120 protein-coding genes, 1 tRNA gene, 4 pseudogenes, 2 riboswitches and 1 other annotated feature (2 of these 128 cut by a window edge) are annotated in these 115,343 nt (G+C 40.1%); of the genes and pseudogenes, 90 read left to right on the forward strand and 35 right to left on the reverse strand.

Annotated elements, in window-relative coordinates; translation table 11 throughout:
- The 4 genes from ABD006_RS07005 to ABD006_RS07020 form a co-directional block, all read left to right on the forward strand.
- A protein-coding gene (locus tag ABD006_RS07005) for a ParA family protein (protein WP_343839151.1) crosses the window boundary here: on the forward strand, nt 1-828 show its 3' portion. It extends 114 nt beyond the left edge of the window; 828 of the gene's 942 nt are visible here — the last part of the coding sequence; the start codon falls outside the window, past its left edge; it ends in the stop codon at nt 826-828.
- A gap of 6 nt (nt 829-834) precedes the next feature.
- Entirely contained in the window at nt 835-1,398 is a 564-nt protein-coding gene (locus tag ABD006_RS07010) for a hypothetical protein (protein ID WP_343839153.1), read from the forward strand.
- A 179-nt stretch (nt 1,399-1,577) separates the two neighbouring features.
- Complete coding sequence (locus tag ABD006_RS07015) at nt 1,578-1,880, forward strand: phasin family protein (protein ID WP_343839155.1); 303 nt, start codon at nt 1,578-1,580, stop codon at nt 1,878-1,880.
- Between the two features lie 57 nt (nt 1,881-1,937).
- The gene (locus ABD006_RS07020; RefSeq protein WP_343839157.1) at nt 1,938-3,596 is read left to right on the forward strand and encodes an ABC1 kinase family protein; all 1,659 of its coding nucleotides are present in this window, start codon (nt 1,938-1,940) and stop codon (nt 3,594-3,596) included.
- Between the two features lie 333 nt (nt 3,597-3,929).
- Here the strand turns inward: ABD006_RS07020 and ABD006_RS07025 are convergent, their stop codons facing one another.
- The 8 genes and pseudogenes from ABD006_RS07025 to ABD006_RS07060 all read right to left on the reverse strand — a co-directional run bounded on the left by ABD006_RS07025 (nt 3,930) and on the right by ABD006_RS07060 (nt 11,916).
- Nucleotides 3,930-4,472: an NADPH-dependent FMN reductase gene (locus ABD006_RS07025; protein ID WP_343839159.1), complete on the reverse strand. Its 543-nt coding sequence runs from the start codon at nt 4,470-4,472 to the stop codon at nt 3,930-3,932.
- A gap of 122 nt (nt 4,473-4,594) precedes the next feature.
- The gene (locus tag ABD006_RS07030; protein WP_343839161.1) at nt 4,595-5,023 is read right to left on the reverse strand and encodes a CBO0543 family protein; all 429 of its coding nucleotides are present in this window, start codon (nt 5,021-5,023) and stop codon (nt 4,595-4,597) included.
- A gap of 24 nt (nt 5,024-5,047) precedes the next feature.
- Nucleotides 5,048-5,518: a hypothetical protein gene (locus ABD006_RS07035; RefSeq protein WP_343840249.1), complete on the reverse strand. Its 471-nt coding sequence runs from the start codon at nt 5,516-5,518 to the stop codon at nt 5,048-5,050.
- Between the two features lie 5 nt (nt 5,519-5,523).
- A pseudogene (locus ABD006_RS07040) lies at nt 5,524-6,319 on the reverse strand (hypothetical protein).
- Between the two features lie 616 nt (nt 6,320-6,935).
- On the reverse strand, nt 6,936-8,003 hold the full coding sequence (locus ABD006_RS07045) for a DUF871 domain-containing protein (protein WP_343839164.1): 1,068 nt from the start codon (nt 8,001-8,003) through the stop codon (nt 6,936-6,938).
- A gap of 630 nt (nt 8,004-8,633) precedes the next feature.
- Nucleotides 8,634-10,022: a PTS transporter subunit EIIC gene (locus ABD006_RS07050; protein ID WP_343839166.1), complete on the reverse strand. Its 1,389-nt coding sequence runs from the start codon at nt 10,020-10,022 to the stop codon at nt 8,634-8,636.
- 25 nt (nt 10,023-10,047) lie between these two features.
- Nucleotides 10,048-10,932, reverse strand: coding sequence for an N-acetylmuramic acid 6-phosphate etherase (murQ, locus tag ABD006_RS07055; protein ID WP_343839168.1), 885 nt, complete (start codon nt 10,930-10,932; stop codon nt 10,048-10,050).
- Between the two features lie 135 nt (nt 10,933-11,067).
- Nucleotides 11,068-11,916, reverse strand: coding sequence for a MurR/RpiR family transcriptional regulator (locus ABD006_RS07060; protein WP_343839170.1), 849 nt, complete (start codon nt 11,914-11,916; stop codon nt 11,068-11,070).
- Nucleotides 11,917-12,158: 242 nt separating this feature from the next.
- Here ABD006_RS07060 and ABD006_RS07065 point away from each other — a divergent pair, with 242 nt between their 5' ends.
- From ABD006_RS07065 to ABD006_RS07075, 3 genes are all read left to right on the forward strand, one after another.
- Entirely contained in the window at nt 12,159-13,520 is a 1,362-nt protein-coding gene (locus tag ABD006_RS07065) for an FAD-binding oxidoreductase (RefSeq protein ID WP_343839172.1), read from the forward strand.
- Between the two features lie 75 nt (nt 13,521-13,595).
- Nucleotides 13,596-13,698: riboswitch (SAM riboswitch) on the forward strand.
- A 172-nt stretch (nt 13,699-13,870) separates the two neighbouring features.
- The gene (locus ABD006_RS07070; protein WP_343839174.1) at nt 13,871-14,188 is read left to right on the forward strand and encodes a hypothetical protein; all 318 of its coding nucleotides are present in this window, start codon (nt 13,871-13,873) and stop codon (nt 14,186-14,188) included.
- 99 nt (nt 14,189-14,287) lie between these two features.
- Nucleotides 14,288-15,088 (forward strand): hypothetical protein, encoded by an 801-nt coding sequence (locus ABD006_RS07075; RefSeq protein WP_343839176.1) that lies wholly within the window; start codon nt 14,288-14,290, stop codon nt 15,086-15,088.
- Between the two features lie 13 nt (nt 15,089-15,101).
- On the opposite strand, the gene ABD006_RS07080 is transcribed toward ABD006_RS07075, so the two are convergent.
- Both ABD006_RS07080 and ABD006_RS07085 read right to left on the reverse strand, forming a co-directional pair.
- Nucleotides 15,102-15,488: a serine hydrolase gene (locus ABD006_RS07080; protein WP_343840252.1), complete on the reverse strand. Its 387-nt coding sequence runs from the start codon at nt 15,486-15,488 to the stop codon at nt 15,102-15,104.
- Complete coding sequence (locus ABD006_RS07085; RefSeq protein WP_343839178.1) at nt 15,422-15,766, reverse strand: serine hydrolase; 345 nt, start codon at nt 15,764-15,766, stop codon at nt 15,422-15,424. Before ABD006_RS07085 ends, ABD006_RS07080 begins: the two co-directional genes overlap by 67 nt.
- A 448-nt stretch (nt 15,767-16,214) precedes the next feature.
- Here ABD006_RS07085 and ABD006_RS07090 point away from each other — a divergent pair, with 448 nt between their 5' ends.
- The 3 genes from ABD006_RS07090 (at nt 16,215) to ABD006_RS07100 (ending at nt 19,258) form a co-directional block, all read left to right on the forward strand.
- On the forward strand, nt 16,215-17,006 hold the full coding sequence (locus tag ABD006_RS07090; RefSeq protein WP_343839180.1) for a hypothetical protein: 792 nt from the start codon (nt 16,215-16,217) through the stop codon (nt 17,004-17,006).
- Nucleotides 17,007-17,382: 376 nt separating this feature from the next.
- Nucleotides 17,383-18,492 carry a DUF4145 domain-containing protein gene (locus ABD006_RS07095; protein ID WP_343839182.1) on the forward strand — a complete coding sequence of 370 codons (1,110 nt, stop codon included), beginning with the start codon at nt 17,383-17,385 and terminating at the stop codon, nt 18,490-18,492.
- A gap of 199 nt (nt 18,493-18,691) precedes the next feature.
- Nucleotides 18,692-19,258, forward strand: coding sequence for a DUF2703 domain-containing protein (locus tag ABD006_RS07100; RefSeq protein WP_343839184.1), 567 nt, complete (start codon nt 18,692-18,694; stop codon nt 19,256-19,258).
- A 251-nt stretch (nt 19,259-19,509) separates the two neighbouring features.
- Here ABD006_RS07100 and ABD006_RS07105 read toward each other — a convergent pair whose 3' ends face one another.
- Entirely contained in the window at nt 19,510-19,767 is a 258-nt protein-coding gene (locus ABD006_RS07105) for a peptidase dimerization domain-containing protein (RefSeq protein ID WP_343839186.1), read from the reverse strand.
- A gap of 241 nt (nt 19,768-20,008) precedes the next feature.
- Between ABD006_RS07105 and ABD006_RS07110 the strand changes: the two are divergent.
- The 4 genes and pseudogenes from ABD006_RS07110 to ABD006_RS07125 all read left to right on the forward strand — a co-directional run.
- Nucleotides 20,009-20,128 (forward strand): annotated as a pseudogene (locus ABD006_RS07110) (TetR/AcrR family transcriptional regulator); the annotation flags it as partial.
- Nucleotides 20,129-20,143: 15 nt separating this feature from the next.
- Entirely contained in the window at nt 20,144-20,581 is a 438-nt protein-coding gene (locus ABD006_RS07115; protein ID WP_343839188.1) for a hypothetical protein, read from the forward strand.
- 143 nt (nt 20,582-20,724) lie between these two features.
- Nucleotides 20,725-21,606, forward strand: coding sequence for an ABC transporter ATP-binding protein (locus tag ABD006_RS07120; protein ID WP_343839190.1), 882 nt, complete (start codon nt 20,725-20,727; stop codon nt 21,604-21,606).
- 23 nt (nt 21,607-21,629) lie between these two features.
- Nucleotides 21,630-23,237 (forward strand): ABC transporter permease, encoded by a 1,608-nt coding sequence (locus ABD006_RS07125; protein ID WP_343839192.1) that lies wholly within the window; start codon nt 21,630-21,632, stop codon nt 23,235-23,237.
- 271 nt (nt 23,238-23,508) lie between these two features.
- Here the strand turns inward: ABD006_RS07125 and ABD006_RS07130 are convergent, their stop codons facing one another.
- Both ABD006_RS07130 and ABD006_RS07135 read right to left on the reverse strand, forming a co-directional pair.
- Nucleotides 23,509-23,790: a hypothetical protein gene (locus ABD006_RS07130; protein ID WP_343839194.1), complete on the reverse strand. Its 282-nt coding sequence runs from the start codon at nt 23,788-23,790 to the stop codon at nt 23,509-23,511.
- Nucleotides 23,783-24,016, reverse strand: a complete 234-nt coding sequence (locus ABD006_RS07135; RefSeq protein WP_343839196.1) for a helix-turn-helix transcriptional regulator — start codon at nt 24,014-24,016, stop codon at nt 23,783-23,785. Before ABD006_RS07135 ends, ABD006_RS07130 begins: the two co-directional genes overlap by 8 nt.
- 531 nt (nt 24,017-24,547) lie before the next feature.
- Here ABD006_RS07135 and ABD006_RS07140 point away from each other — a divergent pair.
- The 3 genes from ABD006_RS07140 to ABD006_RS07150 all read left to right on the forward strand — a co-directional run bounded on the left by ABD006_RS07140 (nt 24,548) and on the right by ABD006_RS07150 (nt 28,118).
- Nucleotides 24,548-25,198: a 5-bromo-4-chloroindolyl phosphate hydrolysis family protein gene (locus tag ABD006_RS07140; RefSeq protein WP_343839198.1), complete on the forward strand. Its 651-nt coding sequence runs from the start codon at nt 24,548-24,550 to the stop codon at nt 25,196-25,198.
- The gene (locus tag ABD006_RS07145) at nt 25,182-26,360 is read left to right on the forward strand and encodes a toxic anion resistance protein (RefSeq protein WP_343839200.1); all 1,179 of its coding nucleotides are present in this window, start codon (nt 25,182-25,184) and stop codon (nt 26,358-26,360) included. The genes ABD006_RS07140 and ABD006_RS07145 overlap by 17 nt, the downstream gene beginning before the upstream one ends.
- 486 nt (nt 26,361-26,846) lie before the next feature.
- Nucleotides 26,847-28,118 (forward strand): MFS transporter, encoded by a 1,272-nt coding sequence (locus tag ABD006_RS07150; protein WP_343839202.1) that lies wholly within the window; start codon nt 26,847-26,849, stop codon nt 28,116-28,118.
- A 264-nt stretch (nt 28,119-28,382) separates the two neighbouring features.
- Here ABD006_RS07150 and ABD006_RS07155 read toward each other — a convergent pair whose 3' ends face one another.
- From ABD006_RS07155 to ABD006_RS07170, 4 genes are read right to left on the reverse strand one after another with little or no spacing between them, the layout of a single operon-like run.
- Nucleotides 28,383-29,225: a PhnE/PtxC family ABC transporter permease gene (locus ABD006_RS07155; RefSeq protein WP_343839204.1), complete on the reverse strand. Its 843-nt coding sequence runs from the start codon at nt 29,223-29,225 to the stop codon at nt 28,383-28,385.
- Nucleotides 29,222-29,962, reverse strand: coding sequence for a PhnE/PtxC family ABC transporter permease (locus tag ABD006_RS07160; RefSeq protein WP_343839206.1), 741 nt, complete (start codon nt 29,960-29,962; stop codon nt 29,222-29,224). Before ABD006_RS07160 ends, ABD006_RS07155 begins: the two co-directional genes overlap by 4 nt.
- Before the next feature lie 28 nt (nt 29,963-29,990).
- On the reverse strand, nt 29,991-30,773 hold the full coding sequence (locus ABD006_RS07165; protein ID WP_343839208.1) for a phosphonate ABC transporter ATP-binding protein: 783 nt from the start codon (nt 30,771-30,773) through the stop codon (nt 29,991-29,993).
- Between the two features lie 12 nt (nt 30,774-30,785).
- Nucleotides 30,786-31,682 (reverse strand): putative selenate ABC transporter substrate-binding protein, encoded by an 897-nt coding sequence (locus ABD006_RS07170; protein WP_343839210.1) that lies wholly within the window; start codon nt 31,680-31,682, stop codon nt 30,786-30,788.
- Nucleotides 31,683-31,850: 168 nt separating this feature from the next.
- Here ABD006_RS07170 and ABD006_RS07175 point away from each other — a divergent pair, with 168 nt between their 5' ends.
- Both ABD006_RS07175 and ABD006_RS07180 read left to right on the forward strand, forming a co-directional pair.
- Entirely contained in the window at nt 31,851-32,747 is an 897-nt protein-coding gene (locus ABD006_RS07175; protein ID WP_343839212.1) for a selenium metabolism-associated LysR family transcriptional regulator, read from the forward strand.
- A 58-nt stretch (nt 32,748-32,805) separates the two neighbouring features.
- Entirely contained in the window at nt 32,806-33,993 is a 1,188-nt protein-coding gene (locus ABD006_RS07180; RefSeq protein WP_343839214.1) for an amidohydrolase, read from the forward strand.
- Nucleotides 33,994-34,039: 46 nt separating this feature from the next.
- On the opposite strand, the gene ABD006_RS07185 is transcribed toward ABD006_RS07180, so the two are convergent.
- On the reverse strand, nt 34,040-34,213 hold the full coding sequence (locus ABD006_RS07185; protein WP_343839216.1) for a hypothetical protein: 174 nt from the start codon (nt 34,211-34,213) through the stop codon (nt 34,040-34,042).
- A gap of 89 nt (nt 34,214-34,302) precedes the next feature.
- Complete coding sequence (locus ABD006_RS07190; protein WP_343839218.1) at nt 34,303-35,013, reverse strand: class I SAM-dependent methyltransferase; 711 nt, start codon at nt 35,011-35,013, stop codon at nt 34,303-34,305.
- Between the two features lie 244 nt (nt 35,014-35,257).
- Here ABD006_RS07190 and ABD006_RS07195 point away from each other — a divergent pair, with 244 nt between their 5' ends.
- The 6 genes from ABD006_RS07195 to ABD006_RS07220 all read left to right on the forward strand — a co-directional run bounded on the left by ABD006_RS07195 (nt 35,258) and on the right by ABD006_RS07220 (nt 37,988).
- Nucleotides 35,258-35,794 (forward strand): 2'-5' RNA ligase family protein, encoded by a 537-nt coding sequence (locus ABD006_RS07195; protein WP_343839220.1) that lies wholly within the window; start codon nt 35,258-35,260, stop codon nt 35,792-35,794.
- 44 nt (nt 35,795-35,838) lie between these two features.
- A complete protein-coding gene (locus tag ABD006_RS07200) occupies nt 35,839-36,507 on the forward strand; it encodes a hypothetical protein (protein WP_343839222.1) in 669 nt (222 codons plus the stop codon).
- Nucleotides 36,508-36,593: 86 nt separating this feature from the next.
- On the forward strand, nt 36,594-36,851 hold the full coding sequence (locus tag ABD006_RS07205) for a hypothetical protein (protein WP_343839224.1): 258 nt from the start codon (nt 36,594-36,596) through the stop codon (nt 36,849-36,851).
- A 21-nt stretch (nt 36,852-36,872) separates the two neighbouring features.
- The gene (locus tag ABD006_RS07210) at nt 36,873-37,142 is read left to right on the forward strand and encodes a hypothetical protein (protein WP_343839227.1); all 270 of its coding nucleotides are present in this window, start codon (nt 36,873-36,875) and stop codon (nt 37,140-37,142) included.
- A 27-nt stretch (nt 37,143-37,169) separates the two neighbouring features.
- Nucleotides 37,170-37,625 carry a DinB family protein gene (locus tag ABD006_RS07215; RefSeq protein WP_343839229.1) on the forward strand — a complete coding sequence of 152 codons (456 nt, stop codon included), beginning with the start codon at nt 37,170-37,172 and terminating at the stop codon, nt 37,623-37,625.
- 150 nt (nt 37,626-37,775) lie between these two features.
- Nucleotides 37,776-37,988, forward strand: a complete 213-nt coding sequence (locus ABD006_RS07220; protein WP_343839231.1) for a hypothetical protein — start codon at nt 37,776-37,778, stop codon at nt 37,986-37,988.
- 176 nt (nt 37,989-38,164) lie between these two features.
- Here ABD006_RS07220 and ABD006_RS07225 read toward each other — a convergent pair whose 3' ends face one another.
- The 3 genes from ABD006_RS07225 to ABD006_RS07235 form a co-directional block, all read right to left on the reverse strand.
- On the reverse strand, nt 38,165-38,692 hold the full coding sequence (locus ABD006_RS07225) for a hypothetical protein (protein WP_343839233.1): 528 nt from the start codon (nt 38,690-38,692) through the stop codon (nt 38,165-38,167).
- Nucleotides 38,693-38,756: 64 nt separating this feature from the next.
- Complete coding sequence (locus ABD006_RS07230; protein ID WP_343839235.1) at nt 38,757-39,860, reverse strand: hypothetical protein; 1,104 nt, start codon at nt 39,858-39,860, stop codon at nt 38,757-38,759.
- A complete protein-coding gene (locus tag ABD006_RS07235) occupies nt 39,850-40,410 on the reverse strand; it encodes a sigma-70 family RNA polymerase sigma factor (RefSeq protein ID WP_343839237.1) in 561 nt (186 codons plus the stop codon). The genes ABD006_RS07230 and ABD006_RS07235 overlap by 11 nt, the downstream gene beginning before the upstream one ends.
- A gap of 219 nt (nt 40,411-40,629) precedes the next feature.
- On the opposite strand from ABD006_RS07235, the gene ABD006_RS07240 reads away from it, so the two are divergent.
- From ABD006_RS07240 to ABD006_RS07250, 3 genes are read left to right on the forward strand one after another with little or no spacing between them, the layout of a single operon-like run.
- A complete protein-coding gene (locus ABD006_RS07240; RefSeq protein ID WP_343839239.1) occupies nt 40,630-41,448 on the forward strand; it encodes an alpha/beta fold hydrolase in 819 nt (272 codons plus the stop codon).
- A gap of 43 nt (nt 41,449-41,491) precedes the next feature.
- Nucleotides 41,492-41,731: a YczI family protein gene (locus ABD006_RS07245; protein ID WP_343839242.1), complete on the forward strand. Its 240-nt coding sequence runs from the start codon at nt 41,492-41,494 to the stop codon at nt 41,729-41,731.
- Nucleotides 41,732-41,761: 30 nt separating this feature from the next.
- Nucleotides 41,762-42,073, forward strand: a complete 312-nt coding sequence (locus ABD006_RS07250; protein ID WP_343839245.1) for a DUF3139 domain-containing protein — start codon at nt 41,762-41,764, stop codon at nt 42,071-42,073.
- 102 nt (nt 42,074-42,175) lie between these two features.
- Here ABD006_RS07250 and ABD006_RS07255 read toward each other — a convergent pair whose 3' ends face one another.
- Nucleotides 42,176-43,129 carry an iron-hydroxamate ABC transporter substrate-binding protein gene (locus ABD006_RS07255; RefSeq protein ID WP_343839248.1) on the reverse strand — a complete coding sequence of 318 codons (954 nt, stop codon included), beginning with the start codon at nt 43,127-43,129 and terminating at the stop codon, nt 42,176-42,178.
- A gap of 149 nt (nt 43,130-43,278) precedes the next feature.
- On the opposite strand from ABD006_RS07255, the gene ABD006_RS07260 reads away from it, so the two are divergent.
- The 5 genes from ABD006_RS07260 (at nt 43,279) to ABD006_RS07280 (ending at nt 47,760) form a co-directional block, all read left to right on the forward strand.
- A complete protein-coding gene (locus ABD006_RS07260; RefSeq protein ID WP_343839251.1) occupies nt 43,279-44,298 on the forward strand; it encodes a FecCD family ABC transporter permease in 1,020 nt (339 codons plus the stop codon).
- Nucleotides 44,295-45,311 carry a FecCD family ABC transporter permease gene (locus tag ABD006_RS07265; protein WP_343839254.1) on the forward strand — a complete coding sequence of 339 codons (1,017 nt, stop codon included), beginning with the start codon at nt 44,295-44,297 and terminating at the stop codon, nt 45,309-45,311. The genes ABD006_RS07260 and ABD006_RS07265 overlap by 4 nt, the downstream gene beginning before the upstream one ends.
- 15 nt (nt 45,312-45,326) lie before the next feature.
- Complete coding sequence (locus ABD006_RS07270; protein ID WP_425542200.1) at nt 45,327-46,352, forward strand: NAD(P)/FAD-dependent oxidoreductase; 1,026 nt, start codon at nt 45,327-45,329, stop codon at nt 46,350-46,352.
- Nucleotides 46,353-46,371: 19 nt separating this feature from the next.
- Nucleotides 46,372-47,085 (forward strand): 3-ketoacyl-ACP reductase, encoded by a 714-nt coding sequence (locus tag ABD006_RS07275; protein WP_343839258.1) that lies wholly within the window; start codon nt 46,372-46,374, stop codon nt 47,083-47,085.
- A 294-nt stretch (nt 47,086-47,379) separates the two neighbouring features.
- Nucleotides 47,380-47,760, forward strand: coding sequence for a DoxX family protein (locus ABD006_RS07280; RefSeq protein ID WP_343839260.1), 381 nt, complete (start codon nt 47,380-47,382; stop codon nt 47,758-47,760).
- 107 nt (nt 47,761-47,867) lie between these two features.
- On the opposite strand, the pseudogene ABD006_RS07285 reads toward ABD006_RS07280, so the two are convergent.
- Nucleotides 47,868-48,500: pseudogene (locus ABD006_RS07285) on the reverse strand (DsbA family oxidoreductase); the annotation flags it as partial.
- 204 nt (nt 48,501-48,704) lie between these two features.
- Here ABD006_RS07285 and ABD006_RS07290 point away from each other — a divergent pair.
- The 3 genes from ABD006_RS07290 (at nt 48,705) to ABD006_RS07300 (ending at nt 51,508) form a co-directional block, all read left to right on the forward strand.
- Nucleotides 48,705-49,181: a hypothetical protein gene (locus ABD006_RS07290; RefSeq protein WP_343839262.1), complete on the forward strand. Its 477-nt coding sequence runs from the start codon at nt 48,705-48,707 to the stop codon at nt 49,179-49,181.
- A gap of 272 nt (nt 49,182-49,453) precedes the next feature.
- Nucleotides 49,454-50,392, forward strand: a complete 939-nt coding sequence (ribF, locus tag ABD006_RS07295; RefSeq protein ID WP_343839265.1) for a riboflavin biosynthesis protein RibF — start codon at nt 49,454-49,456, stop codon at nt 50,390-50,392.
- 165 nt (nt 50,393-50,557) lie between these two features.
- Nucleotides 50,558-51,508 carry an aldo/keto reductase gene (locus ABD006_RS07300; RefSeq protein ID WP_343839268.1) on the forward strand — a complete coding sequence of 317 codons (951 nt, stop codon included), beginning with the start codon at nt 50,558-50,560 and terminating at the stop codon, nt 51,506-51,508.
- Nucleotides 51,509-51,575: 67 nt separating this feature from the next.
- On the opposite strand, the gene ABD006_RS07305 is transcribed toward ABD006_RS07300, so the two are convergent.
- Nucleotides 51,576-51,800: a hypothetical protein gene (locus ABD006_RS07305; RefSeq protein ID WP_343839271.1), complete on the reverse strand. Its 225-nt coding sequence runs from the start codon at nt 51,798-51,800 to the stop codon at nt 51,576-51,578.
- 261 nt (nt 51,801-52,061) lie between these two features.
- Here ABD006_RS07305 and ABD006_RS07310 point away from each other — a divergent pair, with 261 nt between their 5' ends.
- The 5 genes from ABD006_RS07310 to ABD006_RS07330 all read left to right on the forward strand — a co-directional run bounded on the left by ABD006_RS07310 (nt 52,062) and on the right by ABD006_RS07330 (nt 54,453).
- Nucleotides 52,062-52,355 (forward strand): hypothetical protein, encoded by a 294-nt coding sequence (locus ABD006_RS07310; RefSeq protein WP_343839273.1) that lies wholly within the window; start codon nt 52,062-52,064, stop codon nt 52,353-52,355.
- Between the two features lie 306 nt (nt 52,356-52,661).
- A complete protein-coding gene (locus ABD006_RS07315; protein WP_343839275.1) occupies nt 52,662-53,153 on the forward strand; it encodes a DUF2975 domain-containing protein in 492 nt (163 codons plus the stop codon).
- A gap of 10 nt (nt 53,154-53,163) precedes the next feature.
- Nucleotides 53,164-53,379: a helix-turn-helix domain-containing protein gene (locus tag ABD006_RS07320; RefSeq protein ID WP_343839277.1), complete on the forward strand. Its 216-nt coding sequence runs from the start codon at nt 53,164-53,166 to the stop codon at nt 53,377-53,379.
- 508 nt (nt 53,380-53,887) lie between these two features.
- Nucleotides 53,888-54,220 carry a hypothetical protein gene (locus ABD006_RS07325; protein WP_343839279.1) on the forward strand — a complete coding sequence of 111 codons (333 nt, stop codon included), beginning with the start codon at nt 53,888-53,890 and terminating at the stop codon, nt 54,218-54,220.
- 17 nt (nt 54,221-54,237) lie between these two features.
- Complete coding sequence (locus tag ABD006_RS07330; protein WP_343839281.1) at nt 54,238-54,453, forward strand: hypothetical protein; 216 nt, start codon at nt 54,238-54,240, stop codon at nt 54,451-54,453.
- A gap of 182 nt (nt 54,454-54,635) precedes the next feature.
- On the opposite strand, the gene ABD006_RS07335 is transcribed toward ABD006_RS07330, so the two are convergent.
- Nucleotides 54,636-55,541: a Gfo/Idh/MocA family oxidoreductase gene (locus tag ABD006_RS07335; RefSeq protein WP_343839284.1), complete on the reverse strand. Its 906-nt coding sequence runs from the start codon at nt 55,539-55,541 to the stop codon at nt 54,636-54,638.
- Between the two features lie 149 nt (nt 55,542-55,690).
- Between ABD006_RS07335 and ABD006_RS07340 the strand changes: the two genes are divergently transcribed.
- From ABD006_RS07340 to ABD006_RS07350, 3 genes are read left to right on the forward strand one after another with little or no spacing between them, the layout of a single operon-like run.
- Complete coding sequence (locus ABD006_RS07340) at nt 55,691-56,617, forward strand: glycosyltransferase (protein WP_343839286.1); 927 nt, start codon at nt 55,691-55,693, stop codon at nt 56,615-56,617.
- A gap of 17 nt (nt 56,618-56,634) precedes the next feature.
- Entirely contained in the window at nt 56,635-57,306 is a 672-nt protein-coding gene (locus ABD006_RS07345) for an acyltransferase (protein ID WP_343839289.1), read from the forward strand.
- A 29-nt stretch (nt 57,307-57,335) separates the two neighbouring features.
- A complete protein-coding gene (locus tag ABD006_RS07350; RefSeq protein ID WP_343839291.1) occupies nt 57,336-58,403 on the forward strand; it encodes a D-glucuronyl C5-epimerase family protein in 1,068 nt (355 codons plus the stop codon).
- A 41-nt stretch (nt 58,404-58,444) separates the two neighbouring features.
- Here the strand turns inward: ABD006_RS07350 and wecB are convergent, their stop codons facing one another.
- Nucleotides 58,445-59,515: a non-hydrolyzing UDP-N-acetylglucosamine 2-epimerase gene (gene wecB / locus ABD006_RS07355; protein WP_343839293.1), complete on the reverse strand. Its 1,071-nt coding sequence runs from the start codon at nt 59,513-59,515 to the stop codon at nt 58,445-58,447.
- Between the two features lie 143 nt (nt 59,516-59,658).
- Here wecB and ABD006_RS07360 point away from each other — a divergent pair, with 143 nt between their 5' ends.
- Nucleotides 59,659-60,894: a glycosyltransferase gene (locus ABD006_RS07360; protein WP_343839295.1), complete on the forward strand. Its 1,236-nt coding sequence runs from the start codon at nt 59,659-59,661 to the stop codon at nt 60,892-60,894.
- An 8-nt stretch (nt 60,895-60,902) separates the two neighbouring features.
- Here ABD006_RS07360 and ABD006_RS07365 read toward each other — a convergent pair whose 3' ends face one another.
- Together ABD006_RS07365 and ABD006_RS07370 are read right to left on the reverse strand one after the other, a co-directional pair.
- Nucleotides 60,903-61,868 (reverse strand): dTDP-glucose 4,6-dehydratase, encoded by a 966-nt coding sequence (locus ABD006_RS07365; RefSeq protein WP_343839298.1) that lies wholly within the window; start codon nt 61,866-61,868, stop codon nt 60,903-60,905.
- Between the two features lie 29 nt (nt 61,869-61,897).
- The gene (locus ABD006_RS07370; RefSeq protein WP_343839300.1) at nt 61,898-62,653 is read right to left on the reverse strand and encodes an SDR family NAD(P)-dependent oxidoreductase; all 756 of its coding nucleotides are present in this window, start codon (nt 62,651-62,653) and stop codon (nt 61,898-61,900) included.
- Nucleotides 62,654-62,834: 181 nt separating this feature from the next.
- On the opposite strand from ABD006_RS07370, the gene ABD006_RS07375 reads away from it, so the two are divergent.
- The 5 genes from ABD006_RS07375 (at nt 62,835) to ABD006_RS07395 (ending at nt 68,878) form a co-directional block, all read left to right on the forward strand.
- A complete protein-coding gene (locus ABD006_RS07375; RefSeq protein WP_343839303.1) occupies nt 62,835-64,028 on the forward strand; it encodes a glycosyltransferase in 1,194 nt (397 codons plus the stop codon).
- A gap of 24 nt (nt 64,029-64,052) precedes the next feature.
- The gene (locus ABD006_RS07380) at nt 64,053-65,315 is read left to right on the forward strand and encodes a glycosyltransferase (protein WP_343839306.1); all 1,263 of its coding nucleotides are present in this window, start codon (nt 64,053-64,055) and stop codon (nt 65,313-65,315) included.
- The gene (locus ABD006_RS07385; protein WP_343839308.1) at nt 65,308-66,318 is read left to right on the forward strand and encodes a glycosyltransferase family 4 protein; all 1,011 of its coding nucleotides are present in this window, start codon (nt 65,308-65,310) and stop codon (nt 66,316-66,318) included. The genes ABD006_RS07380 and ABD006_RS07385 overlap by 8 nt, the downstream gene beginning before the upstream one ends.
- 113 nt (nt 66,319-66,431) lie before the next feature.
- A complete protein-coding gene (locus tag ABD006_RS07390) occupies nt 66,432-67,727 on the forward strand; it encodes a nucleotide sugar dehydrogenase (RefSeq protein WP_343839310.1) in 1,296 nt (431 codons plus the stop codon).
- A gap of 26 nt (nt 67,728-67,753) precedes the next feature.
- Nucleotides 67,754-68,878, forward strand: coding sequence for a DegT/DnrJ/EryC1/StrS family aminotransferase (locus tag ABD006_RS07395; RefSeq protein ID WP_343839312.1), 1,125 nt, complete (start codon nt 67,754-67,756; stop codon nt 68,876-68,878).
- A gap of 101 nt (nt 68,879-68,979) precedes the next feature.
- Here ABD006_RS07395 and ABD006_RS07400 read toward each other — a convergent pair whose 3' ends face one another.
- Entirely contained in the window at nt 68,980-70,254 is a 1,275-nt protein-coding gene (locus ABD006_RS07400; protein WP_343839315.1) for a glycosyltransferase family 2 protein, read from the reverse strand.
- A gap of 467 nt (nt 70,255-70,721) precedes the next feature.
- On the opposite strand from ABD006_RS07400, the gene ABD006_RS07405 reads away from it, so the two are divergent.
- The 3 genes and pseudogenes from ABD006_RS07405 to ABD006_RS07410 all read left to right on the forward strand — a co-directional run bounded on the left by ABD006_RS07405 (nt 70,722) and on the right by ABD006_RS07410 (nt 76,027).
- Nucleotides 70,722-73,826, forward strand: a complete 3,105-nt coding sequence (locus ABD006_RS07405; RefSeq protein ID WP_343839317.1) for a glycoside hydrolase family 97 N-terminal domain-containing protein — start codon at nt 70,722-70,724, stop codon at nt 73,824-73,826.
- Between the two features lie 150 nt (nt 73,827-73,976).
- A pseudogene (locus tag ABD006_RS17990) lies at nt 73,977-74,186 on the forward strand (excinuclease ABC subunit C); the annotation flags it as partial.
- A 311-nt stretch (nt 74,187-74,497) separates the two neighbouring features.
- Nucleotides 74,498-76,027: a DUF5667 domain-containing protein gene (locus ABD006_RS07410; RefSeq protein WP_343839319.1), complete on the forward strand. Its 1,530-nt coding sequence runs from the start codon at nt 74,498-74,500 to the stop codon at nt 76,025-76,027.
- Nucleotides 76,028-76,091: 64 nt separating this feature from the next.
- On the opposite strand, the gene ABD006_RS07415 is transcribed toward ABD006_RS07410, so the two are convergent.
- Complete coding sequence (locus tag ABD006_RS07415; protein WP_343839322.1) at nt 76,092-76,487, reverse strand: hypothetical protein; 396 nt, start codon at nt 76,485-76,487, stop codon at nt 76,092-76,094.
- 357 nt (nt 76,488-76,844) lie between these two features.
- On the opposite strand from ABD006_RS07415, the gene ABD006_RS07420 reads away from it, so the two are divergent.
- The 12 genes from ABD006_RS07420 to ABD006_RS07475 all read left to right on the forward strand — a co-directional run bounded on the left by ABD006_RS07420 (nt 76,845) and on the right by ABD006_RS07475 (nt 85,461).
- The gene (locus ABD006_RS07420) at nt 76,845-77,174 is read left to right on the forward strand and encodes a rhodanese-like domain-containing protein (RefSeq protein WP_343839324.1); all 330 of its coding nucleotides are present in this window, start codon (nt 76,845-76,847) and stop codon (nt 77,172-77,174) included.
- Nucleotides 77,175-77,236: 62 nt separating this feature from the next.
- Complete coding sequence (locus tag ABD006_RS07425; RefSeq protein ID WP_343839326.1) at nt 77,237-77,536, forward strand: rhodanese-like domain-containing protein; 300 nt, start codon at nt 77,237-77,239, stop codon at nt 77,534-77,536.
- A gap of 263 nt (nt 77,537-77,799) precedes the next feature.
- Nucleotides 77,800-78,195, forward strand: a complete 396-nt coding sequence (locus ABD006_RS07430) for a DUF302 domain-containing protein (protein WP_343839328.1) — start codon at nt 77,800-77,802, stop codon at nt 78,193-78,195.
- A 165-nt stretch (nt 78,196-78,360) separates the two neighbouring features.
- A complete protein-coding gene (locus ABD006_RS07435) occupies nt 78,361-78,510 on the forward strand; it encodes a hypothetical protein (RefSeq protein WP_343839330.1) in 150 nt (49 codons plus the stop codon).
- Nucleotides 78,511-78,611: 101 nt separating this feature from the next.
- Nucleotides 78,612-78,986, forward strand: coding sequence for a TlpA disulfide reductase family protein (locus tag ABD006_RS07440; protein WP_343839333.1), 375 nt, complete (start codon nt 78,612-78,614; stop codon nt 78,984-78,986).
- Between the two features lie 36 nt (nt 78,987-79,022).
- Nucleotides 79,023-79,706: a response regulator transcription factor gene (locus ABD006_RS07445; protein ID WP_343839336.1), complete on the forward strand. Its 684-nt coding sequence runs from the start codon at nt 79,023-79,025 to the stop codon at nt 79,704-79,706.
- Nucleotides 79,699-80,151 (forward strand): HAMP domain-containing protein, encoded by a 453-nt coding sequence (locus ABD006_RS07450; protein ID WP_343839340.1) that lies wholly within the window; start codon nt 79,699-79,701, stop codon nt 80,149-80,151. Before ABD006_RS07445 ends, ABD006_RS07450 begins: the two co-directional genes overlap by 8 nt.
- On the forward strand, nt 80,124-80,540 hold the full coding sequence (locus ABD006_RS07455) for a histidine kinase dimerization/phospho-acceptor domain-containing protein (protein ID WP_343839342.1): 417 nt from the start codon (nt 80,124-80,126) through the stop codon (nt 80,538-80,540). Before ABD006_RS07450 ends, ABD006_RS07455 begins: the two co-directional genes overlap by 28 nt.
- 90 nt (nt 80,541-80,630) lie before the next feature.
- The gene (locus ABD006_RS07460) at nt 80,631-80,786 is read left to right on the forward strand and encodes an ATP-binding protein (RefSeq protein WP_343840254.1); all 156 of its coding nucleotides are present in this window, start codon (nt 80,631-80,633) and stop codon (nt 80,784-80,786) included.
- Between the two features lie 141 nt (nt 80,787-80,927).
- Nucleotides 80,928-81,013, forward strand: a riboswitch (cyclic di-GMP riboswitch).
- Between the two features lie 61 nt (nt 81,014-81,074).
- The gene (locus tag ABD006_RS07465) at nt 81,075-82,262 is read left to right on the forward strand and encodes a DUF5667 domain-containing protein (RefSeq protein ID WP_343839344.1); all 1,188 of its coding nucleotides are present in this window, start codon (nt 81,075-81,077) and stop codon (nt 82,260-82,262) included.
- Nucleotides 82,263-82,715: 453 nt separating this feature from the next.
- The gene (asnB, locus tag ABD006_RS07470) at nt 82,716-84,227 is read left to right on the forward strand and encodes an asparagine synthase B (protein WP_343839348.1); all 1,512 of its coding nucleotides are present in this window, start codon (nt 82,716-82,718) and stop codon (nt 84,225-84,227) included.
- A gap of 181 nt (nt 84,228-84,408) precedes the next feature.
- Entirely contained in the window at nt 84,409-85,461 is a 1,053-nt protein-coding gene (locus ABD006_RS07475) for a hypothetical protein (RefSeq protein ID WP_343839350.1), read from the forward strand.
- Between the two features lie 78 nt (nt 85,462-85,539).
- Here the strand turns inward: ABD006_RS07475 and ABD006_RS07480 are convergent, their stop codons facing one another.
- Nucleotides 85,540-87,549: a putative bifunctional diguanylate cyclase/phosphodiesterase gene (locus tag ABD006_RS07480; RefSeq protein WP_343839352.1), complete on the reverse strand. Its 2,010-nt coding sequence runs from the start codon at nt 87,547-87,549 to the stop codon at nt 85,540-85,542.
- 239 nt (nt 87,550-87,788) lie between these two features.
- Between ABD006_RS07480 and ABD006_RS07485 the strand changes: the two genes are divergently transcribed.
- The 10 genes from ABD006_RS07485 (at nt 87,789) to ABD006_RS07530 (ending at nt 97,668) form a co-directional block, all read left to right on the forward strand.
- Nucleotides 87,789-88,754 carry an alpha/beta hydrolase gene (locus tag ABD006_RS07485; RefSeq protein ID WP_343840256.1) on the forward strand — a complete coding sequence of 322 codons (966 nt, stop codon included), beginning with the start codon at nt 87,789-87,791 and terminating at the stop codon, nt 88,752-88,754.
- 192 nt (nt 88,755-88,946) lie between these two features.
- Nucleotides 88,947-90,095: an NAD-dependent epimerase/dehydratase family protein gene (locus tag ABD006_RS07490; RefSeq protein ID WP_343839355.1), complete on the forward strand. Its 1,149-nt coding sequence runs from the start codon at nt 88,947-88,949 to the stop codon at nt 90,093-90,095.
- A 19-nt stretch (nt 90,096-90,114) separates the two neighbouring features.
- Complete coding sequence (locus ABD006_RS07495; protein ID WP_343839357.1) at nt 90,115-91,251, forward strand: glycosyltransferase family 4 protein; 1,137 nt, start codon at nt 90,115-90,117, stop codon at nt 91,249-91,251.
- A gap of 33 nt (nt 91,252-91,284) precedes the next feature.
- Nucleotides 91,285-91,740 (forward strand): GtrA family protein, encoded by a 456-nt coding sequence (locus ABD006_RS07500; protein WP_343839360.1) that lies wholly within the window; start codon nt 91,285-91,287, stop codon nt 91,738-91,740.
- 437 nt (nt 91,741-92,177) lie between these two features.
- Nucleotides 92,178-92,699 carry a DoxX family protein gene (locus ABD006_RS07505; RefSeq protein ID WP_343839362.1) on the forward strand — a complete coding sequence of 174 codons (522 nt, stop codon included), beginning with the start codon at nt 92,178-92,180 and terminating at the stop codon, nt 92,697-92,699.
- 375 nt (nt 92,700-93,074) lie between these two features.
- Complete coding sequence (locus tag ABD006_RS07510; RefSeq protein ID WP_343839364.1) at nt 93,075-93,851, forward strand: SDR family oxidoreductase; 777 nt, start codon at nt 93,075-93,077, stop codon at nt 93,849-93,851.
- Nucleotides 93,852-93,866: 15 nt separating this feature from the next.
- Nucleotides 93,867-95,474 carry a long-chain-fatty-acid--CoA ligase gene (locus ABD006_RS07515; protein WP_343839367.1) on the forward strand — a complete coding sequence of 536 codons (1,608 nt, stop codon included), beginning with the start codon at nt 93,867-93,869 and terminating at the stop codon, nt 95,472-95,474.
- 43 nt (nt 95,475-95,517) lie between these two features.
- The gene (locus tag ABD006_RS07520) at nt 95,518-96,084 is read left to right on the forward strand and encodes a TetR/AcrR family transcriptional regulator (RefSeq protein WP_343839370.1); all 567 of its coding nucleotides are present in this window, start codon (nt 95,518-95,520) and stop codon (nt 96,082-96,084) included.
- Nucleotides 96,085-96,154: 70 nt separating this feature from the next.
- Complete coding sequence (locus ABD006_RS07525; protein ID WP_343839373.1) at nt 96,155-96,574, forward strand: acyl-CoA thioesterase; 420 nt, start codon at nt 96,155-96,157, stop codon at nt 96,572-96,574.
- A gap of 278 nt (nt 96,575-96,852) precedes the next feature.
- Nucleotides 96,853-97,668, forward strand: coding sequence for a histidinol-phosphatase HisJ family protein (locus ABD006_RS07530; protein ID WP_343840259.1), 816 nt, complete (start codon nt 96,853-96,855; stop codon nt 97,666-97,668).
- Nucleotides 97,669-97,801: 133 nt separating this feature from the next.
- On the opposite strand, the gene serA is transcribed toward ABD006_RS07530, so the two are convergent.
- Nucleotides 97,802-99,388 carry a phosphoglycerate dehydrogenase gene (gene serA, locus ABD006_RS07535; RefSeq protein ID WP_343840262.1) on the reverse strand — a complete coding sequence of 529 codons (1,587 nt, stop codon included), beginning with the start codon at nt 99,386-99,388 and terminating at the stop codon, nt 97,802-97,804.
- Nucleotide 99,389: 1 nt separating this feature from the next.
- Nucleotides 99,390-100,553 (reverse strand): pyridoxal-phosphate-dependent aminotransferase family protein, encoded by a 1,164-nt coding sequence (locus ABD006_RS07540; protein ID WP_343839376.1) that lies wholly within the window; start codon nt 100,551-100,553, stop codon nt 99,390-99,392.
- 63 nt (nt 100,554-100,616) lie between these two features.
- Nucleotides 100,617-100,850 (reverse strand) — a binding site (T-box leader).
- 160 nt (nt 100,851-101,010) lie between these two features.
- On the opposite strand from ABD006_RS07540, the gene ABD006_RS07545 reads away from it, so the two are divergent.
- From ABD006_RS07545 to ABD006_RS07560, 4 genes are all read left to right on the forward strand, one after another.
- A complete protein-coding gene (locus ABD006_RS07545) occupies nt 101,011-101,520 on the forward strand; it encodes a sigma-70 family RNA polymerase sigma factor (RefSeq protein ID WP_343839380.1) in 510 nt (169 codons plus the stop codon).
- Nucleotides 101,510-102,655 carry an anti-sigma factor gene (locus ABD006_RS07550; protein ID WP_343839383.1) on the forward strand — a complete coding sequence of 382 codons (1,146 nt, stop codon included), beginning with the start codon at nt 101,510-101,512 and terminating at the stop codon, nt 102,653-102,655. The genes ABD006_RS07545 and ABD006_RS07550 overlap by 11 nt, the downstream gene beginning before the upstream one ends.
- 108 nt (nt 102,656-102,763) lie before the next feature.
- A complete protein-coding gene (locus ABD006_RS07555; protein ID WP_343839386.1) occupies nt 102,764-103,681 on the forward strand; it encodes an ABC transporter ATP-binding protein in 918 nt (305 codons plus the stop codon).
- Entirely contained in the window at nt 103,678-104,682 is a 1,005-nt protein-coding gene (locus tag ABD006_RS07560; RefSeq protein WP_343839389.1) for an ABC transporter permease subunit, read from the forward strand. The genes ABD006_RS07555 and ABD006_RS07560 overlap by 4 nt, the downstream gene beginning before the upstream one ends.
- A gap of 71 nt (nt 104,683-104,753) precedes the next feature.
- Here ABD006_RS07560 and ABD006_RS07565 read toward each other — a convergent pair whose 3' ends face one another.
- On the reverse strand, nt 104,754-104,891 hold the full coding sequence (locus ABD006_RS07565; RefSeq protein ID WP_343840265.1) for a DUF1540 domain-containing protein: 138 nt from the start codon (nt 104,889-104,891) through the stop codon (nt 104,754-104,756).
- Between the two features lie 306 nt (nt 104,892-105,197).
- On the opposite strand from ABD006_RS07565, the gene ABD006_RS07570 reads away from it, so the two are divergent.
- The 11 genes from ABD006_RS07570 to ABD006_RS07620 all read left to right on the forward strand — a co-directional run.
- Nucleotides 105,198-105,271, forward strand: a tRNA-Gly gene (locus ABD006_RS07570).
- 589 nt (nt 105,272-105,860) lie between these two features.
- Nucleotides 105,861-107,579, forward strand: a complete 1,719-nt coding sequence (locus tag ABD006_RS07575; RefSeq protein ID WP_343839391.1) for an ABC-ATPase domain-containing protein — start codon at nt 105,861-105,863, stop codon at nt 107,577-107,579.
- Between the two features lie 20 nt (nt 107,580-107,599).
- Nucleotides 107,600-108,739, forward strand: coding sequence for a tRNA epoxyqueuosine(34) reductase QueG (gene queG, locus ABD006_RS07580; RefSeq protein WP_343839394.1), 1,140 nt, complete (start codon nt 107,600-107,602; stop codon nt 108,737-108,739).
- A gap of 135 nt (nt 108,740-108,874) precedes the next feature.
- Nucleotides 108,875-109,402 carry a methylated-DNA--[protein]-cysteine S-methyltransferase gene (locus tag ABD006_RS07585; protein ID WP_343839397.1) on the forward strand — a complete coding sequence of 176 codons (528 nt, stop codon included), beginning with the start codon at nt 108,875-108,877 and terminating at the stop codon, nt 109,400-109,402.
- 64 nt (nt 109,403-109,466) lie between these two features.
- On the forward strand, nt 109,467-110,318 hold the full coding sequence (locus tag ABD006_RS07590; protein ID WP_343839399.1) for an amidase domain-containing protein: 852 nt from the start codon (nt 109,467-109,469) through the stop codon (nt 110,316-110,318).
- Between the two features lie 49 nt (nt 110,319-110,367).
- Nucleotides 110,368-110,841 (forward strand): tRNA (cytidine(34)-2'-O)-methyltransferase, encoded by a 474-nt coding sequence (locus ABD006_RS07595; protein WP_343839402.1) that lies wholly within the window; start codon nt 110,368-110,370, stop codon nt 110,839-110,841.
- 330 nt (nt 110,842-111,171) lie between these two features.
- On the forward strand, nt 111,172-112,089 hold the full coding sequence (locus tag ABD006_RS07600; RefSeq protein WP_343839405.1) for a ketopantoate reductase family protein: 918 nt from the start codon (nt 111,172-111,174) through the stop codon (nt 112,087-112,089).
- A 308-nt stretch (nt 112,090-112,397) separates the two neighbouring features.
- Nucleotides 112,398-113,336, forward strand: coding sequence for a ring-cleaving dioxygenase (locus ABD006_RS07605; protein WP_343839408.1), 939 nt, complete (start codon nt 112,398-112,400; stop codon nt 113,334-113,336).
- A 19-nt stretch (nt 113,337-113,355) separates the two neighbouring features.
- The gene (locus ABD006_RS07610; RefSeq protein WP_343839411.1) at nt 113,356-113,964 is read left to right on the forward strand and encodes an alpha/beta hydrolase; all 609 of its coding nucleotides are present in this window, start codon (nt 113,356-113,358) and stop codon (nt 113,962-113,964) included.
- Between the two features lie 81 nt (nt 113,965-114,045).
- On the forward strand, nt 114,046-114,711 hold the full coding sequence (wrbA, locus tag ABD006_RS07615; protein ID WP_343839414.1) for an NAD(P)H:quinone oxidoreductase: 666 nt from the start codon (nt 114,046-114,048) through the stop codon (nt 114,709-114,711).
- 289 nt (nt 114,712-115,000) lie between these two features.
- Nucleotides 115,001-115,343, forward strand: the start of a protein-coding gene (locus ABD006_RS07620) for a PrkA family serine protein kinase (RefSeq protein ID WP_343839417.1). 1,553 nt of this gene lie beyond the right edge of the window; only the first 343 of its 1,896 coding nucleotides appear in the window; its start codon is at nt 115,001-115,003; its stop codon lies beyond the right edge, outside the window.

Below are 115,343 nucleotides of genomic sequence, written 5' to 3' on the forward strand. Positions count from 1 at the left end.
GACCCGCAGGCTAATTTAACCCTGTCCTTTGTGAGCATTGAGGAATGGAAGGAGCTTGACCACAATGCACGAACCATTAAACATTGGTACGATCAATACCTGGATTATAATCAGGATATTTCGTTAAAGGAGCTCATCATTTCTCCTTCCAGAGTCAACACCAGAATGAATCAACAGGGTCACGGAGGACAGCTGGATTTAATTTGCTCCCACCTTGAATTGGTTGAGGTGGATATGGAGCTTTCCAGTAAATTGGGCGGTCCCAACCATCGGACAATCCAGAATAATTACATAAATGTGCTATCACGTCTTTGCTGTAAAATCAAAGAACTGAAAAAGGATTATGATATGGTCATCATCGACTGTCCACCGAATTTTAACCTCATCACACAAAATGCTATCGTCTCAAGCGATTTCTATATTGTACCTGCGAAAACAGATTACCTGTCTACTCTGGGCATCCATACACTAAAGAAGCATGTCGATTCTCTCAAACAAAAGTATAATCAAACCCTTCAGGAATTAAGTCGCCGTAACATCTCACCTATATCCCCGCAACCCTTGGGCATTATCTTTACCATGGTAGCCTATCACGGTGGAATTCCCATATCTGCACAACGGGAATATATTTCCCAGCTTAAACGGAGCGAACTGCCCTGCTTTGATCATTTACTAAGAGAAAATAAAACCCTGTTTGCCAGTGCTCCGGAATCAGGTGTCCCAGTTGTATTGAAGAAAACCTACAATACCCAGGGAGAAAAAGTTAAATCCGAGATTCAGGGGATGATTGATGAAATATTATTCTCCATTGGTGAAGAGGAGGGATAGAAGGAAATGGGGAAAAAGGATACGCAGAAAATGATTCAGATTGTATCTGATTTCATCAGTGAATTAAGCGATGAACAGTTTACAAATCTGATAAACGGAAATGCCATTATTGAATATAAGACAAATTATAAGAACAGCTTTGATCAGATAAAGGCGTCTGTACAGCAAGGACAATCTATGAGAGAGGTGGAAAAATGTTTTAAGGGAATGTTAAAAAAAGATATTATGGCATTCTGTAAAGATAGTAGAATCGATTTCAGAAAAAAAGACACAAAGAAGGAGCTCTATCATAAAATTGCCGTTCACTTTGATATAAAAAGGTCAACAAAACCGGACGAGAAGGATTTTAAGGCGTTAATAAAAGAATTTGAGCAGTGCACAGATGTGAAGGAAGCAGTAGAGTTTCTGAGTGAAGCCGGAGAGTTAAGGACCAAGGAGGACCTTATTCGTTTTGCCAACGTTCTTGATGTACATATCAGACCGAAAGAGAAGAAAGCAGATATCATTCATCGGATTGCAGAATCAGTGGTGGGATCCCGGATAAGAGCACAAGTGATAAAGAATGTCTAATGCTTCAAGCAGTGAACCAGCTCAACAGCATGGCTTTTAAAAAAGTGTTAAATTTCAGTGAATCATCTGAAATAGGTGCCCGCATCATTATCCTTGTTTTCCTTAACTTGTTATAATGAACATAGATGATTAACCTGCAGCAGGTGTGAACAGCCTGTTTATAAAAGGAGGAATCAATGATGAAGGATACAGTAAAAAAAGGCTTATCTTTAGGTATTGGTTTAGCTCTCACAAGTAAGGAACATGCAGAAAAAGTCCTGGATGACCTCGTCAAAAAAGGGGAGCTGACGAAACAGGAATCAAAGGAGTTTTTTAATGAAATCCGTGAAAGAGGAGAGGAATCACAGGAAGAGCTGGATGGAAAAATACACGAAAAATTAAATAAGGTACTGAACGATCTGAATGTCGCGACGAAGGAAGATCTAAGTGACCTTGAAAAACGTCTGGAGCAAATCGAACAGCAGCTGGATCGCCAAAACTAAACGTTTGCCATGTCAGGAAAGGAGGGGGTCCTTATTTTTGAAAAACGAGTTCGGCATATGCAGCGCTACAGAGAAATTGTGACGGCATTCTCGCGTAATGGCTTTGGTTTTTTTGTCAGGGAATTAGGACTGGATACCATTCTTTCTCTACCAAAGCGGATGATTATTCGTGATAAAGCGGAGAATGTACATACCAAAACCAGAGGAGAGCGGGTCCGGCTATTTTTAGAGGAACTGGGCCCAACCTTCGTTAAACTGGGACAAGTTGCCAGCACACGGCCTGATTTACTTCCGGAAGACATTATAAAAGAGCTGCAAAAGCTGCAGGATGACGTTCCTCCTTTTCCATATGAGGATGTAAAACCCATTATTGAACGTGAACTAGGTGCAGACGTTGATGAAATTTTCGATGCATTTGAAGAAACCCCTCTGGCAGCCGCTTCCATTGGTCAGGTTCATTATGGTGTCTTGAAGTCCGGGGAAAAGGTAGCGGTTAAAATTCAGCGTCCGGATATTGAGGAACGAATTAAAACCGATTTGGAAATTCTGCTGCAATTAGCTCTCATGGCCGAGCTCCGGCTTGAGTGGGCAGCCCATTATCAGGTCAGAGAGATGGTTGAGGAGTTTTCCAAAGCGATTCTGGATGAACTTGACTATACCAAGGAAGGTAGAAATGCCGATAAAATGGCGAGACAGTTTTATGATACACCGACTGTTCGGATACCGGACATTTATTGGAATTTATCAACGAAAAAGGTTCTCACCATGGAATTTGTGGAAGGTACTAAGCTGAACAATGTGGATCAGCTCAGGGACATGGGCTATGACACCAAGCGATTGGGAGAGCGACTAACGAATGCCGTTTTACATCAAGTATTAATCGAAGGCTTTTTTCATGGCGATCTTCACCCCGGCAATATTTCGGTACAGCCGGGCGAGGTCATCATATTCATGGATTTTGGTCTGGCAGGTCGAATCACAGCGGATATGAAGGATAACTTTGCCTCGTTAGTGATTGCGATGATGCGTCAAAATACGGATGGAGTCATCCGGGCCGTCACCAGAATGGGACTGGTTCCGGACGATGTGGATATGAATATACTGCGTGCTGATGTCGATGAGCTCCGGGAGAAATATTACGATGTATCTCTAAGCCAGATTAGTCTGGGGGATGCGGTTAATGATTTGTTTGACGTGGCGAATCGGCATCGGATTAAACTGCCGTCTGATCTGACTTTATTAGGAAAAACCCTTCTCACTCTGGAAGGAATCGTTGAAAAGCTCGATCCTGAGATTAGCATTATAAAGATTGCTGAGCCGTTTGGTAAGCAACTATTAAAAGAACGTTATCACCCCAAAACAATGGCTGAAAATATGTTTAACCAGTGGAGTGGGTTTCGGGACATTCTTGTTGATGCACCGGGAAGTGTCCGAGAGCTGTCGTCCATGATTAAAAAGGGAAAAATTCCTCTTGAACTGTCTATGCCGAGGCTGGAGCAGTTCTTAAATAAATTGGACAGGATCAGTAATCGGCTGTCCTTCAGTATCGTTTTACTGGCATTCAGTATCATTATGGTCGGTTTAATTGTTGGTTCAGCTATAAGTGGAGAATCCTCACTGGTCTGGGATATACCGGCAGTGGAAATCGGATTTGTCGTTGCTTCCCTGATGTTCCTCTGGCTGTTGTATTCGATATTCAAGTCGGGGAGATTTTGATAATAGCTATATAAAAGTCCTTGCAATCATTGGAAACAAAGGTTGCAGGGACTTTTTTTGTGCATCTCAGATTACCGGAGAATATATCGATAAACTTCAATGGGGTTCAAACTGGGACGAAACTGGGCTGGCGCTTCTGTCAAAATGGCGGCCAATCGACTTCACGGATTTATCGATCTAAATTCCCGCTCAATCAGTCGTACCCTCAGTGAAGCCCGTCGCAACCTCATTCCCAGCGTGCACACAACAAAACAGTGACCCAGAAAAAAGCCACCATATCCGCAAATATGATGGTTTTTACCAAAGTAATGCTTTTCCATTAACTTTTAAACATTATTCTCCAGCATTTAGCCCCTTCTGAAGCGTAATCATCTCATCGGCCAGTTTCTCCATACGGCGAATTACTTTTTCGTCCTCGAGGTCGCCTTCTTCAGCAAATGAAGTATTATGAATAAACACATTATGATTCGGGACGATGCCTTTTAAATATGCAAGGATGGGCTTCAGCTGATATTCTCCGACTAGAGCGTGCTTGCCGGATCCGCCTACTGTAATGAAACCGGTCACTTTTCCTTTAAATGCGTTTTGCGGCATGTAATCGAGTAAATTTTTGAAAGCACCCCCAAATGAGGCCTGGTAAATGGGCGTGGCAAAAACGAGAAAATCGGCTGAAGTAATTTTATGAATCACATCCCATGTATTTTGATCGTAGAAGGAAAGGGATGGTCCATGAAATAATTCGATATCTTCATCTTTTAAATCGATAAGTTCTGTTTTAATATTTGGATCCATGGCCTTCGCTGTATTTAAAAAATGATATACGGATTCAAGGATTTTTGAGCCGACCATTGAGCCTGACACACCTACTAATTTCATGAAATGCCTCCTATATCAAAAGTGTTTCCAGTTATATGGTACCACTTTATGAAATAGGTTGACAGGATAGAGGGTTTAAATAGTGTGGTCCTCCTTTATAGTCAGCGTAAAGGTTTGCTCGTTTATTTAAAACTATTAATCAGTTTCAAGTTCATGATAAGCGATGTAAAAATGGCAGGGTATAATATTGCCGAATACCAAAGCTGCCAGCCATTATAATAAAAAAAGCCTGTTTGCAAAGATAGCCATTCAAAAGAAATAGAAAACCCTGACCATAACAGGATATAAAGTACCTTCTGCCCTGCCCGTTTGTTAAACGGATAGAAATTCAGAAAAAGAAAACTGATGGCAGGAAAATACATAATGATTGCAGTCAATCCAAGCCAGTCAAATCCCTCATTGAAATAACCATATAGATTATAATTCAGGTCTAATATCGTATCTGTTAAAAGGCCATAGGTAAAAGCAAAAAATGAAGTTGCATAGATATCCATCTTATTTAGTCTCTTTGGTACATAAAGTGCAATGATATTTATGATGAAGAAGAACACAAATATAAATCTCCAGATAGTCTCTCATCCTCCTGATTCAGCTATTTTTGCTACCCCTAAAGCGTAATGACTCCAAAGAATCTCTTCTATTAATTCTGCCTGGTTTTCATCACAATCAATTATAAGGATAATCTCTGAGTGCTTCCCCTTAAGTATTCTTCTGTTCGTTTTAAAAACCTTTTCAGTAAAAAGACGTATAACAAATCCGACTACAAAACCTGTAAACGCACCGATAAGTCCCCAATATATCGGTCCCCACGCTAATTCAAAACCGATACTGGCACCAATTACCGAAAAAGCTGTTGCAAGTGCCAGACCAATATCAATAAGGGTAGTGCCATCTGAGCGATGTAGGGTATCAAAGACATTACGTTTTTCCTGACGGTTATCGAGTGGAACAGCGTATATCCTACTTTTGTTAATCCCGTTTTTCTCCAATGTAGAAATCGTTAATTCTAAAAATGAATGACTTTCAAACGTGGAAAACACTTGCACCATAATCACTTCACTTTTTGTCCTTTTAATATTTGAAATTCAGGATTTTGATAATTTTCTTTTAAAAATTTTCTCTGTTCTTTTTCATATAATTTGTTGTTTTCAATCGTTGCAGTATAGGAATCATATGTGGCAAAACCATAAAGTGATGGAAAAAACAACAACCACTCAGGATTCAAAACGGAAGTTGCCTTCTGGATTTCTCCCCAAAATAAAAAAGTAATAGCTTCCAGCGCGTGTGAAAAATAAAAAAAGGCCAATGACCAGATGAGGACAAAAGCTGCAGTCAGGATTCTGTGAATGTAAAGCTGACCTAATCCTGGCATAAATAGGGACCATACAAATGCTAAGAATGGATTTCGTTTATCTAAATAGTTAATTTCGATTGGCGAGATGACAAATGTATTATGTATTAAAACGGTGATTTTCCCGTTCGGCTAAAATGTACACCTTGTTCATGTCTACTGTTGTCCGGTAACTATCCCATATCGCAAACAAATAAACAGGAATATAAATTAACAGCCAGCGGGTATCCAATATATCCTTTGCCAGATCAATTTTTCCCTGGAATGAATAAATCATTCCCAGGTTTAGATTTGATTGGACATTCACGACCACCTCCCAAATAAATAACAGATACCCTCGTATATATTTTGATAGTAATAAATGTCCAAAACCAGGGAAAGCCATACTCCACCAGGCAACAATATAGGGATTCCTTAAATGAATTTGGGTCGTTCCCATAACACTGACAAGAGCTTTATATCTTCTGGCTGTATTATCATTTGTGTAATTTTGCATAAAATCCAACCTTATAACACTCGTTAGTAGTAAGTTTTCCGTTCAAAGTGGAACATATACGGCCGGGGGGACGGAGGGACAGGTTCCTTGTCCCTTTCAGTCAGTCTGGTTTTAAGGCTTATCTCCTTTAATCAGATGACATTAGCTTGGTGAATGCGTCTTTTTTTAATTTTATCAATTGATTTTGGATGAGTATCCATCAATTTATCAGATGAATCAATCAAAATGTAGAAAGTATCCGGCAGATCGAAGGTGATATCCGTTAAATTGTAAAGGATATCAATCAGCAATCTCCATGTTTCCGTCGAATTTCGTCATTTATCTGTCGTTTTACCAATCATATCAATCAAACTGCATTCTATCGGTCAAAAAATCAAATGTATCAATCCATTTCCATCAGGTATCGGTCAAATTCCAGTAAATATCAACCATAATCTTCAATGAATCAATAAATCAATAAACCAATCCATATATCCCCATAATCATCAATAAATCAATCAGCCGCATCCATCTGGCACCGTGCACCGGACAAATCCAACTGCCATAGCTGCCGAAAAGGGAAGATAAATGAAAAGAGGAATTGGCCCTATAAAGCCAATCCCCCTGTCATATTAAGCTATACCCATTCAATTTGAAATGCTGTCCCGCCTTTAATATAAGGCAGCAGGCGTTGATCTTCCGGAATGACCTGCCCAATGACATTAACCCTTTCGTCTGCGGGGAGAGTTCTCTTTGTGATTTGAATTTCTCCCTGATATCTTCCATATTTTTCGTTATCGACTGTAATCGATCCTATCGTTCTTTCTACTGTGTGAGATGGTTTTACTGGAAAATCCCCAATCAGGCCATATTGTCTGGATTCGGCTGAACGAATGACATCTCTTGCAGGGTCGAGACGGTTGGTTTGCTTTTCTAGTAACCGGTTTTTTATGTTCTCGTGGTCCGTATCGCATCTTGCTCTTAAACGAATAATCTGATTACAGTAGTCTGCAAATTGATGCTTGGAAGACTCATTAATTGATGGATCTCCAATTAAAATTTTATCGACCCACTTATTGTCCTGAAAATCCATAAAAGATGAGAAGCTTGAGCGATTCCGATGCGTTTCAATCGTTGGAAGCCCCTCAAAAACAGGACCTCTTTGTTTTCCATCTCCGGGAACAAAGGCCATAACTGTTAATCCTTCACTTTTCAAAAACTGATTTTTTTCATTAAAATCCTCTAAACTCAAGCCGGTTTCCGGGCGGGGATAGTAATTATGCCAGGCTTCAATGGTGGAAAAATCGGCTCCGTGTTTTCGTAAATTTTCCATGTTTCCATGAGTAATGGTACTGGCATTTAAGGCAACGGTCATTTTATTCGATAGCTGTGCAATGGTTTTATCAGAAATTCCGTAATCCACACGTAAGCCTGTCAGTCCCCATTCTTTTAAGCCAACCGCATTTTCCCAGTTAAATCCTAAATAGGATAATGACTTAGGAGAAATATCGGCGAATAATTCCATCCTGTACTTTATGGCAAGTTTCCCTAGGTCAGCGAGGCCCTGTTTATAATCTTCAGGGTTGTCCTCAGGAATGTGCAGGGAAGTAAAAATGCTGTTAAAACCGAGTTCGCTCATTTCTTTGATGTAGGTTTCCTGCTCTTCAAATGTTTGATTTGATAAATAGATTGATATACCGAGCATGATGTTCCCTCCCTTATATAAAAGAGGGAGAAAATGAATTCTCCCTTTATTATTGTCTAGGATTTTTATAAAATTACAGATTTGTTGATAAAAAATTATGAGTGGCCACGTCCGGCTCCAGCGCCCAGCGACTAGCGAGACTTCCTTCACCTCCGTCCGATAAGTCAACATCGACTCAACAAAGTTTCGTCGTGTTTCCTTCTCCGCGTGTTAACTGGCTGTAAGACCCCTTTAAGAAATAAGTGGGGGTCAACAGCCAGTAAACACCCGATTTGTTCAACTAACAATCAGTGGGGGATTACCCCCACTGATTGAAGTTTCACTTTATCTCCTCCGGCTCAGTCCAGTCCGTACGTCGCTAATAAGAAAAGCGGAGGCGACCGTTTAGGCCCGACGGCATAAGCAGAATATCCGGAGTGGCCGCTTTTTGGCCATGTAGGGTATTCTGCTTATGACCGCTTGGGCTTGGGAGCCGCAGCTGGACAGAGAAAAGCGGAGGCGACTGTTCAGGTCATGCGGGATAAGACGAAGACATGGAGTGGCACGGGTTTGGCAACGTAATGGCTTTGGATTATATCCGCCTTGACCTAGGAGCCCTAGCTGGCCAAACGGGCGCTACCGCCTTTGTTCTTAGTTCAAGTTATCGGCCATTTCTTCTTTAAATCCGAAGAAGTACGTAAAGATAAATCCTGCTATATAAGCGATGAGTAGTCCCAGGGCATATAATAGGAACTTGTTATCTACAATTAAAGGAATTAATGGAATACCAGATAGTCCGATTCCTGAAGATGCTGTACCTACAACTGCCTGGAAAGCACCGCCGAATGAAGCACCGAGACAAGCTGTGATAAATGGACGTCCCAGTGGCAGCGTTACACCATAAATTAAAGGTTCACCAATACCTAAGAATCCGGTAGGCAGACCACCTTTAATCACATTACGAAGGCGTTTGTTTCTGGTTTTGACAAAGATCGCAATGGCTGCACCAACCTGACTGGCTCCAGCCATCGCCAGAATTGGTAGTAAAGCAGTGGAACCAAGGGAATTAATGAGCTCCATATGAATCGGTGTAAGTCCATGATGGAGACCAAGCATAACCAATGGAAGGAAAAATCCACTGAGTAAGGCGCCGGCAATGGCACTTCCTAATGCACCGCCGAGACTTAATACAGCATTAATTCCAGCTGTAATACCGGTCGAAAGAATTCCGGCGAAAGGCTGAACAACTACTAAAGTGAGAAAACCAACAACTAAGATTGTCAATAAAGGAGTAAATATAATATCGACTGTATTCGGAACAACTTTTCTAAATTGTTTCTCAAAGAATACCATTAACCAGGCAGCAAACATGGCGCCAATTAAACCACCGTAACCGGGGGCTAAATCGTTTCCAAAAATAGTGATGTCTGCTAATGCTGGGTTCATCGTGATAATACCAGCAATACCACCTAATACAGGTGTTCCTCCAAATTCTTTAGCTGTATTCCAACCGACCATGATGGCTAAGTAGGAGAAAATACTGCCACCTAAAACAATCAGGATTTGCATCCAGGTTAAGGACGTATCTACACCTGAGTTATTTAAAAATCCGGCTGTACCATTGATAATACCAGAACCTACAATACCTGGAATGAGCGGAATGAAAATCCCGCCAATTTTGCGAAGGAGATTCTTAAAGGGTGTATTGTTTTTTTCTTTAATTTCTCCTTTTTTCATACTGGCAAGATCATCCTCGTTTACATCGAGTTCCTCACCCATTTGGATTCCTGTTATTTTCGTGATATGGTCAGAAACTTTGTTAACGGTTCCAGGACCAACGACAATTTGCAGGGTGTCATCCTCAACAACCCCCATAACACCTTCTTTTTCTTTTAATTCGTTAATATTTGCTTTTCCATCGTCTTTTAAATTAAGTCGTACACGGGTCATACAGTGGGTAAAGGATTGAATATTTTCTCCTCCACCAATTTCATCAAGTATCTCCCTGGCTAATCTTTCTTCCTTTCTCTCTTTCGCCATTAGGTTTCCCCCCTAATCATTCATCCTATTTTGTGTAACGTATAAACCCTTTTGAATCAGCTAATTTTTGAACCGCCTGATCATAGGTACAATTTAATAGAATCATAACGATAGCTGCTTTAACATTGTGATGAGCTTTTTCGAAATGCTCATCAGCAGTGTCATAATCAACGTTGGTTGCTTCCATAATGATTCGTTTTGACCTTTCTATTAACTTCTGATTGCTGGGCTGCACATCCACCATTAAGTTTTGATAAACCTTGCCTATCCCAATCATTGCTGTAGTTGTAATCATGTTTAAGACAAGTTTCTGTGCTGTACCCGCCTTTAATCGAGTTGAGCCTGTCACTACTTCGGGACCTGTTACCACTTCAATAGCTACCTTGGCTAATGTTCCAATTTTAGACTTTCTATTATTACTGATGCTGACAGTGTTTGCGCCTATATGATTTGCATATTCCAACCCTCCAGCCACATAAGGTGTTCGGCCACTGGCTGCTATTCCAACGACGGTATCATGTTTTGTTAGTGAAATGGCTTTTAGGTCATCACCTCCTAAATGGTCACTGTCCTCAGCACCTTCAACGGCATCGGTAATCGCTTTCATACCGCCTGCAATTAAACCTTGAACCATTTCATGAGATACACCAAAAGTGGGAGGGCATTCTGAAGCATCAAGTATTCCTAATCTACCGCTTGTTCCAGCTCCGATATAGATTAATCTGCCACCTTGATTAAACGATTGAATGACAAAGTGTACAGCCTTTTCAATTTGAGGAATTTCTTCGGCAATAGCTGCTGGAACCTTATGATCCTCCTGATTAATCGTTTGCAGTATTTCTTTGATCGATTTTGTATCAATATCCATACTGGCAGGGTTCCTGGTTTCTGTTGTTAATTTGTTGAGCATCGTTTAACCCTCCTAGGAAATCGCTTTCATACCCACATTTTATAGGTGGTGAAACTATATGTCAATAAATCTATTAAAATTTATGAAATTAAGTTTCATATAAGTCAAAAAATCATTCCTTGAAGAATCAGATCATTATCTTCTAAGTCGAACAACTTCATTTCTGGCTTCATGATATTGAGGCAGGACATCCTCACCCATTGCCTTGAAAACACTGAGATACAGAGCGTCAATAATCGTCAGCTGGGTCATTCTGGACGGAATACTTCCAATTCTGTAATCATGTTCAACTATGGGGGTGCACAGGCGAATATCAGCTTCTTTATAAAGCGGTGATTTATCCAGGTTCGTGATCGCAATGACCGTTGCCTCTTCTTTTTGGGCAAATCGGGATAATTCCAATACATCTTTCGTTTTACCAGACATACTAATGGCGATTATGATATCGTTTTTCTTTAAATAGGGAATGGAGGATAGCAGAAAGTGAAAATCATGATGAGCTGTACATGGATAGCCTAATTTTGTGAATTTATAAAACCCATCGACAGCTGCCGTTGCTGAACCGCCAACGCCATAGAAAACGAGCCTGTTCGCGTGTTGGATAGTATCAACGGCATTCTCAAACTCCCTGCGATCCAAAGACGTAGAAATGGCCTCAATGGCAGATGTATTAACGTGGGTTACTTTTTGAAAAATGTCATAGGGCTCACTTTTATCCTGCAAAAAATTAAAGTCTGTCAGATTATCCTCACTCATGGCTAATTCTTTGACTAACTCCAGTTTAAACGTTTTGAAGCTGCCAATCCCAATAGATTTGCAGAAACGGACTACACTTGATTCACTCGTTCCTGACTTCTGGGCAAGCTCCTTTGTTGTCATATTTGGAACAAGGTCCGGATTTTCCAATACATATAATCCCATCTTTTTTTCTGCTTCAGAAAGGGAGGGGAGGTTTCCTTTAATTCTGTTCAGTAATGTGCCCATATACAATGTTCCTCTCTTTATATAATAATCAATATTATACAGAATATTTAGCCGAGTTGTACAATCCGTTTAAATTGATTGCTGCAAAGGATGAGCTTTAAAGGCAGAGCGCAGACGAACTTTTCTGTTACTCTTTGAAAAAACTTGAAAAATTATCTACTTGAAAAATAAATTGCAAACGCTTACGATAAAATCGTGAGACAGCTTAGAATTTTTCGAATCTATCAAAAGGAGATTTTTACATGAAATTGCAGACGATTATTCCTGATCATGAACGTCTTTTTCTGGATAAGGATGTTCCCGAAGCCTATAAAACCGATCATTCCTGGAAAGATGTTGCTGCTGTAAAAGCTGTAGCATTACCGGAATTGGAACAGGAAATTATAGATTTAGTCACCTATGCCAACCAGGAGGACCTTACGATTATTGCACGGGGAGCTGGAACAGGTGTAGCCGGATCTCAGGTGCCAACTAAGGGTGGAGAAGTAATCATTGATGTTCACCGGATGAACCGGATTCTTGATCTGGATGAAGAGACGATGACGTTAACGGTAGAACCAGGTGTAAAACTACAGGAAATTCAGGAATTTGTGGAAAGGAAAGGCTATTTTTACCCACCTGACCCTGGCTCAAAAAATTCAACCATAGGCGGTAATATAGCTACAAATGCAGGTGGTATGCGTGCGGTGAAATACGGCACCACGAGGGATTATGTACGTGAGCTTGATGTTGTATTGCCGGATGGTCAAAAAGCCACATTAGGAAGCCTGAATATCAAGGACAGTTCCGGCTATGACTTAAAGGATCTCTTTATCGGCTCAGAAGGAACCCTGGGAATTACAACCAGGATAAAGCTGAAAGTACTTCCGATGCCAAAATATAAGCAGTCTGTGATACTGGCTTTTGATTCGTTAAAAGCGGCTACTAATGGTGTATTATCGATTTTAAAAAATGGGGTGGAACCTGCAGCTTTAGAACTATTTGAACGGGGAACCATTGAATATAGTGAGAAATTTACGGAAAAGAAGCTGCCAAGTCAAAAGGGAGACGCCTACATCTTAATGACGTTGGATAGTAATGAGCAGGAGGACCTTTCACGCAGGGTCAGTTTTACAGAAAATCTATTAAAAGGACAGGCGGCGGAAATCCTTCCGTTATCCACGCCGGAAGAGGAGGAAAAAGCCTGGTTCCTGCGTGATCATATTTTAGTAGCCTTAATGCAATTTACAGAGTTCGAAATGCTGGATGAAGTCGTACCAATTAATCGATTTGCTGAGATGATCAGTTATACGAAGGAATTGCAGGAAAAGCATGGGATAAACGTGATAAACTTCGGCCATGCCGGAGATGGAAATATTCATACGGTCCTAATGAAAGAAGGAATGGATGAAGCTGCCTGGCAGACAAAACGAAAAGCCTATCTGGATGATCTCTACAGCAAAGTTCATGAATTAGGCGGTCTCCCTTCTGCTGAGCATGGCATTGGTGTCATTAAAAAGGGATATTTGGAGAAAATGAGTCAGCCAGTGGAAATCCAATTAATGCGTAAAGTAAAAAGAGCTATTGATCCGGACAATCGCTTGAATCCAGGGAAGGTTTTCTAATGTTTTGATCGTAGTGGTCAACCGTAAAACTCTGTTCAACGGACTAAAAATATGATAGGATTAAAATAATTGAATAGGATATCCAGAGTGACTGAGAGATCTGGCTCGTTGACGTCACAGCAACCTGCTTTACGCAAGGTGCTCCTACCAGCAAAGCCTGTGCTTTGAATGATAGATACGGAGGAGAAGCTTCTTTATGCATTCAGGGCATAAAGAAGCTTTTTTTATACCTGTAAAGGAGTGAGTCAAATGGACGTTTTTATTAAAATGGAAAAGTTATTGAATTATCCGAGGAAGAAGCAAAAGAAATCAGGAAGCAGGGAAAACCGGTTACCGAGATCACAAAGAATATGACACAGGAAGAATTGGAAGCTTTTAAAAAAGAGAGGTATCAGAAGTTTATCAAGCCAGTGATGGAGTACAATCAGGAAAAACTACTAGCCAAGAAAAATACAGAGAGAAAGAAGGATGAAAAGGAAATGGAAAGTAAAAAGACATTAAGCTTTGAATATGGCATACAGAAAACTGGTGATGGATATAAGGTTGTCAAAACTCTCGGAAACTTTAAAAGTCATGAAGAGGCGCAGCAGGTAATGATCGATTTGGTGACAGGAAAAAGAACGGATATGGAAGTTATAAATCAAAACAGTGGAGGCGATGGACGATAAAAAACATTTTTGCGAATTGAAAAAGTACAGCACCTGCCGAGCTTTCGTCTTCAGTTATTCACTATTAATTTGTATAATTAGTTTGACAAAGTGGTGAGAATGGTCAAAGTGAACGGCCGTCTTACGATTGCAGCAGGGGAGCAAACAGGAATGATTATAGGATGCTTTGGTTTTTTTGCATTAATCGGATTAATCATCTGGGCATTTATTATTCATCCCTTGATGGGAGCTGTGGCGCTTTTGGCAGGGGCTGGACTTGTGATATGGAACTGGTCCACTTTAAATGTCATCGGGGGATTGTTCCTCATGGCAGCTACGATTTGGGGATTTCAAGTTCACTGGATCCTTGGGGTCATATTTCTTATCGGCAGTTTCTTTATCCTTGGTGTTGATCAAACAGCGAAAGAGGAAGAAGAGGATAAAGAGCAAGCGATTAAAAATCTGCAGGAACAGAAAAACTTTGAGATATCTCACCAATTTGACGGTGAGAAAAAGCAGGTACTCGCTATTGATGAGGATGCAGAAAAAATCGCATATTTAAATGGCACAGACCACCGCCGTATATATCCAATCAGGGAGATTCTTGATGTACAAATGACTAAAGATGATAAGCAGGTTATTAAATCTTCAACAGGTATCAGTACATCGGGTGCAATTCTTGGTGGAGCAATTGGCGGCGGTGTTGGAGCAGTCATTGGCGGTCGCCGTAAGAAACATCGTGTTGAAGATCGGGTAGAACGTATTTCCTTACACATTGTCGTCAATGACACAAACGAACCGACGATCATTTTTGATTTATATAAGGGTTCATTGAGCCGAAACGACAGCAGCGTAAAGGGAGCCTATCAAAAGGCGGAGCAGCTGTATGATTTGCTGCTGGTTTTGAGAAGACAGAGTTAATGTGAGAAAACATCTAGAGTTCATTCGAGCAAAGCTTTTCTAATATGTTAAACCCAATGTGGTCAAGGGAGTCCTTTTTAGAAAAACTTGGTGCATAATTTGAAAGAATGACAACACCTGACTGTTTTTCTTTGTTAAAGCCTATGAAGCTGGAATATCCACCTGTTCCTCCATTGTGCCAAATGACACCTTTTTCTTTATCAATAATCCAATTCATACCTAGGCATATACCCGTCTTATCTTCAAATTGAACGGAGTGTGTCTGTGCCAAAATATCATGGAATTTATCCCCGGATGTTCCTAGATGACTGGCAAGAAACGATAACTGATCTTTTATGGTAGATCGTAGGGCTCCGGCTCCCGCAAGTGTTTCTTTAAAGACTCGTAGTCTGCCAATGATGGAAGATGTTGATCAATAGGATGATTAGGGTCGAGCTTATTCTCAGCAATTGCCTTCGTTAATAATGAAGCAGTAAATACTTTAGTGATAGATCCTATCTCGTAAATCAAGCTTTCGGGAGCATTGCCCTCAAATCCATTTCGATTTCCTTCACTAAAAATTTCCCTTTCTTCTTCCTTAATGACACCAATATTCAGAACGAGATTGGGCCTTTTCTCCTTGTAGGGTAAACAAATCCTATCAATTTCCTGTTTATATTGATTCCTGTCTATCGTCATTAGTCCACTCTCCAGGTTTTAGAAATTTATAAGGTTTTCCAGAAAATTTCTACATCTTCACTATATCTTAATCTACAAATTGACTCAAAAAATATCCTGTAATTATTCATGAAATATGATTTTTCTATGACGTTTACGATCATTTTTTCATTTTGTGCTAAACACAACAGCTAAAACTCATTTATTTTCAAAAAATAGATTCAAAAATGTAATTATTCCTTTAAATCCCTTTGTTGACGGATTTATGGAAATCATATATCTTATTTGTAACAGAGACAGGTAGTCAAGAACCCATCACCTCCCCAAACCTCCCATGTATCTCCTTCACAATGGCAAAACTTATGAACAACATCCTGATCATCTGACAGATTATTAGAATAGGAGCTGATAAGATGAATGATTACAAAATTCAAAACTGTATAAGCTGTGAAAAGGGATGTGAAAGGATATGGAGGTAAACGCGTTTGTCCATAAGTTTTCACATCCAGAAGAACGAAAGAAATATTTGGAAATGCTCAAAATAGGCTCTGCATTTGATATGCGTCCCCGAGCACTTTTTCACTATTACGGTCCTGATTTAATTGCCTATAAAAAGAGATTTCTCTCCAATCCACAGGTTAATTATTTCCTCCGTCTATTTTCCGCTTATTTAACGACCCACTTAGAAGATGATTGCCCGGAATCCTGGGAAGAATGTGGCCCGGAGTTCTGGGAAGAGCTGATCACCGTCTATTATCCCTACTATATGAAAATCACCATAGAGCAAAACCAAACAGAAATCTTTTTTACACAACTATTAAAGTTTGCCCACTGGCTTGATAAACGTACAGGGTGCTCCTGTTATGAAATCGTTAAGAAATGTACGGAAGAAAACTGGTCTGAATTAACTTCTGTTGAAAGCCTATTAAATGACCTTCTGTTATACACTTTTCCCAACCTGTATGAAGAGGGCTGGAATACGAGAGCAGCCTTAGAAGAAATAACGGAACAATTAAGAATGTGCAGTTCAACGGTAGAAAGCTTATTTGAGGTTCGTCAAGTTACGGAAACCATGATTGTCCTCTACGACATAGCTGGAGATCGGACCTATCAGATAAACAATATCTCAAAACATATGTCTCCGGGCATACTTATATTTGGTGAAATTGGCAGGAAGGCCAGGGAACTTTATTGGATTCTGTTTTTTACACAGACGGTCTATCCACCTAAAGCCAAGCAATATATTGTTGTTGGAGGGTGAAAAGGGGCAAACTATTTTTTGTTCAATACGTCTATTATCGCAACTACAAGGTTAATTAAAGCCACGATGAATATTCCTGTTGTTATTGCGATGGTCATATCTTCCATACGACTCACCCCCGTTCTCCACAGGAGATTAAGCCGCTCCACACGCTAATATGTTGTTGGACAAAATTATACCACACTTTTATTACTATCATTTAAAACTTGAATAACAACGTTCATTGGAATTTATAATACGGTTAGTGTTAGAAAAGGTTTAGTCTAATATTAGTGATATTATAATATCATTGTTCTGGATCATGCCCTTATATCATGGAAATCTATTACATATGTTAAGATAAACCTATCATAATTTTTACCTGGGAGAATTTAAAATGAACAACCAAGCTTATTTTTATGAATTTCTAAAACCAATATCAAAAGAACTAGCCTACGTGGCCCGAGAGCTGGAAAACAGCATTTTCACAAGCCCCCGAATGATGCTGACCCATGCCAGGGTATTCGTGGAAAATATTTTGCAGCAGGTGATGCGTGTTGAAGGTCTGCAGGAAGATAAAAGAATCACTTTAATCGAACGAATCGATATTTTAGATGACAATGGCTATTTAACACCAGAAATTCGGGATGCCCTGCACCACGTTCGTAAAATTGGAAATCAGGCGGCTCATGATACAAGGGTATTCCGTTATTCTGAAGCCCTGCTATCATGGGAAGCGGTATATAAAATCGTGAAATGGTATGTTGAGGTATATGGACCGGTAGATTTTGAAGTTCCGGAGTACCAGGACCCATCACCAAAATCCACAGAATCCTATGAAATTAGTGAAATCGAATCGCGGCTAAAAATGCTTGAAAATGTACTCGTTTCATCTGAAGAGAAGGACGAGACCAGGGAAGCAGAGGAGGAAACAGCGGTTGCCACAGAGGTCATTTACGATCAGGTAGAGCCACCAGGGTATACGACCATTCGCACCCTCACCTTTAGTGATGATCAAGTGGATGTCCCCTATTTTCTAAGGGATGTATTCCTCTTACCGCAACGATTTGATAAATCTGAACGGTTTCTGATCCGGCTTGGTGCCGAACAGCAGGCAAGAATCATGAGTGAACTGCCGAATAATATTGAAGGCCTGTCCTCCCACGTCAAACGGTATAATGAGAAAAACGAAGAACAATTTTTCAATGAACTAAAAGGATTTATTGAAGAAGAAAAGGTACGGAGGCAACTGCTGCTGGAACGGCCAGGTGAGCTATTCATCTTCTATAAAACGGATTATATAGTGATCACGGACGAGCTGTCCAAAATACCACTGACAGCGGAAAACTTCACAGGAATTCCGAACCTCTTAAGACAGCTAAAAGAGGACCAGATTGAAACCGTTGGCCAGCTGCCGAAAGAGATTGTCATTCTGGCTAAGTATGAGCATGTGGGTATCGGGACTGTGGAGAAGTTGTTTGAGCAGGTTAAAGAGAAGCAAGGATAGGCCAAGGGAAGGAATATTTTTTCAACTTTCAATTTAAATATACCATCGAGATGAACACACTAGGTTTTTGGTGTGTTTTTTATTACTCAGTAGGAAATTCCATCTGTGATGAATGTTAATCTAGGAGTGCATCCTTTTTTGAAACCCTTCGTCTTCTTATGTGAAAGGAATATAAGAAGGCAGGAGGTTTTATTTTATCATGGCAAATCATGAAACGAACTTATTAGAAACGCTAACGGAACCTACAGAAGAAAAACACAATAAACTTATCATTGATTTTATGTATATCGATTTGGAGGTTTGCTCTCGTTGTAAAGGAACAGAAGCGAACCTAAATAAAGCCATTAACGAAGTGACGCCTATGCTAAACACAGTAGGCTACGATATACTAGTCAATCGTGTTTTGGTTGGCAGTGAAGAACAAGCTATTTCTTTGCATTTTGACCTTTCTCCTACCATTCGAATTAATGGAACTGATATTCAACCGGCCTCAAAGGAAAGTAACTGTGGCTCTTGTAACACGATTACGGGCATAGATGTTGATTGTCGGGTCTGGGTGTATAAAGGAAAAGAGTATACAGAAGCACCTAAAGGGATAATTATGGACGCTATACTAGCAGAAGTATATGGACAATCCTCAGCATCAAATGAAGGTAAAGGGGAAAATTTTGTGCTGTCTGGAAACTTGAAAAACTTCTTTGATCAAAAGGAGAAACAACGTTCTAAAGACGATAATATGTGTTGTTCCTCGGATCAATGTTGTTAGTATTTTTCCTTAAGATTATGGGTTAGGACTATTCCTCAATCGGGCGCAGTTATTTCACTAACCCTAAAATCAACTCTTTATAGATATCAAAAAATGCAAAGTTGTAATCTTTGTATACATATTCATCTGTTTTGTGTGCCATTTTTGTTTCGCCAGGGCCAAACATCATGACTGGGAAGCTTTCATCTTATCCTTGTAATAAGTTTGATGCATCCGTCACCCTGGCGAACCTTTAACAGAAATCTCTAAGTCTAAGTGTTTTTTACCAAGTCTTCCTTAGCAAGGTCAACCATGTCAGACTGTCCTGAAGTGAAAGCACTTGGTAATGACATGGTCATTTCAACATCAATATTAGAGCCTTCTTTATTGTATTTGTTAGCTGTTGTATTGAATAAGTCAATCACTTTATCGTTATCAAATTCTGGAATAGTCCGTACGTTTATTTCAGCTACTGCTTTTTCAGGAACTGAGTTTATTTGGTTCCCTGCATTAAAAATAGTTGTACTCATAACCAATTGATCCAGCTTATTTGTGTGAACGATCTATATTTGGTAAGTAAAAATGTATGCAATGGCATTGTGTATAACACTGGTCAGTCCTGCTTCCTATTAGTGACAGGCACCTGATTGACCGACATGGTCATCTGTGCTACAGTTATATTGACCACAGCGGTCACATCATTGATGAAAGGAGCTTATAACCATTAACGCGAGTTTTAATAAATTAAAAACGGAGAAGAAAAATCTTATTATTAATGCTGCTATAAAGGAATTTGTCCGAAATGGTTTTGAAAAAGCATCAACAAATGAAATTGTAAAAGAGGCAAAAATATCTAAGGGCTCATTATTTAATTATTTTCATAGCAAGAAAGATCTTTATATATATTTGATCGAATACGGGATTCAAGTTATCGAATATCTATATGAACAAATTGATCTAAATGAAACGGATTTATTTAAAAGAATCGAAAATATTGGACTGCAGAAATTCCATATCCACAGAAAATTTCCTCACGTATTTGACTTCCTCGCTTCTTCTATCAAAGAGGAGTCCGCTGAAGTAAAAGATATAATCAGGAACAAAGTAGATCCAATCTATGAACAGGGAACAGAGATCATCTATAAAAATATTGATTATTCCAAGTTCCGCGAAGATATTGATGTCGAAAAGGCCATTGAAATCCTGAATTGGACCATGTTTGGATTTGGGGAGAAAGCCCTTCAGCAAATCAACAGCTTTGAAGATATTGATGAATTTGGAAATCTGTATTTTAAAGAATGGGAGAGATATTCTGAAATACTGAAGGCTAGTTTTTACAAATGAAGTAAAGCAGGAGTTTCGTGGGAATGAATAGTGGGCGTCAAATTTAGAAAAAGGGTACAATTTGTCAGGAATTTAAAGCATATCTTTTAAATGGAAAATTCCATTAATGAGATACATAGTTTCAAAAGGGGAGTGTCCGTATCATGACTGAAATTGTAAATATTCAAGGTTTACAAAAAAAGTTCGGTAAATTTCAGGCACTTAGTGATGTGAACTTCACGGTAAATGCTGGTGAAGTTGTTGGTTTTATTGGTCCCAATGGGGCGGGTAAATCTACAACGCTTCGAATTCTATTAGGGATTATCCAGCGAGATGCCGGTAGTGCAGAAATATTTGGTAAAGACGTTTGGAAAGACAGCCTTGAAATTCATAAACGCATTTCTTATGTCCCAGGAGATGTCTCGTTGTGGGGAAATCTGACAGGCGGTGAAATTATTGATTTATTCTTGAAATTACATGGTGGGGGAGATAAGCAAAAACGAGATTATTTAATCAAACGCTTTGAATTGGATCCAAAGAAAAAAGCAAAAGGGTATTCGAAAGGAAATCGCCAAAAGGTCGGTTTAATCGCAGCACTAGCCGCTGATTCTGATTTATACATCCTGGATGAACCAACTTCTGGTCTTGATCCTTTAATGGAGGCTATCTTTCAAGAAGAAGTAGAAAAACTTAAGGAAAAAGGAAAATCCATTTTGCTATCCTCTCATATTTTGAGTGAAGTTGAACGATTGGCAGATAAGGTTGTCATTATCCGACAAGGTGAGATTGTGGAAACAGGGACCCTCGATGAACTGCGTCACTTGACACGCTCTACTGTAACTTTAACGACAGAAGGTGATGTGGCTGAAATGGCTGGTATCAATGGTGTATTTGATTTCAAACAAAAAGATAATCAAGCAACATTCTCCGTGGATTCTCAACACCTTGATGATGTTTTAGTCAAAGCAAGTGAATTAGGGGTCAAGAAATTTGAATCCGTGCCACCGACTCTTGAGGATTTATTCATGCGGCATTATGAAGGATAAACGGTTTGAAGGGAGGGTGAAAGATGAAGGAAAAGTTTGCACGCTGGAATACATTGTTCCTGCTCTATTTAAAACGAGACTGGAAAAAAATTATAATTTGGGTATTAGGACTTGGCTTGTTTTCAGCTGCTTATGTTCCGGCCTTTGAAGAAATAGCAAAAGGCCAAGGGTTGCTGGGCATGTACGAAACACTGCAAAATCCTGCTATGACCGCTATGGTAGGTCCTACGCCCATTGAAACAGCAAGTGACTTTACTTTAGGAGCCATGTATGCACATGAGATGTTACTCTTCTGTAGCTTATTTGCGATGATAATTGCTGTTTTACATGTGGTTAGTCATACTCGTAAAGAAGAGGACCTTGGATTGACTGAACTTGTTCGCTCATTTCAGGTAGGCCGCCAAGCAAATTCTCTTGCTGCAATGATAGAGATCGTTTTTATTAACATTTTATTAGCACTTGTTATAAGTGGAGTTATGATTAGCTTTGGTGCTGATACGATTACTGTTGAAGGTTCTCTTTTATTCGGAGCTTCAATCGGAATGGCCGGTATTCTCGGTGCTGTGATTGCTCTGGTTATGGCCCAAATTATGTCTGCTTCATCCGGGGCAACAGGGTCAGCGCTTGGAATGATAGGACTGCTTTATATTATTCGTGCAGGGACAGATGTCTCTAATGTAGATTTATCCATGTTTAATCCTTTAGGCTGGACATATTTAACCTATCCTTTTACAGAAAATAATTGGATTCCACTGCTATTTGCCTTCATTTTTAGTATCATTATGATGGTGATTGCTTTTAGCCTTGAAGGAGCTCGTGATATGGGGGCTGGTTATCTTCCTGAAAGAGAAGGAAGAGATCGTGCAAAGAAATCCTTGCTGTCTATCCGTGGTTTATTTATCAAAATTAACAAAGGCGTGATGATCAGCTGGTTTATTGCTTTTGTTATTATGGGGGCTGCCTATGGTTCCATTTTTGGAGATATGCAGACCTTCCTTGCAAGTAATGACATAATGAAGGAAATGTTTACTCATTCAGGTGTTACCATTGAAGAATCATTTACAGGCACCATTATGATGGTCATGATAGGCTTGGTTTCAATTTTACCGATTGTCATTGTAAATAAACTTTTCTCTGAAGAAAACCAACAGCGCTTAAGTCAGATTTTTGCTACAAAAGTTACCCGCAGTCAACTTTATTGGATCAATTTGGGTTTAGCTATTTTTTCAGGTGTAGCAGGAACTTTATTAGCCGTAGTTGGCCTTGGGGGTACGGCTATTGCGTCCATGGGCGACCAATTAACAATGGATATCTTTGATTTTCTTGCTGCTGGTTTTAACTTGTTCCCATCCGTATTATTCTTTACTGGTTTGGCAGCTTTGGCACTTGGTTGGGCACCGAAACTGGGGAAAGTGGTGTATATATATCTAGCCTATTCCTTTCTATTAAACTACTTTGGTAATATATTAGACTTATCTGAATGGTTTTCCAAAACAGCCATTCAAAGCTGGTTCCCCCGAATTCCAATTGAAGATTTTGATGCAACAGTTTTCATAACCATAACGGTGATTAGCATCGTTTTCTTGATTATTGGTTATTTTGGTTATCATAGACGGGATATGCTTGAATAGGAGAGAAACAACCCCAAATGCAACTGCCAAAAATAAAAGTAACATATTAGAAGGAACAACGATGACGCTAATGATGTCCTTAGGATGTTATTAGCGTTTTTTATTTCTGATACTTTATTAAACATCTAGTTCCATAAAATCCACTTCATCGCTTTATCTATTACTCATTCTTGAATAAGCTTATCCGAATAATAGCGAACGAACAATATCGATTGGTAAGCACTACTCTCAGGGACAGAAGTTCAGCGATAAACTGACCTAAAACGATTGGTTAGTATTTACGGCGATAGAAAAATAAATAAATGAATTGAATGAATGGGACTCCTGCTACCATGATAGCTATAGCGTCTCTAAATTGATCATAGGTTAAGTGGTAGAAACTATTGATGAAATAAATAATTGTCCACCCAATCAAAACATATGTAAAAGTTCTTGAACGAGATTTGTAGAGAATCATCTTACCTCTTTCGTCATGGCCTTCCTTTAACATAAAGCGTTGTTCATATTGATAAAGTATCCACACTAATGTGACAACGGCCAACCATTTAATCATCTAAAAACTCCTCTTCTGAATGATATTGAAATACGTCATTAATATCTTTGTCAAATAAATGAGCAATCTGAAAGGCAAGCATTAAAGATGGACTGTATTTATTGGCTTCAATTGAAATTACTGTTTGTCTGCTAATTCCCAGTAGTGTAGCAACTTTCTTTTGAGACCAACCTTTTTCAGCACGAAGTACATTTAATCGGTTTGTTAAAGATCCTTTACGATTCATTCATATCACTCCAAAAACAGTGTAAAATAATTCTTACTAAATGTCAAAAAAACATTACATATATTGAAGAAGGTTTGAATCACGAATAAGGATTTGTGGCCTTTTTGCTAAAAAACTAATTAGAATGAGATTTTTATCGCAGTAATGGTTTGGGCAGTAATTATAAAGGTGGAAAACGAATGATAATGTTTAGAATTTGGTGTGGAGGTTAATTTTGCACTGATTAAAATTTGATTGTGCTAAAATGAGGAATAGTACTTTCGTAGAGGAGACATTGGAATGACTTGGAGAAATCTGAAAAACCGATATTTCATGGTTAATTGCTTCTTACTTTATTATTAGCGCAATTTTTACGCCATTAATTGGTAAATTGAGTGATATTTATGGGAGATTAAGAAAGAAAACTGGTCTTTTAGTTTAACGACTTATTTCGACATAAAACGGGTGGTGACAGGCACCTAAAAAAAGATGAAACTTTTATTCCATTAAACCGTAGATATTTATAGGTAAAAAGATAGGAGTCGATGATTTTTGTATAAATTTCTAACAATCGTCATTCGAATAGCTATTGCAATTCCGGCGATGATTACCGTATGGCTGATTAGCTATTTCTTATTCGATCTTTCCTTCCTGAGCTCATCAGGAGTATCATTGATCGGAGCGGCTTTGACATATGGGATTCTATCCGGCGCAATTTATTTCCGTTCGCTTAAAAAGAATCAGTTGACGATGAAAGAGTACCGATATATTCGTAAGCAGTTAACCGAAGCCAAACATAAAATCCGCCGAATGCATAAAACGCTGTTATCGATTCGCCAAATGTCCTTTTTTAAAGAGATGTTTGATTTATTACGATCCATTAGAAAAATCTATCAAGTGACGAAAAAGGAGCCCAGGCGGTTCTATCAGGGAAATCAGTTTTATTTTTCCCATTTGGATTCGGCCGTTGAACTAACAGAAAAATATGCATTTCTCTATTCGCAGCCTAAGAAGAGCAGTGAGATGGAGCAGGTGCTTGATGAAACCCGTGCGGCTATAAAAGACATAAAAACCGCCATCGAAAATGACCTGTATCATATTCTTTCAGATGATATTGAGGAGCTTAACTTTGAAGTAGACTACACGAAGTACACGACAAATCCAAAAAAAGAAAGGCTGGATTTTGATGGACAACAAAAATGAAACCATTCATAAAGATGATGGAATTTTAATGGACGAGCTGTTGGCCAATCCGTTTGGAGAGGATGAAGGGTCGGACACTGAAATAAAAGAAGAGGGAGAAGGGTCCAAGAAGCTTGTTGATGTACTGCCGGCAGAGGATAAAGAGAAGGCGCAAACCCTCGCGACGCAAATTGATGCCAAGGATCATGAGGCTATTATTTCCTATGGCACGCAGGCACAGTCGAAATTGCTGGATTTTTCCCATTCGATGCTTGAGCATGTCCAGAAGAAGGATATGGGTGAGGTTGGCCAGGTTATCAGTGATTTAATGAAGAAATTTAATGAGATGGACCCGGATGATTTAAGGCCGGAAAAGCAAAACGTGATCAAACGGATTTTCGGGAAGCTGCGCGGCTCAGTGCAGGAGATTGTATCGAAATACCAAAAAACCGGCGCACAGATTGACCGGATTAGTGTGAAACTGGAGAAAAATAAGGATGGGCTTTTATCCGATATCGCTATGCTGGAAAAGCTGTATGAACATAATAAGGAGTATTTTAAAGGGCTGAATGTCTATATCGCAGCAGGCGAACTCAAGCTTGAGGAAATCCGTGAAAAGGAAATTCCTGCTCTCAGAAAAGCAGCGGAATCTACTGATGATCAAATGAAGTATCAGGAAGTAAATGATCTTATACAATTTGCAGAGCGCCTGGAGAAGCGTATTCATGACTTGAAGTTAAGTCGGCAAATCACGATTCAGAGTGCACCGCAAATAAGATTGATCCAAAATACAAACCAGGTGTTAGTGGAAAAAATTCAATCCTCGATTTTAACGGCCATCCCATTATGGAAAAATCAAATCGCGATTGCACTTACGATGTTCCGGCAGAAAAATGCCGTTGAAGCTCAGAAGCAGGTGTCCAAAACAACGAATGATCTATTATTGAAAAATTCTGAGATGTTAAAGACCAACACGGTTGAGACAGCCAAGTTGAATGAGCAGGGGCTTGTCGACATTGATACGTTAAAGCAGACAAAGGATAATTTAGTTTCTACACTTGAAGAAGTATTAGAAATCCAGGACGATGGGCGCCGTAAACGACTGGAAGCAGAACAGGAAATTGGCACGATGGAACAGGAGCTGAAACAGAAGCTGTTGCACTTAAAAGATGGAGAGGAATAAGGCTTTTTCATGAAATAACAAGAAACAATATAAGAGCCTGTCTGTTTAAATGGCTGCCCTCCCATTTTATTGATTCTTGGAGTTAAAGGTTTGCGCGGAGTTTTAACAAAGTTTGATAAATTGGTAGGCATGGACATTAAAGCATTGTTTTTTTGGTGTTTTAACCTCTTATGTAGGTGAACCCCTGTTTGTCTGGGCAGGGTATTATATTTTAACTGGATGGCATTATTTATATTCTTTGCCGATTTATGCAATTATCTTTTTATTTGCAGACTGGCTGACGAAGAGGGAAGCATTTTCAGATGCAAGCGGTAAATAGGAAATTTATAAAAGACAAAATTATTTCAAACGGTATACCAATCAATATTTGATTTGGTATACTTTTTTAATGAGTTTGTAAAATTGCCTAAGTAAGCCGTGCACATCTCCGTTCATTCGACAAAATTCGGGTGGTGACAGGCACCATCCCAAAGAAGGTGCTTTGCAGTGAAATCAAATATTTTCGATAAGATTTATTATGGTTGGTTCATCGTTTTTATCGGTGCTTTAGGGGTCTTTTTCTCAGGACCCGGACAAACGTATTCAAATTCGGCCTTTATTGATCAGTACATAGTAGATTTTGGCTGGTCCCGTTCTGAGGTTTCAGGGATGTATTCGGCTGCAACTTTAGTGGCGGGGTTTATGATGATGTTTGTGGGTAAGTTTATTGACCGGCTTGGTCCACGTATTATGATGGTGACAATCGGTTCTCTTTTTTCATTGGCATTATTTTGGAATAGTATGGTTTCGAGTCTATGGATGCTTGTGATTGGCTTTTTCCTGATTCGTTTACTTGGTCAGGGAAGTATGACACTGATTCCGAACACACTTGTAGCCCAATGGTTTGTTCAGAGAAGGGGCTTTGCGTTTAGTATTATGACGCTCGGCAGTTTCATCAGTGCAACTGTGTTTCCAATCATAAATACCTGGCTAATTAATACATGGGATTGGCGTTTTGCCTGGCAGTTCTGGGGAATCTTGTTGCTCGTTGTTTTCGTGCCGTTTGCTTTATTTGGCGTACGGAACAAGCCTGAGGATATCGGCCTGGAACCAGATGGATTTGCAGGGAACAAGCGTAAAAAAACGAAACCTGTTCTTGGGGCCACAAATATAAATGCTGATACGGAAGACTGGACGTTAAAAGAAGCCCGAAAAACGAGAACATTTTGGGCCATTTTGATTTGTATTGGAATTCCAGCGATGGTGAATACAGGGATCACGTTCCATATTATTTCAATTTTTGGCTCCAACGATTTATCACCGACCCTGGCGGCAACAGTTCTCAGTTTAATGGCCGCAGTCGGCATTCCTATGTCATTTGTTTCAGGCTATATTACAGACAGGGTGCCAACGAATTACCTGCTTGTTGTTATTTTCATTGTTGAGATGGTCTTATTAACCATGCTCTTGTTTACGACGAATATCTTCCTGGCAATTCTATTCGGAGTGATATGGGGTATTGCCAATGGCCTTGAGCGAATCACCATTAAGGTTATCTGGCCAAACTTTTTTGGGCGGAAATATATTGGAAGTATCAGTGGGGTCGGGGTAACCATGACGGTAATTGGATCTTCACTCGGACCGCTTCCATTTGGCGTAGGTTATGATTTATTCCACAGTTATACGCCAGTGATTCTCGTGACGATGATATTCCCTGTAATCGGTATAATTTGCGGCTTGATTGCAAAGAAACCAAATAAGGCACAGATAGAGGTATAGAGATTAGATAGGTATTGTATGAGTGATGAAAGGCTTTTTTCTGAGTGTATGGACTGTTGTTCTGCATTTGGAAGGGAGTCTTTTTTATTTTTTCCTTAAGACAATGGGATTTATTCAATGAGCTAATGAAGGCCAATAATCCCCAATAACATATGAAAACAGTCCTTCATACCCCGCTAAACCACTAAAACCCAGGAGGAGACATCAACCCGAGATTTTTCGACAAAACTCGGGTGGTGACAGGCACCTTTGGAGGTGCGACACCTATCTGGTGATTCTCCGCATGCCCTCTGATATGAGGTCGACGAGCAGGACGAGAATGAGATAGCAGAATAGGAATAGGGTGACTTCGGTATAGTGGAACCAGCTCATGCTTAGCTTAAATTGATGGCCTAAGCCACCGGCACCTACGAATCCGACAACAACTGTGGTCCGAATGATAACCTCCCAGCGATAGACGATATACGTGATAAACTTGGAAAAGACGGTCGGAAAAAGTCCATATAAAAAAATTTGAGACTTTTTGGCCCCGGAAGATGCCAAGCTTCGTATAGGTCGTAAATCAATGTCTTCTATGGTTTCCGCACACAGCTTGCCAAGGATTCCAAAATTGTGTAAGGCAAGAGCAATCGCACCAGGCAGGATCCCCGGTTTGAAAATAAAGATAATCATCATCGCCCATATCAATTCGGGAATGGCTCTTGAGAAAATATAAAAAACGCGAATGATGCCATAAATGATCCAGCCATACCAGGTCTTCTTAAGGGTCAACGTTCCATTTGCGGCTGTTCTGGCTGCAGGAATCACAGTGAGAATCATCCCAATGGTTGCAAATCCAACGGCCATAATACTCATAACTAAAGTATCAAAGGATAGCTTAGCTGCCGTTTTCCAACTTTCCAAGCTTGTGAACGCAGGGGTTTCGGCATTCACACCCAACATATTTTGCAGAAACTCAAGAGTGTATTGTCGATTTTTTTCCGAAAAAAGTCCAAAGAAATCCGCGCCTTCAACGGTAAAAATAAAAGACCAGGAAGCAACCATAAGCAATAAAGCGACAAAAAAGGAGCCACGGACAAATCCTATTTTAAATTTTCTATGTTTCATGCGACCAGCCTCTTTCGTACCATCTGGCTCCAAACGTCAACAATAACGACAATTCCAATTAAAAAGAACAGAAACGTCCAGACTTCATCATATTTTAAATCCTGCAAAGACAGCTGAATTTGAAATCCAAGTCCGCCAAGACCAACAAAGCTCATGATGGCAGAGGAGCGGATGGCACATTCAAATCTGTAAAAAACATAGCTCATCAAATCAGGGGCTGCAAAAGGAATATATCCATAGATCAGTTGCTGCATTCTCGTTGCACCACTTGACCGTAACGCATTCAATGGCTGACTTGAAACTTCATTTAACATATCAGCAAAAATTCTTCCTAAAATTCCTCCATAGGGAATGGCAATGGCAAAAATAGCTGCAAAAGGAGTTAACCCGGATGCCGCAACAAAAAGCCAGGCCCAGACAAGTTCATGAATGGCGCGCATAAAGCCAAGTAAACCACGAAAAATACTTTTGGATAAAAAGCGGCCAATTCCTTTGTCAGACATTAAAATTCCTGAAGATAGCACACCTAAAACAACTCCCAGGATGAGAGCTAACGTCATCCCTGCCACTGCATATGCCAGTGTGCGCCAGGTTGAAACTAGAGCGAGCTGCAAAATCTCCGGAGATAAATCAGGCTGAAAAAGTCCCTGAATCATCTGTGCGAGTGTGGAAAGGCCTCCGGAGTGAAAGAGATTTTTACCCCAGTCAACGAAAAAAAGGCTCCCGATAAAAACCATGAGCATCACGAAGGTTAATATATTTTTTCTATGAAAGTGGAGGAGTTTTGTCTGCATGTTCGTTCAGCTCCGTTAATTGATAAAGATTCGTAAGGTCTGCATCTGACACTTCCGCCGCCCGCTGATCAAAATAGATTTTCCCTTCTCTAACTGCAATAATCCGGTCAAAATAGTTTCTCGCTAATTCAACAGAGTGAAGGCTTGTCACCAAGGTCTGTTTTTCTTCCTTTACGATTTGAATTAAAATATTAAGAACATCTTCAGCTCTGGCCGGATCCAGTGATGATACGGGTTCATCAGCTAAAATGATTTCAGGACGCTGAACGAGCAAGCGGGCCAAAGCAACACGCTGCTGTTCGCCTCCAGACAATTTGGAGGTTCGATCATACATTTTATCAGCTAATCCTACTCGTTGCAGTGCTTGAATGGCGATATCCTTCTCCTGTGGAAAGAAAAATGACCAAAATGACTTCCAAAATCCCCAGTCTGTGAAGCGACCCACAAGAACATTGTGTATGACAGGAAGGGAGCCCACTAAATCGAACTGCTGACGAATGATTCCTACTTTTTTGGCCAGCTCCTTGGGATTCCGGTATTCACTGGTTCTTTTTTCAGCGATTTTAATTGTTCCATTATCTGGTGTTTCAATGGTGGACAGCATATTAAGCAGTGTCGTTTTTCCAGCGCCACTTGGACCAATAATCGCCGTCACTTCTCCTTTTTTAATGCTTAAAGAAAGAGGAGATATGGCTTTCATCTCCCCGTAAGTCTTTTCTACGTTTTCCAATGTAAAAGCATCAGTTGATTCCATTTCTGTCACCTACTATTTAATAATCCCGAGACTTTTAGCAACGTCTTCAATGGCTTTATAGTTTTCGTTATTTGTTTCGATAAACTGATCGGTATGGAAAAGCTCCAGAATATCCTTTTGATCTTCTCCCATATTCAGCAGGGCATCCTGTACTTTCTGCTTCGTTCCCTCGCCAAAGTTGTCATTGACGTTGTTAATCGTCCAGTTATAGTCATAATAAGCGGGCGTGGTGTAAAATACGTCGACCTTATCTGTATCGACTTTTCCTTCTTCAACGGCACTCTGCCAAACGAGTTCATTTAATGCACCGGTTTCAAATGACCCTGCTTCCACGAGCTGGTATGTGGCATCGTGTGAACCGGAATAATTCGGCTCGCTCGCAAAATCTTTTTCAGGGTTGATTCCTGCCTCTGTCAGAAAATGCCGGGGCATTAAGTGACCGGATGTAGAGCTTTCACTTCCGAATGTAAAGCTTTTTCCCTTTAGTTCCTTCAGGCTTTCAACCTCCAGCCCTGCTTGTTTAATAAAAACAGAATGAAACTCTTTATCACTCGGCCTCTGTGCAATGGCTTCAGCACCTTCCACCTGACTTCTGGCCTGCACCCCTGTTAAACCGCCAAACCATCCGAGCTGAATTTCTCCGCGATTAAAGGCCGTAACAAGTGCCGCATAATCCTGTGAAGGAACATATTCCACATTTAATCCCGTTTGTTCACTTAAATAGGTAGCAAAATCATTAAAGCGTCGATTTAAATCTGAAACATCCTGGTCTGGAATCGCACCTATTTTAAATGTTTTGTCGTTGGTGTTGTCTCCATTTGAGGAATCTGCCTCGTTATCCGTATCCCCACAAGCTGATAATAAGACAGCAAACAGGGTGATTAACAATAGAATAATGACTTTACGCATGTAAAAATCCTCCTTATAAGAAAAACTTATATGATGTAAAAAAGTATCTTATGTACAGTAATTAACATTATAAAGTTTATTTTTAAATTCGTGAAGTCATTAATTCATATTCGAGTCATACAATTGCAGCCATATAAGTGTATAATATGGGAAGAGAATTTTTTAGAAATGGGGAAGAGTCAGGTGAATCTTAATCAACTTAAAGCATTTGTAAAAGTGGCTCAGGTTAAAAGTTATCAGGAAGCTGCAGAGCTCCTGGGGGTATCTCAACCGGCAATTACCCAGAGAATCAAGGTGCTGGAGCATTATTTTCAAACAAAACTGATAACAAGAAGTAATGAAGGCTTTTCTCTGACGCCACAAGGAGAGACGTTCTATCAGGCAAGCTTGGAAATCCTGGAGAAGTGGAGTCAGCTAGAGTACCACTTTCTGGGGAATCAGCCGACAGGGAATTTAGTGATTGGTGCAAGCACAATCCCCTCCGAATATCTGCTCCCGTCACTATTAAAACAATTTCGGATCAAATTCCCTGCTGTTCATTTTCGTATGCAAGTGTCCGGGTCCGCAGAGATTGAGAAATTGCTCATGAACAGAAGTGTGGACCTTATTGTGACAGGACAACCTGAACATGAGGAAGAAATTGAGTCCATACCTATTTTTGATGATGAATTAAAGGTCATTATGCAGCCAGGAGAAGAAAACAGTAAACTGGAAATGAATGATTTATTTCGTTTTGACTGGATTCTTCGTGAACCCCATTCCAATACAAGACAGGCTTTTGAAAAAGCACTATTGAAGCAAAATCATACCATTGAGGAGCTTCATGTTGTTGGGGAGATGGGGAGTACAGAAGCGGTGATTTCAGCTGTGGAAGCTGGACTTGGGATATCAGCCGTCTCTTCATTGGCGGCTAATCGCGCACAAAAATTCGGCAGAGTCGAGGCCATTTCAATTAAAGACCTTGATATTTCAAGAAAATTTTATGTGTCCTATTTAAAAGAGAATCAAAATGCCTTAACCATCGCTGCTTTTCTGGATTTTATCAGGCAATATCCGTTTGAATGAAGGCATTCGACAAAATTCGGGGCGTGACAGGCACCACCCAATAGAAAGGAGCTTCGATATGAAGGATCAATTGATGAAAATGCTGGAAGAACGGGAAGATAAGATGATTGAAATCCGCCGTTATTTACACGAGCATCCCGAGCTTTCTTTTGAAGAAGAGAAGACAGCAGAATACATTGCCGATTTTTATCAAGATAAGGATGTAGACATCGAAACGAACGCGGGAAATGGTCACGGCGTTATTGTCACGATTAATGGTGGATTGCCAGGCAAAACAGTCGGTCTTCGTGCTGATTTTGATGCACTGCCGATTAAAGAGGAGACAGATGTTCCGTTCAAATCAAAAAACGATGGTGTGATGCACGCATGTGGCCATGATGGTCATACTGCTTATTTGTTAATTCTCGCTGATTGTCTTATCCAATTAAAGGATCAAATCAAAGGCACGATCAAGATTATTCATCAGCATGCAGAGGAACAGCCTCCAGGTGGGGCAAAAAGCATTGTAGATTCAGGCAAGTTGGACGACCTGGACTCCATCTTTGGTATTCATCTTTTACCAATGGCCGAAGCAGGTACAGTAGGCTATCATAGTGGCTATTCCTTTAATGGACGTACTTATTTTAAATTGAAGATTCAGGCAAGTGGAGGGCATGGATCATCCCCGCATAAAGCGAATGATGCCATTGTCGCAGGTTCCCATTTTGTTACCGCCGCACAAACGATTGTCAGTCGCAGGGTAGACCCGCTTGCTGCTGGGGTCGTAACAATCGGCTCATTTGACGGGAAGGGCAGCTTTAACGTAATCAAAGACAGCGTAGAGCTTGAAGGCGATATCCGTTATTCCAATGATGAAACTCAGGAAGTTATTAATAAAGAATTTCAACGGATTGTGAACGGGCTGGAAGAACTATTTGGTGTTACATGCGAGCTTACTTATACACCGGATTATCCACCACTATACAACGATCCGGAATTAACCCAGTTTGTAGCTGATACTTTGAAAGAAGCTAATGATAGAAAAATTAAAGTAGTCAAGGAATTTCCAAAAATGTCACCATCCGATGACTTTGCCTATTATCTTGAAAAAATTCCTGGTTCATATTTCTATATTGGCTGCACGCCAAAAGGGGTTAAGGATCCTTACTTTAACCACCACCCTAAATTTGATATTGACGAGGACGCATTACTCGTTGCAGCAAAATCTGTTGGGCATGTGGCCTGCAGTTATTTGGATGTTGAATAAGAAACACTACCATGAAGAGACGCTTGGATTTTAAATCCAAGCGTCACTACTCTTTATATAACTTCAAACCTAATTTAAAAAGAAAAAGTACTAATACAATTGCAAAGAAATTTCCTATTGTATCCCAATTAATCTCTTTGTGGTGAACGATTTTCGCAAGCATAATTCCTATGAGTACACCTGTAATTCCATAAAAGAATGATGTTAAACTATTGGCCAAAAGATCCCTCCTTTAGCTTCAATAAAGATGACAATTACACCTGAAATTAACTCTGTGATTCAAAAGATAAATCGCTCATTCTATCTATGTTATTTTTTTGAAGTAGCCTTTACAATCAGGAAATGTGGATTCGTCATTAGATAGTGATAGGCTTTTTCTTTTATCTCTTTCATTTTTGTCTGCGGTTTAGGTTCTCTTAGTGTTTCCAGGTTGAAAAATTGAGTGGTATTGTTCACGATTGTTTGCAAAGGTCTTCGGTAAAAGCTGACATCAATTGTAAGGTTGGGTTTGTTCCAGGTTTCTGTTAAAAATTGGGTTTTAAAATAATCTTCACACTGATGTCTTGTAAAGTCCATAAATGGATGATGGACCGAAAATAAAATGGTTCCATCAGCTTTTAAAATTCTGTTAAATTCCTGGAATGTGTACGTCCAATCTTTTAGATAATGAAGCGTCAGAGAACTTATAATAACATGAAAAGTATCGTCCTCAAATGGCAAGGGCTCTCTAAGATCATGACAGAGAAATGTTGCTTTTTCTCCTAAACGATGCTTTGCTGCTTTTATCATTTCAGGACTTACATCTATACCTGTAACTTCTGCCCCTTGAGATAATAGCTGAGAGGAATACCAACCAGCAGCACAGCCAGCATCCAGTATCTTTTTCTCTGTTAATTGTGCGGGTAAGGCATTCAACATTGCAGGACGCTCATAATAAGCGTTATAAGGATTTTCTTCATCAATATCGTTTTGATAAACATTGGCTAGCTTGTTATACGTATTTTTGGCATAATCACCCATGTAAAACTCTCCCTGGAATATTAATAATCATCAAGTTTACGTGACATCTGAAATGGCGAACATCTCAATCAATAATAACATAAAATTCCAACTTATTAAGCCATTCGACAAAATTCGGGTGGTGACAGGCACCAGGATTATTTTTAAAGGAATTTTTTTACCTTTTATAGAAATACAATATCTAACAAATGATTTAGGTATTCTTCAAAAAGAATAATCACTGTTTTTTTATGAGGAGGGAATGATGCAATATTTCATTGGAATTGTACCTGCTGAAAATTTCAAAAAGAAAGTAACAGACTTCCGTGGTAAATGGAAAAATAATTTAATTAATGAGGTTGTAGAACCACATATTACTTTAAAAGCCCAGGGCGGTTTAACTCCGGATGAAAAATGGATCAGTAAAGTGAAACGTGTATGTGGAGAAACAAGACCATTTCATATAAAAATAGAAAAGCCGATGTTTTTTGGCGAAGAAATTTTATTTTTTAGCGCATCATCGGAACAATTGTATACTTTACACAAAGATATTGTTCACGCGGTCGAGCCTTCTAAAGAACAAATAGAGAGATATTTTAAACTGGAAAACTTTGTTCCACATATGACATTAGGAAAGACCACTTTGGGATTACCAAAACGGGATTTAAAAGATATGGCAACATTAGCACAAACAGAAATGCAACCTTACCCTACATTGAATGTGACTTTTGTAAGAGTTTATAAGGAAATAGAACCGAATCATTATGTAAAGCTGGAAGATATTCCTTTGGCCGAAAAATAATAAGCTGGTGATCTTAGTCAAATTACTTATAAACGAGGTGCATGATGGGGTTTCTGAAATCCAAAAAATTTCTAGTAATAGGAATCGTTTTATTTAGCTTAATCGGATTTATATTTTATTTCTTTTACGGAACACCCTGGGACTTGATTTCATATAAAGACAAGTTTGAGACCTATCTGGAAGAGAGATATCATCAGGATTTTGTCATTGATGAAATCTCCTATGATTTTCTGCATGGAGGAACCTATCATGCTTATGCATTTTCTGAAACGAACCCAGAGGTAACCTTTCATGTAGGTCAAAACTCCAAATCAGCTGAAATTGATGACGCATATCATTATGAATTGTGGAGATATCAGGCAAGAAATGAGGTAACACCTATAATAGAAAAGACATTTCCTGACAGGTTGAACCACGCAGTAGAGGTTAGGGATTCCTTATACCCGGATGCTACTCAAAAATCAGAAGTCCCCAATTATAAAAATATGGTTACTTTAGAAATCGGCATTGCAAAGGATCATACGAAAATTACTGAGAATAAAGAAGCAGAGCTGGAAAAAGCCTTTAAGTTAATTGAAGAATTAAATGAAAAAGATTTAAATATGGATCACTTTAGTATTAGCTATAAATCTAAGACACTGCAATTAAGCGGAACTGAAATGAAATCTATAAAAAAGCATAATGATTTTAGAAAAATGGTTAAAGGATTATAGGAAATAAATTTTTAGGAAGATTGTTCGTTTGTTTCTGAAGATGTGTTTTTTGTAAGGCATAGCCTCTTTTAGTAGGGAGGGATACTTTGGAATTTATTTTAAATCTCATCGAATATTTATTCTCCAGTAAGAAGACCTTGGTGTATACCGCCATGAGACAGCAGGATTATTATAAAGCCGTTTCAAAGCTGGAGGCGGATCTGATTAAATTTAGAGTGTCTGTGACAGGCAATGCCAATGCATCGCCTGGTACTCCATACAGTGATTTAGGGAGGATTTATAAAATATATGTGAGGAAAGAGGATGAAGGGAAAGCGTTAAGATCAATTCATACAAAAAGGTAAAAATATTGGGAGGAGATGTGAATGAAACGTATTCGCCGTTGGTTTGTTGCAGTAGTTCTTGTTCTTTTGACTGTTCTCTTTTTGAATAAAGGTTTGAACTTATGGTCTCTTGGATCAAATGTGGATGGACAAGGAATTGGTTTATCTTTATTAGGATTCGAAATTAATGATCGGGTACTTGAAGAAAGCATACCTTCCTATGCAACCGGATTTTTTATATTGGCTGGAATTGCATTCGTGATTTCCATGATACTAGTAGGAATGAACCTGAAGATAAAGTCACAAGAATAATGGAAGCTTAAATTAGGAGGAAGAAGGATGGACGTAAGAGATGTTTTACTGGCTCAGTTAAATGCCTGTCAGGAAAATACCTGGTTTGTCGCATTACGAAACGCCATTGAGGGTCTTACCGAGGAACAGGCAGACTGGAAGCCCTCTGAATCTGCAAACTCTATATTTGAAATGGTGAATCACTTAATTTTCTATAACCAACGATATTTGAATCGGTTTAAAGATCTCCCAAATGAGAAAAATTCAGATAGCAACACATTCAGTAATCGAGAAGATCTAAGTTGGCCAGACGCCGTTAAACGATTGAATGACTTGATGTCTGAATGGAGGAGCGTTGTGGAAGAAGCTGACGACCATAAGATTGATGAATGGTCAGCTGAACTGGCACACCTTACGATTCATATAACCTATCACACAGGACAGATCATTTATATTAGGAAGCTGCAAGGCTCGTGGAATCCGGAGAATGGTGTGAAGGGCTAAACATTGGTAAAGGTAAGGGTAAAGAAATAACACATCAGACTTTCTGTGTCAGCAGATGGGTTGAGGAAACATCGGATCATCAATAGGTGATGGTCTTTTTTTGTGTCTGGAAGGGCACGATCCACGAGGACTTAAATCAGCTTATAATGAATGACAAACCAATTTAGAAATGAAGAAGATATGTCCTTCATAAACGGCGGAGTAAGTGGAAATCCGGCAGCAGATATCGCAGGTCCGAGTGAAGCCAAGGATATTATACGAATGACCTTTTCCAATGCCGTTAATGCTTCCCTGCTAAGTTGTGTTGTTATAGCTGTTTTAGGTGCAGGAATAGCTTTGTTGTTCTTAGATAAAAGGAACTAGATTTCAACATAGGTTTAAGAAAGATATATAGAATTAGAGGACAGAAATTTTCTTATCCATAGAAAAAACACCTCCATTAAGTGCTAACTATTGAATGGAGGTGTTTATTTAAGAAAATCCGGTGCAGTTTCTATACCGATAATTCGACAAAATTCGGGTGGTGACAGGCACCTGCATTAAAAAATTTCCAAAAAGTCTCCGGCATTACGAATAATCATCTCTTCAATTTTATGGTCAACATTTAAATTGGCCTGACCCTTTAAATGTCCAACTTCTGATTGTTCGCTGCCATCTTTCTGGTACTCGACCTGAACAGTGAAATCATAAATGTCTTCTTCGGATTTTGTTTTTTCATATGTGGCCTTTTTAAGCTCCAGTCTGTAATCACTATGATGTGCTTCTAACAGAAATGTCATGCCATAAACCCCGGCGTATTCCAGGTAAGCATTTTCTGTAAAATAATCTTTAAATAGTTTCTCTGTGTATGGACCTATTGCTTTCATCTTTTCCTCTACGTCACTCTCCCATATTTGTTTCAACTCATCGTCAGGTCCTGTAAAAGTATTCTCTAAAACAGCTTCAATGGTTTGTATATTTTCATCCTGTGTTTTCGTTTTTTCTGTGTCTTCACTGCAGCCGGCAATATACAAGACTAGTAAAGCAAAGAACATAGTCACGAAAAATTTACCCGAACGTTTTTTCATAAAAAAACCTCCTTAAAATTGTCATACGTTTAAGGAGGCTTACAGGTTTCAAGTATAGGAGTGATCATTCCTTATCGGTAACAACGATACCCGCCTGCTCAAGCATCTCCCAGTTTACCACTTTGTCTTTGTCAACAATTACCTGTTCAAGAGATTTTGAGCTTTCAAATACCCGTAAATCCAGACCACTTCTTACTCCCGTTATTTCGATGACTTCTAAATCAGGCATTTTGGAAAGAATACCTAAATTTTTTCCGGAAGAGATAAGCTGTGTTGAACCATCAATGACGAGTTTTTTCAGGTTACTTAACTCGATCATGGTATCAATAGGAACCGCGATTCCCTTTAATTGTAAAGTTTCCAGGCGGGACATTTGCCGTATATAAGTAAAATCTTTTTGCAGTAATTCCCCGAACCTATCGGAGTTTGAGGGTTCAAGTGTTAAACTTTCAATGGCCTTAAGTTTTTGTTCATCAATTTTTTCCGGCTGAATCCCCATGGATCTTGCGATGGATTTTACAAGCAGACTGGATGCATCAAGCGGATACAAAGCGTTGCGAACAAACCTATCATTTTTATAGACCATTCCATTGGATTTATAAGTAATATTAGCGAGCTCTTTGTTCTGATCTAAATAGTGAATGGCCGCGTAATCGGCTTTATCCTGTTTCCAGGCAATCCTGAAATTCACACCTATATCCCCTGATAAAAAAGGGGCTTTCTTTACCTCCAATTGTCTATGCTTCGTTTTGTCTGTCCCAAGGAAGTGATATTCTGTTATTTCCTGACCGTTCGCTTTATCAGTATAAGAGATTCCTTCTCCAAAAACGTGTTCTGCTTCTGTTTTTGTCATGGAAAGGGAAAAATTGGCTTCTATTTCTGAAATCTTGCTGGACACTTCTTCAAATGGTACTCTTTCTCTAGCAGATTCGGTATCCATATCCGAGTCCGTCTGATTAAAGTCGATGAAACTGGAACCTGTCATTATTAAACCTAAAACTAGAAAAGCAGATGCCAATTTAGGGAAGAGATGCTTCTGCTTCTTTATTTTCTTTTTGTCACTTGCTCCTTCCATCCATTGATAGAACCGGTCCTTATTTTCCTGTGTCACTGTTTTGGAAGGACCAATATATTCCTCAAAACGTTGCTTTAATTTTTTATGATTCAAGGAAATCACCCCCAAGCTTGGATTTAAGCTTCTTTTTTCCCCTCATGAATCGGGTTTTCACCGTAGATTCATTGATATCCAGAAACTCACTGATCTCCTTTAAATGATAAGACTGGTAATATCGTAAAACAAAAATTTCTCTGTATTTAACCGGTAACGATAGAATAGCCTCAACTAGATTTGTTTCAGCTTCCCTATTTAACAACTGTTTTTCTGGAGTCTCGTTTATTTTTTCTGCAGGAGTTTGGTCATCAAAGGATGTGAATAGTCTATGGATGGGCGAACGTAAATAATCCTTGCATTTATTGATGGCGATTCGGTATAACCAGGTTTTCAGTTTCGATTTATGCTGGAAGCCATCTATATTTTTATATACACTAATCAGAAACTCCTGAAAAATATCATCGGTTTGGGCATCATTTTTGACATATGTATAAATGAGAGCTTTAATATTTTCACCGTAGTGATTGAAAATAAGTTCCATAAAATCTTCTTTGGTTTCAAATGTGATTTCTCTGTTATGGTCAGGAAAATCTTTGTGCAAGCTCATCACCTCGTCTCCCTTTTCCGTTATCCTCTTTATCCATTAGACGGTTGATTTCCTAAAAGGTCCCATTTTAAATGAATATTTTAGCATAAATAACCAATATATCTGATCAGTTATTAATCTTTAAATGCCTGAACACATACTGGTAATTAGAAGGACTTCACGAGCAAATGTTGAAGTTCTTAATTATACACATAAGTTTTTAAAAAGGAGCGGATGAGTATGCCTTTAACAGCTTCACAGTACATCGAAGTAGACCCTGGCGTTGAGCTTTTTGTTTATGATGTTGGAGAAGGGGACCCGATTGTTTTTGTGCCGGGATTTACCTTTACAGCGGATGTTTTTCATCATCAGGTGAAACACTTTTCAAAGACCAATAGAGTCATTGTTGTGGATCCAAGAAGTCATGGCCGTTCCACGATTACAGTCCATGGAAATGATTATGTCACCCATGGAACAGATTTAGGGAAGGTGCTGGAACAACTGGATATCAAGGATGTAACCCTTGTTGGCTGGTCCTTTGGCTGTTTTACGGTTTGGGAATATGGGAAGCAGTTTGGCTATGACGCGGTGAAAAAGATGGTACTGATTGATATGCCGCCCAAGTCTCTGTCGGTGAATGAAGAGGACTGGGTGGAAGGTCCCCTCGATGATATTGCCGGAATTTACACATCTTCACTGCGAAAACCTCAGGGACACAGAGCTTTTATTAAGGATTACATCACTCAGGTTATGGTTCAAAGAGAGTTGTCAGATGAGGAGCTGGCCTGGCTTGTAGGAGAGTCCTTAAAAACCCCTTATTACATTGCTGCAAACCTGTTTGCATCCGGCATGTTCTCTGATTACCGGGAGGAGGCGGCACAAGCCAGTCAGAATGTACCTACATTAACTGTACTGGCGGAGCATTGGGCGGATACTGCAAAGGCCACCATGAAAAAGGTGACACCGGAAAGTAAGTTTGAAGTCCTGGGTGGTCATATGATGTTCTGGGAGTACAGGGAGCGGTTTAATCAAATGCTGGAGGCGTTTTTGCAGGAGTAATGACAGGTTGGATGGATGAAAGGGGAATGACTAAGTTATGATGATGAAACTAAAAGTAGTCAAAATGATTCTTGCAGTGTTAGTTATTATTCTATCTGTCTATACGATATTCACAACCAACATCAAAGCTCTTTCATACGGAAATTTTTTCATAGGTATCTTACTGATGGTGATTGGGATTGAAGAATTTCAGAAAAAAAGAAAAGGACAAAGCTTTCTATCCATTGCAGCAGGTTTATTTGCCTTATTTGCTTCGTTTCAGATCTTTACTTCTTTGAGTTAAAATAGGGATTTAAAAAAAAGGGGGTTAATCATGCCAAGGCTCCACAAAATCGCTTTAACAGTCTCTATACTTCTATTACTCATCCTAAATAAAAAAGTCTATGAAAACAGGGTCACCGATTATCTCGTTGAAGAACAGGGGTATAAGAAGGAGGAAATAACATCCGTTGAGGGTGTCTGGGGATTTAAAATGCCCAAATTTTATACCACCGTTACTTTTGAAAATGAACCTTATGTTGAGTATACCTACTATGCTCACGATGGGGTCCGGCAATTTGACTATGAAATAATTGACGGTAAACAAAAGGAAATGTCCGTTGAGGATCTGAAAAATCATGAGTAGGATAAGACCCTTTTTACCTTCAGTTTTAGGGACTGCTGACATAGTTCGTAAAAAGAGTGTCATGATTTCATCAGAAAATCATGACACTCCTCAATATCTATTCTATTCTCCCAGGTATTCCAGGACATCTTTAATTGTTTCTTGTGAGGCAATCAAACCTCTGTTCGTCCAGTTACTTTGGTCGTTCAGTATATAGACATTTCCGTTTTCGGCAGCAGGGGTGCTCTGCCACACTGAACTGTTTTCCAGGGTAGTGATTCCCTGTTCACCTTCTTCAGCAAGGATAAAGACATGATCTGCTTTTAACTCTGACAGTTTTTCAAGAGAAATAGGATTCCATTTGGTCTGAGCATCACCTAGGTTTTTTACCAGTTCAGGTGGGGTAACGCCCAATTCAGAATACAGAACTTCAGCACTGTGGCGATTTTCTTCAAAAAGGAAGAATTGATTACCGGTTGCCCATATAACGGCAACGGTTTCATTTCCGACAGTTTGGGAAAGCTGCTCTTTTGCCTCTTTTACTTTATCATTATACTGGTTTAAGACCTTTGTTGCTTTGTCGTCTTTATTAAGAATTTCTCCAAATACTTCTAACTGTTTGCGCCAGCTATTGGTTGTTTCTTCTTTCATAACAAAAGTAGGAGCAATTTTTTTATAGTCTTCATAGGATCCTTCATAACTGTCAATCCCATGCTCCAAAATAATCAAATCTGGTTGATGCTTTAAAACCTGTTCTACAGGCATATTCCATTCAATTTTGGGTATATCCTTCAAATCCTGCTCCAAGTAATTTTGCAGTTGATTTCCAATCGCCCATTTTGCAACGGGAGTCACGCCCAATGCAAGAAGGGTGTCCTCATGGAAAGGCGCTATAATTTGCTCAGCATCACTGGGGAGCGTCACTTCTCCCATTTGGCTATCAACAGTGACTTCGTTATTTTGTTCACTTTCATCTTTCTTTTCTTCTGTGTTACTTTCGCTGCATCCAGCAACAATGAGAATCGAGGTTAACAAAATTGTACCCATCATCAAACGAATTTTGTTAAATTTATACATATGTATTCTCCTCTATGATATAATTCTATTCATGACAATGATAATCATTATCGATTAAAATGTCAATTGACACTGGATATCAATTGCAAAAATTTTAAAACTATTTTACGTTAGATTTATGACAAATAGCAGAAGTATAGGAGAATATGATGTTATCGATTATCCACCGTTCAGGTATTTTAAAAATTCTTATCAATATTGTGATTATCGTTGCTTTAATGTTTTCTATTGGCATGTCTGTAGCCTTAGGGGCTGTTGATATTCAATTGTCTACGGTCTGGGAGGCTCTATTTGATTTTGATAAAGATGTTACCGCCCACCAGGTCATCCAGGAGCTTCGACTTCCCCGGGTATTGGCTGCCGCGATGGTGGGGGCCTTCTTATCGGTCTCAGGTGCCATGATGCAGGGAATGACCAGAAATCCATTGGCATCCCCATCGGTTATGGGAGTCACTCATGGTGCATCCTTTGTCCTTGTGCTGATGCTGGCCTTTTTTCCAGCGGTCTCAAACCTTGGATTAACATTAGGATCATTTATAGGAGCTGGACTGGCTGTGACGCTCATATTTATGGCAGGTTCCTTATCAGCTGGGGGACTTACTCCTGTAAAACTGGCTTTAGCCGGGGTTGCCATTGGTACAATGCTGAGTTCCTTATCATCGGTAATCGCCCTGCATTTCCAGCTCGAAAAACAACTCGGCTTTTGGCTTGCCGGGGGATTGGCCGATGCGAATTGGACTTCTGTTAAAGTTTTAGTGCTTACCGGTCTTATAGGTATGCTTATTGCCTTGAGCATCTCCAAATCAATTACAGTCCTGAACCTGGGTGAAGATATTGCAACTGGTCTTGGGCAGAACCATTTTATAATCAAGGTTTTTGGGATTATAACGGTATTACTTTTAACGGGAGCAGCCGTATCTGTAGCAGGAGTGGTCGGTTTTGTCGGATTAATTGTTCCGCATATCACCCGGTTTATTATTGGTACGGATTATGGCTGGATTGTTCCGACATCAGCTTTATCGGGTGCACTGTTACTGGTTTTAGCGGATATTGGAGCCCGTTTAATTAATGCACCCTTTGAAACCCCGGTAGGAGCCCTGACATCTCTTATTGGAGTCCCTTTTTTCTTGTATCTTGCCCGTGGCAGTAGTGGGGAGGGAAAATCATGAATACAACCAATCAAAAGAAAAACAAACGCTTCCCCAGCTTAGTACTTTTACTTAGTTCACTTATTTTCATTATGTTTTTTGTAACTTTAAGTACAGGAGTCATCCCGATTGCACCAATGGAAGTCATTCAGACCCTGCTTCTTCAGGGGACCGATCAGCAGGAACTTGTACTATTTGACTTTCGATTACCGAGCATTGTGTTAGCCATCCTAATTGGAGCCGGGCTGTCCGTATCCGGGGTGATTCTCCAGGCTGTGACACATAATGAACTAGCTGAACCAGGTATTCTTGGTATTAATACGGGTGCAGGACTTGCTGTTGTGTTATTTATTTACTTTTTCCAGGATACAATGGGGGCAAATATGTCTACTTTTGTCATGCCACTATTTGCTTTGATTGGTGCATTATTTGCTGCACTACTAATCTATGTAATAGCCTGGAAAAATGGGGTCAGTCCGATCCGACTTGTTTTAGTAGGGATTGGCGTAAATGCTGGGTTCAGTGCTGCACTCATCATTTTCCAACTGCAAATGGATCCTCAGAATTTCAGGCAGGCAACGGTCTGGCTATCGGGGGATATATGGAATCCCGGCTGGATGTCTGTATTAGCCCTGCTTCCATGGATTTTGATCCTGAGTTCCTACGCCCTTTACAAAGCGAATGTTTTGAATGTATTACATATGGGGGATGATGTAGCTGCGGGGCTAGGTGCGAAGGTTGAAAAAGAAAGACGAATTCTGTTGATTATTGCGGTTGGGTTAGCAGGTGCCAGTGTAGCAGCTGGAGGAGCCATTGCTTTCCTTGGATTAATTGTTCCTCATATTGTACGAAAACTAATCGGTCCCCATCATCAATACATCATTCCTGTTTCCACTTTAATGGGGGCATTATTGTTAATGACAGCAGATGCCATCGGAAAAAATGTATTAACTCCGACTCAGGTCCCTGTAGGTATTGTTGTATCGATTTTAAGTGCGCCATATTTTGTTTATCTTTTAATGAAATCGAAGTAATAGAGGAGGATCATGTTGGGTAATCAGCCGAACGACCTACACGATGTAACCATTATAGGGGGAGGACCTGCAGGATTATTTTCTGCCTTCTACAGTGGCATGCGCGAAATGAAGACAAAAGTAATCGAGTACTTACCCTTTTTAGGAGGAAAGGTTCCCTATTTTTATCCTGAAAAGATCATTCGGGATATTGGCGGAATCCCTCAGATATCAGGTGAAAAATTAACAGAGCAATTGGTTGAACAAGCCATGACATTTCATCCTTCCGTTGTTTTACGAGAGCAATGTAATGAGCTCGAGCAGCTGGATGATGGAACGTTTGTGTTAACAAGCGATAACGGGAACAGGCATTTTACACGGACGGTAATTCTCGCAACAGGCTTTGGGACTCTGAAATCGGTGAAACTGGATTTATCAAATGCATATGAATTTGAAGGTAATAATCTACGCTATTCTCCTAAACGCTTACATCAGTACAAAGGCAAGCATGTGCTGATTTCTGGTGGAGGTAACTCTGCCGTTGACTGGGCGAATGAATTAGAAGCGATTGCTGAACAAGTAACGCTGGTTTATCGAAAAAACGATTTTTCCGGGATTGAGAGCAATGTATCTAAAATGAAGCATTCAACGGTTGAGGTGAAAACCCCTTATTTTATCAATGGTTTAGCAGGTGAAGGGGGACAAGTTACACAGGCTGAGCTGAAAAATGTGGAAACAGGGGAGACAGAGGTTTTATCTGTGGACGAGATCATCGTCAATCATGGCTTTGAAATTGATTTAGGGCACATTGGCCAATGGGGAATGAAGATGGAAAACGGTAGTATCCAAGTAAATGGTAAAATGGAAACCTCCATTCCAGGTGTTTTTGCAATAGGAGACATTGCAGACTACCAAAACAAACTGCCATTAATTGCAGGTGGATTTAATGAGGGTCCTATTGCAGTGAACAGTGCAAAGAAATACATTCACCCAGATAAAGAACTCAGTCATTTGTTTTCTACTCAGGTAGGTGCCTGTCACCACCCGAATTTTGTCGAATAATATTGAGGAGGTTGATTTCATGCAATCTTTAGAAGGGAAGAAAGCTTTAATTACTGGAGGAAGCAGGGGAATTGGACGTGCAACGGCATTAGAGCTTGCTAAGGAAGGTGTGAAGCTCGGTTTAATAGCGAGGTCTGAAGATAGCTTTACCCAGATACGAAGCGAGTTAAATGAAATGGGGGCGACCTATGTCACTGCAGCGGCAGATATTTCACAGGAGATTGAAGTTCAGCAGGCGGTCAAGGATATCACGGAGCAGCTTGGTACGATCGATATATTGATTAATAATGCAGGGGTTGGAGCCTATGGACCATTTATGGATATTCCGACTGAGACGTGGGAAAATCTGATGAACGTTAATGTGCTGGGGATGGTTCATGTGACAAAAGCGGTTCTGCCGGGCATGATTGATCAAAAGCAAGGGGATATTATTAACATTTCGTCCATGTCAGGACTTAAGGGTACGAAAGGTTCGAGTGCGTATAGTGCATCAAAATTTGCCGTGATTGGGATGAGTGAAGCGTTAATGCAGGAGGTCCGTCCGCATAACATTCGGGTAAACGTCTTTACACCAAGCCTTGTGGAAACCGATCTGACCAGAGAAGATGGGGAAAGAAATCCGGAAAAATTTACACAGCCTGAGGATTTGGCAGAATATATGACCAGCATTCTGAAGCTTGAGCAAAGATCGTTTATCAAAACATCTGCTATATGGGCAACAAATCCTTTTTAAAAAAAGTGCAAAAAACTTTCATCCAACCCTGAGTTCATTGGAAACTCAGGGTTTCATTTGTTTCCAGACATACCCCTATCTGATTTGGGTTAATACCATTTATATCCTGGATTTTTATACAGGAAGAATAAATCAGATCAATGGTTGTTGTTCAAGTATGCTGAACCCATAGTCCTGTTTCCAGGAACCGTCATGTAATTCATTAAAAACTTATATTAATATATTTTGCTTTTTCGAATAGGTTGATAAGGACAGGCACTATTTAAATAACTATCTAAAGGAAGGAGCATAGGAATGGAAGGCTTCTGGCTTATCGGCCGAATCATTTTTGGTATTTATTTCCTTATGACAGGTTTTAATCATCTTACCAATTATCAGGGGATGAAGCAGGCCACTCAGCAAAAAAATGTTCCTTTAGCAGGAGCAGCTGTATCAGGTTCCGGTCTGATTCTTATTTTCGGGGGGCTATCCATACTTACGGGTCTGTATGTTGGTATAGGCGTCCTGCTTCTCGTTGTATTCCTGATTCTTGCGGCAATCCTGTTTCACAACTTCTGGTCTTTTGAGGATCCCATGCAAAAAATGGGGGAGGAAAATCAATTTATGAAAAATATCGCACTGGCCGCAGCCCTGTTAATGATGCTGCAGATTCAGGACTGGACCTGGTCTTTATAAATAAAACCAGGGAAACAAAGGGAGGAGACACCCTCCCTTTTTGTTTACAGGAATTCAAATATGGGACATTTTACATAGCAGTAAAGTCTCTCTTCATAAAAGTGTTATTCATTCCAAACTTTTTCAAGAGCTTTTTCAAAGGTCTCCAGGGGTTGTGCACCTGAGAGGGAGTACTTCTGATTGATGACAAAAAACGGTACCCCATTGGCTCCGATTTGTCGGGCCATTTGTTCATCCGCTCTAACATCATCGGCATAGGCCGTTTCGTCATTCAGTACTTCTAATGTCTTTTCCCGATCCATCCCTGTTTTTTCAGCGATATCTGCAATGGTGTCGATATCCCCTACATTTTTATTTTCTGTAAAATAACTGTACAGAAGGTTTTCCGTTAGTTCTTTCTCTTTACCTTGTGTCTGTGCATATTTAGCCAGACGATGGGCATCAAAAGTATTCGTTGGCTTCATATTGTCATAGTTATATTCAAGCCCGATATCAGCGGCCTGTTCGATAATCCCCTTGTTCATTTCCTTAACCTGCTCAATGCTGGAACCAAATTTTGCAGCCAGGGATTCATAAATACTTTCATCGGTATAGGCTGGTGCATTTGGATCGAGTTCAAAGCTCTTAAACTCCACTTCCACCTCATCTTTATGGGGGAATTGTTCCAGTGCCATTTCCAAACGTCTTTTTCCGATATAGCAAAATGGGCAGACAAAATCAGACCATACTTCAATTTTCATAAATAACACCTCAATTATTAATGTTTTGCCCCATTGTAGCATAGGTATGTCCGGTCGCTAAACGTACTTGCCTGTTGTATGGAAAAGGGGAAGTATAACTTATTTTGAGTGATTCGGATGAATGAATTGTCATTTCCGAAGAATATAGAGGATATCTTTGGATACCTTAAAAGAGACTCTAATAAAGGTTAAGGTGAAAAAGCTATGTTATCCAAAAGACATTTACTATTTAATCTGGCTATAATCATCTTTCCCTGGCTGTCACTACTACTTTTAGGGAAGCGCAATGTGAAGCGGTTTTCAATAGCCGGGATTGTCATTGTGATTATCGAGTTTATTAATCATAAGACTGGTCAGAAACGACAATGGTGGGCGTTTTACGATAAGAAAAAATCTTTTATAACCAATGAGCTTCCTTTTAGCATCGGTCCCTATATGCCGATTGCTATGTGGATTCTAAGATTTTCGTACGGGGACTTTAAAAAGTTTTTACTGACAAATGCAGTATCTGACGGCATTTTTGCTTTTGTATTAATGGATCTTCTCAGGAAAATAAAGATCGTCAGACTAAACCGCTTAAATCATGTTCAATTCTTTTTTTATTTGTATTATAAGGCGTTTATCCTTTATGGTGTTCAGTATTGGGTTGAAAACAGGAGAAGAAAGGAAGAGAATAGCTAACACATAACTTTTATGAGGGACATTTATTCAACGGTGTTTCCGAGTGGTTTTGTCCTTCAATACCTTTTTTTAAAAGAATGGTTTCCCACCCGAAATTATCATTTAATAAACGATTTGGTACAGCATTTCCAATAATAGTAAGATGCTTGGATCTGTAAGAAGCAGTTTTTTTGCTTATCATGGGTTTTAAAGATAGAATTTCCATAACTTCTTTCTTGGCATTGTATCCCACATAATGGAAATGTATGACGTAACCAAAGGAGAGAAAGTGAATGGAAATGATAACTGTAAATGAAAAGCAGCAGCTCGTGGAAGCCACCCCGCTAACACTGGTGATTGGCAATTTTGATGGTGTACATAAAGGTCATCAGGTAATCCTTCAAAAAGCAAGAGAACAGATGAAGGACGGAGAAATCTTAGCTGTAATGGGTTTTGCAGATCACCCGCTTTGGGTGTTAAAAAATGATCAGGATTTTGATAAGAAAATTACCCCGGAACAGGATAAGCTTCATTTGCTTGAACGATTGGGGGTAGATAGATATTATCATTTAAAAATTACGAAGGATGACATTAAAACAACCTTCTGGGAATTTGTTTTTGAGCAATTATCAAATTTAAAGGTTAATCGAATTGTCATGGGTGAGGGTGCTGATTATGATGAGGCTTCCCATACAGAGTTCCTGAACCTTTGTGATTGGCAGGGAATTGAAGTAACTGTGGTCCCAAAAGTGAAAGTGAATGGGACAAAAATCAGCAGCAGAACGATTCGGGATTATATTAAAGAAGGACTGATGGATCCTGTTCATGCCTTGCTGGGACGTCCATTCACGGTAACAGGTACAGTTGTTCATGGGGAAAAGATGGGACGAAAACTTGGCTTTCCTACCCTTAATCTTGGCGAGGTCGATTCTTATGTTGTTCCAAAGCCCGGCGTTTATTTAGGGATTGTCGGTATTCATGAGGATGGGGTTATTTCGGAGTACTGGAATACACTCATTAGTGCGGGATATCGCCCTGCCGTAAATGGACACAGATATCTGATTGAAGCCCACCTGCTCAATTTCTCTGGTGATTTATACGACAAAACCGTCTCCGTCTCATTTTTACGTTTCATGAGAGAAGAATTGAATTTTGATAATCTGGATGACTTGGTAGAGCAAATGGAGAAGGACAAGATAGAAGGAGAAAAATTAATGGGACAAAATTGGTGAAGAAATCCCTTAGGAGGATTTTATTATGGATGTATTAGAGTAGGAGAGGGGGAGGGCCCTCGTTTTTCTTGTTTCAAATTCCTTTTATTGGTAACATCAGGACATGAGGGATAAGGTTTCTTGTCCCAGTGATGAAGGAAACGACTAGGAAAGGTGGAAATGAAGATGAAACATGTTCAGCTCAAAAATGATCAAATCCCCCCAATTGCCTTGGGGACCTGGTCCTGGGGAAGTGGGGCAAATAGCGGAGAAGACATTTTTGGTAACAATCTTACAAAAGAAGATTTAAAGCCAATTTATGATGCTGCGATGAATGCTGGATTTAACTTGTGGGATACAGCTGCTGTTTATGGAATGGGCGCTTCTGAAACGATTTTAGGAAGCTTTACTAAAGATTCGAACAATGCGGTTATATCAACTAAATTTACTCCAGGTGCTCAGGAGGAAATGGAAGAGTCCCTTTCTGAAAGCTTAAATCGCTTAGGTGTTGATCATGCGGACATCTATTGGATACACAACCCTAATGATGTTGAAAAATGGACAGCTGAGCTAATTCCTTTAATGAAGAGTGGAAAAGTCAGACATGCGGGTGTTTCCAATCACAATCTTGAGGAAATTAAGCTAGCTGCTTCTATTCTGGAAGAGGAAGGCTTAGAATTATCTGCCGTACAGAACCACTATAGTTTATTATATCGCTCTTCAGAAGATGCAGGAATTATTGACTGGTGCAATCAAAACAATGTTGTTTTCTTCTCATATATGGTACTAGAGCAGGGCGCATTAACCGGAAAATATACACCTCAAAATCCTTTTAATCCTGAAACGAGGAGAGGAAAAGCGTTTACTGTTGACGTCTTGGAAAAATTGAATCCATTATTGGAAAAAATGAAGAGCATGGGAGAAGAACAAGGTGTGGAACCTACTCAGATTGCAGTTGCCTGGGCAATGGCAAAGGGAACCGTACCGATAATAGGTGTAACAAAATCCAGACATGTTGATGGTGCAGTTTCCGCTGCAAATGTGGAGTTAACCGATCAGCAAATAAAAGACTTAGAAGAAACCGCAAAGGCAACAGGAGTGGAAATCAAAGGTGAATGGGAAAAGGAAATGAAATAGTGCTTTCTTTTCGGGTGCCTGTCACCACCCGAAATTTGTCGAATGAAAGGCAGGTTCATAATCCCTTTTACATCTGGGATAATGAACCTGCCTCTTTCCATTCTGCCCCCATTTCACTGGACTGCATTTCCTGTTTGTACTCTTCTGATTTAAAGTATCGATCATCGAATTGGTTCATGAGTAATAATAAGCCAAATATTAGAGTGAATGCGAGAGCGAATAGCGAAATCGTCCCGGCTATTGCGGCTAACACAAGCTTTTTCCATCCGAGCCTTCTAAGCCTCTCTAACACTTGCTACAACCCCCCAATTAGCAAGGAAAAAGTTCTAATTTACCTCCTTAATATTATAACAAAATCCAGTTAAAAATGAATAGATACAGGACACGATGAACAGGACTATGGTTCCGGGATTATTCGACAAGAAACGGGCGGTGACAGGCACCACCCCAACGAATAACCAGCCCCAAAACCGTGCAAGATATGTATAAGATTATTCGACAAAAACCGGGTGGTGACAGGCACCAGCCACACCACCCCAGGGAGGAATGTGTTATGCCTATTCAAAATGATCATGAGATTCAACAGTTGCATGAGATATCTGAGGAATTGGAGCAGGCCGCTCGTCAGGCGATTAATGATGCTGATCCTGAAGCAATGAAAAAAATCCAAAAACAGCTTCGGGGGGTTCAGGACCAGATTCAGGAAGCGCGCGGAAAGGCGATAAATGGAAGTGGCGGTTCTGGTGAGCCTTTATTTGATGCACAAATGCGTGTGGAGGAAACTCAGCATCAAATGGAACGAGCCATTAACAATATTAGTGCTCAGCAAGATGATGTACAACCATAATCTGAAGGGGACCCAATTGGCATCTGTATGGAAGTGGTAAACCCCTCCGTATGAACAAACAAGCTGCCAACATACAGAAAAAGCAGGTCTATTCCGTTACTGAAAGGAAAAACTTATTGATAAGCAATTTTGGAGGTTTAATTACCTCCATTTTTTTATGTTACTGGCTGCCATTTCGTAATTGTGTATGGCTGTACTTAAATCTAAGTAACAATAATTACATAACTATAACCAACAAAAATTTATTGTAAAACAATAAATTTTATATTAAAATTAAGCTGATCAAAAATTAGTGAGGTGCTTTTTATGAAACGTGGATCAACTCTCTTTTTAAAGATAGCCGTGATTCTTATTGGAATTCCGATTCTTGCCTTATGTATATTGCTGCTGCCTCAGATAGCCAATGAAGCTATTGAGCATGCAACACGGGGAGCAGAGTTGGGTTATATTGTACTTGGCCTATTAGCGGTAATGTATCTTTCGGCTATACCGTTTTATATTGCGTTGTATCAGGCCTTTAAACTTTTAAATTATATTGACAGGAACCAGGCCTTTTCGGAATTATCGGTTAGAGCTCTAAAGAATATAAAATACTGCGCCATTATCATTAGTGGCTTGTATGTGGTGGTCCTTCCGTTCGTCTATATTATAGCGGAGTGGGATGATGCACCAGGTCTTATTTTAATCGGAATGGTTATTGCTGGGGCGTCCTTGGTTATCGCAGTCTTTGCTGCTGTTCTCCAAAGACTTTTACAGGAAGCCATTCATATAAAATCGGAAAATGATTTAACGGTCTGAGGTGAATAAAATGGCAATTATAATTAATATTGACGTAATGCTTGCGAAAAGAAAAATGAGTGTAACAGAGCTTTCGGAAAGAGTCGGGATCACAATGGCAAACCTTTCTATACTAAAAAACGGGAAGGCAAAAGCTATTAGGTTTTCCACTTTAGAGGCAATTTGTAAAGCATTAGATTGCCAGCCCGGAGATATTTTAGAGTACAAAAAAGAAGATGATACTTAAAAGATAAACAATCGAATCTTAAGGGGGACCAAACCATTCTAAAAGAAGGAGAATGGTCCTTTTTATTGAAGTAAAAAGACTAAAATTTATGGCAAATATCAATTAAGTCATAAAACAAATGAATATCTGCCCATTAGCGTCGTGTTCCATCCTAATCATACCTGGCGTATTGAAAAGCTGGAGCAATAGTGAGGACGGGACAGTTCCTATCTCCCTCTGCGAATGAGCTTATTCCGTAACGATACGGGATAGGCTTTTTTTGTATTATGGGAATTTGGAAATAAAGTATTTTGCAATTGAATGAGAAAATAAATCTGTTCCAGCTGTCATGCTTTCTAGTAATCTACCCTAGTTAAAGCGATTTATACTTATCATATAAGTGGATTTATTTCTAATTAAATCAGATGCCCTTACAAGAAAGGGGGGTTCGCATATAGTAAAGTGAAATCTATTATAGAAAGGAATGATGAAATTGCCTCTAAATAATAGACAAAGAGCTCTATTACGTATGCTTAATCAGGTAATGTTAAGAAATCTTGTAGTAGCGAATAATAGTACCAGAGAGACGGAAAATAATTTAATTGATTTACCTGATTTTAATTTTAACTTCGATTTAGATGGTGATGGTGACGACGAGACGGATAATGGAAATGGTACTTCAACAACACTAAGAGATGTACTATCAGATTTGACTAATGAGCAAGTTGAGGTCACGACTTCTTTTGGTCCCGTGACAGGAACATTAATTGCTGTACAGAGTAACTATGTGGTCATTTTGGAAACTACTGGTGACACAGTATTAGTGCCATTTGAACAAATTCAGTTTGTAAGTGAATTATAAAAAGGAGGGTATACGGAATGTTTCAAGATACGTTTGCAGAGGAACTTGCCAGACGTGTAGGTTCTATGGTTGAAGTTGCCACAGATGATAACCTGATAGAAGGGGTTTTATCAACCGTAACCGATGAATTGATTCTGGTTATCAATATTACCAGTGGTTACGGACAAAATACGAATATTTATATTTCCTTAGATGCCATCAGCTTTGTTCGTTTCCCAGTGGCGGCAGCATAGGAATAGATAAAAAAAGAATATAGTTAAAAAGGCGACTCGATTTGGAGTCGCCTTTTTAATTGATGAATGATCTTTAGTTTTATTCAGGATACTCCATTATATTTGGAAGAAGGGATTTGATGGTATGATTCTAAAATAACAGCATACGATATTTAGTGAATGATCTGGAATTGGAAATTTTGTTAATGATGATAAATCGCATTGCTGATTTCTTTGCTCATTTGTAAAGCGTTAATCCCATCGTCTCCTGAAACAGAAGGGGTCCTTTGAGACTCAATACAATCAATAAAGTCTATTAACTGAAGCTGCAGTGGCTGAATATCGTTATCAACTGTGATTGTTTTAGTGTTCGTATCACTGGACACTTTCATTCTTCCTGCTAAAATGTCAGCTTCCACTAAAGCACCCTCTGTCAATACCTTTATCGTTCGTATCTTTCTTTTAGATTTAAAGCTTGCTGTAAATTGAGAAATTACTCCTTTAGAGGATTTGGCTATTACAGTTGCATGCTTTGGGGTGTTTTCAATAATGGTTCCAAGGGTATAAAAGTCTGTCACGTTGTCTTTCAGAAGCTTACGCAAAATATAAAGATCATGAATCATTAAATCCTCTACGACATCAATATTTTTCATTTTATTATCATAGGGATTCATTCTATGAAAGTCGAATCCAATTATTTTTTCGTTTTCCAGTTCTTTTGAAAGCATATTAATCAGTGGATTAAAGAGTTCAATGTGTCCGACTTGGAGTTTGACCCCTGCCTGAGAAGCCTTTTGGATTAAATCCTCTGCTTTTTCACCGGTATCCGTAATTGGCTTTTCCATTAACATGTGTACCTTGTGTTCGGTGCAAAGTAAGCCAATATCATAATGGAATTCCGTTGGTACAGCAATACTAACTGCATCAACAGATTCAAGAAGTCTCTTTAATGACTGAAACTGCTTCACTTTATACTTCTCGGCAATACTTCGTCCTTTTTCCTCATCATTATCGTAAATTCCGATAAACTCGCAATACTCTTTCATAGATAAATACGTTTTGACATGATTTTCCCCCATATTTCCAGTTCCTATTACACCGACTCTCATAAAAGATTCTCCTTACTATTCATGATTGCACAAGATATTCTATGCATGAGCAAGTAATTGGAATAGATTATTTATAATGAATAAATCAAATTTGGCAATGGTCCTGACAAGAATTAATAGATTTTAAGCGGAAAGGAGCTATATATCCATTGTTGAACCTTTTGTTTATTACCGAAAATACGTCAGGCCTGTTAAATAAGCATTATTTTTACTTAGAGCAGGAACTTTCGAAGACTGCGCATGTGAGGGTGTGGAGAAAACCGGGTCATATAAGCTATATTTTAAACCAAATAGAGCAGAGGCCGGATTTTATTCTGCTATTAAACGATATAGATCGACGCATGTACCCGACGATTAAAGGGCTGGCGAATATTGATATTCCCACTGGCCTGTTTGTGAATGATGTTCATCGTTTTACCAGACTTAGAAAAAATTATATTGATCAAAATCAAATTGCGTATCTTTTTTCTGTTGTCCGGGATCCATTCCTTGAAATCTATCCAGAGTACCAAAATAAAATGAAATGGCTTCCCCATGCTGTCCATTTAGATATTTTTAAGGATTATGAGTTGGAAAAGGATATCCCTTTATTAATGATGGGGGCAGTCAGTGATTATTATCCTTTAAGGCAAAGGATATTGGAGGTATATGAAGGTCAGGCGAATTTTGTTTACCACCGGCATCCAGGATACAGACATTATAGTAAGAAAGAAGAACAACAGCATATCATTGGTAATCGGTACGCCAGGGAATTAAACCGGGCACAGATTACGTTCACTTCACCGTCCGTATTCCATTATCCGGTTTTAAAATATTTTGAAGCGCTAGCCTGTAAGACATTACTCCTCGCTCCAACCTTTAATGAATTAGAGGATTTAGGATTTATTCCAGGGTCTCATTTTGTTTCGATTAATGAACATAATTTTAAGGAAAAGGCAGCCTATTTTCTCGAACATGAAACTGAGCGAAACAGGATTGCAGAACAGGGATACCACTTCATACGAAAAAAACATTCCACAAAACTACGAGCACAACAACTTGTTGAAATAATAGAATATATTTTAAGTAACAAATAATAAAGGAGTTAGATATCATGTCGATTCCGGAAAGTGTTCAATTAGGCCGTAACACAGTTATTGAGAAAGATGTTGTGATTGGTGAGAATGTTGTCGTTGGTCATAATACGGTTATCCTGGAAGGGACTCATATTGGGGATGACGTTACGATTGGCAGTAACTGTGTGCTTGGGATTAAGCCAGGTGGAAGCCAGCGTATGAGAAAGAGTACCGAAAAGAAAAGTCAGCTTGTAATAGAATCAGGTACGCGAATGGGGCATTTGGTTTCAATCTATTCTGGGACACATATTTCTCAAAACGTGTTTATTGGTGATCAGGCGAGTATTAGGGAAAAAGTGGCTGTTGGTGAGGAGTCAGTCATAGGCCGATCTGCGGTAGTTGAATTAAATTCAACGATTGGTAAGGCTTGTACGATACAAACCCTGGCTTATATAACAGGTGATACTACCTTAGAGGACCATGTATTTATTGGACCGTGTGTATCTATGTCCAATGATAAGTATATGGGGGCAAAAGACTATAATTTACAAGGAGCCTATATGAAAGAAGGAGCTAAGATTGGGAATAATGCGTCGATACTACCTGGGGTAAACATCGGCAGGGATTCGATAGTAGGAGCAGGTTCCGTCGTGACGAAGGATACAGATGATTATACAGTGGTTGTCGGCGTTCCTGCCAAGGAAAAATAGATCTTAAAACTACCTTTCTATTGATCCACATGAATACGAATGAAATAGAGGTGAGTCGATTGGAATCAGACCAAATGAAGAATATTACAGTTGTGCTGCATGATCGTTTTACGGGAGTTGGGAAAAAAGTAGGCAATGAATTATATGTACCGGTATCCTTAATCGAACAAGGCTATGATGCGGAAAAAGTATGGAACGCGGATAGTAATCAATTAAACATCCATGTCACGAAGGCACGCGCAACAAAAATAAAAGACTATCAATCCCAGGGCAACTATTTACATTTTGATAAAAATAGAGTGGAAAACTGGAATGTGGAATTTGATGATTCTGATATTCCCAAAACGGTTTATTCGTTTGGGAAGTATTATAATCCGGCTACCATTGCTCAATATGGACTCGAGCACTATAGTCTTTATCTGAACAATAAAGATGAACAAAGCAAACGGAAATTTTTAATAGTAGCGGATTGGTTTTTAAAAAATCAGGATAGACAGGGAGGCTGGCCTTATCCATTTGATTTTGCCTATTTCCCCGGACGGAATTTGAATGTGAAAGCTCCGTGGTACTCATCAATCGGATTAGGAATGGCGATGTCAGTTTTATCCCGTGCAGCCTTTCTTACAAAGGATAGGACCTTTAGTAATGCTGCTTTAAGGGCAAAATTCCTTTTTAAAACACCTGTGCCCAGGGGAGTAGTAGCTAAATTCGAGGGCAAGTATTTATTTTATGAGGAATGTCCAACTAATCCTCCATCTTATATCCTAAATGGTTTTATGTATTCCTTAATTGGATTATATGATTTATACAAAGCAACGGGAAACCAGGAATGTAAACGACTATATGATCAAGGCATTGTGACTCTGAAAAGAATGCTTCCTTTGTATGATTTAGGAAACCGTACCGCATATGACTTAACTCATTATACAACAGATGCAGGCTATCCAAACGTAGCAAAATGGGGCTATCATGTTACCCATATCCATTTGTTAGCTGCATTACAATCGATTGAAAAGAACCCGAAAATGGGAAAGATCCTTTTAAGGTGGGAGAACTATTTAAAAGGAATAACTGCAGAAAAAAGCCAACAGAAGTAAGGAACCTTACTTCTGTTGGCAGACCTGCCCATCAAGTTAATTTATTCTGCTGTTAATACGTTTAGAATTTCCTGAGCCGTTTTTCCTGTACCAAAAATCTGTGGAAAATCACTTGGAAAGTGGAGGGTCTGAATACTTTTCAGGATTTTTTCTTTATTTGCGCCAACTAATCGATTTCCACCTGATTGTAAGGTTTCCACCCACTCTGTTTCATCTCTTAATGTAAGACAAGGTACTTGAAGCATATAGGCTTCCTTTTGCAATCCTCCTGAGTCTGTAAGAATCATGCTTGCTTCAGAGGTGATGGTTAACATATCAAAGTAGTCCAGAGGTTCCACAATTTTAATAGTGGATGATGCTAGCAGATTGGATAATTGAAACTGTTCAATCTTATTTTTTGTCCTCGGGTGGAGAGGGATCACAACGGTTTTTTCTAATTGTTGAAATGCCTCCAGGATCGCGGCTAATCGTTCAGGCTGATCTGTGTTTTCAGCGCGGTGAACTGTTGCTAAATAATAGTCTTTTGGTGAAAGGGCGAGGTTTTGTAAAATAGAAGATTGCTGTAGGGCTACGTCTTTAAAATAAAGAACAGAATCATACATAATATCACCTGTGATGTGGACACCCTTTGTGATTCCCTCTTTTTTTAAATTTTCAGCTGCAGATGAAGTGGGACAAAACAGCCAGTCAGAGAGATGATCAGTCACTTTCCGGTTAATTTCCTCGGGCATTTTTCTATTATAGCTTCTAAGTCCTGCTTCTACATGGGCGATGGGAATGTGAAGCTTTGATGCAGCCAAACTGCCCGCCAGTGTAGAATTGGTATCTCCATATACAAGCACCACATCTGGTTTAACGGTTCGCATAATGGATTCTAATTTTTCCAGCATGTCAGCTGTTTGTCTTCCGTGAAATCCTGACCCTGCCCCTAAATGATAATCGGGCTTTGGCAGCTTTAATTGGTCGAAAAATACCTTGGACATATTGTCATCATAATGCTGCCCGGTATGAACGATAATTTCCTTTATCTCCTTGAAAGGCTGAACAGCTTTCGACAGCATACTGGATTTAATAAATTGAGGCCTGGCCCCGACAACGGTTAAGATTTTCATTTTATTCTCCTTTCAAACCAATGTTTTCACCTTTCTGCCATCCACTTAATGCGAAATGAACTCCAAATGATACAACATTTATATATAAAATAAATATAATGAAGAGTGTTATTGGATAAAGAAAAAGAAAGGAGCTCATAAATATGGCCAAAAAGGTATGTATGCTTGTTGCTGATCATCCTTTTTTAGATTCGAGAATCTTTAAACGGGAAGCTCGGAGTTTAAAAAAATTGGGCTATGATGTAACTATGATTGTTCCAAGAAAAAAGGGTTATCTCTATGATATTGATGGAACACCAATTAAGGATCATTTTTTGCAGCAAACCTTCACCTATGAAGGAATCAACTTCGTAACGTACAGTTATGAAGAAAGTCGAACCCCGCTAGGTAAGGTATTATCCCCTGAATCACAGTGGGAACAGGGGTTTTCCAATCCCCTGACAAAATTAGGAGTAGAGCAGGAGGCAGACATTTACCATGTACATGAATATTTATCCCTCTTTGCAGGTGTTGGTGTAAAAAGAATCTTACAGAAAAGAAATAAGAACGTTAGACTTGTGTATGATAGCCATGAATTGACACCTGACCCCTTTGATTCAAACAGTCCTAAACATTTAAGAACGAATTTAAAAGAAAAACTTTTATTAATGTTAAAGGAAGTAGATTATGTAATTACAATTTCTCATTCGATTAAATCCTGGTTTATATCCCAAATTCCCAGCCTTCCTGTAGAAGTCATTTACAATTCCCCTCCACTTGCAAAAGACTACTCACCAAAAAAATATAATCATAACCGTATGGTTGCCTGCTATGAAGGAAATATCGATAACAATCGCGGAGATAAAGATAAAATGATGCAAATAACGGAGATTTGTACGCAATCTATTAATTTTCATTTTAAGATTATCGGTGGTACGAGATTTGGTGAGTCCTTTAAACTTCCTGCTCATTTAAGAGATAAAATGGAACAAACTGGCTGGGTAGATTATTATTCGATTTCAAAACATATGAAAGATGTGGATATTGGCTGGATAGATTATAAGGATCTGGGTGACTCTCTTAACCGGTCCTATGCCTTACCCAATAAGTTTTTTAGTTATTTGAATAATGGTGTCCCAATTCTGGTTAATCGTTGCCATGAGATGGAAGCTTTTATACGTGCACATCGATGTGGACTGGTGATTGATAAAAAGGATGCCACAGCGAAGGATTACGCTGAGGCTATCCTTTATCTCTCTAAAAACAAAACCCTTTTAAAGGAAATGAGTGTAAATGGAAGAAATGTAATGGAAAAAAATTATAGCTGGGAAAGGATGGAGAAGCGTCTTCATAATGTTTATCGTACGTTATCAGGCCAACAGGACATCTTTTATACGTAACCGGTTATTTAGGTGACATGTTTTTTGACCCAATTTACAGTAGCAGAAATTCCTTCTTTAAATGGAGTAGGATTATACGTACCTACCATTTTTTCTAATTTGCAGGTTGATCCCCTGTGGCTTTTCACATCAGCTTTGCGACCTGGTTTTTTCATAATTGTGCCTTGATATTCCATGACATCAACGATAGTTTCTACGACATACTGAATGGATATTTGCTGATCAGTGGAAATATTTACGACATCACCGGGGGAAATGAGCGGAAAGGCTTTTAAAACAAGGTCAACTGTATCCTCTACGAAAATATAGTCTCTCGTTTGTTGGCCTGATCCATGAATTTCCGGAGCTTCCCCCTTTAATATTTTTTTAATGGTAACGGGTACTACGCCAGCAAGTGGTCCTTCAAAGTTTTGCCTGGGTCCATAGTTGTTAAAAGGGCGGAAAATAAAGGCGTCTAAATCAAACATGTTTACATAGGATTGCAGCATTAAATCCGCTGAAGCCTTTCCTGCAGCATAAGTGGTTTCAGGAATAAGCGGATGCTGTTCATCAATGGGTTTATATTGGGCTGACCCATAGGCTTCTGAAGAGGAAAAATGACACAATGTTTGAAATGCCTTTTTTCGTTGTAGTTCCAACAGGTTTTTTAAGACGATTACATTGGTTAGGAAGGCATGAGAGGGATTGATAAATGAATAATTTAAGGCTTTAGTTGCACAATTAAACACAATGTCAATATTGTGTTTCTCTATAAGATAGGAGAGAATTTCCTGATTTTCTGCATCATCAATATGAAAGACGGCTCCGTTGTCTAAGGCGTGGGTTATATTCTCTTTTTTCCCAATAAAAAGGTTATCAATAATGATAATTTTTCTAACCTTCTCGGCTATTAGTTTATCGACTAAATGACTTCCGATAAAACCAGCTCCTCCAATAACGAGCACATTCCTGTTAGTCAGAGAACGTCTATTCAAATCCAACACTTCCTTTCATCATAATAAAATTAAAAATTTAATCGTGATTGGCCACCATCAACTGTGACAGTGGTTCCCACAATCCAGGATGCTTTGTCTGAGGCTAAAAAAACGGCAACATTGGCTATCTCATCTGTTGTTCCAAGTCGTCCGGCAGGAATTTTATCCTCTGCGTATTTTTTCAGGTACTTTGGATCTTTCTTTAAACGGTTTTGCCAGATCCGATTGGGATGATAGATGGCCCCTGGTGCTATCCCAACGACACGTACATGGTCTTTGATTAGCTCTGAACTAAGTGATTTTGTAATGCTTATCAGCGCGGCCTTTGAAGCATTATAAGAAGGAGCTCCACCAGCTTCTTTACCAAAAATAGAGGAGATATTGATGATTACACCATTCTGATTTTTTATCATCGATGTGCTGGCTAATTGACTTAGATGAACAGCTGAGATGAAATTGACCTCCATTGCCTGTTCAAAGACATTTACGGGTGTTTGTAATACACCTTGTCCATGACTGGCACCTACATTATTGACAAGTACATCAATCGAGCCAAAATGGTCGACAAATTCTTCAATTAATTGCTCTCTTTGTTCCGGGATTGCCAGATCCTTTTGATAGATTTCTACACCTGATTCCTCTTTCGTTTTTGCCAGTTCATTCATACTTCTGGCTGCAATGCCGACGTGTGCACCCTCATGGAGAAACGCATTGGCAATTGCCTTTCCAATTCCTATTGTTCCACCAGTTACCAATACGTTCTTTCCCTTTAAATGTAATTCCATTCTCTTTTGCTCCTTTCTGTGTAGTCCATTTGTTCAAATATGAAAAAATAAGCTTAAAGCTGTTACGAGTAAAAAGGTATTCTGCATATAAATCACTAGAAACACATTTAATTAATTCTATGAATGATGGATTAGGGGTGTTCATACTTCTTAGCATTTTAAAAAGACAGGAGGCTAAATTGTGGGAAAAAGGGTTTGTATGCTATTAAGCTATCTGCCTTTCTTAGATGCACGAATTTTTGAATTAGAGGCTAAAAGTCTGGCAAAGCATGGATATGAGGTAACAATTATTGCTCCCCGTCAAAATGGATTTTTGCAGGATATAGATGGAAAACCTTTTACCAGACAATTTCGGAATAAATCGTTTAAATACCAGGGAATAAAAATAATTACGTATGATTGTAAAAGGAAATCGAATCATCCAAGAACGCATCCGTTGTTTCAACTAGGATTACGGGAACGTGCAGATATTTATCATGCCCATGAACTGAGTTCGTTCTATTACGGAAAGGAAATCAAACTTGCCCTCAAAAAACAAAACGTGAAAAATGTGAAATTAATTTACGACAGCAGACAGGTAACTCCAGATCCGTTTTCCCAATCCATGAAAGAAATAGAAAAGCGACAATCGAAAAAGATTCTTCTCGATAGTTTAAAAGAGGCCGATTATACCATAACCGTTTCGGATTCGATAAAGGCATGGTATTTGTCAATGGATCCTTTACTTCCTGTTGAGGTAATTTATAATGCTCCACCCCTTTCTTCCGATTTTAAGGTTAAAGGAGGAAATCCAAACAGGCTTGTTGCAGCTCATGAGGGAAACGTATCAGATAAGAACCTACACACCATCTATACAATCACTGATTCATGCAGAAAAGTAATGGACTTTCACTTTAAATTAATTGGAGGGCCACGATATGGGGAGAAGATTTCTGTCCCCGATCATTTACAAAGCCGTATCATCCAATCTGGCTGGATTCAGTATGAGTCCTTGTCTTCACTATATTCAGATGTCGATATCGGCTTAATTGAATTAGACCCCACGAGCTCACTAAATCATGCTTTTGCCATGCCTGGAAAACTATTTAATTATCTGAATAATGGAGTTCCTGTTATCGTAAGCAAGTGCAGCGACATGGAAAAGTTCGTGAATACCTATCAATGTGGAATAGTGATCAATCGTTTAAATCCAACTGCTGCTGATTATGTTAAAGGAATGGTCTATCTCAACAAGAATAGGTCAATGCTCAGACGAATGAGTATAAATGCGCGGAAAGCGATGGAGGAGGTCTATAGCTGGGAGCATATGGAGAAACGGTTAATTAACTTGTACAAATCCCTGGATACTGATCAAAGACCTTATCTTTTATCTTAAACTTGTGGAGAGGGGGAAAACGAGATGGGGAAGCAGATCTGTTTTTTAGTAACCGAACACCCCTTTTTAGATGCACGTATTTTTAAAAAAGAAGCGAAAAGTCTGGTAAAACAGGGGTATAGCGTTACGATGATCGTTCCTCGCAGAAAAGGTCATCTTTTTGATGTAGATGGCACTTTTTTTACCAATCGCTTTCAGTCACGTACTTTTGTATATGAGGGGATTAAAATCATTACGTATGAACAAATCGATTTTGAGAAAAAAACGAAACAATTACTTCACAATCTTCTAACCGGAACCCACCACCGTTTTACGGATTCTTTAACACAAATTGGGATTGAGGTTGAGGCTGATATTTATCATGCTCATGAATTTTTTTCACTTTACTCTGGAATTGGAATCAAGCGGGCTTTAGCATCCAGAGGGAAAGCGTGCCGATTAATCTATGACAGTCACGAACTGGAACCAGACCCATTAATTATGGAATCTAAAAAAATAAAAAAAGTGAAGCGTCAAATGCTAGAAGCCATGTTTAATGAATTAGATCAAGTCATTACAGTGTCAGAATCGATTAAAGCGTGGTATCACTCCATCCAGCCCTCCCTCCCGATTGAAGTGGTCTATAATTCTCCACCTTTAGCACCTGAATATGATCGAAACAAGGAAACGGCTGATTTAGTAATTGCTTTTGAAGGAATCTTGGGAAGTAAAAGAGGGAGCTTTCAGAAGTTGTTGCGAGTATTGGAATTGGCTAATGAAAAAATTTCTGTAACAGCCAAAATTATTGGTGGCTGGAAAGAACAGGATCAGAAACCCTCTATACCACCTCATTTAAAGAGTAAAGTTTTGTTTAAAGGCTGGTTGGATTATGAAGCGATTCCCATGGTCATACAGGGGGATGCTGATATAGGTTGGGTCGATCTGGATGCTTCCCATTCTTTAAACAATCGATATGCCATGCCCAATAAATTCTTCAGTTATTTAAATAATGGTCTTCCCGTTTTAGTTAACCAATGTGAGGATATGAACAGATTTATTGAACGTTATCAATGTGGATATATCATCGATAAACCTCAGGCCAACGCTGAGGACTATGCACAAGCTTTACAACAGATATACTTCAATAAGGCACAATTAAAGGAAATGAGTTTAAATGCACGAAAAATAATGGAAACTGCCTATAGCTGGGAGCACATGGAAGAAAGGCTTTTCTCGATCTATGCCCGGTTCGTTCAGGATGATAAAAGTCAACGGAAGATGAAAAAAGACAAAGGAGAGGATGGATAGCTTGAAGGCTTTACACATTCCTTATGGATCACCGATGATAGAACTATGTAAAGCGTTGCAAAAGAAAGGAATTGATGCTACCTCCTGCCACTTTTATGATAATAAGTTTAAATTTAAACCAGATGTATCTCTGCATCTAAACCGGAAAAACAACAAGGAAAGAGAGATTGTATTAGAGCGTTTCTTTCAGGAAGCAATGAAAAATTATGATATTTTTCACTTTCATTTTGGAGAAACCTTTTTTTCCGATAAAAGGGATTTGCCAATCCTAAAACAGGCTGGAAAGAAACTGGTTGTACACCATCATGGATCAGATATTCGAATGTATTCACTAGCGAAAAAAAACAATCCTTACGTTCGAGTGAAACCAGAATGGACCGAGGAAAAAATAACCGAAAACGTGCGGACCCTGTCTCATTATATCGATCATGCGATTGTGCAAGATCCGGAATTAGAGGAATATATAAAGCACACTTATAAGCACACCCACATTATTCCCCACACAGTTGATACTTCAAAATTTATACCTGAATATCCAGAAGGCAAAAAGGTCCCACTCATCGTTCACGCTCCCACAATGCGTGATCTTAAAGGAACAGAATTCATCCTGCATGCGGTTAGAGAGTTAAAACGAATGGGGCTAATCTTTCAATTTCAATTAATTGAAAATAAAACGTATGATCAAACGAAAAGGCTACTGTCCCAGGCTGATATTGTGATTGATCAGTTAAGAATTGGAGCCAGCGGTTTTATTAGCTCTGAAGCAATGGCTCATGGAAAACCGGTTATTTGTTTTATCAGGGATGACCTGGTATCCAAGTACCCGTCTGACTTACCGATTGTTAACGCCAACCCATCTAACCTCATCTATGAATTAAAAAGATTACTGGATAATCCTCAAATATGGAGTGAACTTGGTAAACAAGGCAGAAGCTATATAGAAAAACACCACTCTGCATCAGTAGTAGCTGACAGGTACATCAATATATATAAGCAATTATAATTCTATTATTTAGACATCATAATCTTTGTAAATAATGAAAAGAATCCAGTCAGGCTTTTCATAATCACATAGAATACAATAGATTTGATTACTAGCAGGAGGGGTTGAACAAAATGATAGATAATAGCCCTATATTACCCGAAGTCGCCGTTATCGGGCTTGGGAAAATTGGACTTACGTTAGCAGCTGTTTTTGCCAATAATGGTTATAAGGTTTATGGAGCGGATAAAAACAAAGATGTTGTCAATCAGGTAAATGCAGGAAAGTCTCATATAACTAATGAACCCGGGTTAAATCAATTGGTATTACAAGCTCATGATAACCAAATGCTTTTTGCTACAGATTCAAACATTGAAGCTGTTTCAAAAGCAAAAATCATTGTGGTTATTGTTCCGGTATTTGTTGATGAAAACCATGCCATTGATTACCAATTTATTGATGCTGCCGTTCAGGACATAGGTAAAGGAATCCAAAAGGACTCATTAGTCATATTTGAAACAACGTTACCCCCGGGGGATACAAAAGAGAGGTTCGGCAAAGAAATTGAAAGGCAATCAGGTCTGGGAATGGGCGAAGACTTTTACCTTGCTTATAGTCCCGAGAGAGTTTATTCAAATCGAATTATAGAAGATCTGAAAAATTACCCTAAGGTTATTGGAGGAGTGAATGAAAAAAGCCTGGAACTCGCCTCCGACTTTTATAAGCAGGCTCTTAATTGTGAATTAATGAAAGTAAGCTCATTGGAAACTGCTGAATTTTCCAAAGTGGCCGAATGTGTATATCGTGATGTCAACATTGCGTTAGCTAATGAACTTGCTCAATTTGCAGAGCAAAAAGATATTCATATATCAGAAGTCATCTCAGCAAGTAACAGTCAGCCCTATTCCCATATACATGCTCCTGGTATTGGTGTAGGTGGACATTGCATTCCAATTTATCCTTATTTTTTCATTAACAGAGGATTAAATGAGGGGTTAACCCCTTTATCAAGAAAAATCAATGACAGTATGGCTGATTATGCCCTATCAAAAATAGAGAATAGAATTGATACCCTGAGGAACAAAAATGTTCTGATTTTAGGATTATCTTATAGGGGAAATGTAAAAGAACCAACCCAATCAACAACTTTATTGCTGATCGATCAACTTAGAGATAAACAGGCGAATGTGTTTGTCAATGATCCTCATTTTTCGAATAGTGAAATCATTCAGTTTGGAGCATTGCCCTTATCCTTGAATAATAAATTTATTTCAGAAGTAGACGCTATCATCCTGCAAGCCTTTCACAAAGAGTACGAAAGTTTAACTTTTAAAGACTTTAAGAAATGCAAGCTTGTTTTCGATGGAAGAAATAAATGGAAGGAGGAGGAAATCACTAAATTAGGGATTCAATATGAAGGGATTGGTTAGGGAATCCACTTTAAGGAGGTTTTTTTATGCCTGAAAACGAGTTTCGCCAAGTTCCTCTGCTTGATTTAAAAGAGGAATGGAAGCTAATGAGAACCTCTGGAATTGAAAAGATTGTAGAGGTACTGGATAGCGGACAATATATTTTGGGAGAAAAAGGAAGGGAATTGGAAATAAGGACAGCAGACTATCTCAATGTTCCTTATAGTCTGGGGGTAGCAAGTGGGACAGATGCTTTACAGTTAGCACTTAAGGCGCTGGATATCGGACCTGGTGATGAAGTCATTACCTCCCCATTTACATTTTTTGCGACGGGAGAAGTGATTGTACAGGAAGGGGCAAAGCCAGTATTTGTCGATATTGATCCAGTAACTTATAATCTGAATCCTGCAAAAATAGAGGAAGCCATAACCCAAAATACCAAAGCAATCATGGTTGTTCACTTGTATGGCCAGGTTGCGAACATGGGCGAAATTATGGACATTGCCCAAAAACACAATTTGAAAGTGATAGAAGATGCCTGCCAGGCTATGGGTGCGGAGTATGAAGGGAAAAAAGCGGGGACGATTGGAGATATTGGCTGCTTCTCTTTTTTCCCAACGAAAAACCTGGGTGCATTCGGGGATGCGGGTCTGGTTGTAACCAGTCAGCAGGAATTATATGAAAAGGTTCACTCGCTTCGAAATCATGGCAGCCAAAAGAACTATCAGCATTCGCTAATCGGTATGAACAGTAGACTTGATGAGCTGCAGGCAGCCATTTTACTCATTAAAATCGATTATTTAGAAGGTTTTTTAACAAGAAGAAACGAAATAGCCCGACGATATACGGAGAAGTTTAAAAATAAAGTTAAAACCCCACCAATTGTGAGGAATCGCGAGCACACTTTTCATCAGTATTGTATTGAACTAGACAATAGAAATGAGCTCGCTAAAGAACTGAAAAATAACGGCATCGACTCCGCCATTTATTATTTGATTCCGTTGCATTTACAGGAAGCCTTCCATTATTTGGGCTATAAAGAGGGGGACTTTCCAAATGCTGAACACACAGCCAAACGAATATTAGCACTCCCTATTAATCCCACCCTGTCTGTTGAAAAGCAAAATTATGTGATCAAAAGTGTTCTTCACTTCTTAGACTACAATGGATAAAGAATTCTTGTTTTTTTCAGGTTTATCGCAAGTAAACGGATACCCCACTTCAATACTTTAGGTTCAACCTAAAAGGATGAGTGGGGATAAACTGCCATCAATTATAAGTGTTTTAGAAATTCGTTCCATTTTGGTTCGTATTGTTTCGTAATGCTCTTCTGATGTTCCCGAACGTTATAAACGGTGAAATTTTGATAACGAATCGGTGATATCGATAGTAATCGCAATAAAACACTTACGTCTTCATATAGTCTTCCGTCTTCGAATTCAATGACTGGAAAACCCTCTGCCCGCTTTAAAATGGTGGTACGGTATATTCTTGGGCCCAGAGGAAAGCGATAAGACAGTAAATCCTTTCTCCCGCTAACAGGAGTCCCCTTTGCAACCCCCTTAAATAGGACATCTTCGGTTAATTGCTTCCATTTTCTAAGATTACCATAAAGAACGGCTACCTCACTGGAAACCTCTGATAGATAGTTTTTTATAATCGTGACGGCGTCCGGGTCAAGCCAGTCATCTGCGTCGAGTTCCAGTACATATTCAGACTGAACATAAGATAATAAATCGTTTAAGGCTCTTGCTTTTCCTCCATTTTTCTTATGAAATAGTCTAACGTTTTCGATATTCTCCCATCGAAGAAGCTGTTGATAAGAGTTATCTGTGGATCCATCATCCATGATGAGGATCTGGTCAAAAGGTTCACTTTGTAATAGGCACGAAACAAGAGCTGCTTCCACGTATTTTTCAGAATTGTAATTTGTCATCATGACAGAAAGCGATGGGGCTTTCGACACGGACTTCGTATGCTGATATTTCTGGATTATTTTTTCTTTTTCCAAAACAATTGAAGAGTGATTTTTTCTGGACTGCTTAACTAACCCTTCTTTAAATAGCTGTATGGATGGTGATATTTTAGAAAGCCATGCGGGTAAAAGGGCTTCTTTAAAAGGTAAATGTTTGATGGGCGGGAGTCTGTTCTTTTTAAGGAAAGGGGTGGAAATAAGTAATGGGCGCTGAATTATAATGCTTTGATTATGGTAATAGGTTCCTAAAACTTGTTTTGACTCAGGAAGGTTTAAAGCATCGTTATCGATGTTTGGGGAAAGATAATCTGTACCTTGAAGAATGAGTATGTAAGGGGTTGTTATCCTGTCAATCGTGTGATTAAGAAGTTGTCCTAAATCGTCACTTTTACCGCTTATAAATTCAACTTTATTATTCAAACCATACTCCAGCTTTGCCTTTGAAGAAGTATCAGGATTATGGGGAATGATTAGCGACTTTAACCTGGTTTGAATGTATTTTAGTGAAGTGACAGCCTTCTGTAAAACCATCTGATTAGAATCATTGATGAGAATGGCAGTGATGTCCTTCATTTTCTCCCTCCTTAAAAACACTTCATACCTAACTCTTATGTATAATAGTTTCGGGATATGAGGTACAACAGTCAAACGGACATCCATCTATAAAAGTTTCGTCAGGGCATTGATCAGGATCCGTATGACCCTCATTTTTATATTTGTATTCCGATTACAAAAAATAATTGGTCATACATAAATATGGATTAGCAGAAAGCTTATGAATAGAAAAACCCTGCTGCCTCTCGTTTTCAAATGGTTAACTAGGACCTAATTCAAAATTCCTAAAATTCCCACATTTGGAATGGATACCACCATGTAAGGACATCTATTTTCCTGTGTAAATCGATGTGTTTTTAGAAGATTGATTTTTTTTAGAGGAATTTGTCATTCCATTAAAAAACAATAACTGTAATCGCTAATTCAGGATTAACAAAAATTTATGTAAAAAATGGGGGAGGAATTGAATGCTAGTCCGAAAAACTATGAAAGATAAGCTGACTATTTTATTTGCAATCCTTATAGCACTTTTTGTATACCAGCAGGAAAGCTTTGCGGCTGGGGAGGAAAGTGTATCCGTTCAATCACCAGATGGAAGCGTAGAGGTAGACCTTAGCCTATCAGAAAATGGTACGCCTCATTATAAGGTTGTCTTTAATGGCGAGACGATTGTGAAGCCTTCATCACTTGGCTTTGAATTTAAGAATCAGGAATCATTAGGCAACCATTTAAAAATTGTAAAAACTGATATAAAGGAATTCAACAAGACATGGGAGCCGGTATGGGGAGAAAAGTCAAAGATTAAAAACCATTACAAGCAACAGACTGTTTATTTAAAGGAAACGAAAGCACCTTATCGTAAAATGAATCTGGTTTTTCGTGTTTATAATGATGGAATCGGCTTTCGTTATGTGATTCCTGAACAGGAAAATGTAAATCCTGATCTGCAAATCACATCAGAGAATACCGAATTTCACTTTGCAAATGATAACACGTCCTGGTGGATTCCCAATGATTGGGACAGCTATGAATATAACTATAATCAAACACTACTAAGTGAAGTAGAGGAAGTGAGCACTCCCTTTACAATGAAAACACCTCAAGGAATTCATCTATCCGTACACGAAGCAGCCCTAATTGATTATTCCGGAATGGCACTGAAAAAAGCGGAGGGTGAATCCACAAAACTGGTAAGCCATCTGGCACCATGGCCAGACAGTAATGTAAAGGTTAAGAAGGATTCGCTTCCCGTTGAAACACCGTGGAGAACCATCCAAATTGGAGAAGATGCCGGAGACCTCGTAGAATCCGATTTAATTTTAAATTTAAATGAACCGAACACTATTGATAATACTGAGTGGATTGAGCCGATGAAATATGTAGGGGTCTGGTGGGAAATGATCAGTGGTAAATCAACATGGGCATCAGGGCCGGACCATGGAGCTACGACTGAAAATGCAAAACGTTATATCGATTTTGCTTCAGAGTACTTAGACACTGAAAATCAAAATATAGGCTTACTTGTTGAAGGATGGAATAAAGGTTGGGATGGAAACTGGATGGAAAATGGGGATCTTTTCAGTTTTACGGAATCCTACCCTGATTATGATCTGGAAGAAGTTGTTCAGTATGCCCAGGAGCGTGGAGTTTCTTATATTATGCATAACGAAACCTCCGGAGATATTTTAAACTATGAAAGTCAAATGGACGAAGCTTACGATTATTATCAACAACAGGGAATTCATGCTATTAAAAGTGGGTATGTAGCCGATTACGGCATTCATAATCCACCTGGACAGCACCATCACGGTCAATATATGGTGAATCATTATTTGGACACTATTAAGAAAGCAGCTGAGCACGAAATTATGATTAATTCCCATGAACCGATTAAAGGAACAGGACTGTACCGTACCTATCCTAACTGGGTAAGTCGTGAAGGGGTCAGCGGGATGGAATATAGTGCGTTTAGTGATGATACCAACCCTCCGGAACATGAAACGATTTTACCGTTTACGAGAATGATGTCAGGACCAGTGGACTTTACACCAGGTATTTTTGATGTAAATATCTCACATGCCGATACACGTGTACACTCTACTCGTGCAAAGCAATTAGCACTTTATGTCGTTCTTACAAGTGGTACACAGATGGTTGCAGACTTCCCGGAAAATTATAAGGACGAAAATGGTGAAATTTTACCTGAATTTAAATTTATGCGGGATGTGCCAGTTACCTGGGACGACATCATGGTTCCACATGCCGAAATTGGAGATTATGCCTCAATTGTCCGCCGTAGTGGAGAAGAATGGTATATTGGCAGTGTAACGGATGAAAAGGATAGAGATTTGGAAATTGAATTGGACTTTTTAGAAAAAGGGACAAAATATGTGGCAGAAATTTATTCGGATGGTACAGATGCCAATCTTGAAACAAACCCAACTTCTGTATCGATTAAAAAGGTCATTGTTAAGGAAAATGATACTTTAATAGCGTCGCTTGAAGGAGGCGGTGGACAGGCTGTACGTCTTTATCCGGCCTCAAAGGAAGAAATCGCAAAGCTGTCTAATTATAAAGAAGGGAAAATGAAGGTTTCTTACGTTGACATACCAAAGTCTATCCAGTCCAACGATGACCTGGCCGTTAAAGTTAATGTTGAAAACAGAGGTAGTGTAATAAGCGGAAAAACTCTAAACCTTCAAATAGAGGGAGAAACGGTAGCTGAGAAGCATGTACGAGTGGCCCCGGGAGAACAAAAGGAAGTTGTCTTAACCTATGATAAGCTGTTTGATCCCCGTACTTATCGTATTCACGTAAGCGATCTTCCTGCTAAAAAGATTATTGTAACAGAAAAGGAGCCAACCTTTGAATATAGTAATCTGGAAGCTTCTGTTGACCAAGGTGAGATTCATGCTACAGCGAGTGTGACGAACTACGGAAGCTATGCCGGAGAAGTCGAAGTTCCGTTAACCATTGATGGAGAGGTAGTGGATACGAAACGGATTGAGGTATCTGCAGAAGCAGGTGGAGCGACCGAGGAGATCGGTTTCACCTATGATCCGAAAGCAGAGACAGGCCTGTATAAGGTCTCGATAGGTGATTTAAAACCAAAAGCAGTTGCTCTTCCACAGATAGAACTCGCTGGTGAATGGTTGTTTAAACAAGGAGATGATTTAGCCTGGAAAGAACCAGACTTGGATGACAGCAGCTGGCAGGCTGTTCAATTGCCCTCAAAATGGGAGGATCATTCCAACTTATATGAGGACTATGTTTATGGATGGTACAGAAAATCCATTTATATACCAGAAGAGTGGGAAGGGTACTCATTAAAAATGAAACTGGGCCGAATCGATGATGTCGATGCTACGTACTTCAATGGAGAAAAAATCGGCCAATCAGGAACCTTTCCTACCGGAGAGGGTGAAGAAGGGATGATTTCTGCGTGGGATTGGGACCGTGAATATGTCATTCCTTCAGAAAAAATCAATTATGGAGCGGAGAACGTCATCAGTATTCGTGTGTTTGACGCACGCTGGGACGGGGGCTTATATACGGGTCCTTTGGGTCCGCTTGAACTGGTGGAGGAATAGAAAGAATAAAAGGTAAGCGTCTATATCAGAGACGCTTACCTTTTTAGTCTGATTACAATGGCGGCACATGCTATTAATGAACCGCTGCAGGGCTGGTCCGCCAACCTTCGCATCCTGGCTGGTCATCCGATTTGAGAGGCTGTATTTTGTCATTATATCAGGCAGTTTTATACCAATAATCCAGCTTCATTACCGAATGAGGTGCTTCTCCCGGAAGTTGTATATACGAATGGGCTGAACATTCCTATTAAAATGGTTCAGCCACAGCGAGGAAGAATGAAACAATTGGTACAGCTGGCATGTAAAAATGCATATATGAAGTTGCAATGGAATTTATCATTAATGGAATTGGGCAAATAGGTTTGATGCGGTGAAAGGAAGCAGAAATTATCGGAATTACTATGGCAAAGCTACTTATAGATTGTGGCAGGGGATGAATAGCCGAATAATGATGGGAATTGTATACATTTTATTTTTTGTATAAATATGAGCTTATTCCAGACAAATAATCTGGAATTGGCTTATTTTTTAGCATAAGGATGGTACGATCTACTTGTTAATATTCCAAAAAAGCCTCCCATATTTTCAGTCCTTTCGGGGTAATATAGGGGCAGAATGAGACCTTGTCCTGCAGTAATAAATTGAGTATCCCTATAACAAGGAGTGACTCCATGTATTTTTACAGCTATGAATTGAAACCTGAAGAAAATGGTTATGAGGTTATTCTGTACATCAAGCCCCAGCATTCATTAGTAGAGTTTGCGAACGAATTTGGTATAACAGAAAATACGGAAAAGGATCTGAACCGGCTGGCGATTAGCTATGTCAAAAGAAAATTCCCCAATCTACGGGTGAAAGCTATTAAAGTTATTCTGGGGGGAGTACTGGTCACATCGATTATGCTTGGCGGAACCATGTCACCGGCATTTGCTGCAGAAAGTGAGGAGGCCGGGCAGGAAACAGAGACTGCAGATCCAACTGAGAATGTTGAATTTCCGCCCGAAAGTGATGAAGCTTCTGATTATACTCCTACAGATGAGGACCAACCTGCAGAAGTTCCGTCCTCAGAAACGATTCCTGAAGAGGCGGGGGAAACGGATGAGGGTACCACAGAGGATATCTCCATGGATGATCCCGGACTTGTTCCAGGTGATTTTTTTTACTTCGTGGAAGCCATAGCAGAGAAGGTACAGTTGGCGTTAACGTTTGACGATACAGCTAAAGCAGAGTTAATTTCGCAATTTGCCAATGAACGAATTGCGGAGGCGAATGCTTTATTTGATGCCGGTGATACGGATGGAGCCATTCAATTGTTGAACCAGGCATTGGAGAATCAGGAACTTGCCTTAGATTATGTAGCAGATGATGAGCTGGCTGACGGCACTGCACAAGAAGAGGAGGCTCCAACTGACGGAACGAATACCGGTATTATGCCTTCTAAGGATGAGGAACAACCAGAGGATGAAACAGTACATGAGGAAACCGAAACAGAAGACCCAGCTGCTGAATTACGGGATGAGCTGGAATCTCATTTCAGCAGGAACATGACAGCATTGTTACTCGCCATGGAAAAGGTTGAGAACCCAACCGCTAAAGCTGCTCTTGCCAAAAATGTGGAAAAGACTTTTGCACGAATGGAAAAGAGAGCAGGTAAAGCAAGGGCAATAGAAAATGGTATCGCTAATAAAGTTCCTGTGAATGAAGCTTTAGAAATTTTACGGGATGATATTCAAAAGGATGAGAAGGCTCTTAACCGTGACCTGGAAAAGGTGGAAAAGCAAGCAAGGGAGGAACCAGTGAAACCGGCAGCTAAAACACCATCTTTAAAAGAAAAAGCTCCGGAAAAAGCAGGAAAGGGGATAGAAAAGGGGCAGCAGCCGGAAGATAAGGTGAAGAAAGGACAGGCAAAAGTGGAACGGGTTAAAAAAGAAAGAGGGAATAAACAGCAAGAACCTGCTTCCATTTCTCCTGGTCCTGCTTCCGCTCCAGAAGAATTTCGGGGAAATGAAATAGCAAACCCGAATTCCCATCCAAAGCAAAATCGGGAAGTAAACCATATCCCGAATCCGGAAAATGAAACAAAAACTGATTCAGGAAAGAGCGTGAGAAGTGATATAAACACTGATTTTCATCCTTCTGTCCATCCAAAAAGTAATAAAGAAAAAGGAAATCAGGGAAAAGGCTCTGGAAAGCATCCATAGTCCCCCGGGACAGGATAGATATTGACGTATAGGACTTGCTGATATCTATCCTTTTTTATATCAATCAATCCCACATCGTAAACGTCTTCACTTCAAGGGATTTTTTGTTACATTCAGGACAGGCCATTTCTGAAAACTCCAGGTCATCCACGATTTCAGCCTTTCCTTTACAGCGGCTGCAATGTTGATTTGTATTGAACACTTGCTGATGACCATAGCAGATTTTCATGAGGGGACGCACGTAAAGATGATGGCACTGCTGACAATGAAGGAGACGACGGTCAAAATCCACATGATGAATGGGAAGATCCCCAATGGCCTTTTTTACCTGATCTTTCGTTTTTGGATGAAGAATTTCAAACTGGTTCTCGCCAGCATAATATTCATCACCGCCTACCCCCAGCATAAACTCCTTGCTGAAGCCACAGGATCTGCAAACAATTCCATATCCAACTCCCATTAAAATTATCCTCCTTTTTATAGTTTGATGGCCGGGTAGATGCAGTGGACGCTGCGACCGATGGATTCATAGCCGAACATATGTCTATATCTATTTTAACGGATAAATTTGTGTAATAGACAGATAAACCTTCTCTTTTGACTGATTCAGAGTGTCTTAACGGATAAAATTCTAAACAGATTGATATTAGATAAAATTTAACTTAAATGTGGATGTGAGAAACGTATACCCGACGCAAACCGATTGATAAAATGATTAATCAGCCTGATACTTGATGATGGTAATACTTCTCATTTGACATCATACCATGTGGGGTATAAGATAATTCCAGTATATTAAATCTAATAGGAGAGAATCATGAGCATTGCCATCCTAGTTATCATCATATCATGGTTTTTCTATCGCAGGCATGTTCCTGTCCGAGGGGTCGGGAAGCTTCAACTTGATTCCTGTAAACAGGAGGGTGTTGCGATTGTAGATACCCGTGACTACCAAATATCATCAAGGGACAGGATTGATGAAGCCTGCTGTGTACCAGTGGCATATTTGAAACGGCATTATCAGGAAATTCCGAAACAAAGCGTTATTATTGTCGCATCAGATAGAATCGAAAAAAACTTAAGTGCCCGTATACTGAGAAAAAAAGGAATGCGGGTTATTGGATATTCATTAGTAAATAATGAGTAATAGACGGCAGGAGGACAGGCTGTCTTGCTGCAGGAAAAAAGATACGGAAGGAGGGGACGCCCATGGCAAAACAGGTTACCCCTGAAGAATTAGACAGACGCATCAAAAAAGGTGAAGAGGTCTATGTCATTGATGTCCGTGAAAACAATGAAGCAGCAACAGGAAAAATTCCAGGGGCCAAAAATATTCCTCTGGGTCAGTTAGCGGTACGTAAAACAGAATTAGACTCAGAGAAGGAATACGTGGTCGTGTGCCAGTCTGGAAATCGCAGTAAAGCCGCCTGTGGAATTTTGGGCGCATTAGGCTATAAAGTTGAGGATATGACAGGTGGTATGAACAACTGGCAAGGAGACACTGAATAAAGCCTTTTATTTTTCCGTTAATCATAGTTGAGAAAAGGAGTCATATCAATATGAAGCAATTATGGAGAAGCCTTTGACCATCGCAAAAACTCATGTTCCTGGCAGGAATAGTGTTTATCGTTGTATCCTTGATTACCAGAGTTACAGACTAACCTGAAGAATGTAAAGGATTAAGTGGGTGAAACATATACTTGAGGAAGAAAAAATTGGTGTTTTTTTGTCAGTTGATCATTAAGTTTTATCAGCCTAAAAGGAGGATGTTCATGTTTCATTATACGGTTGAAACGGACAGAACGATGGATGATGCCATTGCCGTATTGGAGGAAACATTGAAAGAAGAGAAATTTGGTGTGCTCTGGCAATTTGATATTAGAGAAAAGCTTCAGGCAAAAGGACTGGATTACAATCAGCCGTACAAGGTGTTGGAAGTATGTAACCCTTTTGAAGCTGAACGAGTTTTGACACAGAATCAAATGGTGGGCTATTTTCTCCCATGTAAGATTGTTGTGTATGAGGATGAGGGAAGAACAAACATCGGCCTGCCCAAACCAACTTCACTTATACAATTGGCCAATGATGATTCCCTTAAAGAGCTGGCTGGAGATATAGAAAGACGGTTAATCAGCTGCATCGATAAGAGTCTGGAATCTTCCTCATAATTTAAAAGAACGAAGAGGATCTGTGATAAATCCTTTTCGTTCTTTTTTGTCTTATAGATAAGGAGGGACCAGAAGAAGTTCAGCGTTTTTCCGGGCACTTTCATTAAATTTTCACAAACTTTTTTTATGATTCCTTTAATTGCATACATAAAACGGAGCGATAAAATGAAGAAGGGGATTATTGTTGTAGTACTGGTTGGAATGTTTGTCGGGCTGTTTATGATTTTACGAATTCAGCAGAAAATGCAAATCAGCCAACTGATGAAGCGACTTCAGAAAATGAAGGTAATGAAAAGGGTGGTTATAAAATTGTAAGTCAACCTGATTCTTCAGCAAAACAAGCTGATGCCCCAAAGCAGACAGGTAAAACAGGCTTAAATGTAGGGAATTTAGCACCTGATTTTGAACTGAAGACGTTGGATGGAGAAACTGTACAGTTATCTAATCTTCGTGGACAGCGGGTGATGCTGAATTTCTGGGCTTCCTGGTGTCCGCCATGGAGTGCGGAAATGCCGGATATGGAAAAGTTTTATCAGAATAAGGATGTAAAAATTTTAGCTGTGAACTTAACCCAGACAGAAAGTGGAATTCAGGATGTTAGAGATTTTGTGAAAGAATTTGATTTATCCTTTCCAATTCTGCTCGATCAGGAAAGCAATGTCGCTAACACCTATCAGATTCAGCCCATTCCAACTTCCTATATGATTGATTCTGAAGGTGTGATATCGTTTAAAACGTTAGGTGCCTTAAATTATGATCTTATGGTTCAGGAATTTGAAAAAATGCAATAAGGCCAGGTGCTTGTACCGCGTGTGAGGTGATTTATAGTGAAGCAAACCATTCTGGTAATTGAAGACGATTACATGATAAGAGAATTGATTTCAATATATTTAAAGAAAGCAGGGTATGAGGTTGTAGAAGCAGCAGATGGGGAAGAAGCAAAGGAAGCCTTTCTTACTCATCATCCCTGTTTACTGATTCTTGACTTAATGCTTCCGAAAATAAGCGGGGAAGAGCTGTGTACATGGGTAAGAGAGCAGGAACGCAATGAAGTTTCGATCATTATGCTGTCTGCTAAAGCCAGAATAAACGATAAGATTAAAGGTTTGAAGCTTGGTGCAGATGACTATTTGACAAAGCCTTTTGATCCAGACGAGTTAGTCGCACACGTGGAGGCCGTTTTACGAAGGACCGGTCAGTTCTGTCAAAAAATCACCTATGGCGGCTTGTGTATTAAACCTAGAAAGGGCGAAGTGATGCTGTATGATGAGTCGCTTAAGCTGACGAAGCATGAATTTCAACTACTCTATCATTTTATGGAGAATCCGAATGTTGTTCTGACAAGAGAAAACCTGATTCAGCAATTATATCCGCATGCTGATAAAACCGTGATGGACCGGACGGTTGATGCTCATATTAAAAAATTAAGGGAAAAAATCGAGGAAGATCCTTCTTCACCAAAACGGATTTGTACGGTAAGAGGAATGGGGTATAAATTTGTTCATGAATAAGTGGAAAAAAGTCAGGCTTCCAAGATGTTTATTAGGACGACTGACGCTAATAAATATTACCGTGGTTACAGCTTTCATTCTCCTGACCACCTGGGGAATTTATAATACCTCCTGTTTCCTTGTTGATGGTATCGGCACAATGAACCAAATGACACAGAAGCAATTTGAGTCTGCTCTTTTACAGTATCTCTGGATTTTCACCTTTACGACGATTGTCACCGGGAGCATGATTCATTTTTTTCTGACAAAAAAATTGACAGGTCCCCTAAGAAATTTAATAGATTCAACGAAAACTATGAAAGAAGGTCGATATCCGAGTCCTATTCAAAGGAGGTCAGAGGATGAAACAGGACAGCTTATTGACCACTTTAATGATATGGTTGAGCAATTAAAGAAAAATGAGCAACAACGAAAAAAATGGTCTCTGATATATCCCATGAACTAAGAACGCCATTAGCCAATTTAAACGGGTATTTAAATCCCCTGCATAATGGTATGATTGAAGGCCGTCCAAAGCTGTATAAAGCCCTCTATGAAGAGTCTGAACGTCTTAGTGGAATGCTGGAGCAGCTGGATAGGTTAAAGGAATGGGATGATATCAGTGGACAAACCTTTTCTGAACAGGAAAAAGTTAATATGAAAAGCATCATTGAACAAACGGTAGAGATGTTTCGCTGGGCGGCCAAAAAAGAGGGAATTCCAGTCGAACTTCAACTGGAGTCTCGTATGGTTCAGGTTCATCAGGAGGGCGTTGCACAGGTTTTAAATAATTTGCTGGACAATGCCATTCGCTACCATAAGGGTGGCGGCTCCATTATGGTTCAGGGAAAATGATCTGAATGTAAATACTATGATTCCTTTACGGGTCCGGGAGAAATCATTCCGGAACGAGAGCAGTCCCTCATTTTTGAACGGTTTTACCGTATTGATCCTTCCAGATCACGGGAATCAGGTGGGACAGGCCTTGGTCTAGCTATTTCAAAGGAAATCATAGAGCATCATCGTGGTCAAATAGGCGTTCATTCAGAAGGAAATATTCACACATTTTGGTTCACACTTCCACTCGAGAAGGGGTCATGAAATTTTATAAGTAATAGAAAAATATAATAAAATATGTCGAATTTTTTTGAAAATAGGCCTATTGGATGATGTCACGTTTGACGATCAGAGGTATATTACAGGGTGAATGGATGAATGGAGTAGTGTCTGTACAATTCATTTATCATGAAAGGGCAAATCTATCTGAAAAGAAGGGGCGCAAAGTTACAGGCCTAAGGTGTACAAACTATGGTGGCTGGACTGCTGATGATACAAGCACGACTGACAAGCCGTGCTAAGTTTCTTCAAAAATGATAAGGAGGATTTATAATGAATAATCAGTTATTTCTAAACGGGAAATCTCGTAACTTATTAGTAGCGTTGCTTATGGCGGCTGTATTTGTTTTTGCATTCGGACTCAGTGCTGCACAAGCTGAGGAAGGAGAAGAAACAGATACAACAGAGACGGAAACAACAGCGGATACAGAAGAGACCGGGGAAGCACCGTCCTCAGAAGAAAATACTTCCACAGATGAAGAGAAGTCTGAAGAAGAGGGTTCTGAGACAAGTGAGGAGACGGACACAAATACAGAGGAGGATTCCTCGTTACTGCCTGGCGATCTCTTCTATTTCACGAAGAAAATGATGGAAAACATTCGTCTTGCATTAACATTTGATGATACAGAAAAAGCGGAATTATTGGCAACATATGCGGAAGAGCGTATTAAAGAAGCAGAAGCTCTTTTTGCGAACGGCGAAAAAGAAATGGCTGAAAAGACCCTTGAAGAAGCATTAGCTAAGCAGGAAAAGGCTATGGCTAAATATGAGGAAAGTCAGTCAGAAGAAGAGAATAATACAGATGAAAATGTAGAAGAAGTGGATGATGAAGCAGAAGAAGAAGGCAGTGAAACCGAAGAAGGTACAAAAGAGGAAACGACTGAAGAAAATGGCGAGGAAACAACAGGGGATTCAGTAGATTCCATTCGTTCAGAGCTTGAAGAGAAGTTTTCTGCAAATATTGAAGCTTTAACTGCTGCACTAGAAAAAGTAAGCAATCCGCGAGCGAAAGCAGCTTTACAAAAAAATATTGCCAAAGCACAGAAAAAGCTTGAGTGGAAAGTGGACAAAGAGCTGGCTAAATTGGGCTTAGACAGTGAGGACGAGGAAACTGAATCTGAAGAAGGAACTACATCTGATGAAGAATCAGAAGGAACCGACTCTGAGGAAAATACTGAAGAAGCTGGTAAAGAAGAAGTTGAACAGGTAGCCTTGAAATCAAAAGACACTGAGGAAGCTGAAGAGGATGAGGCTGCAGAAGAAGAGCAGGAAGAAACAGAAGATAAAAACGAAGCAGCTAAAGAAAAGAAAGAAAGAGCTCAAGATAAAGCTGAGGAAAAGCGTGAACGAGCTCAGGAAAAAGCTGAAGAGAAGCGTGAGAAAGCCAAAGAACGCGCTGAAAAGAAAAATAATGGAAAAGGAAATCATCCTGGAAAGGGTAATAATGGAAAGCATAACTAATCCAGGTAAAGCGGCCAAATCACTATGGTGGTTTGGCTTTTTTTATGGTGATCATTCAAAGCCTGCCTTTACTCGAATTGAGCTATGTGTATTAGATGAATGAGCCGAGACTGGTGAAGGTTATTGATTAATAAGGGAAAGTGACTGATGTTGATACAGAACTGGCTGATAAATGAACGAAATGGACTGATAAACTCGTGCACCAGATTGATAAATCCATAAAATCTCAACTCCGGAAAAATGTCGGTCTGCCCCTCTAACCCCTGATCCTCCCCAAGAAACGCCGGGAAACCCAGATTAAATCATTTAATCGGTACTTATCGAAAAATTCAGGTGATTTTATGACGAAATGGACGTTGCTTAAATCGTCATACTCCCCTAAGGTTAATAAAGTATTTGAAATCGAACAGCTTCAAATACATACTATATAACGACTAAGGAGTATCAAAAAACATGTGTGGAATTTTTGCTATGACAGGAGGAATGGCTGAATCTTTAATGACTGAAGTGTTAAACAGTATGCGTCATCGTGGACCTGATGAAGGGAGCGATGTAAAACTGGAGAATTTTCACTTAGGTCATCAGCGCCTGTCTATTATTGGTTTAGAAGATGGAATTCAGCCTATTAAAAATGAAAATGGATCGAAATGGATTGTATGTAACGGGGAGATCTATAATTATCTTCAGCTTAAAGAAGAGCTTAAAGAGAAAGCTACCTTTTTAACGAAATCCGACAGTGAAGTTGTGCTAAAAATGTATGAGCAGGAAGGTGCCAAAGGGGTCGAGAAGCTGGACGGGATGTTTGCCTTTTTTATAGCAGATGAGGCGAATGACACCTTCCTGGCAGCCCGTGACACCCTTGGGATTAAGCCTCTGTATTATGGAAAAGACGACAAGGGCCAATTCGTGTTTTCCTCTGAACTGAAAACCTTATATCTTGTCACGGATGAAGTACGTGAATTTCCAGCCGGGCATTATTATACCCCGGAAACAGGTTTTGTCTGTTATCGTAAAATAGCAGAGCCGAAGCAGAGCGAAATGCTTTCGGATCAATCGTTGGAGGTCATGACAAACAAGATTAAAGATCAGCTTACGAATGCCGTGAAAAAGCGTCTCCTGGCAGATGTTGAGGTAGGTGTACTATTAAGTGGAGGACTGGACAGCAGCCTGATTTCCGCGATTGCCACAAAGCTTCATCAAGGGGAGAAGCCTGTGAAATCCTTCTGTGTGGGTTCTGAAAATAGTGAGGATTTAATGCGTGCCCGTGAAGTAGCAGAAGCGATTGGAACCGAGCATTATGAGTATGTATACACGAAAGAAGAATTAATTGAGGTACTGCCAAAAGTAATCTATCATTTGGAATCTTTTGAGCCATCCCTTGTTCGCAGTGCTTTGCCTAACTACTTTGTATCCCAGCTCGCCGCAGAGCATGTAAAAGTAATTCTGTCCGGAGAAGGGGCGGATGAACTTTTCGCCGGTTATGACTACCTGAAGGATTTTCAGGATGATCAAGGTTTAAATCAAGAGATTATCCGAATTATAAATTCCCTCCACAATATAAATTTACAGAGGGCAGATCGTATGAGTATGGCTCATTCCCTTGAACTTAGGGTGCCATTCTTAGACTTGGATTTAATAAAGGATGCTTTATTCATACCGGCTCAATCAAAGCTTCATACAGACGAGCATATGGAAAAATGGATCCTTAGAAAGTCCTTTGATGGTCTGCTTCCAGAATCGATTTTATGGCGGAAGAAAGAGGAGTTTTCAGCAGGAAGCGGGGCTTTGGATATTTTAGAGGAGCATGCTAATAAAGTGATTTCAGACCATGAATTTCATGCATTGAATGCTGAAGCACCTGTTAAACTGCGCAGTAAACAGGAATGCCTTTGCTTCAAAATTTATAAGGAAATCTTCCCGGAAAAATCAGCATTGGAAGTTATGGGACGCTGGGCAACAGCTTAAGGAACTTTTCCAAAAAGTGCAGGAGCTCCTGCACTTTTTTAATAGGTAAAAAGATGCATTTTTCATACTTTCGTTGGAATAAACAGGAATAAAATCATGTTGTTATTTTTTTCTATCATGATATAACATAGTTGGAAGGTTATATGAAAATGTTGGAGGAAGAGGGGTTTTATGGTTGGTTATGACAAACAAATTTGGGGTTTTGTGTTTATCTCTTTTTATGGTCATGTTTTTAATGGCCTGTGGCAATCATTCTGAAGAAGATGCCAGTGCCAGTGAAGATGAAAAGAAACAGTCGGAGGAGCAGGATACTGAAAAGAATGAGGAACAGAAAAAGGATGAAGACAAAGAGGAAAAGTCTGAAGAGGATGAGGAATCCGGGGATGTATCCTTTGAAGTTCAGCAATCAGCTCCAGAGGACCAAGGGGAAATGGAAGTATGGCTTGAGGGTGACTTCACCATTAAGAATAAGGTAGTCACAGTCAATGGAACGACAAATTTATTGCCGGAATCTGAGCTTTACCTTGATTTTGACTGGCAAGATGGCTCTATTATCGGTGGATATACCCGGACACGAGTAAACGGTAATGGCGTTTTTAAACTTGAGAAGGAACTCCCCAATGATGTAGAAGGAATCATTCACACCGAATTAAGCTTTGATATGTCCAAACAGGATGAAGAAATTCAGGAGCACTATGGCGATAAACTCGCCGGGCACTTTTTGCGGTATGAGACAGGAACAGAAGAAGAAACCTACAGAAAAGCTTCTTTCCAGAAAACGATTGAATTGGATGATAAAGAGCAGTCTTTCTCTATCGAGGAGCCAAGATGGAAGATCCCTGAAAATTCCGGAAATCCTGAGGTTGAGCTCGAACCTTCTATCGAAAAGAAAGGAAAATATGTGGTGGTGACCCTGGAAAGCAATTTGATTGGCGGTGCCTATGTTCGTGCCGATACAGAAATTCCAAACTACATTACATCAGGATACTACGATGATGGCTATACCAATCCGGATGGTTCCGCTACGTTTTACATCCGGGATCCTGAGCGGGAAATGGATGATATCAGTGAGTATGAAATTATGATCAGTATGGACCCGACACATCATAATAATGGTGCTCATGTAAAGGATGCCTATGGCAAGAATGGTGAAAAGCTAAGCGGTGAGTACCTTCGCAAAGATCATGAGGATAAACAGACCATTGAACAAACGTTAACCGTCACAGCAGAATAAGAGATAAAAAAAGGACAGATGGATATCCGATTTTGGATTCCCTCTCTGTCCTTTTTGTATCGAACTCAAAACATATTCTCAGCTTTTTATTCGTTTTCTATAATATTTCCAGTACCATTTTTCAAACTCCTGTGCTGGCAGTGCACGACTGTAAAAAAAGCCTTGGCCATATATTCCTCTACTCATCAGCAATTCAAGCTGCTCGGCTGTTTCCACACCTTCGACAACCACTTTTGCTTTTAATACCTTTCCAATTTTAATGATGGTTTTCAGCAATGAATGAACACGCTTGCTTTCTAAAGCATCATTTAAAAAACGCTGATCAATTTTTAATTCATCCATTTCAATGTCTTTAATCATACTTAATGAAGAGTAGCCGACACCAAAATCATCAATCGAAATGCCAATACCAAGCTGTCGCAGTTCATCAATATTTTCCTTCGCGTCCTCATAGAATAATAGCGCTGACTCGGTAATTTCCAGAGTTAAAAGTTCCGGGGTCATCTGTTCATCCAATAAAATTTCTTTTAGACGGGGAATAAAGCTTGGATTCATGATTTGCTTTGTCGAAATGTTAACGGATATCGGGAATGGCTCCAGGCCATGAGCGCGAAATTCTTTAGAATGTCTGCAGGCTTGCCGAATGACCCATTCCCCAATAGGGATGATAAGTCCAGTTTCCTCTGCAATGGGAATAAATTCACCGGGACTGATATAACCAAGGTCATTTTCCCATCGCAGCAGTGCCTCAGCCCCTGCCAGAGCACTGGTGGATAAATCAATCTGGGGCTGGTAATGGACAGCTAGTTCACCGTTCTCAATGGCTTTGTGCAGGCGGGTTTCCACCATGATTTTCCGTTTCATTTTCTGGTTTAATTCATCATCGTAAAATTTATAATTGTTTTTTCCGCTTTCCTTTGCCAGGTACATAGCGAAATCAGCTTTTTCAATTAACGATTCTGCCTTTTCTTCTGCCACCGGACACATGGTGATGCCAATACTCGGGGTGGAGAAGATTTCATTTCCGTCGACAATAAAAGGGTGATTCATCTGATTAATAATACGTTCTGCAATTTCCTTCACTTCCTGCTCATCTGCGTCCTCAATGAGAACTAAAAATTCATCCCCGCCCTGCCTTGAGACTATATCGTTTTTTCGGATGCAAGACTGCAATCGATCTGACATTTGAATGAGGAGTCGATCTCCTACGCGATGTCCCAGAGTGTCATTGACCCGTTTGAAATTATCAAAGTCAATAAACATAATACCTATTGAAATATTATTTTTTCTTGATGATACAAGAGTTGCTTCCAAATAGTTCTGGAACCAGTTTCGATTCGGCAGACCTGTTAACGAATCGTTATAGGCCATTTTGTTCATGACTTCCTCGGTTTCCTTTTCGCTCGTCACATCAAATACGACTCCGTCTACTCTTACGACCTCTCCGGCATGATTGAAGACAGGTGTTCCACGATCTTCAATCCAGCGTGTCTGCTTGTCAGGACGGATAATTCGGTAGACGACCTTTGTTTTTCTGCCTCTCTTCTGCTTTTGCAGGGCGTCTGTTAAGATTTCGTAATCATCAGGATGGATAGATTCGAACAAGATATGTGGATTTTGTTCAAATTCTTTACGTGTAACTCCATAAATATTGGCATTTCCCTCAGATACAGTTATTTCACCCGTTTTAAGATTCCTCGTCCATAACGTAATATCATTATTATCAAAAATCTCCCGGATATTTTTCTCATTTTTCTTCATCTTCCCCGCCAGATAACCAATCAAAATGGAAGTCACAAAGGCCATTGAGTTAATAAATAAGGCTCTGATCAATTGGTTTGGAGTAAGGGAACTGAACGTCTGAAAATCAACGCTAATCCGTAGCGTCAGTATGATAAGAAGAGAGAAGATGCCACCGAATAACCCTAAGTGATAGGAAAACAAGGATACAGATATCAGGTTCATTAACCAGAAAATCCCTGTATTTAAATGGGGAGAATAAAATTCAATTCCAAGCGCCAACAGGAAAATAATCGTACTAATCATCCATACATAATATAGAATTTGCTTAAGGTTGTATCTGCTCATTGAAGTCACCTGCTACTACGTATGTATTCTTTAATCTTTTCTGAATAGTAATCCGATACTATTAAACCATTTTTGCACCTAAATAAAAAGTCCTAATCGGTATTGGGAAAAAATCCTATATTATATAAAGTTCGGTGCCCCCTTACCATTTACCAGTAAATACCTGACTGAGCCCCATCTTATATGAGGCTTTTTTCATGTATAATAGAAAAATAGACATCGCGAAAAAAGGGGAGAGGATTTTGAAAAAGAGACGCTGGATAAAAATAGGGATAAGTCTGCTTATTACGCTGTTAATCATAAATATTATTGCCAGTATTTATTTTTATAATCTGGCCATTGATCGTGACTTCCCCAAAGATTTTCTAAATGGAAATGATGATTTAGAGGTGTCCGGGGAAGCGATGGAGGTTATGCTTGATGGAGGCTGGCGCGATTGGGTAGCCGATCAGAATTTTGACAGCTGGAAAATGGAATCCTTTGATGGGCTCAAGTTGCAGGGCTATTTTCTGGAGGCCGAGGAACCTTCAGATAAAACCGTCGTATTTGCCCATGGTTATTTGGGAAATGGGAGCCAGATGGGATTGTTTGGCCAGTATTACTATGAGGAATTAGGGTATAATATGTTTACCGCTGACATGCGTGGTCACGGAAACAGTGAGGGAGATTACATAGGCTTTGGCTGGCATGACCGGCTGGACTATGTCGACTGGGTTCATAGAGTCATAGAGGAATTAGGCCCGGATACAGAAATTGTATTGCATGGTGTATCGATGGGAGCTGCAGCTGTGTTAATGGCAAGTGGTGAAGAATTGCCGGATAATGTAAAGGCTATTGTAGCTGATAGTCCTTACACAAGTGTGTATGGTTTATTTGATTATCAGATGGAGCGCATGTTTCATCTTCCGGACATTCCTGTCTTGCCAAGCACAAGCCTTGTCACAAATATACGGGCTGATTATTCATTAAAGGAAGCTTCTGCATTAAAACAGGTTCAGAAAGCAGATGTGCCGATTTTATACATCCATGGTAATGACGATGCCTTCGTTCCAACCCGAATGTCCAGAAAGCTGTATGAGAATACAAAGAGTAAGGCGGAGTTCGTCACATTTGACGGATCAAGTCATGGAGAGGCTTTTGTTATTCATAAAGAGGAATACGTTGCTGAGTTAAACGATTTTCTGAATATGTATGTAGATGGCTAAGTCTATTTTACCAGAAGAATCTATGTTAAAATTTATATAAAAAATGTGATATCATTTGTCAAATAAGACATATCATGATAGTTTTTAAGTACATATGTGTTTTTTGCATAGTACTGTCAAGTTTTATACAGAAGAAAGCGTTTGTGAAAGACGCCTTAGAATGAAAATGATGAAAAATGGAGGGAATTTTTCGTGAATATTATTGTAGCTGGCGGAGATGGCTTCTGTGGGTGGCCAACTGCCCTTTACTTATCAAAACAGGGACATGATGTATCCATTTTAGACAACGAAGTAAGAAGAAAAATTGATGATGAACTTCATTCCAACTCTGTCACACCCATCTCTTCCCTGGAAGAAAGAGTGGACAAGTGGAAGGAGTTAACCGGTAAAGAAATTCGTACATATATCGGTGACCTTAACCATTATGATTTTCTCCGGGAAGTATTGAAAAAAGAACAGCCGGATGCATTCGTTCATTTTGCTGAACAGCGCTCTGCTCCTTATTCCATGATTGACCGCGAACATGCGGTTTATACACAGACAAACAATGTTGTAGGTAACTTAAATGTATTATATGGAATTCGTGAAATTGTACCTGATTGTCACCTGATTAAATTAGGGACCATGGGTGAATACGGTACACCGAACATTCCTATTGAAGAAGGTTTCATTGAAATTGAACATAAAGGTCGCAAGGATGTTCTTCCATATCCAAAACAGCCAGGTTCCTTCTACCACCTTTCAAAGGTACATGACAGTCATAACATTATGTTTGCCTGCAAAATCTGGGGAATTCGCGCGACTGATTTGAACCAGGGAATTGTGTACGGCCTTGAGACGGATGAAACAAAAATGGATCCGCTACTAACTAATCGTCTGGATTACGATGATGTATATGGTACAGCCTTAAATCGCTTTATTATTCAGTCTACAATTGGTCACGACTTAACCGTTTATGGCCAGGGTGGACAAACCCGCGGATTCCTGAATATTAAGGATACTGTACGCTGCATTGAAATTGCTGCGGAAAATCCGGCCGATAAAGGGGAATTCCGTGTATTTAACCAGTTTACTGAGGAATTTTCTGTATTGGATCTTGCCAAACTAGTACAAAAGGTAGCGAAAGAAGAAGGATTCGGCACAGATATCGCTCATCTGGAAAATCCACGTGTAGAACTGGAAGACCATTTCTTCCAGGCTGAAAATACGAAGCTGAAGGATCTTGGGTTAGAGCCACATTTACTGACAGAAGACGTTGTGCGTGACATCCTGAAGGCAGTTGTGGATCACAAGGATCGTGTGATCAAAGAGAATGTGCTTCCTCAAGTATCCTGGACTTAAAAACAAGGAAGTGTCTTTCATGAAAATTGCCATTGTAACGGAGACGTTTCTCCCTTCTACAGATGGAATTGTAACGAGACTGACTGCCTGTATTCGTTACTTCTTGCAGGAAGGACATGATGTACGCATTATTGCACCCGATCTTGGTGTATATGAGTTTGAAGGAGCAAAAGTTGAAGGGGTTCCAGCGCGGACCCTTCCTTTTTATCGTTCCAAGAAGTTTTCCCTGCCTACCCGAAAGGTTAAGAAGCTTTTGGCAGATTATGATCCTGATGTTGTCCATGTAGTGAATCCGGCATTGGTCGGTTATTCAGGAATTAAGTATGCAAGGCAGCTGGGATACCCACTGGTTGCTTCCTACCATACCAATATCGCCCAATATCTGGATTATTACAGGCTTTCTCCATTTAAAGGCCTTATCTGGTGGTATTTCCGCAAGCTTCATAACCAGGCAGACTTAAATCTCTGTACATCCAAAACCGTTCAGGATGAGCTGATTGACCTCGATTTTTACAATGTTCATGTATGGAAACGCGGGGTCGATACGGAAATGTTTCAGCCTAAACGTTATGATGAAGAGATGCGTGAGCGTTTAACAAATGGACAAAAGGATAAAATATTATTACTGTTTGTTGGCAGACTTGCTGCTGAAAAAGAAATTGAAAAGATAAAAACCGTTTTAGATGAATCTGATGACTTTGTTTTGGCAGTGGTAGGGGATGGTCCGCATCGCGATACACTGGAAAACCATTTTGAGGGAACAAACACAGTTTTTACCGGATTTTTACACGGAGAAGAACTGGCGAAAGCATTTGCTTCTTCAGATGTATTTGTCTTTCCTTCCACAACTGAGACACTTGGGCTTGTCATTATGGAAGCCATGGCATCAGGACTGCCGCTTGTTGCTGCCAAAAGTGGACCGACATGTGAGCAAATTGAGGATGGCAAAACAGGTTTATTATATGAACCGGAGAAGTCCATGAACTTTAAAGAGACCGTTTTACAGTTCAAGGATGAAACGCTGCGAAAACGCCTGGCTGTATCTGCCCATGAGGAAATTAAGGAACTTGGATGGACAGGTGCTGCCGATCAAGTGTTACAATTTTATAAGGAAGTAGCAGGAGTCGATGAGAAGCTGAATCAGGAGCAATCATAAAATAAGTCATTGAACATCTGATAGAGGGATTCCATGGGAAATCATAAAAAGAAAAAAGGCCCTTTTCAATTTATGCAATTTAGTGTTATTGGGGTTGCAAATGCAGCTATTGACATAGGAGTATTAAATCTCTTACTGTTATTTTTTCATACAGATAATCAGGGACTGTTATTGTTTTATAATACCATAGCTTATACACTGGCTGTAGCTAACAGTTATTTTTGGAATGCCAGCTTTACCTTTCGACGTTCAGCGGAAGGGAGCAACTGGCAGCGCCTGACCTTTATTGGACAGGGGATCGTGAGTTTAGGTGTAAATAACTTTGTCTTTTATATCGGCAATTTACTATTGGGATTTATTGGTATACCAAATTGGCTGCGCTATAATATTGCAAAGGGATTAGCCATGTTTCTCTCATTCCTCGCAAGCTTTTTTATGATAAAATATTTGGTGTTTAGAGATTTTGGAGCAAAGAAAGTGAAAGAATAATATCATTTTTAACAGGGAAGCTCAAATCACAGATGGTGTGATTTGGGCTTTTTTCGATATATCGGGATTCTTCATCCAGTTGCAGTGCACAGCTGGACCCTTTTAGAACCAAATCGACGACCCCCACAATCCAAATTAAATTATATAAAGACTTGAAAAGAAAGGATGTGACCTGCGTCAATTTTTATCAAATTATTTGATTTCCTGGGAGAAAGAAAGAATTTCGGCAACACCTTGTTCATTATTTCACAAAATAGACAAAGGTTTGTTACAGAAATGTGAAATAGTGAACAAAGTCATTTGCAAATCTAAAATTCATGTTAAGATATAAGTGTAATAAGGAAACAGCAAATGCGGTAAGGCCATGGCACCGCTTCTGTTACCTTATAATACGACAATATGTGAAATACTGAACAAATTTTAAGGGGTGGATTTATATGTTTAATCATTTTCTTCGTAATAACAAATATGTTGCAGGTGTGTTAGCTTTTCTTAGGATATATATTGGATATCATTTTCTTACAGCTGGCTTTGGAAAAATAACTGGCGGTGGATTTGATGCAAGTGGATTTATAAAAGGTGCAATTGCAAGCGCTGGTGGGGAGCATCCAGCTGTTCAGGGCTGGTGGGCAGCATTCCTGGAAAACGTTGCGTTACCAAATGCTGAAGTATTTACGTTCTTAGTTATGTGGGGAGAGCTTTTAGTAGGTCTGGCCCTTATCCTGGGGATTTTCACAAACTTTGCAGGGCTAATGGGGCTGACAATGAATTTTGCGTTCCTATTCAGTGGTACAGTTAGCACAAACGCCCAAATGGTATTAATAACGGTATTCATCGTTGTGGCAGGCTACAATGCAGGACGTTTCGGTCTGGATCGCTGGGTAATGCCTTTCTTAAACAATCACAACTTAACATTCAAGAGCCGTAAGAAACATAAAGAAGAAGTAGCGGTTGCATAACTGAATATTTATCATCCGGACAAGAGAAAACCTTAAAAGACGCGACCACAGCCGCGTCTTTTAAGGTTTAAGGGAAGATAAACAAGTTTATGACATATTATATCCATGATTAATCACAATGGATGAATACTAAGAAGAAGAGCATGGCTATTTCAGGGGTGAAATGGACATGCTTTTATATTTATCGGCTAGAAAGAGATATGAACCAAAAAGTTCCTTGCAACAGTTTGAATCTTCAGAAATGTATGATATAGTGTTTATAAGTGGAAATTTGAGGGGTAACAGTTAAACATACTGACTGGTTAGTATACTATATTGTAATTCAGCTTTTTTATTTCACACTTATGAAAGCGTTATCAAAGGGGAGGAGATCTTTTGAGTTTAATTCAGGATTTATTTCAATTGGACGGAAAGGTTGCCATTGTTACAGGCGGGGGTCGTGGCCTTGGGAGACAGATTGCTTTGGCCTATGTCGATGCCGGAGCTAAAGTTGTGATCTGTTCCCGAAAGCTTGAAAATTGCGAGACCACAGCTAAAGAAATTGAGGAAAAGGGCGGAGAGGTTTTAGCGCTGCAGTGTGATGTTCGAGAGCCTGATCAGGTTCAATATGTCGTAGATCAGACGATTGAGAAGTTTGGTAAAATCGATATCCTCGTAAACAATAGCGGGGCTTCGTGGGGAGCGCCCGTATTAGAAATGCCGCTGGATGCCTGGTACAAGGTCATGAATGTAAATGTGACAGGTACCTTCCTGATGTCACAGGCGGTTGGAAAGCATATGGTGGAACAGGAAAGCGGAAAAATTATTAATCTATCATCGATTGCAGGTTTAAGAGGGGTGGATCCACGTGTGATGGATGCTGTGGGCTATAACGCCAGTAAGGGTGCCATTATTACAATGACAAAGGATTTAGCTGCAAAGTGGGGCCCTCATAATATTCATGTAAATTGTATTGCACCAGGATTTATTCCGACGAAAATGTCTAAAGGAGTACTTGAGCATGGGGGAGGAGTTGTTTCAGAATTAACGCCTTTACGTCGCTTAGGAGAGGAGGAAGAAATTCAGGGGATTGCTCTATTCCTGGCTTCAAAAGCATCCAGTTATATTACTGGGGAGACCATTTCCGTTGATGGCGGGATGAGTGCTACTTAAAAGTTGTGAGGAGGAATGAATATGGAAAAAGTCTGGCAAAACCATTATCCGGATCATTTGAACAGTGAGCTTGTGATTCCCAATATTACAGCCGTGGATATGCTACACCAGACGGTTAAAAAATACGGGGATTATAAGGCCATGCATTTTTACGGAAGAGAGTTTACTTACAAAGAGCTTGGACAGCAGGCAGGAGCATTTGCGTCCAAGCTTCAGGATGAGGGTCTCAATAAAGGAGACAGGGCGGCGATTATGCTCCCGAACTGCCCGCACTATGTAATAAGCTACTATGGCATTTTGCAGGCAGGTGGTACGGTTACCCAGGTAAATCCAATGCTGGCGGGGCCTGAACTTGAGCATATACTAAAGGATTCCGGTGCTGAGACGATTGTCATTTATAAGCCACTTCTACCCGTTCTCAATCAGATTATTGATCAGACAAACGTAAAGAAGGTTATTCAGGTTACGCTTGGTGAAGAGAGCTCGGATGATGATCTGGCTGTAGAATTTACCGATTATTTAAAGCAGGCAACCCACCCGCCAAAGGCTGTTGAATTCGATCCGAAAGAAGATATTGCGATTCTGCAATATACTGGTGGTACCACAGGTCGATCGAAAGGAGCCATGCTTACTCACCGAAACATTGTCACCAACACGCTTCAAGCCTATGAGTTTTTTAAGGATGAAATCGAATTCGGCAAAGAACGCTATCTTACGGTCATCCCTCTGTTCCATGTTTTTGGCATGACATCATGTATGAACCTCTCCATTTATACAGCTGCAATGAATATTTTACTTCCTAAGTTTGATTTAGAAGAAGTCCTGCAAACAATCAAAGACCTCAAACCGACATCATTTCCAGGTGTACCAACCATGTATGTAGCCATCAACAGCCACCCAAAAGCAGAGGAGTATGGGATTGACAGTATAAAAATCTGTAATAGTGGAAGTGCTCCGATGCCAGGGGAGCTCATGCGTTCCTTTGAGAAAAAGACCGGTGCGAAAATTCTGGAAGGCTATGGCCTGTCTGAAGCATCCCCAATCACCCATTGTAACCCGATGTTTTCGGATAGAAAGCCGGGAAGTATCGGTATTGGGGTACCATCCACGGAATATAAAATAGTGGATTTAAGCGATGGTACAAAAGAAGTTCCATATGGGGAAACAGGGGAGCTGATTATTAAAGGACCTCAGGTGATGAAGGGATATTGGAATATGCCGGAGGAGACAGCAGAAACGTTGCGTGATGGCTGGCTGTATACGGGAGATATCGCTCGAATGGATCAAGATGGATACACTTATATAGTAGATCGGAAGAAGGATATGATTATTGCGAGTGGATACAATGTCTATCCTCGGGATGTTGAAGAAGTATTGTATGAGCATCCAGCTGTTCAGGAAGCTGTGGTTGTAGGTGTTCCGGATGAATATCGCGGAGAAACCGTTAAGGCTGTTGTTGTCCTGAACGAAGGGGAGAACAGTTCAGAGGAAGACTTAATCAGATTTTGCAGGGAAAACCTGGCAGCCTATAAAATTCCGCGTATGATTGATTTCAGAGATGAACTGCCAAAAACCAATGTCGGAAAAATCCTCCGTCGAAAAGTTCGTGAAGAGCTGGTGTAACCCTCTTTAAAATGGAAGCGCTTTAATTTTGGGAGGGTTGAAAATGAAGAATCAAATCATTCAAGCCTGTGTAGAAGCTTTTGAGAAAAAGGGATTCAGTGAAACCTCTATTCAGGAGATTGTTGACCGCTTAGGGGTAACTAAGGGAACCTTTTATTATTATTTTGCCAGCAAGGAACAGGTTTTAATGACGATTCATCGCAGGTACATTGATGAATTACTCATACAGCAAAAAGAGTTGGTAAGGCGTGCAGATGTAAGCTATACAGAAAAGCTTTACGGTCTCATTCGGGTGCTTATTTCCAATATTACTCCGTTAGGAAACAGCGCCCGAGTTTTTCATCGTGAATATCGTCATCTGAATGAAACTCACATGAAGGAAGTACGGGAAAAACGAAACCAGGTACGCTTGATTGTGGAAGAAGTTATTCGGGATGGAATCAAGGCTAAGGAATTTCGACAGGATCTGAAGGCAGATATTGTAACCCTTGGCATTCTGGGTATATGTAACTGGAGCTATCAGTGGTTTCAGTCGGACGGAATGTTCACCGACTTGGAAGTGGCAGACATTTTTATCGATATGATTAGCAGGGGAATTGAATACAGTTAGCTTTTCTGCTCAATGGAATGGATTACATTAAGCTTAGCCGGCAAATGGATGGAAAGGGAGGGTGAACAGTTTGAAGCATGAATGCAGAGTGAAAGCGAGGGCATTTGAAACAGATGCCTTAGGTCACGTCAGTAACATTAGCTATTTTATTTATCTGGAAGAGGCGCGGATTGAAATGTTCAGAGATTTAGGTGAGCCTATGAAAATGGATTCATGGCCCTTTATTTTAGCATCAACGAGTTGTGATTTTAAGCAGCAGGCCTATTTTGATGAGGTTATGACCATTCAAACCACTGTCAGTAAAATGGGCAACTCCAGCTTTCATTTAAAACACGAGTTTGTGAATAACAGGGGGTTGATCGCAGAGGGAAAGGCCATCATGGTGTATTTTGATTTCCATCAGCAAAAGACAGTGCCCATTCCTGATTCTGTAAGACAGAAGCTCATGCCTTACGTGGAAGAGAATGCAGTTGAGGGGAAGAAGGGATAAATTCAGCCACGGTGAAAGCTTGTATTGTACAGGGAAGAGTTATGGTTATACGGATAAGATTAAAAGGATCGTCTTTGGAAAGGAGACGATCCTTTTTAAATATTGTTCAGCAATTACAGAAAGCGGATTTGTGTCTTTTCAGAAGTATCCCCTTTAGTGATAGATTCCGGTCTCTCTCAATTTAGAGGAGGAGTTTGGAAGCATTGATAGAAGAGGTCACTGTAAATTTTGTTATCCATGATACAATAGATGAAAAGTTTAAATATGGAGAGGATATTATGCTGACTGATTATCATGTACATATGGCGGAAACCGGAGAATTTACAACCGATTACTTGAAGGAGTATTTACAGAAAGCAAAGGAGAAGGGAATTGAAGAATTAGGGATATCTGAACATGCTTATTTTTTTCATGAGACGAGTGATATTATTTCCAACCCCTGGATTGACAACCGTCGAGGGTTAAATTTTAAAGATTATCAGCAGTTCTTTGATCAGGCCAGGGCTGAAGGGCTGAACATAAAAATGGGGATTGAAATGGATTATAGACCCGGAAAGGAAAAAGAGATGGAGGCCTTTATTAATGCCCGTCCCTTTGACTATGTGATCGGCTCAGTTCACTGGATTGGCGACTGGGGAATTGACCTTGCGATTCATCGGGAAGAATATGAAAAACGGGATATTAATAAAGCTTATGAGCAGTATTTTGATCAAATCGTTACATTAGCCGAATCTGAGCTATTTGACTTTGTTGGACATATCGATTTAATTAAAATTTTCTCTTATAAGCCAGACGATCAGAATTTTGTTGAAAAGCAGTATGACCGGGCTGTGGAGGCTTTAGCCAAATCAGGCACATGTATTGAAATCAGTACAGCCGGGCTTCGTAAGCCTGTAGGAGAAATCTACCCGGACCCTATTTTGCTGCAAAAGTGCTATGAAGCCGGTGTTGGCATTGTGACATGCTCCGACGCACATGCACCAAAGCATGTGGGTTATGCCTTTGATCAGTCCCTTGAATTGGCCCGATCGATCGGGTATAAGGAAATTCAGGTGTTTAACCAGCGGAGGAGAGAGACGTATCCTTTAGGTTAATTGACCGGTAGACAAAAATCTGGTCATAAGAAAAGTCATACACCATGAGTATGACTTTTCTTTATAGATCCAGGTTTTTGGAATGCAGCCTGGTAATTGTGATTTAGTTGTACATCCTAAATATCATGCCATCCTACAAATCAATTGGCTTTACCTGGTGAATATCGGATACTTCCTGTAATTTTTGGAGGACATCTTCATCTATTTGTCGATCAACGGTTAGCATCATAATAGCATCTCCACCTACGTCGGAACGTCCGACCTGCATGGTTGCAATGTTGACGTCAAACTTTGCGAGCAGGCTTCCGACACGTCCGATGGCACCTGGCTGGTCTGTGTGACGGATGAGCAAAAGGTGACCTTGTGGAACGACGTCTACGCTGTAGGCATCTACTTTAACGATTCGTGTGCCAAGGCCGTTCAATAAGGTTCCTGCCACTTTGGAAGCGCCGGATTTTGTACGGGTTTCAACGGTAAGCAGATTGGTAAACCCTTTGGTGGATGTGGTCTTCTGTTCATTGATGGTAATCCCTTTTTTCTCTGCAAAATAAGGGGCATTCACATCATTTACGTGATCACCAAGGTGGCGTTTTAAAATGCCTTTTACGGTGTTGCGGGTTAATGGTGTCACATCCAGATCTGCTAAATCGCCGGAATAGTAGATACTGACTTCTTCAATCGGCTCCTGGGCAAGATGAGCGCTGAAGGTTCCCAGTTTCTCAGACAGATTAAAGTATGGTTCAATTCGTTTCATGACCTCAGCAGGTAAGGATGGCAGATTAACAGGGTTTTTGGCTGCACCGCCGTTTAGAATCTGAATAACATCACGGCTGACATCGATGGCTACGTTTTCCTGGGCTTCCACCGTACTTGCCCCTAGATGCGGGGTAGCCACTACTTCAGGGAGCTCAACTAATTTATAATTCTGAATAGGTTCTTCCTCGAAAACATCAAGGGCAGCTCCAGCAACTTTTTTCTCTAAAATAGCTTCGTACAGAGCATCCTCGTCAATGATACCTCCTCGGGCGCAGTTAATGATTCGTACACCTGGTTTCATTTGGTTAAAGGCATCCCGACTAATTAAATGCTTGGTTGCCGGCATTAAAGGTGTGTGTACCGTAATGAAGTCGGCCTGCTGAATCACTTCTTCCAACGTTCCACACTGTATGCCCATTTTTTCTGCCTTTTCTTCTGTTAAATAAGGATCATAGGCAATGACATTTAACCGCTGTCCTTTGGCCCGATAGGCAACCTCGGCTCCTATTCGTCCAAAACCTACAACGCCCAGGGTTTTTCCTTTTAGCTCCACACCTACGTATGCTTTGCGGTTCCATTCATGCTGTTTTAAAGAATGATAGGCCTGAGGAATTCTTCGTGCCAGCGACATGAGCATGGCCATGGTATGTTCAGCGGCAGAATTTGTATTCCCATCTGGTGCGTTTACTACGATTACCCCATGCTCAGTAGCGGCGTCCAGGTCGATGTTGTCAACTCCGACACCAGCACGGCCAATCGCCTTCAGATTTTTTGCTCTTTCTATTATGTCTTTGGTTACCTTCGTCTGGCTTCGTACAAGTAATGCATCATATTTTTCAATGGTCTCCAGAAGCTCTTCATGAGACAGACCGGTATGAACGTCAATTTTCAGATGTTCTTCCTGCTTAAGAGGCTGAATTCCTTCTTCACTTAACGGATCACTGACTAAAATATGGAACGTCATTTTAATTCCTCCTGTTTTCATGTTCTGTATAAACCGTTTGGGCCGCGGCTACACCTTTTCCAAGCTCGATTTGTTTTCCGGTTTTATATAAGCCGAGTTCTAATAAGCTAATGGTTTGTAAAACATCGGCAGGAGAGGAATACCCCATATGACCGATACGAAAAATTTTTCCTTTCAGATGCTGTTGCCCTCCCGCAATGGATAATCCGAATTCCGTTTTTAAAATACTCCGGAGCTTTTCCGGGTCAAAATCATCAGGCTGTATGGCTGTCACTGTTGGTGATGCATCCTGGTCCAGAGTTAGTAGAGGTAAACCAAGCGCACGACAGGCAGCCCGTGTCATACTCTTCATGGTTTCATGTCGTTTTACAACGTTGTCAATGCCTTCTTCTTCCATAAGATTCAGTACCTGATTCAGTCCAAATAATAAGGATAAAGCCGGAGTAAAAGGAGTTGAATCCGCGAGTAATTTATCATGATAGGTTGTTAAATCTAAATAGAAACGGGGCTGCGGATTTTCCTTCATTGTCCTCAGTGCTCTTTCACTGACTGCAATCAAGGTCAGTCCTGCCGGCAGCATCATTGCCTTTTGAGAACCTGTAACGAGAACATCTATCCCCCAGTCATCCATTTTACTTTCGACACCGCCAATACAGGATACGCCGTCGACAACAAACAGCGCATTTGACGTTCTGTGTACGATTTCCCCGATCTGTCTGACAGGATTTAATACGCCTGTTGAAGTTTCGCAAAAGGTGGAAAACACAACTTTTATATTTGGATGCTGCCTCAGATATTCCTCAATTTCCGCCGGATCTGCGGCACTTCCCCAGGATACTTCGATGACATGGGTTTGATAATCATAGCTGTTGCATATTTTTTTGAATCGGTGCCCAAACGCGCCTGTAGCAATGACGAGGACTTCATCACCGGGCTTAGCACTGTTTACAACCGCAGCCTCAAGGCCGGCAGTACCGCTTCCGGCAACAATCATAATCTCCTGTTCGGTTCCAAAGACGGGCTTCAGCCTTGGGCGCAGTTTCTGAATTAATTCCTTTGCTTCACGTCCACGGTGACCAATCATCGGCTGAGTCATTGCATGCTGCACACTAGGTGGAATTGGTGTTGGTCCGGGGATTCGTAAAAATGCTTGATCCTGTAGCATGTGTAAACACTCCTTTATGGGATTGTTTTTTTTTCATATAAAAAACCTTTCACCCCTTAATTAAGAAGGGGCGAAAGGTTATTCTTCCGCGGTACCACCCTTATTCACTGCTTCCAAACACTCCTGAAGCAGTCTTCATTGGTCCTCATGCGTAACGTGCATGTACCGGGCAGACCTACTGGCGATTCAACCTGCCAACTCCGAAGGGCTATCCATCACTCTCACCACTGGTTTACACCACCCACCAGCTCTCTGACGTATGAGCAATCATGGACTTGTCTTCTTCACCGTATTAACGTATAACCGTATTAAATGAATTTTAATCTATCATAGCAGACTTATAACGAATGTCAACCTGCAAATTTGCTTTAGCGCTTTAAAGCGTGTGGGGACAGTCCCGAAAATTTTGTAACAAAATGATAGGCTGATTCGTAGTCAGGTTGAAGGGGGAGAGAGGATGTCGCATAAAAATCTTGATGATATTTACCGTTCACATATGCCTGAAATATTTCGCTATTTGCTCTCTCTTACCCGTGATGGTTATTGGGCAGAGGACCTGGTACAGGAGACTTTTGTCAGGGCTTACCTACATATTGAAGAGCTTGATCCTCCCAGAATAAAACCTTGGTTATTTAAGGTTGCTTATCACGTATTTATTGATGCTGTACGGAAAAATAAGCGTCAGATTGTGAAAGATCAGCCGTTTTTCCAGCAAATAAAAGGAAATGCATCCACCGAAGAAGAGGCTATTACCCGGAATCAACTCCAGGAGCTGGAAGAAGTGCTTAAAACCTTACCAGAAAAGCAAAAGCACGCAGTTTTATTAGCTGATTTCCATGATCTATCTTATAAAGAATCAGCGAGTATCATGGAGGTTTCCATTTCGTATTTTAAAGTATTGTTATTTCGAGGCCGTCAAACTCTTCGTCGTTTAAAAGAAAGGAGTGATTCAGCGGATGAGAGATGATTTCAAGGAAAAGCTTAAGGCTTATTCAGAAGGGAAGCTATCAGAAGAAGAAACGCTGGAGGTAGAAAAAGAATTAGAAAAGATGGAAGTCTACCAATCCTATTTAGATGAGCAGCTGGATGACGAAACAGAAAATCGATTCCAGCCAAATGATCAAAAAATCATTCGAAAAGGAAAATGGAAGGCAAGAATCAGCAATGCTGTAACGGCAATTTCTATACTTATACTTATTGCATTTTGCAGCAGTCTGGTAAACAGTATTTTTTATTCCTGGGGTGAACCAGATCGTATTGAAGTATATAACGACGTAATTGAATCTGCTATTGCTGTAACCAATCCCAATATTGAGGTTGGCAGTAGAGGCTCAAATACAGGCTTTTTCTTTTTTAATAATAAAAGTGATCTCAAAAAAAGAATAGGGAATAAGAATGAAAAGGTGGGAAGCTTTGAAATGAATTTCTTTTATGGATTCCCTTTCTCTCCAACTATTGAAAAAGATATCGAGCAAAATTCAATGTTCATTTATCCTGTGGCTGAAAACAAGAATATTTCTGATGATCATGAATGGGAGCGACTCAATCATTTACCAGAGGGAACAGTAGCAGAAGCTTATATCTCTCTGGACCAGCTCTATTCAACAAAAAAACTTTTATCATTGCTTGAAAATTACCAGACCGTAAAGCCTGCTTGGTTCGCCGTTGATACCGGAATTGAGAAAGAGGAAGCAAAACAGAGAGGACCAACTCCCACCGATTCTATTGGTTTTCCAAGTTTGCCGATTTGGCATCCTGAAGATTTAGAAATCACTTCAAGGGAAACCGAGGATAAAGGCTTTTACAGTAATGTGACGATTGAGGAGGGGACGTACCCTAATGTTTCAGATTATGGAAGTGCAGAGCTGCGAAATGAAAATTTTATTCGCACACTGGAGATTATGAATGAGCATAAGCGGATTTCGAACCGAGTCGCCCAATCTTCAGACCTTAGACTAAATAAACGGATGGATTATGTAAAAAATCATGGGGTCCACATTTATGGAGTTGTGATAACAGGGCCTTCCAAAGAAATTTTAGCATTAAGGGGTGAAGATTGGATTTCCAGTCTTTCTATTGGAGAAGTAAGATTGTGGAATTAAAGAGAAGTTCAAGATTTATAAATTTATGTAAAATGTATCTTTTGCATTTTCTAAATTATGTTAAAATAACAAGAGTTGGATAACATATATTTCCTATTGGAGGTAAACATGGAATCAAGTTCAGTACTAGAACTAAGAAATGTAACAAAAAAGCTTGGAAACAAAAATGTAGTTGATGATTTATCTTTTTCCATCCAATCAGGCGAAGTGTTTGGATTGCTTGGTCCGAATGGGGCGGGAAAAACGACAACCATTCGGATGATTGCCGGGTTAATTTCGAAATCAAATGGAAAAGTATTCATTAATGGGGTAGACGCTGATGAGAATTTCAAACAGGTCATGTCTGAAATGGGCGCGATTGTCGAAAATCCGGAAATGTATAAGTTTTTAACGGGTTATCAGAATCTGCTTCATTTTGCCAGAATGGCCCAGGTTTCAATTACAAAAGAACGTATCAAAGAGGTTATTAAGTTAGTAGATTTAGAGAAAAACATTCATCGGAAGGTCAAAACTTACTCGCTCGGAATGAGGCAGAGGCTTGGGGTTGCTCAGGCGATTCTGCATAAGCCTTCCCTGCTCATTTTTGACGAGCCTACAAATGGATTGGATCCACAAGGAATTTATGAATTTCGTACTTATTTAAAAAAGCTGACGGAACAAGGAGTTGCCGTGATGGTATCAAGCCATTTGTTAGCTGAAATGCAGCAGATGTGCGATCGTGTCGCCATTATTCAGGAAGGCAAGCTTATTGACATCAGTTCTGTTCATGAGTTAAGGGAGGACCATGGTGCAGACACACTGGTCCAATTTGAAGTCGATCAGCCAGAACTGGCAAAGGAAAAACTAACGGATTTTGAATTTGAAATTGTTGACGGATATCTGCAATGCCCCGCAAAACGCAGTGATATACCGTCTATTAATAAAAAATTGGTACAAGCCAATATTCAGGTTTTTGGAATTTCCAGCAAAAACCCATCACTTGAGGAGAAGTTTTTAGCCATAACGAAGGGAGGAGAGGAAGTATGATGAAATTGTTCTCCCTTGTTTATAATGAAAATATAAAAGTGTTTAAACGCATTCGTACGTGGATTATGTTTGGTATTATGGCTTTCGCTGTTCTTCTTATGGCTTTCTTAATGCACCAGGGCGGACAGAACCAGGATTGGGAGCAGCGTGCGCAGGATGAAATTCAAAGGTATGAAGATCAGATTGAGGCAATAAATGAATCCATGCAGCAGGCTGAAAATCAGGAGAATTCCGAACAGGCACAGCAGGTCATGCCCAACGCCGAGGAGGAAATTTCCAGTATTCAGGGTCAAATTGACAGACTTGAGTCCCATCTGGAGGAAGGAAAAAACCCTTATGAACGGAATGTATGGACTTTTATGTCTGATTCGACAGGCTTAATTGCCCTTATATCCTTATTTGTGGTGATTGTCGCAGCAGATATTGTCGCAAGTGAATTTTCCTGGGGAACTATAAAAATGCTGATGATTCGTCCTTTTACCCGGGGAGAAATTTTATTATCCAAATTTACCACAGTGGTTCTTTTTCAAATCATTATTCTGGCGCTTCTGTTAATGACTTCCTGGCTTATCGGGGGAATGTATTTCGGCTTTGCACCACTTGATTATGAAAGTATAACTTTTACAAATTCAGGGCAGATGGAAGCGGAAACGGTTAGTATTGAAGTATTGAAAATTTACGGAGTGGAATTTATCAGGTTATTAGTGATTGCATCGCTGGCCTTTATGATCTCCACTATTATGAGAAGTAACACATTTGCGATTGGAATTGGCGTTTTTATTTTGCTGTCTGGAAATATTATAACCGGTTTGTTAAGGCAGTACGAATGGGGGAAATATGTGCTGTTTCCGAACTTGAATTTGACTCAATATATCCATAATTTGTCCCCGCCATTTGAAGGAATGACTCTTCCTTTTTCCATAGGGGTAAATGCAGTTTATTTTGTCATTTTCATGGGACTCACCTGGTATATATTTAAAAAACGGGATATTGCCGGGTAAAAAGTGTGGAAGAGCCAGGTTCCGAATGGAAGCCTGGCTTTTTAGTTTGTGACTGAGGCCTGCAAAAATGTTTAGAGAGGTTCGAATGTTTTACAATCTGTTTCTTTCTGATGATTGGCTTCTTTCCCGCTGTGGCTTACGACGTAAATTGCCTCGGCTGTACATTTATTGCCTACTGCCCAATATTTACAGTTTTTCACTTCGCAAATACGTCCTGAGCCAAGCTTTCCACCCCCTGTTTTTATAAGGATACCTCTCGTTTGAAAAAATCATTCAGATTCAGAAAGGATGATTTTGACCAGGTTGGAGAGGGTCATTTAGTTACCGGGATGTGTTTGTCAACGCAGAGGATTTAGCTGGAAACGAAATGATAAGGCCAAAACTAAAAAATCACGAACTTGTTTATCATAAAATCATAAAATGTGAATAAAATTTTTAAAAACTGTTGAACCATTGTCCATTCCCTGTTATAATTTCAAATATCAGTTCAACAACGAATGTTTTCGACAAAATTTGCGGGTGTAGTTTAGTGGTAAAACCTCAGCCTTCCAAGCTGATGTCGTGGGTTCGATTCCCATCACCCGCTCCAGCAATTATAATACATGTTACCAACGCAGTGTTTCGTTTGGCTCGCCACGAAGCATTGCGTTTTTTAATGGAATCATATATTTTAATCCTTCTGGTTAGTATGGAAACGGGATTGCGTCTTCATTTATGCTGATTTGCTGTTTTTTTAAAGTGAATCAGTCACGTTTTTGCTTTTATCTGTCGTTTTTCTGATTTTATCCGTCGCTAGGAGCGAAAACCAAGTCAGTATCGACGCTCAATCGATCGGCTGAGTTTTACATCGATTGGTTCTGACGGGGAATCGGTCACATAAGGACGTTTATCAACCGAATCTGGAGTTTTATCAGTCACCTCGAGCAAAAATCAAATCAGTTTCGGCCGTCAATCCTTCAGTTGATTTTTTATCGACCAAAGTGGGCTGGGAATCAGTAGAATATCCCGGTTTATCAATCGAATTCCTGGTTTTTTCAGTCTGAATTCTTGTTTTTAAGTCTGCCAGTTCGTCCCCCGTTAAACCATCCCTGTCTGACTTGAATTTCCGCCACTTGCCTTGTATCCTTGGATTGTTAAGCAAAAAGTTCGATTCTTAGTAGATGAGGTGTTTGGATTTTATGCAAAAGTTGCGATCTCAACTGCGAAATATTGATGGAAAAAGCTATAAAGGTTATAAATCCTTGCAGGGAAGCTATCAATTTCAGCAATATAAACTTGCAATTGACTATGTTCAGGGGGATCCGTTTGCTTCCCCGTCAAAAATCAGACTGATTATTCCTGATAAGGATTTTCCAATTAAAAAAGAGTGGATTCAGGGAAAACAGCGGAAAATATACACTGAGGATGTGATTGCCCGCCATGTTGCCCGGGCGATTCGGAAAAATCAGGCCACTGTACGGGGTTCCGGAAAAAGTGGACTTTTAAGCATTGATGTGCCCGGACAGGAAATTCTGGAGCGGACGGCTGTAACCACAGATGGGTCTCACACAACCATTTGTCTTTCAGTAGGTTTGCCTGCAAATGGCCGTCGTATTAATGGTCGGGAAGCCGAGAAATTATTTTTTCAAATCATTCCGGACATTTTAAAGCAATCGGTATTTTCGATTAAAGATCACGATATTGAGGCTGTTGTCCAATTGGCGGATCAGCAGGAAGCGATTCGTAAAAAGATGAAAGAGAATAATTGGATTGCCTTTGTTGCGGATGGGGCGATTTTGCCTCGTGAAAGCGGCATTAGCAATCGTCCGTTGAAAAAGGCTGTACCTTTTCAGAGTCCAGAGGAAAATCGGGTTTCCATCGAATTGCCGCATCGTGATGAACCTTTAACAGGAATGGCCCTGAAGCAGGGAATTACGGTCATTGTTGGTGGTGGCTATCACGGAAAAAGTACGCTGCTTACGGCCATTGAACGTGGCGTTTATCACCATATTAAGGAAGATGGGCGTGAATATGTTCTTACCGACCCAAATGCAGTGAAGGTTAGAGCTGAGGATGGTCGTAAGGTAACCAATGTGAACATCTCTCCTTTTATTAACAATCTCCCACATGGGGAAGATACTGGAGAATTCAGCACGGAAAATGCCAGTGGAAGTACATCACAGGCGACAAATGTGATGGAGGCTCTTGAAGCAGGGGCTTCCACCTTATTAATTGATGAGGATACGAGTGCAACCAATTTCATGATTCGTGATCAGCGGATGCAGGAACTGGTTGTGAAGGAAAAAGAGCCGATTACACCGTTTATTGATAAAATCAGTCAGCTGCGGGATGAGCTTAACGTTTCCACGGTGCTCGTGATGGGTGGATCCGGTGACTATTTTGATGCTGCGGATCAGGTGATTATGCTTGATGAGTATATTCCGCATAATGTGACACAAAAAGCGAAGGACATTGCGAGTCAGTTTCCAAGTGAACGAAAGCATGGAGATGAGTCATTTGGGACGATTTCAGACCGGATCTTTTTACCTGAAAGTTTAGATAGTCGTAAAGGGAAAAAGTCCAAAGTACAGGCAAAAGGTCTTGATAAAATTTTGATGGGCAAAGTGGATATTGATCTCCAGCAGGTTGAACAGCTGGTAGACGTTTCCCAGACCCGTATGATTGCACAGATTCTGCATCATTTAGAGCAAAAAGGCTGGCTGAAACAGAAAAAATCTTTGAGTGAGCTGTTGGATGAAATTGAAAAACAAATGGACACAAGAGGACTTCCTTCATTTACCCCAAGACCACATGAACATCCAGGGGAACTCGCAAGACCAAGAAGATTCGAAATAGCCGCCACACTTAATCGATTACGTACAGCCAAGGGACTGTCCCCACATGCTTTAAAGCGCTAAAGGGAAAGGAGGGGAATGGTTTGTTTGATGAATTGAAACAGGATGTGATTGAACAGAGCAGGGTGATAGGGATTGATAAAATAGGCTTTGCTTCAGTTGATGTATTTTCCACCCTTAAGGAACGTCTGAAGCAACAGCAGGAAAATCAATACCAGTCCGGCTTTGAAAAGGGTACCATTGAGGAGAGAACCACCCCTCGTAAATTAATGCCTGAAGCCCAGTCGATCATTTCGATTGCGCTAGCCTATCCATCCAAACTGGAGAACGCTCCCCGCAGCACGAAAGGAGACCGGCGCGGACAGTTTTGCCGGGCCTCATGGGGAACGGACTATCACGATATTTTACGGGACCGGCTTGAACAGCTGGGGCAGTTTTTAAAAGAAAAACATCCGGATGCCCAATATAAAATTATGGTGGATACCGGAGAATTGGCCGATAAAGAGGTTGCTGTACGCGCAGGACTCGGATTCACCGGGAAAAATACAGTTCTGATTACCCCTGAATTTGGCTCCTATGTTTATATAGGTGAAATGATAACGAACATCCCGTTTGAGCCGGATCAACCCCTGGAAGAGGACTGTGGGGATTGCAACCTTTGTGTAGATACCTGTCCGACAGGTGCCTTGATTCAGGGTGGACAGCTGAATGCTCAGAAATGTATCGCCTTTTTAACACAGACTAAGGACTATCTCCCTGATGAATATCGGGCTAAAATTGGTAACCGCCTATATGGATGTGATACGTGCCAGGTGGTTTGTCCGAAAAATAAGGGGAAGAACTTCCACTTCCATGAAGAAATGGAACCGGACCCTGACGTGGTCAAACCTCGTCTTAAGCCACTATTACGTATTTCAAATCGAGAATTTAAAGAAACATTCGGACCGATGGCAGGCTCATGGCGGGGGAAAAAGCCCATTCAACGTAACGCCATTATCGCTCTTGCGAATTATAAGGATCAGACAGCCGTTGATGAACTCATTCATGGCATGAAGCATGATCCACGGCCAATGATACGTGGTACCGCGGCCTGGGCTTTAGGAAAAATAGGCTCTGAGGCTGGAAAGGTAGCCATTCAGGAAGCGCAGGAAAAAGAATCCGATGAATCTGCATTAGCAGAAATGGAAAAAGGGCTGAACTATTTCAGAGCCCCGCAAAGCTGAGAATGAATGATGGCCGCATGTGCACATGCGGCCATTTTTAAAATTTTCTTAAATGAGAATAGAAGCTGTTTGTCGAAATCCTTAAATGATATTCATTTTTTCCATTAAGCACTTACAAATTTAAAGGGGGATATGATGAACAATCAATTGCTGTATTATGATGAAATGATGACGAATCTTGGTCCTGTCACATTGATGATGAAGGATGAGGCATTGCTGGCGATACAGTACGGAAAGCTCAATCAGTTGAGGGCATCTTTTCAGAAGTGGCTCGGCAGGCATTTTGAACAGCCTGTTTTTGAACGTAACCCAACGAAGCTTTTGAAGGTAACGCAGCAGCTTGAAGAGTACTTCAATGGAACACGCACAAAATTTGATCTTTCCTATGAAATATACGGTACTCCATTCCAGAAACAGATCTGGAAGGCTTTGAGTGAAATTCCGTATGGAGAAGTTCGTACATATAAGGAAATAGCTCAGCTCGTTCAGTCGCCTAAAGCGCAGCGGGCGGTAGGCGGTGCCGTTAATCGGAATCCTCTGCCCATTTTACTTCCCTGTCATAGAGTCGTGGGCAGTAATGGGGCCATGACGGGATATGCCGGCGGGATCGGAAAAAAGGAATTTTTGCTTAGTTTGGAAGGGTATTCAGTCGTCACACAATAGTCTTATTCAGGTTTCATGCTTCTCCCTTTCGTTACATACATTGAAACGGAAGGGAGGCTTTTTTATGGACGATTCTTTTCTTCAAAATGAGTGGGAACATATTATTCGGGAAAACACGGATTTTGAATGGTGGAGGAAAAAAATAGAGGCTTTCAGGGGAAGGGGAGTTCAGGTGCTGCAGGTTACAGGTGAGGGACGTCCCTATCATCAGATGAACCGGAATCATCGCCGTGAAATTCAATATCATCTTCATTTGTGTTATTTACTTAAACAAAATGGCAAAACATATCTGGAGGAAGAAATCATACCTGGAAGTCTCCTTTTTGATGGTGAAGCCTTAGCCCGACACGAAATTAGTCCGGCCCCAACGGACAATCATACTGAGCCAATCGTTCCTTCTTTTGAATCTGATACGAGATCAGAACAGCGATCCTTTTCCTATGACCGCAGAGCAGCTGTCCGCTATGCGGAGCGCTGGTGGAATGACTATAATCCGGACTATCAAAAGTTTGAGGTGGATTGTACGAATTACATTTCCCAGTGTCTGCGTGCTGGAGGAGCACCGATGTGGGGATCACCCAATCGTTCGAGGGGCTGGTGGTACTCAGGGAACAACTGGAGCTACAGCTGGTCGGTTGCCCATGCTTTTCGCTGGTATTTAAGTGGATCAGATCAGGGATTAACGGCAAAAGAGATGGAAAATGCAACGGATCTTATGCCTGGCGATGTCATTTGCTACGATTTTGAGGGGGATGGCAAATGGAACCACACAACCATCGTCGTAGCTAAAGATGGCAATGGAGAGCCCCTCGTTAATGCCCATACAGCTAATAGCCGTAATCGGTACTGGCGTTATGAAGACTCGCCCGCCTGGACGCCGAAATGTCAGTACAAGTTTTTCCGTATAGGGGAGTAACCTATGATATAATAACTACTGTATGAAGCAATAACAGAGGTGATAAATGTTGGGAATACATGTCGTCTTATATCAACCAGAAATCCCAGCCAATACAGGGAATATTTCACGTACCTGCCTCGGCACGAATACCACTTTGCATCTGATTCGACCTCTCGGGTTTTCGACAGATGATAAAATGGTACGTCGTGCAGGGCTGGACTATTGGTACAATGTTGATATCAAATACCATGATTCCATTGATGAGCTATATAACAAGTATCCGAATGGAACCTATTATTATATAGAAAACTTTGGAACTAAATATTATACTGATTTTGATTACAGCAATCGGGATGAGGACATCCTTTTTGTTTTTGGAAAAGAATCTTCCGGGATTCCAAAGGATTTGCTTGAGGGAAAAGAGGATCACTGTCTTCGCATTCATATGAATGATCAGATACGCTCCCTCAATCTATCAAATACAGCAGCCATTATTATTTTTGAAGCTCTCCGTCAGCAGGGATTTCCCAATATGAACTAAAAAAGCCGCCATCCAATAAGGTGGATGGCGACTGACAATCCTTTTAATTTTTGGAATTATAGCCGGCAGTGAAAATGGAAGTAAGGAAAGCAACTGTGACTCCTAAGATAAGTATAATCTTCATGAAAATTCCTCCTTTTTTAGCATCAGCATCTCGTATGTAAATGTAAGCTATTTCTTATTATACCAAATTATACGTGTTTTTAAATATCCTTTCTTAACTTGCACAGATAATTCATGATTTGACAACAAATTTCCCTTTCTTTTCAAAACCAAAAACGTGCACCATGTTTAACAATTTACATAGATTTTATAGTGGAGGTGTTCATAATGAATGTTGTCGTGATTGGAGCAGGAGCAGTCGGGGGTTATTTTGGCGGAAAGCTTGCCAAAAACGGGGAATCTGTTTATTTTTTAGTCCGATCCCAAAGGTATGAACAGCTGAAACAGCGGGGGATGAACATTAAAAGTATCCATGGTGACTTTTCCTTTGAGCCCAATCTCATCAGGGAACCAGAGGAAATAGCAAACCCTGATTTAGTCATTATCGGGTTAAAAAATTATCATCTTGAAGGCGCAATGCCGCAAATTGAAAAGCTTGTTGTGCAGGGGGCTAAACTACTGCCGTTATTAAATGGAGTGGAGCATCTGGACGTACTTATTGAAAAGTTCGGCAGAGAAAAGGTCCTGGGTGGACTTTGTTACATAGAATCAACTTTAAATGACAAAGGGGATATTATTCAGAAAAGTCCCATTCAGGAAATTATTTTTGGCCCTTTAACAGCACAGGATTCTGCTTTCCTCAAGAAAATTGAGAAGATGCTGATGGATGCTGAGTTACAAGTTACGTATACGGATGATATTTTGGAAGAAGTGTGGAAAAAGTTTATTTTCATCACCTCTTTAAGCGGGATTACATCAGCTGTTCGGGCACCAATTGGAGTAGCCCTTGATGATGAGGTGACACAGAAATTTTTACGAAGTCTTATAACTGAAGTTTATGAAATTTCCCGAGCAAGAAAAATTGGATTACCAGACGATACCGTTGATGCTGTATTGGAAAAGTTAAAAATGATCTCGCCAGAATTAACCTCTTCTATGCACAGGGATTTGCAAAAAGGACTGCCGATGGAATTAGACAGTATGCATGGGTATCTGTTAGAGCAGGGTGAAAAGTATCAAATTAATCTCCCTTGTTTAAGGGCAGTTTATGCGTTACTACATCCCTATAAAAACGGTCAGAATTGAGTTGCTGCGGCAGCTCAATTTTTTGTTATACAGGTACAACCCCCTGACCAACCACTCCCCGCTATTCTATTATGGCCAAAAAGCGGACCAATTCACGTATTTTGCTTATGCGTCGGAGGTTAACGATCCCTTCTGCTTTTCCATATCTCTTGACATTCTTTTCTGCAGGTTTTATACTTTAGTTCGAATTAAAGATAAATGAATTAATAACAATTGAATGTGAGACATGGATATAAGCTGTGATATAAATAGATTTTTAATAAATGGAAATAATAGTTTGGAATTCATTATGGAATGGAGCGGGCGTTATGGCAAAGGCTACAAAGGGAGTTCATCATATTACGGCAATTGCCGGTGATCCTCAGGAAAATATGGATTTTTATGCGGGAATATTAGGCTTGAGATTTGTAAAAAAGACGGTTAATTTCGATGATCCTGGAACCTATCACTTTTATTTTGGTGATGAAAATGGATCACCCGGAACGATTATGACGTTTTTTCCGGTACAGGATGCTCTTAAAGGCAGAGTAGGCAGTGGCCAGGTGGGAGTGACTTCATTCGTAGTGCCACCTGATTCTCTGTCTTTTTGGGAAAAACGGTTAGCTAAATTTGATATCCATACAAAGAAAACAGATCGGTTTGGAGAGCGTTCATTGGAATTTGAAGATGTTCACGGCCTTCGTTTAGAACTTGTAGAGCGTGAGGAAGGCCCATTGAACGATTGGAGTTTTGGCGAAGTGACTCCGGATGTTGCCATTAAGGGATTTGGAGGGGCCACACTTTATTCCCGCCAGCCTGGGAAAACGGCAGAACTGTTAACCGAATTAATGGGGCTGGAAAAGACAGGCGAGGAAGAAGATATCATTCGCCTACAAGCTGATGGTGATATAGGGAATGTGATTGATATAAAACAATCAGCGGTTATTAGAGGTCTGCAAGGAGCAGGGACCATACATCATATTGCTTTTCGGGCGGATGATGACGATGACCAGCTGGAATGGCAGTCCCTTTTGCAGGAAAATGGCTATCAGGTAACCCCTGTCCAGGATCGTAATTATTTTAATTCTGTGTATTTTCGTGAGCATGGTCATATTTTATTTGAAATAGCCACTGATTCTCCTGGTTTCATGATTGATGAGAAGAAGGATCAGTTAGGGGAATCTCTGCACCTGCCTGAATGGTATGAACCTCATCGGGAACGTATTGAGAATATTTTATTACCAGTAGAAGTCCGAAAGCTGGATTAATTGAAGAGGAGGAACACTTTTGAAGCATATTTTTAATAAAGGATCAAATCCAGAGAAACCAACATTTTTACTACTTCACGGAACCGGTGGAACAGAGCAGGACTTATTACCGCTGGCCGGTATGATTGACGATGATGCCTCTGTTCTGAGTGTACGGGGGAATGTTTCCGAGAATGGAATGCCAAGATTTTTCCGTCGATTAGCTGAAGGTGTATTTGATGAGGAGGATCTTATCAATCGTACAAAAGAGCTGCATGAGTTTTTAGATGAAGCCGCTGAAAAATATGAGTTTGATCGAAATAACGTTGTAGCTATAGGCTATTCAAATGGTGCGAATATTGCCGGCAGCCTATTATTCCATTATCGACATTCGTTAAGAGGAGCTATGCTGCATCATCCGATGGTGCCGAGAAGAGGTATTGAGCTGCCGGATTTAACCGAAGTTCCGGTGTTTATTGGTGCCGGGAGTAATGATCCCATTTGCTCTCCCGAAGAATCCAATGAGCTTCAATCCCTTTTAGAAAAGGCAGGAGCTGATGTGGAACTGCACTGGGAAAATTATGGACACCAGTTAACCAGAGGTGAAGTGGAAAAGGCAGCAGAGTGGTATAGGAAACACTTTAGTTAAGACAATAATAAATGATTTTGGTCTAATTTAAGGAGGTGGTTCCGGAAATTAGATTAAATGTGAAAGAAAGGTGTTTAAATGATGGGACTTTTTAGCAGACTATTTAATAAATCAGAACAAAAGGAGTCGAGTCAAATGGCAGATGTAAATTTAGCAGTTATTTATTACAGTTCAACCGGAATTAATTATCAGATGGCTAAATGGGCTGAAGAAGCAGGAAAAGAGGCAGGTGCAAACGTAAAAGTTGTCAAAGTTCCTGAGCTTGCTCCTGAGGAAGCGATTGCGTCCAACCCGGCCTGGAAAGAGCACTATGAAGCTACAAAAGACGTTCCAGAAGCAACTTCAGATGATATCGAGTGGGCAGATGCTATGCTATTCAGTATGCCTACACGTTTTGGTAACCTTCCTGCTCAAATGAAGCAATTCCTTGATACTCAAGGGGGTCTTTGGGCAAATGGTAAAACAGTTAATAAGGTTGTAAGCGGGATGACTTCCGCACAAAATCCACATGGCGGTCAGGAAGCAACTGTCCAGTCCCTTTATACATCCATGGCACACTGGGGAGCGATCATTGTCCCTCCAGGATATACAGATCAATCCATTTTTGCAGGTGGCGGAAATCCTTATGGTACAAGCGCTACTCAAGGTGAAGATGGGAAAATTGCCGGAGACGGAGTAGAAGGCGCCGTTAAGCATCAGACGAAGCGACTTGTAGATGTGGCTACCCGGGTGAAAAACGGCCAGTAATATATGTACTTAATGAAGGGAAAGAGCTGACCTGTTGGGTTGGCTCTTTTTTATCACGCATTAACTGGCCGTAACCCCCCTACTTGTTTTGAAGGTAACTTAACAAGATTAAGTGGGGGAAAAGGCCAGTAAATCCCTGATAAGTTCAACTAACCATCAGTGGAGGTGAAGAACCCCCCCACTGATGGAAGTTTCACTTTATAATTCATGATTAGCTCGTCCTCGACATATATTTGTAAAAATCGTACAAAACATCGTAAATGGACTTCACTAAATAGGAGGGCGATGCATGAGCATCTTAAACAAAATTGAGGAGCATCGGAGAGAAGAGGAAGAACTCCGATGGGAAGGTACGTTTAGGGAATACCTGGAACTTTTAAAAGAAAAGCCTTATTTAGCACAGTCTGCACATTCAAGAATTTATCAAATGATTAAAGAAGCAGGCATTGAAGAAAAGGATGGGCATAACGAATACAAGTTTTTTAGTGATGAGCTTTTTGGTCTGGAGGAAGCGCTGGAAAAACTGGTCGAGGAATACTTCCATCCGGCAGCAGAACGGCTGGATGTCCGTAAGCGGATTTTATTATTAATGGGACCGGTAAGCGGCGGAAAGTCAACCATCGTTTCATTGC

The organism is Salinibacillus aidingensis (assembly GCF_039522525.1).
Classification (GTDB): Bacteria; Bacillota; Bacilli; order Bacillales; family Alkalibacillaceae; genus Salinibacillus; species Salinibacillus aidingensis.

Excerpts from the sequence above, each read along its gene's own strand:
- ABD006_RS07475 (WP_343839350.1), top strand. The coding sequence starts at position 84,409 with ATGACAAACAAATTTGGGGTTTTGTGTTTATCTCTTTTTATGGTCATG.
- ABD006_RS07450 (WP_343839340.1), top strand. The coding sequence starts at position 79,699 with ATGAATAAGTGGAAAAAAGTCAGGCTTCCAAGATGTTTATTAGGACGA.
- ABD006_RS07195 (WP_343839220.1), top strand. The coding sequence starts at position 35,258 with ATGCAATATTTCATTGGAATTGTACCTGCTGAAAATTTCAAAAAGAAA.
- ABD006_RS07310 (WP_343839273.1), top strand. The coding sequence starts at position 52,062 with ATGCCTATTCAAAATGATCATGAGATTCAACAGTTGCATGAGATATCT.
- ABD006_RS07125 (WP_343839192.1), top strand. The coding sequence starts at position 21,630 with ATGAAGGAAAAGTTTGCACGCTGGAATACATTGTTCCTGCTCTATTTA.
- ABD006_RS07330 (WP_343839281.1), top strand. The coding sequence starts at position 54,238 with ATGTTTCAAGATACGTTTGCAGAGGAACTTGCCAGACGTGTAGGTTCT.
- ribF (WP_343839265.1), top strand. The coding sequence starts at position 49,454 with ATGGAAATGATAACTGTAAATGAAAAGCAGCAGCTCGTGGAAGCCACC.
- ABD006_RS07170 (WP_343839210.1), bottom strand. The coding sequence starts at position 31,682 with ATGCGTAAAGTCATTATTCTATTGTTAATCACCCTGTTTGCTGTCTTA.
- ABD006_RS07120 (WP_343839190.1), top strand. The coding sequence starts at position 20,725 with ATGACTGAAATTGTAAATATTCAAGGTTTACAAAAAAAGTTCGGTAAA.
- ABD006_RS07220 (WP_343839231.1), top strand. The coding sequence starts at position 37,776 with ATGACAAACCAATTTAGAAATGAAGAAGATATGTCCTTCATAAACGGC.
- murQ (WP_343839168.1), bottom strand. The coding sequence starts at position 10,932 with ATGCTCAACAAATTAACAACAGAAACCAGGAACCCTGCCAGTATGGAT.
- ABD006_RS07530 (WP_343840259.1), top strand. The coding sequence starts at position 96,853 with ATGCTGACTGATTATCATGTACATATGGCGGAAACCGGAGAATTTACA.
- ABD006_RS07250 (WP_343839245.1), top strand. The coding sequence starts at position 41,762 with ATGCCAAGGCTCCACAAAATCGCTTTAACAGTCTCTATACTTCTATTA.
- ABD006_RS07155 (WP_343839204.1), bottom strand. The coding sequence starts at position 29,225 with ATGAAACATAGAAAATTTAAAATAGGATTTGTCCGTGGCTCCTTTTTT.
- ABD006_RS07300 (WP_343839268.1), top strand. The coding sequence starts at position 50,558 with ATGAAACATGTTCAGCTCAAAAATGATCAAATCCCCCCAATTGCCTTG.
- ABD006_RS07290 (WP_343839262.1), top strand. The coding sequence starts at position 48,705 with ATGTTATCCAAAAGACATTTACTATTTAATCTGGCTATAATCATCTTT.
- wecB (WP_343839293.1), bottom strand. The coding sequence starts at position 59,515 with ATGAAAATCTTAACCGTTGTCGGGGCCAGGCCTCAATTTATTAAATCC.
- ABD006_RS07175 (WP_343839212.1), top strand. The coding sequence starts at position 31,851 with ATGGGGAAGAGTCAGGTGAATCTTAATCAACTTAAAGCATTTGTAAAA.
- ABD006_RS07200 (WP_343839222.1), top strand. The coding sequence starts at position 35,839 with ATGGGGTTTCTGAAATCCAAAAAATTTCTAGTAATAGGAATCGTTTTA.
- ABD006_RS07400 (WP_343839315.1), bottom strand. The coding sequence starts at position 70,254 with ATGAAGGACATCACTGCCATTCTCATCAATGATTCTAATCAGATGGTT.
- ABD006_RS07345 (WP_343839289.1), top strand. The coding sequence starts at position 56,635 with ATGTCGATTCCGGAAAGTGTTCAATTAGGCCGTAACACAGTTATTGAG.
- ABD006_RS07415 (WP_343839322.1), bottom strand. The coding sequence starts at position 76,487 with ATGGGAGTTGGATATGGAATTGTTTGCAGATCCTGTGGCTTCAGCAAG.
- ABD006_RS07245 (WP_343839242.1), top strand. The coding sequence starts at position 41,492 with ATGAAACTAAAAGTAGTCAAAATGATTCTTGCAGTGTTAGTTATTATT.
- ABD006_RS07590 (WP_343839399.1), top strand. The coding sequence starts at position 109,467 with ATGGACGATTCTTTTCTTCAAAATGAGTGGGAACATATTATTCGGGAA.
- ABD006_RS07210 (WP_343839227.1), top strand. The coding sequence starts at position 36,873 with ATGAAACGTATTCGCCGTTGGTTTGTTGCAGTAGTTCTTGTTCTTTTG.
- ABD006_RS07075 (WP_343839176.1), top strand. The coding sequence starts at position 14,288 with ATGGTCAAAGTGAACGGCCGTCTTACGATTGCAGCAGGGGAGCAAACA.
- wrbA (WP_343839414.1), top strand. The coding sequence starts at position 114,046 with ATGGGACTTTTTAGCAGACTATTTAATAAATCAGAACAAAAGGAGTCG.
- ABD006_RS07465 (WP_343839344.1), top strand. The coding sequence starts at position 81,075 with ATGAATAATCAGTTATTTCTAAACGGGAAATCTCGTAACTTATTAGTA.
- ABD006_RS07405 (WP_343839317.1), top strand. The coding sequence starts at position 70,722 with ATGAAAGATAAGCTGACTATTTTATTTGCAATCCTTATAGCACTTTTT.
- ABD006_RS07370 (WP_343839300.1), bottom strand. The coding sequence starts at position 62,653 with ATGGAATTACATTTAAAGGGAAAGAACGTATTGGTAACTGGTGGAACA.
- serA (WP_343840262.1), bottom strand. The coding sequence starts at position 99,388 with ATGACGTTCCATATTTTAGTCAGTGATCCGTTAAGTGAAGAAGGAATT.
- ABD006_RS07605 (WP_343839408.1), top strand. The coding sequence starts at position 112,398 with ATGGCAAAGGCTACAAAGGGAGTTCATCATATTACGGCAATTGCCGGT.
- ABD006_RS07160 (WP_343839206.1), bottom strand. The coding sequence starts at position 29,962 with ATGGTTTTTATCGGGAGCCTTTTTTTCGTTGACTGGGGTAAAAATCTC.
- ABD006_RS07015 (WP_343839155.1), top strand. The coding sequence starts at position 1,578 with ATGAAGGATACAGTAAAAAAAGGCTTATCTTTAGGTATTGGTTTAGCT.
- ABD006_RS07045 (WP_343839164.1), bottom strand. The coding sequence starts at position 8,003 with ATGCTCGGTATATCAATCTATTTATCAAATCAAACATTTGAAGAGCAG.
- ABD006_RS07455 (WP_343839342.1), top strand. The coding sequence starts at position 80,124 with ATGGTCTCTGATATATCCCATGAACTAAGAACGCCATTAGCCAATTTA.
- ABD006_RS07275 (WP_343839258.1), top strand. The coding sequence starts at position 46,372 with ATGCAATCTTTAGAAGGGAAGAAAGCTTTAATTACTGGAGGAAGCAGG.
- ABD006_RS07480 (WP_343839352.1), bottom strand. The coding sequence starts at position 87,549 with ATGAGCAGATACAACCTTAAGCAAATTCTATATTATGTATGGATGATT.
- ABD006_RS07010 (WP_343839153.1), top strand. The coding sequence starts at position 835 with ATGGGGAAAAAGGATACGCAGAAAATGATTCAGATTGTATCTGATTTC.
- ABD006_RS07225 (WP_343839233.1), bottom strand. The coding sequence starts at position 38,692 with ATGAAAAAACGTTCGGGTAAATTTTTCGTGACTATGTTCTTTGCTTTA.
- ABD006_RS07575 (WP_343839391.1), top strand. The coding sequence starts at position 105,861 with ATGCAAAAGTTGCGATCTCAACTGCGAAATATTGATGGAAAAAGCTAT.
- ABD006_RS07545 (WP_343839380.1), top strand. The coding sequence starts at position 101,011 with ATGTCGCATAAAAATCTTGATGATATTTACCGTTCACATATGCCTGAA.
- ABD006_RS07505 (WP_343839362.1), top strand. The coding sequence starts at position 92,178 with ATGTTTAATCATTTTCTTCGTAATAACAAATATGTTGCAGGTGTGTTA.
- ABD006_RS07380 (WP_343839306.1), top strand. The coding sequence starts at position 64,053 with ATGGGGAAGCAGATCTGTTTTTTAGTAACCGAACACCCCTTTTTAGAT.
- ABD006_RS07265 (WP_343839254.1), top strand. The coding sequence starts at position 44,295 with ATGAATACAACCAATCAAAAGAAAAACAAACGCTTCCCCAGCTTAGTA.
- ABD006_RS07390 (WP_343839310.1), top strand. The coding sequence starts at position 66,432 with ATGATAGATAATAGCCCTATATTACCCGAAGTCGCCGTTATCGGGCTT.
- ABD006_RS07360 (WP_343839295.1), top strand. The coding sequence starts at position 59,659 with ATGGCCAAAAAGGTATGTATGCTTGTTGCTGATCATCCTTTTTTAGAT.
- ABD006_RS07500 (WP_343839360.1), top strand. The coding sequence starts at position 91,285 with ATGGGAAATCATAAAAAGAAAAAAGGCCCTTTTCAATTTATGCAATTT.
- ABD006_RS07130 (WP_343839194.1), bottom strand. The coding sequence starts at position 23,790 with ATGATTAAATGGTTGGCCGTTGTCACATTAGTGTGGATACTTTATCAA.
- ABD006_RS07235 (WP_343839237.1), bottom strand. The coding sequence starts at position 40,410 with ATGAGCTTGCACAAAGATTTTCCTGACCATAACAGAGAAATCACATTT.
- ABD006_RS07135 (WP_343839196.1), bottom strand. The coding sequence starts at position 24,016 with ATGAATCGTAAAGGATCTTTAACAAACCGATTAAATGTACTTCGTGCT.
- ABD006_RS07090 (WP_343839180.1), top strand. The coding sequence starts at position 16,215 with ATGGAGGTAAACGCGTTTGTCCATAAGTTTTCACATCCAGAAGAACGA.
- ABD006_RS07585 (WP_343839397.1), top strand. The coding sequence starts at position 108,875 with ATGAACAATCAATTGCTGTATTATGATGAAATGATGACGAATCTTGGT.
- ABD006_RS07025 (WP_343839159.1), bottom strand. The coding sequence starts at position 4,472 with ATGAAATTAGTAGGTGTGTCAGGCTCAATGGTCGGCTCAAAAATCCTT.
- ABD006_RS07385 (WP_343839308.1), top strand. The coding sequence starts at position 65,308 with ATGGATAGCTTGAAGGCTTTACACATTCCTTATGGATCACCGATGATA.
- ABD006_RS07065 (WP_343839172.1), top strand. The coding sequence starts at position 12,159 with ATGAAATTGCAGACGATTATTCCTGATCATGAACGTCTTTTTCTGGAT.
- ABD006_RS07190 (WP_343839218.1), bottom strand. The coding sequence starts at position 35,013 with ATGGGTGATTATGCCAAAAATACGTATAACAAGCTAGCCAATGTTTAT.
- ABD006_RS07325 (WP_343839279.1), top strand. The coding sequence starts at position 53,888 with ATGCTTAATCAGGTAATGTTAAGAAATCTTGTAGTAGCGAATAATAGT.
- ABD006_RS07320 (WP_343839277.1), top strand. The coding sequence starts at position 53,164 with ATGGCAATTATAATTAATATTGACGTAATGCTTGCGAAAAGAAAAATG.
- ABD006_RS07395 (WP_343839312.1), top strand. The coding sequence starts at position 67,754 with ATGCCTGAAAACGAGTTTCGCCAAGTTCCTCTGCTTGATTTAAAAGAG.
- ABD006_RS07070 (WP_343839174.1), top strand. The coding sequence starts at position 13,871 with ATGACACAGGAAGAATTGGAAGCTTTTAAAAAAGAGAGGTATCAGAAG.
- ABD006_RS07145 (WP_343839200.1), top strand. The coding sequence starts at position 25,182 with ATGGACAACAAAAATGAAACCATTCATAAAGATGATGGAATTTTAATG.
- ABD006_RS07105 (WP_343839186.1), bottom strand. The coding sequence starts at position 19,767 with ATGAGTACAACTATTTTTAATGCAGGGAACCAAATAAACTCAGTTCCT.
- ABD006_RS07540 (WP_343839376.1), bottom strand. The coding sequence starts at position 100,553 with ATGCTACAGGATCAAGCATTTTTACGAATCCCCGGACCAACACCAATT.
- ABD006_RS07240 (WP_343839239.1), top strand. The coding sequence starts at position 40,630 with ATGCCTTTAACAGCTTCACAGTACATCGAAGTAGACCCTGGCGTTGAG.
- ABD006_RS07085 (WP_343839178.1), bottom strand. The coding sequence starts at position 15,766 with ATGACGATAGACAGGAATCAATATAAACAGGAAATTGATAGGATTTGT.
- ABD006_RS07165 (WP_343839208.1), bottom strand. The coding sequence starts at position 30,773 with ATGGAATCAACTGATGCTTTTACATTGGAAAACGTAGAAAAGACTTAC.
- ABD006_RS07255 (WP_343839248.1), bottom strand. The coding sequence starts at position 43,129 with ATGTATAAATTTAACAAAATTCGTTTGATGATGGGTACAATTTTGTTA.
- asnB (WP_343839348.1), top strand. The coding sequence starts at position 82,716 with ATGTGTGGAATTTTTGCTATGACAGGAGGAATGGCTGAATCTTTAATG.
- ABD006_RS07095 (WP_343839182.1), top strand. The coding sequence starts at position 17,383 with ATGAACAACCAAGCTTATTTTTATGAATTTCTAAAACCAATATCAAAA.
- ABD006_RS07495 (WP_343839357.1), top strand. The coding sequence starts at position 90,115 with ATGAAAATTGCCATTGTAACGGAGACGTTTCTCCCTTCTACAGATGGA.
- ABD006_RS07410 (WP_343839319.1), top strand. The coding sequence starts at position 74,498 with ATGTATTTTTACAGCTATGAATTGAAACCTGAAGAAAATGGTTATGAG.
- ABD006_RS07050 (WP_343839166.1), bottom strand. The coding sequence starts at position 10,022 with ATGGCGAAAGAGAGAAAGGAAGAAAGATTAGCCAGGGAGATACTTGAT.
- ABD006_RS07560 (WP_343839389.1), top strand. The coding sequence starts at position 103,678 with ATGATGAAATTGTTCTCCCTTGTTTATAATGAAAATATAAAAGTGTTT.
- ABD006_RS07100 (WP_343839184.1), top strand. The coding sequence starts at position 18,692 with ATGGCAAATCATGAAACGAACTTATTAGAAACGCTAACGGAACCTACA.
- ABD006_RS07060 (WP_343839170.1), bottom strand. The coding sequence starts at position 11,916 with ATGGGCACATTACTGAACAGAATTAAAGGAAACCTCCCCTCCCTTTCT.
- ABD006_RS07315 (WP_343839275.1), top strand. The coding sequence starts at position 52,662 with ATGAAACGTGGATCAACTCTCTTTTTAAAGATAGCCGTGATTCTTATT.
- ABD006_RS07515 (WP_343839367.1), top strand. The coding sequence starts at position 93,867 with ATGAATATGGAAAAAGTCTGGCAAAACCATTATCCGGATCATTTGAAC.
- ABD006_RS07520 (WP_343839370.1), top strand. The coding sequence starts at position 95,518 with ATGAAGAATCAAATCATTCAAGCCTGTGTAGAAGCTTTTGAGAAAAAG.
- ABD006_RS07215 (WP_343839229.1), top strand. The coding sequence starts at position 37,170 with ATGGACGTAAGAGATGTTTTACTGGCTCAGTTAAATGCCTGTCAGGAA.
- ABD006_RS07555 (WP_343839386.1), top strand. The coding sequence starts at position 102,764 with ATGGAATCAAGTTCAGTACTAGAACTAAGAAATGTAACAAAAAAGCTT.
- ABD006_RS07020 (WP_343839157.1), top strand. The coding sequence starts at position 1,938 with ATGCAGCGCTACAGAGAAATTGTGACGGCATTCTCGCGTAATGGCTTT.
- ABD006_RS07430 (WP_343839328.1), top strand. The coding sequence starts at position 77,800 with ATGTTTCATTATACGGTTGAAACGGACAGAACGATGGATGATGCCATT.
- ABD006_RS07420 (WP_343839324.1), top strand. The coding sequence starts at position 76,845 with ATGAGCATTGCCATCCTAGTTATCATCATATCATGGTTTTTCTATCGC.
- ABD006_RS07550 (WP_343839383.1), top strand. The coding sequence starts at position 101,510 with ATGAGAGATGATTTCAAGGAAAAGCTTAAGGCTTATTCAGAAGGGAAG.
- ABD006_RS07425 (WP_343839326.1), top strand. The coding sequence starts at position 77,237 with ATGGCAAAACAGGTTACCCCTGAAGAATTAGACAGACGCATCAAAAAA.
- ABD006_RS07435 (WP_343839330.1), top strand. The coding sequence starts at position 78,361 with ATGAAGAAGGGGATTATTGTTGTAGTACTGGTTGGAATGTTTGTCGGG.
- ABD006_RS07600 (WP_343839405.1), top strand. The coding sequence starts at position 111,172 with ATGAATGTTGTCGTGATTGGAGCAGGAGCAGTCGGGGGTTATTTTGGC.
- ABD006_RS07180 (WP_343839214.1), top strand. The coding sequence starts at position 32,806 with ATGAAGGATCAATTGATGAAAATGCTGGAAGAACGGGAAGATAAGATG.
- ABD006_RS07335 (WP_343839284.1), bottom strand. The coding sequence starts at position 55,541 with ATGAGAGTCGGTGTAATAGGAACTGGAAATATGGGGGAAAATCATGTC.
- ABD006_RS07260 (WP_343839251.1), top strand. The coding sequence starts at position 43,279 with ATGTTATCGATTATCCACCGTTCAGGTATTTTAAAAATTCTTATCAAT.
- ABD006_RS07350 (WP_343839291.1), top strand. The coding sequence starts at position 57,336 with ATGAATACGAATGAAATAGAGGTGAGTCGATTGGAATCAGACCAAATG.
- ABD006_RS07280 (WP_343839260.1), top strand. The coding sequence starts at position 47,380 with ATGGAAGGCTTCTGGCTTATCGGCCGAATCATTTTTGGTATTTATTTC.